The sequence below is a fragment of the Ruegeria sp. D7 genome (assembly GCF_056534355.1).
The window spans coordinates 1-110645 of the sequence record NZ_JBQFPG010000013.1; the positions used below are offsets into that span (position 1 = coordinate 1).

General features: G+C 57.3%; 120 protein-coding genes (1 of these 120 running past the window's edge). 46 read left to right on the top strand and 74 right to left on the bottom strand.

The window, feature by feature from the left end:
- Positions 1-122 precede the first annotated feature (122 nt).
- Together ACRZ9U_RS16290 and ACRZ9U_RS16295 are read left to right on the top strand one after the other, a co-directional pair.
- Positions 123-872, top strand: coding sequence for a 4Fe-4S dicluster domain-containing protein (locus ACRZ9U_RS16290; protein WP_170406588.1), 750 nt, complete (start codon positions 123-125; stop codon positions 870-872).
- Positions 872-1759, top strand: coding sequence for a DmsC/YnfH family molybdoenzyme membrane anchor subunit (locus tag ACRZ9U_RS16295; RefSeq protein ID WP_170406593.1), 888 nt, complete (start codon positions 872-874; stop codon positions 1757-1759). Before ACRZ9U_RS16290 ends, ACRZ9U_RS16295 begins: the two co-directional genes overlap by 1 nt.
- A 134-nt stretch (positions 1760-1893) precedes the next feature.
- Here the strand turns inward: ACRZ9U_RS16295 and dapA are convergent, their stop codons facing one another.
- Entirely contained in the window at positions 1894-2766 is an 873-nt protein-coding gene (gene dapA / locus ACRZ9U_RS16300) for a 4-hydroxy-tetrahydrodipicolinate synthase (RefSeq protein WP_170406596.1), read from the bottom strand.
- 123 nt (positions 2767-2889) lie between these two features.
- On the opposite strand from dapA, the gene ACRZ9U_RS16305 reads away from it, so the two are divergent.
- Positions 2890-4863, top strand: coding sequence for a lytic transglycosylase domain-containing protein (locus ACRZ9U_RS16305; protein ID WP_170406599.1), 1974 nt, complete (start codon positions 2890-2892; stop codon positions 4861-4863).
- Here the strand turns inward: ACRZ9U_RS16305 and ACRZ9U_RS16310 are convergent.
- Together ACRZ9U_RS16310 and mnmC2 are read right to left on the bottom strand one after the other, a co-directional pair.
- The gene (locus tag ACRZ9U_RS16310) at positions 4837-5706 is read right to left on the bottom strand and encodes a DMT family transporter (protein WP_170398740.1); all 870 of its coding nucleotides are present in this window, start codon (positions 5704-5706) and stop codon (positions 4837-4839) included. The two genes, ACRZ9U_RS16305 and ACRZ9U_RS16310, sit on opposite strands and share 27 nt — an antisense overlap.
- Positions 5703-6368, bottom strand: coding sequence for a tRNA (5-methylaminomethyl-2-thiouridine)(34)-methyltransferase MnmC2 (gene mnmC2 / locus ACRZ9U_RS16315; protein ID WP_170406602.1), 666 nt, complete (start codon positions 6366-6368; stop codon positions 5703-5705). The genes ACRZ9U_RS16310 and mnmC2 overlap by 4 nt, the downstream gene beginning before the upstream one ends.
- A gap of 55 nt (positions 6369-6423) precedes the next feature.
- Here mnmC2 and ACRZ9U_RS16320 point away from each other — a divergent pair, with 55 nt between their 5' ends.
- Positions 6424-7458: an NAD(P)/FAD-dependent oxidoreductase gene (locus ACRZ9U_RS16320; protein ID WP_170406605.1), complete on the top strand. Its 1035-nt coding sequence runs from the start codon at positions 6424-6426 to the stop codon at positions 7456-7458.
- Here ACRZ9U_RS16320 and ACRZ9U_RS16325 read toward each other — a convergent pair.
- From ACRZ9U_RS16325 to ACRZ9U_RS16340, 4 genes are all read right to left on the bottom strand, one after another.
- Entirely contained in the window at positions 7450-8262 is an 813-nt protein-coding gene (locus ACRZ9U_RS16325; RefSeq protein WP_170406608.1) for an HTD2 family dehydratase, read from the bottom strand. The two genes, ACRZ9U_RS16320 and ACRZ9U_RS16325, sit on opposite strands and share 9 nt — an antisense overlap.
- 45 nt (positions 8263-8307) lie before the next feature.
- Positions 8308-8850 (bottom strand): NAD(P)H-dependent oxidoreductase, encoded by a 543-nt coding sequence (locus ACRZ9U_RS16330; RefSeq protein ID WP_170406611.1) that lies wholly within the window; start codon positions 8848-8850, stop codon positions 8308-8310.
- Between the two features lie 96 nt (positions 8851-8946).
- Complete coding sequence (locus ACRZ9U_RS16335; protein WP_170398755.1) at positions 8947-9618, bottom strand: YiaD family glycine zipper/OmpA-like lipoprotein; 672 nt, start codon at positions 9616-9618, stop codon at positions 8947-8949.
- A 118-nt stretch (positions 9619-9736) separates the two neighbouring features.
- Positions 9737-10429: a helix-turn-helix transcriptional regulator gene (locus ACRZ9U_RS16340; protein WP_170406614.1), complete on the bottom strand. Its 693-nt coding sequence runs from the start codon at positions 10427-10429 to the stop codon at positions 9737-9739.
- Between the two features lie 104 nt (positions 10430-10533).
- Here ACRZ9U_RS16340 and ACRZ9U_RS16345 point away from each other — a divergent pair, with 104 nt between their 5' ends.
- Positions 10534-10725 (top strand): hypothetical protein, encoded by a 192-nt coding sequence (locus ACRZ9U_RS16345; protein ID WP_170398761.1) that lies wholly within the window; start codon positions 10534-10536, stop codon positions 10723-10725.
- 2 nt (positions 10726-10727) lie between these two features.
- Here ACRZ9U_RS16345 and ACRZ9U_RS16350 read toward each other — a convergent pair whose 3' ends face one another.
- Positions 10728-11375, bottom strand: coding sequence for an RluA family pseudouridine synthase (locus ACRZ9U_RS16350; protein ID WP_170406617.1), 648 nt, complete (start codon positions 11373-11375; stop codon positions 10728-10730).
- 97 nt (positions 11376-11472) lie between these two features.
- Between ACRZ9U_RS16350 and ACRZ9U_RS16355 the strand changes: the two genes are divergently transcribed.
- Together ACRZ9U_RS16355 and ACRZ9U_RS16360 are read left to right on the top strand one after the other, a co-directional pair.
- Positions 11473-11883: a nuclear transport factor 2 family protein gene (locus ACRZ9U_RS16355; RefSeq protein ID WP_170406619.1), complete on the top strand. Its 411-nt coding sequence runs from the start codon at positions 11473-11475 to the stop codon at positions 11881-11883.
- Positions 11884-12038: 155 nt separating this feature from the next.
- On the top strand, positions 12039-12590 hold the full coding sequence (locus tag ACRZ9U_RS16360; protein ID WP_480705826.1) for an SGNH/GDSL hydrolase family protein: 552 nt from the start codon (positions 12039-12041) through the stop codon (positions 12588-12590).
- Here ACRZ9U_RS16360 and rarD read toward each other — a convergent pair.
- The 9 genes from rarD to ACRZ9U_RS16405 form a co-directional block, all read right to left on the bottom strand.
- On the bottom strand, positions 12587-13492 hold the full coding sequence (gene rarD / locus ACRZ9U_RS16365; RefSeq protein ID WP_170406626.1) for an EamA family transporter RarD: 906 nt from the start codon (positions 13490-13492) through the stop codon (positions 12587-12589). The two genes, ACRZ9U_RS16360 and rarD, sit on opposite strands and share 4 nt — an antisense overlap.
- A gap of 258 nt (positions 13493-13750) precedes the next feature.
- A complete protein-coding gene (locus ACRZ9U_RS16370) occupies positions 13751-16204 on the bottom strand; it encodes a GcvT family protein (RefSeq protein ID WP_170406629.1) in 2454 nt (817 codons plus the stop codon).
- 89 nt (positions 16205-16293) lie between these two features.
- Complete coding sequence (locus ACRZ9U_RS16375; protein ID WP_170406633.1) at positions 16294-17274, bottom strand: GlxA family transcriptional regulator; 981 nt, start codon at positions 17272-17274, stop codon at positions 16294-16296.
- Positions 17275-17283: 9 nt separating this feature from the next.
- Complete coding sequence (locus ACRZ9U_RS16380; protein ID WP_170406636.1) at positions 17284-18177, bottom strand: homocysteine S-methyltransferase family protein; 894 nt, start codon at positions 18175-18177, stop codon at positions 17284-17286.
- A gap of 11 nt (positions 18178-18188) precedes the next feature.
- Positions 18189-19235, bottom strand: a complete 1047-nt coding sequence (locus tag ACRZ9U_RS16385; RefSeq protein WP_170406639.1) for an alcohol dehydrogenase family protein — start codon at positions 19233-19235, stop codon at positions 18189-18191.
- 24 nt (positions 19236-19259) lie between these two features.
- Positions 19260-21710, bottom strand: coding sequence for a GcvT family protein (locus ACRZ9U_RS16390; RefSeq protein WP_170398785.1), 2451 nt, complete (start codon positions 21708-21710; stop codon positions 19260-19262).
- Positions 21711-21725: 15 nt separating this feature from the next.
- The gene (locus ACRZ9U_RS16395; protein WP_170406643.1) at positions 21726-22106 is read right to left on the bottom strand and encodes a GFA family protein; all 381 of its coding nucleotides are present in this window, start codon (positions 22104-22106) and stop codon (positions 21726-21728) included.
- Positions 22107-22110: 4 nt separating this feature from the next.
- A complete protein-coding gene (locus ACRZ9U_RS16400) occupies positions 22111-22734 on the bottom strand; it encodes a LysE family transporter (protein ID WP_170406646.1) in 624 nt (207 codons plus the stop codon).
- The gene (locus ACRZ9U_RS16405) at positions 22734-23303 is read right to left on the bottom strand and encodes an XRE family transcriptional regulator (RefSeq protein ID WP_170425828.1); all 570 of its coding nucleotides are present in this window, start codon (positions 23301-23303) and stop codon (positions 22734-22736) included. The genes ACRZ9U_RS16400 and ACRZ9U_RS16405 overlap by 1 nt, the downstream gene beginning before the upstream one ends.
- 117 nt (positions 23304-23420) lie before the next feature.
- On the opposite strand from ACRZ9U_RS16405, the gene ACRZ9U_RS16410 reads away from it, so the two are divergent.
- Positions 23421-23705 (top strand): DUF1294 domain-containing protein, encoded by a 285-nt coding sequence (locus tag ACRZ9U_RS16410; RefSeq protein ID WP_480562310.1) that lies wholly within the window; start codon positions 23421-23423, stop codon positions 23703-23705.
- Positions 23706-23716: 11 nt separating this feature from the next.
- Here ACRZ9U_RS16410 and ACRZ9U_RS16415 read toward each other — a convergent pair whose 3' ends face one another.
- Positions 23717-24169: a GAF domain-containing protein gene (locus ACRZ9U_RS16415; RefSeq protein ID WP_170406656.1), complete on the bottom strand. Its 453-nt coding sequence runs from the start codon at positions 24167-24169 to the stop codon at positions 23717-23719.
- A 75-nt stretch (positions 24170-24244) separates the two neighbouring features.
- Complete coding sequence (locus ACRZ9U_RS16420; protein ID WP_480562309.1) at positions 24245-25417, bottom strand: thiolase family protein; 1173 nt, start codon at positions 25415-25417, stop codon at positions 24245-24247.
- 101 nt (positions 25418-25518) lie between these two features.
- Here ACRZ9U_RS16420 and ACRZ9U_RS16425 point away from each other — a divergent pair, with 101 nt between their 5' ends.
- The 3 genes from ACRZ9U_RS16425 to ggt all read left to right on the top strand — a co-directional run bounded on the left by ACRZ9U_RS16425 (position 25519) and on the right by ggt (position 28119).
- Complete coding sequence (locus ACRZ9U_RS16425) at positions 25519-25857, top strand: STAS domain-containing protein (RefSeq protein ID WP_480902406.1); 339 nt, start codon at positions 25519-25521, stop codon at positions 25855-25857.
- Between the two features lie 55 nt (positions 25858-25912).
- Positions 25913-26329, top strand: a complete 417-nt coding sequence (locus ACRZ9U_RS16430; protein WP_480888627.1) for an ATP-binding protein — start codon at positions 25913-25915, stop codon at positions 26327-26329.
- Between the two features lie 212 nt (positions 26330-26541).
- The gene (ggt, locus tag ACRZ9U_RS16435; RefSeq protein WP_480902408.1) at positions 26542-28119 is read left to right on the top strand and encodes a gamma-glutamyltransferase; all 1578 of its coding nucleotides are present in this window, start codon (positions 26542-26544) and stop codon (positions 28117-28119) included.
- A gap of 24 nt (positions 28120-28143) precedes the next feature.
- On the opposite strand, the gene hspQ is transcribed toward ggt, so the two are convergent.
- Positions 28144-28470, bottom strand: a complete 327-nt coding sequence (gene hspQ, locus ACRZ9U_RS16440; RefSeq protein ID WP_170398818.1) for a heat shock protein HspQ — start codon at positions 28468-28470, stop codon at positions 28144-28146.
- A gap of 80 nt (positions 28471-28550) precedes the next feature.
- Between hspQ and ACRZ9U_RS16445 the strand changes: the two genes are divergently transcribed.
- Together ACRZ9U_RS16445 and ACRZ9U_RS16450 are read left to right on the top strand one after the other, a co-directional pair.
- The gene (locus ACRZ9U_RS16445; protein WP_170406666.1) at positions 28551-29432 is read left to right on the top strand and encodes an AEC family transporter; all 882 of its coding nucleotides are present in this window, start codon (positions 28551-28553) and stop codon (positions 29430-29432) included.
- Positions 29433-29492: 60 nt separating this feature from the next.
- Positions 29493-30074 carry a transglycosylase SLT domain-containing protein gene (locus ACRZ9U_RS16450; RefSeq protein WP_170406669.1) on the top strand — a complete coding sequence of 194 codons (582 nt, stop codon included), beginning with the start codon at positions 29493-29495 and terminating at the stop codon, positions 30072-30074.
- A 15-nt stretch (positions 30075-30089) separates the two neighbouring features.
- On the opposite strand, the gene ACRZ9U_RS16455 is transcribed toward ACRZ9U_RS16450, so the two are convergent.
- From ACRZ9U_RS16455 to ACRZ9U_RS16470, 4 genes are all read right to left on the bottom strand, one after another.
- Positions 30090-30686, bottom strand: a complete 597-nt coding sequence (locus ACRZ9U_RS16455; RefSeq protein ID WP_170406673.1) for an outer membrane lipoprotein carrier protein LolA — start codon at positions 30684-30686, stop codon at positions 30090-30092.
- A gap of 39 nt (positions 30687-30725) precedes the next feature.
- Positions 30726-33644, bottom strand: a complete 2919-nt coding sequence (locus ACRZ9U_RS16460) for a DNA translocase FtsK (RefSeq protein ID WP_170406675.1) — start codon at positions 33642-33644, stop codon at positions 30726-30728.
- A gap of 14 nt (positions 33645-33658) precedes the next feature.
- Entirely contained in the window at positions 33659-34840 is a 1182-nt protein-coding gene (locus tag ACRZ9U_RS16465) for an aminotransferase class I/II-fold pyridoxal phosphate-dependent enzyme (protein ID WP_170406679.1), read from the bottom strand.
- A gap of 108 nt (positions 34841-34948) precedes the next feature.
- On the bottom strand, positions 34949-36277 hold the full coding sequence (locus ACRZ9U_RS16470; RefSeq protein WP_170732523.1) for an amidase family protein: 1329 nt from the start codon (positions 36275-36277) through the stop codon (positions 34949-34951).
- Between the two features lie 88 nt (positions 36278-36365).
- Here ACRZ9U_RS16470 and ACRZ9U_RS16475 point away from each other — a divergent pair, with 88 nt between their 5' ends.
- A complete protein-coding gene (locus ACRZ9U_RS16475; RefSeq protein WP_170407858.1) occupies positions 36366-37592 on the top strand; it encodes an FAD-dependent monooxygenase in 1227 nt (408 codons plus the stop codon).
- On the opposite strand, the gene ACRZ9U_RS16480 is transcribed toward ACRZ9U_RS16475, so the two are convergent.
- The 5 genes from ACRZ9U_RS16480 to ACRZ9U_RS16500 form a co-directional block, all read right to left on the bottom strand.
- Entirely contained in the window at positions 37589-37774 is a 186-nt protein-coding gene (locus tag ACRZ9U_RS16480; RefSeq protein WP_170398842.1) for a Trm112 family protein, read from the bottom strand. The genes ACRZ9U_RS16475 and ACRZ9U_RS16480 overlap by 4 nt on opposite strands.
- On the bottom strand, positions 37771-38412 hold the full coding sequence (locus ACRZ9U_RS16485) for an LON peptidase substrate-binding domain-containing protein (RefSeq protein WP_170398861.1): 642 nt from the start codon (positions 38410-38412) through the stop codon (positions 37771-37773). The genes ACRZ9U_RS16480 and ACRZ9U_RS16485 overlap by 4 nt, the downstream gene beginning before the upstream one ends.
- A gap of 27 nt (positions 38413-38439) precedes the next feature.
- Positions 38440-39357 carry a thioredoxin family protein gene (locus ACRZ9U_RS16490; RefSeq protein WP_170398864.1) on the bottom strand — a complete coding sequence of 306 codons (918 nt, stop codon included), beginning with the start codon at positions 39355-39357 and terminating at the stop codon, positions 38440-38442.
- Positions 39358-39444: 87 nt separating this feature from the next.
- Complete coding sequence (locus tag ACRZ9U_RS16495; RefSeq protein ID WP_170406686.1) at positions 39445-40233, bottom strand: exodeoxyribonuclease III; 789 nt, start codon at positions 40231-40233, stop codon at positions 39445-39447.
- Positions 40234-40551: 318 nt separating this feature from the next.
- Positions 40552-41238 carry a response regulator transcription factor gene (locus ACRZ9U_RS16500; RefSeq protein ID WP_170398869.1) on the bottom strand — a complete coding sequence of 229 codons (687 nt, stop codon included), beginning with the start codon at positions 41236-41238 and terminating at the stop codon, positions 40552-40554.
- A gap of 161 nt (positions 41239-41399) precedes the next feature.
- On the opposite strand from ACRZ9U_RS16500, the gene ribA reads away from it, so the two are divergent.
- Together ribA and ACRZ9U_RS16510 are read left to right on the top strand one after the other, a co-directional pair.
- The gene (gene ribA, locus ACRZ9U_RS16505) at positions 41400-42494 is read left to right on the top strand and encodes a GTP cyclohydrolase II (protein ID WP_170406689.1); all 1095 of its coding nucleotides are present in this window, start codon (positions 41400-41402) and stop codon (positions 42492-42494) included.
- On the top strand, positions 42491-42991 hold the full coding sequence (locus tag ACRZ9U_RS16510) for a L,D-transpeptidase family protein (RefSeq protein ID WP_170406691.1): 501 nt from the start codon (positions 42491-42493) through the stop codon (positions 42989-42991). Before ribA ends, ACRZ9U_RS16510 begins: the two co-directional genes overlap by 4 nt.
- Here ACRZ9U_RS16510 and ACRZ9U_RS16515 read toward each other — a convergent pair.
- On the bottom strand, positions 42975-43634 hold the full coding sequence (locus ACRZ9U_RS16515; RefSeq protein ID WP_170406696.1) for a YggS family pyridoxal phosphate-dependent enzyme: 660 nt from the start codon (positions 43632-43634) through the stop codon (positions 42975-42977). The two genes, ACRZ9U_RS16510 and ACRZ9U_RS16515, sit on opposite strands and share 17 nt — an antisense overlap.
- A 101-nt stretch (positions 43635-43735) precedes the next feature.
- Positions 43736-44743, bottom strand: a complete 1008-nt coding sequence (locus ACRZ9U_RS16520; protein WP_170398881.1) for a porin — start codon at positions 44741-44743, stop codon at positions 43736-43738.
- Between the two features lie 278 nt (positions 44744-45021).
- Between ACRZ9U_RS16520 and ACRZ9U_RS16525 the strand changes: the two genes are divergently transcribed.
- From ACRZ9U_RS16525 to holA, 4 genes are all read left to right on the top strand, one after another.
- A complete protein-coding gene (locus ACRZ9U_RS16525) occupies positions 45022-45504 on the top strand; it encodes a DUF3576 domain-containing protein (RefSeq protein WP_170398884.1) in 483 nt (160 codons plus the stop codon).
- A gap of 72 nt (positions 45505-45576) precedes the next feature.
- On the top strand, positions 45577-48129 hold the full coding sequence (leuS, locus tag ACRZ9U_RS16530) for a leucine--tRNA ligase (protein ID WP_170406699.1): 2553 nt from the start codon (positions 45577-45579) through the stop codon (positions 48127-48129).
- Positions 48116-48607, top strand: coding sequence for an LPS assembly lipoprotein LptE (gene lptE / locus ACRZ9U_RS16535; RefSeq protein ID WP_170398890.1), 492 nt, complete (start codon positions 48116-48118; stop codon positions 48605-48607). The genes leuS and lptE overlap by 14 nt, the downstream gene beginning before the upstream one ends.
- Positions 48604-49632 (top strand): DNA polymerase III subunit delta, encoded by a 1029-nt coding sequence (gene holA, locus ACRZ9U_RS16540; RefSeq protein WP_170406701.1) that lies wholly within the window; start codon positions 48604-48606, stop codon positions 49630-49632. Before lptE ends, holA begins: the two co-directional genes overlap by 4 nt.
- Before the next feature lie 3 nt (positions 49633-49635).
- Here the strand turns inward: holA and ACRZ9U_RS16545 are convergent, their stop codons facing one another.
- A complete protein-coding gene (locus tag ACRZ9U_RS16545) occupies positions 49636-50814 on the bottom strand; it encodes a TIGR03862 family flavoprotein (protein ID WP_170406704.1) in 1179 nt (392 codons plus the stop codon).
- Positions 50815-50858: 44 nt separating this feature from the next.
- Here ACRZ9U_RS16545 and ACRZ9U_RS16550 point away from each other — a divergent pair, with 44 nt between their 5' ends.
- Positions 50859-51155: an HNH endonuclease gene (locus ACRZ9U_RS16550; RefSeq protein WP_170406707.1), complete on the top strand. Its 297-nt coding sequence runs from the start codon at positions 50859-50861 to the stop codon at positions 51153-51155.
- Here the strand turns inward: ACRZ9U_RS16550 and ACRZ9U_RS16555 are convergent, their stop codons facing one another.
- From ACRZ9U_RS16555 to ACRZ9U_RS16565, 3 genes are read right to left on the bottom strand one after another with little or no spacing between them, the layout of a single operon-like run.
- Positions 51156-51893 (bottom strand): VOC family protein, encoded by a 738-nt coding sequence (locus tag ACRZ9U_RS16555; RefSeq protein WP_170406710.1) that lies wholly within the window; start codon positions 51891-51893, stop codon positions 51156-51158. It lies immediately after the preceding gene.
- Positions 51890-52498 (bottom strand): enoyl-CoA hydratase/isomerase family protein, encoded by a 609-nt coding sequence (locus ACRZ9U_RS16560; RefSeq protein WP_170406713.1) that lies wholly within the window; start codon positions 52496-52498, stop codon positions 51890-51892. The genes ACRZ9U_RS16555 and ACRZ9U_RS16560 overlap by 4 nt, the downstream gene beginning before the upstream one ends.
- The gene (locus ACRZ9U_RS16565; protein ID WP_170398908.1) at positions 52495-53244 is read right to left on the bottom strand and encodes an SDR family oxidoreductase; all 750 of its coding nucleotides are present in this window, start codon (positions 53242-53244) and stop codon (positions 52495-52497) included. Before ACRZ9U_RS16565 ends, ACRZ9U_RS16560 begins: the two co-directional genes overlap by 4 nt.
- Before the next feature lie 132 nt (positions 53245-53376).
- Between ACRZ9U_RS16565 and ACRZ9U_RS16570 the strand changes: the two genes are divergently transcribed.
- From ACRZ9U_RS16570 to lpxK, 5 genes are all read left to right on the top strand, one after another.
- Positions 53377-54900 carry a DUF2125 domain-containing protein gene (locus ACRZ9U_RS16570; RefSeq protein WP_480902419.1) on the top strand — a complete coding sequence of 508 codons (1524 nt, stop codon included), beginning with the start codon at positions 53377-53379 and terminating at the stop codon, positions 54898-54900.
- Positions 54901-55025: 125 nt separating this feature from the next.
- Positions 55026-56372: a TldD/PmbA family protein gene (locus ACRZ9U_RS16575; RefSeq protein WP_170406720.1), complete on the top strand. Its 1347-nt coding sequence runs from the start codon at positions 55026-55028 to the stop codon at positions 56370-56372.
- On the top strand, positions 56359-57159 hold the full coding sequence (locus ACRZ9U_RS16580; protein ID WP_170406723.1) for a 3'(2'),5'-bisphosphate nucleotidase CysQ: 801 nt from the start codon (positions 56359-56361) through the stop codon (positions 57157-57159). The genes ACRZ9U_RS16575 and ACRZ9U_RS16580 overlap by 14 nt, the downstream gene beginning before the upstream one ends.
- A complete protein-coding gene (locus tag ACRZ9U_RS16585; protein ID WP_170406726.1) occupies positions 57156-58391 on the top strand; it encodes a glycosyltransferase N-terminal domain-containing protein in 1236 nt (411 codons plus the stop codon). The genes ACRZ9U_RS16580 and ACRZ9U_RS16585 overlap by 4 nt, the downstream gene beginning before the upstream one ends.
- Complete coding sequence (gene lpxK / locus ACRZ9U_RS16590) at positions 58378-59376, top strand: tetraacyldisaccharide 4'-kinase (protein ID WP_170406728.1); 999 nt, start codon at positions 58378-58380, stop codon at positions 59374-59376. The genes ACRZ9U_RS16585 and lpxK overlap by 14 nt, the downstream gene beginning before the upstream one ends.
- 38 nt (positions 59377-59414) lie before the next feature.
- Here lpxK and ACRZ9U_RS16595 read toward each other — a convergent pair whose 3' ends face one another.
- Positions 59415-60080, bottom strand: a complete 666-nt coding sequence (locus ACRZ9U_RS16595; protein ID WP_170406731.1) for a DsbA family protein — start codon at positions 60078-60080, stop codon at positions 59415-59417.
- A gap of 14 nt (positions 60081-60094) precedes the next feature.
- Positions 60095-60601: a DUF721 domain-containing protein gene (locus ACRZ9U_RS16600; RefSeq protein WP_170398930.1), complete on the bottom strand. Its 507-nt coding sequence runs from the start codon at positions 60599-60601 to the stop codon at positions 60095-60097.
- Between the two features lie 81 nt (positions 60602-60682).
- On the opposite strand from ACRZ9U_RS16600, the gene mutY reads away from it, so the two are divergent.
- Both mutY and ACRZ9U_RS16610 read left to right on the top strand, forming a co-directional pair.
- On the top strand, positions 60683-61738 hold the full coding sequence (mutY, locus tag ACRZ9U_RS16605) for an A/G-specific adenine glycosylase (RefSeq protein ID WP_480887402.1): 1056 nt from the start codon (positions 60683-60685) through the stop codon (positions 61736-61738).
- Between the two features lie 59 nt (positions 61739-61797).
- Positions 61798-62934 (top strand): alkane 1-monooxygenase, encoded by a 1137-nt coding sequence (locus ACRZ9U_RS16610; protein ID WP_170406734.1) that lies wholly within the window; start codon positions 61798-61800, stop codon positions 62932-62934.
- Positions 62935-63018: 84 nt separating this feature from the next.
- On the opposite strand, the gene ACRZ9U_RS16615 is transcribed toward ACRZ9U_RS16610, so the two are convergent.
- The 4 genes from ACRZ9U_RS16615 to ACRZ9U_RS16630 all read right to left on the bottom strand — a co-directional run bounded on the left by ACRZ9U_RS16615 (position 63019) and on the right by ACRZ9U_RS16630 (position 66949).
- Positions 63019-64401, bottom strand: a complete 1383-nt coding sequence (locus ACRZ9U_RS16615) for an adenylate/guanylate cyclase domain-containing protein (protein ID WP_170406737.1) — start codon at positions 64399-64401, stop codon at positions 63019-63021.
- A 132-nt stretch (positions 64402-64533) separates the two neighbouring features.
- Positions 64534-65637 carry a site-specific DNA-methyltransferase gene (locus ACRZ9U_RS16620; protein ID WP_170406740.1) on the bottom strand — a complete coding sequence of 368 codons (1104 nt, stop codon included), beginning with the start codon at positions 65635-65637 and terminating at the stop codon, positions 64534-64536.
- A 105-nt stretch (positions 65638-65742) separates the two neighbouring features.
- Positions 65743-66360 carry a ribonuclease HII gene (locus ACRZ9U_RS16625; RefSeq protein ID WP_170406743.1) on the bottom strand — a complete coding sequence of 206 codons (618 nt, stop codon included), beginning with the start codon at positions 66358-66360 and terminating at the stop codon, positions 65743-65745.
- A gap of 109 nt (positions 66361-66469) precedes the next feature.
- On the bottom strand, positions 66470-66949 hold the full coding sequence (locus tag ACRZ9U_RS16630; protein ID WP_170406746.1) for a hypothetical protein: 480 nt from the start codon (positions 66947-66949) through the stop codon (positions 66470-66472).
- Between the two features lie 175 nt (positions 66950-67124).
- Between ACRZ9U_RS16630 and ACRZ9U_RS16635 the strand changes: the two genes are divergently transcribed.
- From ACRZ9U_RS16635 to ACRZ9U_RS16645, 3 genes are all read left to right on the top strand, one after another.
- Complete coding sequence (locus ACRZ9U_RS16635) at positions 67125-67412, top strand: hypothetical protein (RefSeq protein ID WP_170398948.1); 288 nt, start codon at positions 67125-67127, stop codon at positions 67410-67412.
- A complete protein-coding gene (locus ACRZ9U_RS16640; protein WP_170398951.1) occupies positions 67384-68085 on the top strand; it encodes a winged helix-turn-helix domain-containing protein in 702 nt (233 codons plus the stop codon). Before ACRZ9U_RS16635 ends, ACRZ9U_RS16640 begins: the two co-directional genes overlap by 29 nt.
- Before the next feature lie 90 nt (positions 68086-68175).
- Complete coding sequence (locus ACRZ9U_RS16645; protein ID WP_170406749.1) at positions 68176-69735, top strand: DUF427 domain-containing protein; 1560 nt, start codon at positions 68176-68178, stop codon at positions 69733-69735.
- Between the two features lie 119 nt (positions 69736-69854).
- On the opposite strand, the gene ACRZ9U_RS16650 is transcribed toward ACRZ9U_RS16645, so the two are convergent.
- From ACRZ9U_RS16650 to ACRZ9U_RS16675, 6 genes are all read right to left on the bottom strand, one after another.
- On the bottom strand, positions 69855-70652 hold the full coding sequence (locus ACRZ9U_RS16650) for a DUF1217 domain-containing protein (protein WP_170406752.1): 798 nt from the start codon (positions 70650-70652) through the stop codon (positions 69855-69857).
- Positions 70649-71050 carry a flagellar biosynthesis repressor FlbT gene (gene flbT / locus ACRZ9U_RS16655; protein WP_170406755.1) on the bottom strand — a complete coding sequence of 134 codons (402 nt, stop codon included), beginning with the start codon at positions 71048-71050 and terminating at the stop codon, positions 70649-70651. Before flbT ends, ACRZ9U_RS16650 begins: the two co-directional genes overlap by 4 nt.
- A complete protein-coding gene (gene flaF / locus ACRZ9U_RS16660) occupies positions 71050-71424 on the bottom strand; it encodes a flagellar biosynthesis regulator FlaF (protein ID WP_170398962.1) in 375 nt (124 codons plus the stop codon). The genes flbT and flaF overlap by 1 nt, the downstream gene beginning before the upstream one ends.
- Before the next feature lie 77 nt (positions 71425-71501).
- On the bottom strand, positions 71502-72719 hold the full coding sequence (locus tag ACRZ9U_RS16665; RefSeq protein WP_170406757.1) for a flagellin N-terminal helical domain-containing protein: 1218 nt from the start codon (positions 72717-72719) through the stop codon (positions 71502-71504).
- 210 nt (positions 72720-72929) lie between these two features.
- Complete coding sequence (locus tag ACRZ9U_RS16670; RefSeq protein ID WP_170406760.1) at positions 72930-73277, bottom strand: flagellar biosynthesis protein FlgN; 348 nt, start codon at positions 73275-73277, stop codon at positions 72930-72932.
- Positions 73270-73542, bottom strand: coding sequence for a rod-binding protein (locus ACRZ9U_RS16675; protein ID WP_170406763.1), 273 nt, complete (start codon positions 73540-73542; stop codon positions 73270-73272). Before ACRZ9U_RS16675 ends, ACRZ9U_RS16670 begins: the two co-directional genes overlap by 8 nt.
- Before the next feature lie 115 nt (positions 73543-73657).
- Between ACRZ9U_RS16675 and ACRZ9U_RS16680 the strand changes: the two genes are divergently transcribed.
- From ACRZ9U_RS16680 to ACRZ9U_RS16690, 3 genes are read left to right on the top strand one after another with little or no spacing between them, the layout of a single operon-like run.
- Entirely contained in the window at positions 73658-74887 is a 1230-nt protein-coding gene (locus ACRZ9U_RS16680; protein ID WP_170406766.1) for a flagellar hook-length control protein FliK, read from the top strand.
- Between the two features lie 3 nt (positions 74888-74890).
- Complete coding sequence (locus tag ACRZ9U_RS16685; RefSeq protein WP_170407862.1) at positions 74891-75556, top strand: flagellar hook capping FlgD N-terminal domain-containing protein; 666 nt, start codon at positions 74891-74893, stop codon at positions 75554-75556.
- Complete coding sequence (locus ACRZ9U_RS16690; protein WP_480902429.1) at positions 75549-76478, top strand: phosphotransferase; 930 nt, start codon at positions 75549-75551, stop codon at positions 76476-76478. The genes ACRZ9U_RS16685 and ACRZ9U_RS16690 overlap by 8 nt, the downstream gene beginning before the upstream one ends.
- On the opposite strand, the gene ACRZ9U_RS16695 is transcribed toward ACRZ9U_RS16690, so the two are convergent.
- The 5 genes from ACRZ9U_RS16695 to ACRZ9U_RS16715 all read right to left on the bottom strand — a co-directional run bounded on the left by ACRZ9U_RS16695 (position 76473) and on the right by ACRZ9U_RS16715 (position 81759).
- Positions 76473-77774, bottom strand: coding sequence for an NAD(P)/FAD-dependent oxidoreductase (locus tag ACRZ9U_RS16695; protein ID WP_170406769.1), 1302 nt, complete (start codon positions 77772-77774; stop codon positions 76473-76475). The two genes, ACRZ9U_RS16690 and ACRZ9U_RS16695, sit on opposite strands and share 6 nt — an antisense overlap.
- Positions 77771-78589: an ABC transporter permease gene (locus tag ACRZ9U_RS16700; RefSeq protein ID WP_170406773.1), complete on the bottom strand. Its 819-nt coding sequence runs from the start codon at positions 78587-78589 to the stop codon at positions 77771-77773. The genes ACRZ9U_RS16695 and ACRZ9U_RS16700 overlap by 4 nt, the downstream gene beginning before the upstream one ends.
- Complete coding sequence (locus tag ACRZ9U_RS16705) at positions 78586-79476, bottom strand: ABC transporter permease subunit (RefSeq protein ID WP_170406776.1); 891 nt, start codon at positions 79474-79476, stop codon at positions 78586-78588. The genes ACRZ9U_RS16700 and ACRZ9U_RS16705 overlap by 4 nt, the downstream gene beginning before the upstream one ends.
- Positions 79476-80603, bottom strand: coding sequence for an ABC transporter ATP-binding protein (locus tag ACRZ9U_RS16710; RefSeq protein ID WP_170406779.1), 1128 nt, complete (start codon positions 80601-80603; stop codon positions 79476-79478). Before ACRZ9U_RS16710 ends, ACRZ9U_RS16705 begins: the two co-directional genes overlap by 1 nt.
- A 70-nt stretch (positions 80604-80673) precedes the next feature.
- A complete protein-coding gene (locus ACRZ9U_RS16715; RefSeq protein WP_170398992.1) occupies positions 80674-81759 on the bottom strand; it encodes a polyamine ABC transporter substrate-binding protein in 1086 nt (361 codons plus the stop codon).
- 140 nt (positions 81760-81899) lie between these two features.
- Here ACRZ9U_RS16715 and ACRZ9U_RS16720 point away from each other — a divergent pair, with 140 nt between their 5' ends.
- Complete coding sequence (locus ACRZ9U_RS16720) at positions 81900-82583, top strand: GntR family transcriptional regulator (RefSeq protein ID WP_170406782.1); 684 nt, start codon at positions 81900-81902, stop codon at positions 82581-82583.
- A 75-nt stretch (positions 82584-82658) separates the two neighbouring features.
- Positions 82659-84056, top strand: coding sequence for an aspartate aminotransferase family protein (locus ACRZ9U_RS16725; protein ID WP_170406785.1), 1398 nt, complete (start codon positions 82659-82661; stop codon positions 84054-84056).
- Between the two features lie 40 nt (positions 84057-84096).
- Here ACRZ9U_RS16725 and ACRZ9U_RS16730 read toward each other — a convergent pair whose 3' ends face one another.
- Both ACRZ9U_RS16730 and ACRZ9U_RS16735 read right to left on the bottom strand, forming a co-directional pair.
- On the bottom strand, positions 84097-85413 hold the full coding sequence (locus ACRZ9U_RS16730) for a lytic murein transglycosylase (RefSeq protein ID WP_170406788.1): 1317 nt from the start codon (positions 85411-85413) through the stop codon (positions 84097-84099).
- Positions 85414-85483: 70 nt separating this feature from the next.
- Positions 85484-86191: a helix-turn-helix transcriptional regulator gene (locus ACRZ9U_RS16735; protein WP_170406791.1), complete on the bottom strand. Its 708-nt coding sequence runs from the start codon at positions 86189-86191 to the stop codon at positions 85484-85486.
- 82 nt (positions 86192-86273) lie between these two features.
- Between ACRZ9U_RS16735 and ACRZ9U_RS16740 the strand changes: the two genes are divergently transcribed.
- Positions 86274-86972: a glutathione S-transferase family protein gene (locus ACRZ9U_RS16740; RefSeq protein WP_480902434.1), complete on the top strand. Its 699-nt coding sequence runs from the start codon at positions 86274-86276 to the stop codon at positions 86970-86972.
- Positions 86969-87355, top strand: coding sequence for a DUF1801 domain-containing protein (locus ACRZ9U_RS16745; protein ID WP_170406797.1), 387 nt, complete (start codon positions 86969-86971; stop codon positions 87353-87355). The genes ACRZ9U_RS16740 and ACRZ9U_RS16745 overlap by 4 nt, the downstream gene beginning before the upstream one ends.
- Here ACRZ9U_RS16745 and rnr read toward each other — a convergent pair.
- The 3 genes from rnr to dapE are packed head-to-tail and all read right to left on the bottom strand — an operon-like array spanning position 87346 to position 91380.
- Complete coding sequence (gene rnr, locus ACRZ9U_RS16750) at positions 87346-89604, bottom strand: ribonuclease R (RefSeq protein WP_170406799.1); 2259 nt, start codon at positions 89602-89604, stop codon at positions 87346-87348. The genes ACRZ9U_RS16745 and rnr overlap by 10 nt on opposite strands.
- Positions 89605-89661: 57 nt before the next feature.
- The gene (locus ACRZ9U_RS16755) at positions 89662-90237 is read right to left on the bottom strand and encodes a TIGR04282 family arsenosugar biosynthesis glycosyltransferase (RefSeq protein ID WP_170406802.1); all 576 of its coding nucleotides are present in this window, start codon (positions 90235-90237) and stop codon (positions 89662-89664) included.
- Between the two features lie 3 nt (positions 90238-90240).
- Positions 90241-91380 carry a succinyl-diaminopimelate desuccinylase gene (gene dapE, locus ACRZ9U_RS16760; RefSeq protein WP_170406804.1) on the bottom strand — a complete coding sequence of 380 codons (1140 nt, stop codon included), beginning with the start codon at positions 91378-91380 and terminating at the stop codon, positions 90241-90243.
- 207 nt (positions 91381-91587) lie between these two features.
- Here dapE and ACRZ9U_RS16765 point away from each other — a divergent pair, with 207 nt between their 5' ends.
- Entirely contained in the window at positions 91588-92646 is a 1059-nt protein-coding gene (locus tag ACRZ9U_RS16765) for a transporter substrate-binding domain-containing protein (RefSeq protein WP_170406807.1), read from the top strand.
- On the opposite strand, the gene ACRZ9U_RS16770 is transcribed toward ACRZ9U_RS16765, so the two are convergent.
- Genes ACRZ9U_RS16770 through ACRZ9U_RS16780 form a run of 3 tightly spaced genes read right to left on the bottom strand, consistent with a single transcriptional unit; the run spans position 92643 to position 93860 of the window.
- Positions 92643-92987: a hypothetical protein gene (locus ACRZ9U_RS16770; protein ID WP_170399025.1), complete on the bottom strand. Its 345-nt coding sequence runs from the start codon at positions 92985-92987 to the stop codon at positions 92643-92645. The two genes, ACRZ9U_RS16765 and ACRZ9U_RS16770, sit on opposite strands and share 4 nt — an antisense overlap.
- A gap of 37 nt (positions 92988-93024) precedes the next feature.
- Positions 93025-93603, bottom strand: coding sequence for a TetR/AcrR family transcriptional regulator (locus tag ACRZ9U_RS16775; RefSeq protein WP_480902439.1), 579 nt, complete (start codon positions 93601-93603; stop codon positions 93025-93027).
- A 14-nt stretch (positions 93604-93617) separates the two neighbouring features.
- Positions 93618-93860, bottom strand: a complete 243-nt coding sequence (locus tag ACRZ9U_RS16780) for a hypothetical protein (protein WP_255611946.1) — start codon at positions 93858-93860, stop codon at positions 93618-93620.
- A gap of 142 nt (positions 93861-94002) precedes the next feature.
- Between ACRZ9U_RS16780 and ACRZ9U_RS16785 the strand changes: the two genes are divergently transcribed.
- On the top strand, positions 94003-95184 hold the full coding sequence (locus ACRZ9U_RS16785; RefSeq protein ID WP_170406813.1) for an aromatic ring-hydroxylating oxygenase subunit alpha: 1182 nt from the start codon (positions 94003-94005) through the stop codon (positions 95182-95184).
- Between the two features lie 52 nt (positions 95185-95236).
- Here ACRZ9U_RS16785 and dapD read toward each other — a convergent pair whose 3' ends face one another.
- From dapD to ACRZ9U_RS16810, 5 genes are all read right to left on the bottom strand, one after another.
- The gene (dapD, locus tag ACRZ9U_RS16790) at positions 95237-96064 is read right to left on the bottom strand and encodes a 2,3,4,5-tetrahydropyridine-2,6-dicarboxylate N-succinyltransferase (RefSeq protein WP_480902442.1); all 828 of its coding nucleotides are present in this window, start codon (positions 96062-96064) and stop codon (positions 95237-95239) included.
- Between the two features lie 92 nt (positions 96065-96156).
- Positions 96157-97122, bottom strand: coding sequence for a biotin synthase BioB (gene bioB / locus ACRZ9U_RS16795; RefSeq protein ID WP_170407866.1), 966 nt, complete (start codon positions 97120-97122; stop codon positions 96157-96159).
- Positions 97115-97702, bottom strand: coding sequence for a biotin transporter BioY (locus ACRZ9U_RS16800; RefSeq protein WP_170406817.1), 588 nt, complete (start codon positions 97700-97702; stop codon positions 97115-97117). The genes bioB and ACRZ9U_RS16800 overlap by 8 nt, the downstream gene beginning before the upstream one ends.
- A 121-nt stretch (positions 97703-97823) precedes the next feature.
- Positions 97824-98423, bottom strand: a complete 600-nt coding sequence (locus ACRZ9U_RS16805) for a GntR family transcriptional regulator (RefSeq protein WP_480902445.1) — start codon at positions 98421-98423, stop codon at positions 97824-97826.
- Between the two features lie 44 nt (positions 98424-98467).
- Positions 98468-99379 (bottom strand): threonine/serine dehydratase, encoded by a 912-nt coding sequence (locus ACRZ9U_RS16810; RefSeq protein WP_170406823.1) that lies wholly within the window; start codon positions 99377-99379, stop codon positions 98468-98470.
- Between the two features lie 78 nt (positions 99380-99457).
- Here ACRZ9U_RS16810 and ACRZ9U_RS16815 point away from each other — a divergent pair, with 78 nt between their 5' ends.
- Both ACRZ9U_RS16815 and ACRZ9U_RS16820 read left to right on the top strand, forming a co-directional pair.
- Positions 99458-100300, top strand: a complete 843-nt coding sequence (locus ACRZ9U_RS16815; protein ID WP_170399048.1) for an LOG family protein — start codon at positions 99458-99460, stop codon at positions 100298-100300.
- A 3-nt stretch (positions 100301-100303) separates the two neighbouring features.
- Positions 100304-101401 carry a cystathionine gamma-lyase gene (locus tag ACRZ9U_RS16820; RefSeq protein WP_170406827.1) on the top strand — a complete coding sequence of 366 codons (1098 nt, stop codon included), beginning with the start codon at positions 100304-100306 and terminating at the stop codon, positions 101399-101401.
- Here the strand turns inward: ACRZ9U_RS16820 and ACRZ9U_RS16825 are convergent, their stop codons facing one another.
- Positions 101402-101785: a hypothetical protein gene (locus ACRZ9U_RS16825; protein WP_170399056.1), complete on the bottom strand. Its 384-nt coding sequence runs from the start codon at positions 101783-101785 to the stop codon at positions 101402-101404. It lies immediately after the preceding gene.
- 157 nt (positions 101786-101942) lie between these two features.
- Here ACRZ9U_RS16825 and ACRZ9U_RS16830 point away from each other — a divergent pair, with 157 nt between their 5' ends.
- From ACRZ9U_RS16830 to ACRZ9U_RS16840, 3 genes are all read left to right on the top strand, one after another.
- Positions 101943-102860, top strand: coding sequence for a DnaJ C-terminal domain-containing protein (locus ACRZ9U_RS16830; RefSeq protein WP_170399059.1), 918 nt, complete (start codon positions 101943-101945; stop codon positions 102858-102860).
- Positions 102857-103201, top strand: coding sequence for a hypothetical protein (locus ACRZ9U_RS16835; RefSeq protein WP_170406831.1), 345 nt, complete (start codon positions 102857-102859; stop codon positions 103199-103201). Before ACRZ9U_RS16830 ends, ACRZ9U_RS16835 begins: the two co-directional genes overlap by 4 nt.
- 63 nt (positions 103202-103264) lie before the next feature.
- On the top strand, positions 103265-104923 hold the full coding sequence (locus tag ACRZ9U_RS16840; protein ID WP_170406834.1) for a U32 family peptidase: 1659 nt from the start codon (positions 103265-103267) through the stop codon (positions 104921-104923).
- Between the two features lie 3 nt (positions 104924-104926).
- Here ACRZ9U_RS16840 and ACRZ9U_RS16845 read toward each other — a convergent pair whose 3' ends face one another.
- From ACRZ9U_RS16845 to ACRZ9U_RS16865, 5 genes are all read right to left on the bottom strand, one after another.
- Positions 104927-105550, bottom strand: coding sequence for a cytochrome P460 family protein (locus tag ACRZ9U_RS16845; protein WP_170406837.1), 624 nt, complete (start codon positions 105548-105550; stop codon positions 104927-104929).
- Between the two features lie 225 nt (positions 105551-105775).
- Complete coding sequence (gene rlmN / locus ACRZ9U_RS16850; protein ID WP_170406840.1) at positions 105776-106963, bottom strand: dual-specificity RNA methyltransferase RlmN; 1188 nt, start codon at positions 106961-106963, stop codon at positions 105776-105778.
- A gap of 77 nt (positions 106964-107040) precedes the next feature.
- A complete protein-coding gene (locus ACRZ9U_RS16855) occupies positions 107041-107361 on the bottom strand; it encodes a lysozyme inhibitor LprI family protein (RefSeq protein WP_170406843.1) in 321 nt (106 codons plus the stop codon).
- Positions 107362-107518: 157 nt separating this feature from the next.
- Positions 107519-107689 (bottom strand): hypothetical protein, encoded by a 171-nt coding sequence (locus tag ACRZ9U_RS16860; RefSeq protein ID WP_170406846.1) that lies wholly within the window; start codon positions 107687-107689, stop codon positions 107519-107521.
- A 176-nt stretch (positions 107690-107865) separates the two neighbouring features.
- The gene (locus ACRZ9U_RS16865; RefSeq protein ID WP_170399079.1) at positions 107866-108399 is read right to left on the bottom strand and encodes an invasion associated locus B family protein; all 534 of its coding nucleotides are present in this window, start codon (positions 108397-108399) and stop codon (positions 107866-107868) included.
- 179 nt (positions 108400-108578) lie between these two features.
- Here ACRZ9U_RS16865 and ACRZ9U_RS16870 point away from each other — a divergent pair, with 179 nt between their 5' ends.
- Positions 108579-109577 carry an asparaginase gene (locus ACRZ9U_RS16870; protein ID WP_170406849.1) on the top strand — a complete coding sequence of 333 codons (999 nt, stop codon included), beginning with the start codon at positions 108579-108581 and terminating at the stop codon, positions 109575-109577.
- Positions 109578-109580: 3 nt separating this feature from the next.
- Here the strand turns inward: ACRZ9U_RS16870 and ACRZ9U_RS16875 are convergent, their stop codons facing one another.
- The 3 genes in view from ACRZ9U_RS16875 to ACRZ9U_RS16885 are tightly spaced (at most 22 nt apart) and all read right to left on the bottom strand, a layout consistent with a single transcriptional unit that may run on beyond the window.
- Positions 109581-109901, bottom strand: coding sequence for a YciI family protein (locus ACRZ9U_RS16875; RefSeq protein ID WP_170406852.1), 321 nt, complete (start codon positions 109899-109901; stop codon positions 109581-109583).
- 22 nt (positions 109902-109923) lie between these two features.
- A complete protein-coding gene (locus ACRZ9U_RS16880) occupies positions 109924-110352 on the bottom strand; it encodes an SRPBCC family protein (RefSeq protein ID WP_170399086.1) in 429 nt (142 codons plus the stop codon).
- Positions 110340-110645 carry the 3' portion of a metalloregulator ArsR/SmtB family transcription factor gene (locus tag ACRZ9U_RS16885; protein WP_170399088.1) on the bottom strand. The gene runs 24 nt beyond the window's last position, so the window shows 306 of its 330 coding nt (coding positions 25-330); its start codon lies beyond the right edge, outside the window — the gene reads right to left on this strand; its stop codon occupies positions 110340-110342. Before ACRZ9U_RS16885 ends, ACRZ9U_RS16880 begins: the two co-directional genes overlap by 13 nt.

The window sequence follows — 110645 nt, forward strand, 5'->3', positions numbered from 1 at the left end:
AAAGGATTTGGGGTGGAAGGTGGGCAAATGACCCGATCCGTTCTTCATCTGGCTATAAATATCTCGGGGTCTGGGGCAGAGCCCCAGCCCGCCCTGACCACAATCGCAGAGGCAAGGCAGTCATGACCCAGCTCCCCCAATCAACCGAACGCAAGATGGGTCTGGTCATTGATCTGGACACCTGCGTTGGCTGCCATGCCTGCGTCATTTCATGCAAAGGCTGGAACACCGAAAACTACGGCGCGCCACTGTCGGATCAGGATGCTTATGGTGCTGACCCTTCAGGCACCTTCCTGAACCGGGTGCACTCTTACGAGGTGCAACCCGCCGAAGGGCATGCCCAATTGATCCACTTCCCAAAATCCTGCCTGCATTGTGAAGACGCACCCTGCGTGACCGTCTGCCCCACCGGTGCCAGCTACAAGCGGGTCGAGGACGGAATCGTTCTGGTCAACGAAAATGACTGCATCGGCTGCGGCCTGTGCGCGTGGTCCTGCCCCTATGGCGCACGCGAACTGGATCAGGCCGAAGGCGTTATGAAGAAATGCACGCTTTGCGTCGATCGGATTTACAACGAGAACCTACCCGAGGTGGATCGTGTGCCCTCTTGTGTGCGCACCTGCCCGGCAGGTGCCCGACACTTTGGCGATCTCGGCGACCCTGACAGCGATGTCAGCAGGTTGGTCGCCGAGCGTGGCGGCATGGATCTGATGCCTGAACAGGGCACCAAGCCCGTCAACAAGTACCTGCCGCCCCGACCCAAGGACAAAATTGAGGAGCAGATTGACATCCTAGCCCCTCTGCTGGCCCCGGTCGCCGAAGAGCCCAAGGGTTTCCTCGGCTGGCTCGACAAGACCCTGGAGAAGCTCTGATGCACCCGGCACCTTCCGTTATCATCTTTACCACCCTGTCCGGCCTCGGATTTGGACTCTTGTTCTTCCTGGGGCTCGGCATACCTGACGTCTCGGGCTGGGTCGCGTTTGTGTTTTTCGCAATTGCCTATGGCTTGTCCGTCGGAGGTTTGCTCGCGTCGACCTTCCACCTCGGCCACCCCGAGCGCGCCTGGAAAGCCTTCACCCAGTGGCGCTCAAGCTGGCTCAGCCGCGAGGGCTGGTGCGCGGTCATCGCGCTGCTCGTCATGGGGCTTTATGCTATTGGTGCGGTCTTTCTAGGCCAACGCTGGGGTGTGCTGGGCTGGATCGGGGCGGCATTCTCGCTGGCCACGGTCTTCACCACATCGATGATCTACACGCAGCTCAAGACCATCCCTCGCTGGAACATGAACCTGACACCGGCCATGTTCTTGTCGTTCAGCATTGCAGGCGGTGCTTTGTTGGCCGGAGCGGAAGCGCTTGCCCCTTGGTTGCTGGCTATTGCCGGCGCTGTACAGCTTGCCTATTGGGCCAAGGGCGACGATGCGTTGTCCCGATCGGGAACCACGCTCGCAACCGCGACAGGGCTTGGTGAGCGAGGCGCTGTCCGCGCATTTGAACCACCTCATACAGGTACAAACTATCTGCTGCGTGAGTTTGTGCATGTTGTCGGTCGGAAGCATGCGCAGAAACTACGGATGATATCCTTTGGTCTGGCTTTTGTGCTGCCTTTACTGCTGATCCTGCTCCCCGTCTCAGGTGTTCTGATCAAGCATGTCTTCGCGCTGGTGGCGGTGCTGTCGCATCTCACCGGCGTCGCTGTTTCACGCTGGTTGTTCTTCGCGCAAGCAGAGCATGTGGTTGGGTTGTACTACGGCAAGCGTTGATGGGGGCTCTGCCCCCGTCGCGGCAAGCCGCGCCTCCCCCGAGGTATTTCTAGCCAGATGAAATTTGGATCCCGAATTAAAGAAAGGGCGGCGCTCGATCTTCGAGGCCGCCCTTACGAGTCCGTGTATTGATTTCAGATTAATCCAGCATGCGCCATTGCTGCTTCTATAGCGGCTTTGGTGCTGTCTTCCAGCTCGGTCAGAGGCGAGCGCACTTCGGTGCTACACAGGCCAAGTTTGCTGAGCGCGTATTTTGCACCAACCAGACCGGGCTCGATGAAGATCGCTTCGTGCAGGGGCATCAGGCGGTCCTGATACTCCAGCGCCATTTCGTAGTCGCCATTCAGCGTTGCCTGCTGGAATTCAGCACAGAGCTTCGGAGCCACGTTTGCGGTGACCGAGATGCAGCCCACTCCGCCATGAGCGTTGAAGCCCAGTGCTGTGGCGTCTTCACCGGATAGCTGGCAGAAATCCGCACCACAGCTTGCACGCTGCTGGCTGACGCGCGCCAGATCTCCGGTCGCGTCCTTGACCCCGATGATGCGCGGCAGTTTCGCCAGCTCACCCATCGTTGCAGGAGTCATGTCGATGACCGAACGACCCGGGATGTTGTAGATGATGATCGGGATATCGGCACTGTCATGCAGAGTTTGGAAATGCGCCAGCAGCCCCTTCTGGGTCGGCTTGTTGTAATAGGGGGTTACGACCAGCGCCGCATCCGCACCGATTTTTTGCGCAAACTGAACAAACCGAATTGCCTCGACAGTATTGTTGGAGCCCGCGCCTGCGATGACAGGCACGCGACCTGCTGCAGCCTTCACCACTTCGGCGATAACCGTTTCATGTTCTTCATGGCTGAGGGTCGGGCTTTCGCCGGTCGTACCAACCGGAACCAGACCGGTCGAACCTTGCTGTATTTGCCATTCCACCAGGTGTTTGAGCGTTTCCAGGTCCAACGCGCCGTTGCTGAACGGGGTGACCAGGGCTGGCATTGAGCCTTTAAACATGGAACGCTCCTTAGGTGTTTTTTGCGCACCGGTCTGTCACGATTAAGGGTTTGTGAGTTGATCCCGGCGGCGCAAGGTTTATCCTGCATGGCTGTATCCTTGGTTTGTTGGGGAATGCAAGGGATGAGACGTATTCTGTCGCTTGGAATAGCGATGATTCTGGCGCTAATGCTACAGCCGCATGCCACTCGTGCGGATGCGACGCAGGATTTGCGCGCGGGGCTCTATGAGATGCGCAAGGGCGATTGGAATGCCGCGCTGCGCGTTGCAGGCCAGCGTGGATCGGTGGCGCGGGACATTATTGTCTGGCATTGGCTACGCGAAGGTTTTGGCAGCTCGGGCGATGTGCTGGTGTTTCTTGAGCGGCGCCCGGATTGGCCCGGTTTGGCCTGGCTGCGCCGTAAGAGCGAGCCATCATTCACCGGGGCCGATCCGAATCGAGTTCTGAAATTCTACGAAGGGATGCCACCGCAAACAGCAGAAGGTGCTTTGAATTATGCCGTGGCCTTGAAAAGCCAAGGCCGCAATGGTGAAGCAGAAGCCGACGTCGTAACCGCGTGGCGAACCATGCCGATGGGGTCGGGCCTACAAAAGGATTATCTTGAGAACTTCGGGAAGCTTCTGAGACCACATCACGAGGCCAGGTTGGATCGGATGTTGTGGGATGGGCATCTGGTCAGCGCCGGGCGGATGCTGCCCCTGGCCAACTCTGAGCAGCGCAAACTGGCCGAGGCGCGCATTGCCCTGCAAAAGCGCGAAAACGGAGTGGACGGCAAAATCGCCGCAGTGCCGGAATCACTGGCCAAAGACCCTGGCCTGGCATTTGATCGTTTCGTGTGGCGGGATCGCAAAGAACTGGACGACAGCGCCATTGATCTGATGTTGGCACGCTCGACCGGACCAAAATCGCTGGGTGAACCCGACAAATGGGCGGAAGGGCGACGCAGACTGGCACGTCTTGAGATGCGAACGGGAGATGCCGAACGCGCCTATGCGATTGCCGCCAATCACCACATGACCCCCGAAATGGGCTATGGCTATGCTGATTTGGAGTGGCTCTCGGGATTTCTGGCGCTGCGCAAGCTGAATGATCCGGCCACGGCGGTGCGGCATTTCCAGAATTTCTCGGAGGCGGTGCAATCGCCGATTTCGAAGGGTCGCGGTGGATATTGGCTGGGCCGCGCCTATGCGGCGCAGGGGGATGCTGACAAGGCGCACGAGGCTTATGCCGAAGGCGCGAACTATCAGACCTCGTTCTACGGGTTGCTGGCGGCGGAACAAATCGGCCGTCCGTTTGACAGCGAATTGGCCAACCCACGCCGCGCGCCGCATTGGAAACAAGCCGCATTCGCTGACTCAAGCGTGTTGGAGGCTGGATTGCTGTTGCAGCGCGCAGGAGAGGGAAACCTTTCAGAACGGTTTCTTACCCATTTGGTGGAAGGTCTCGATCAAACCCAGGCCGCTCAGCTGGGTGACCTGGTGATCGAACTGAACGAACCGCATCTGGCCGTCATGATCGCCAAGCGCGCGGCAACAACCGGTGTTGTTTTGCCTGCCGCTTATTACCCAGTGCACCCGGTCGCAGATATGGGACTTCCCATGGCGAAGGAAATGACGCTGGCAATTGCCCGACGCGAAAGTGAGTTCGATCCGGTGGTCATCAGTGGCGCAGGCGCGCGCGGTTTGATGCAGGTCATGCCCGCTACCGCCAAACTTGTGGCTCAGGATTTGGGTATTCTGGGTGGCCATAAAACCGCGCGCCTAACCTCGGACTGGCAATATAACGCAAAGCTGGGGGCGAATTATCTTGCAACGCTTGCAGAGGATTTCAACGGCAATGTCGTGATGATGGCCGCTGGATATAACGCGGGGCCAAGACGGCCGATTTCGTGGATGGAACGCTATGGCGACCCGCGCCGGGGCCAGGTGGACGTGATCGACTGGATTGAGACCATTCCTTTCAAGGAGACGCGCAACTATGTCATGCGTGTCGCCGAAAGCCTGCCGGTCTATCGCGCTCGGCTTGGGCAGCCAGCTTTACCAGTGCCATTCTCAAAGGAACTAACCGGTTCAACCCTTTCGTCGTTCGCGCCATAAGGTGAACAGGCCCGCAGCGATCACCAAAGCTGCGCCCAGAACAACCTCGGGGCGCAGGGTCTCGTGGAAGATCGTGATGCCGAGAATTGCGCTCCACATCAGATGGAAATAGGCAAAGGGTTGCACGGCGCTGGCCTCGGCCATTTCGTAGCACTTAATCAATAGCCAGTGTCCCAGAGCGCCTGCGATGCAAAGCAACCCCATCCAAAACCAATCGCTGCTGGCCATGGGTTCCCAAAACCAGACACCGACAGCAGTCATTGCGACTGCACCAGCCACCCCAGTCCAGAAAAAACTGGTCGCGGTACTGTCCCGCCGAGCCGCATACCGTGTCAGCAGGCCATAAATCGCGAACATAAACGCCGAGATCAGCGGGATCACAGCCCAAGGGTTGAACACACCGGCACCGGGCTGCAGGATGATCAACACCCCGATGCAGCCGACCCCGATGGCGGCCCAGCGACGCCAGCCGACTTTCTCACCCAGAACCGGGCCGCTGAGAGCAGCGATCAACAGCGGATAGCTGATGAAAACGGCCTGGCTTTCAATCAAGCCCAGAATGGTAAAGCTGAAAACGGCGACACAAATTTCTGCGGCCAGTAACACACCCCGGAATATCTGGAGTCCCAACTGGCTGGTTTGCGCCGCCGCCCGCAAACCTCCGCTGGATCTCGCAGCCAGAGCAATCACGAATGCGGCAAAGAACCAGTACCGGATCATCACCACCATATACGTATTGTAGGTACCGGCCAGATGGCGCGAAATCCCATCCTGCAAAGCAAACACGATCGTCGCGCTGACCATAAGCGCTATACCGGCGTTGACGTTGTTCTTCTGGCTCATTGCTTCACCGCCCGGGTCATGTGCCGTTTACGGCCAAAGCCGGGGCTGCGGGTAACATCAAAACCTGCGTCGGATAGGCCCCGACGCACGAAACCCGCGGCAGTATAGGTTGCCGCTGTACCGCCTTGAATCGTGTGCTCCGCCACCTGCTGCATCAGGTCAGCCTCCCACAGCTCGGGGTTTTTTGCGGGTGAGAAGCCATCCAGAAACCACGCATCTGCCTCACCTGCCCATGTGGGCAAGGTCTGGCGCGCGTCTCCGACGTTGACCTCAAGATGCAACGTGTCCAGCACGCATTTCTGCCCATTCCATGTTTTCAGAAAGCGATCGGCCCACGGTGTCATCTCGGGGAAGGCGGCTAAAGCACGCGCCATATCGTCAGGCGCCATCGGAAAGGCCTCGAAGCTGGTGAACCGTAAAGGTGTAGTCTGCCCTGCTGCTTCCCACGCCGACCACGCGGTCAACAGATTCAGGCCGGTGCCAAAGCCTAGTTCAGCGATGTGAAACCCCGGTACAAAGCGCGTTGGCAGATCGTTGCCTGCCAGAAACACATGACGCGTTTCCTCTAACCCGTTCTGCAACGAGTAATAGGGGTCATCGAACCGATTCGAGACCGGGATCTGGTCTTCCGTCCAAGTAAGTTCGGCACGCTGGTCTGCCATCGGGGAATCCTGTAGCTAAGCGGCGCGACACTGAACAACGAAAAGGGGATTGGCAATGGTCGATGTGACGGTGCGGGGCGCAGGAATATTTGGCCTCTCCATCGCCTGGACCTGCGCACGGCGCGGCGCGAAGGTTCAGATCGTCGACCCATTTGGTCCGGGCGCGGGGTCCAGTGGAGGGCTTGTTGGCGCGCTGGCCCCACATGTGCCCGAAAACTGGAACACCAAAAAGGCGTTCCAGTTTGAAAGTTTAATCATGGCTGAACCGTTCTGGAAACAGGTCGAGGCCACCGGTGGTGTGTCGCCCGGCTACGCACGTCTTGGGCGTCTGCAACCCATACCAGACGCACGCGGTTTGGAGCTGGCCCAAGCGCGTGAACAAACAGCTGCAACACTCTGGCAGGGTCAGGCTAATTGGCGCGTCCGGTTTATAGATCAGATTGGTGCCTGGTGCCCACCCAGCCCGACGGGATATGTCGTCCACGATACGCTAAGCGCGCGCATGCACCCAAGGCGTGCCTGCGCAGCGCTGGTGGCTGCGCTTGCCGTAATGGGAGTAGAAGTTACCGCCGAAGCGCCCGACAAGGGACAAGTCGTACACGCCACTGGACTTGCGGGTCTGCAAGAGCTCAGCAAGGCGTTTGGCAAGACAATCGGTAACGGCGTGAAAGGACAGGCGGCGTTGCTGCGATTTGATGCGGGCGACGTACCACAGTTGTTTGCCGATGCTGTTCACATCGTGCCTCATGCCGATGGTACGTTGGCCATTGGCTCGACATCAGAACGCGAATACGACGATCCGACCAGCACAGATGCCGCTCTGGACGATGTACTGGACCGCGCCATGCGTGCCGTGCCGGTCCTGCACGGGGCGGAAGTGATCGAACGCTGGGCCGGTGTTCGCCCCCGCAGCAAAAGCCGCGCGCCGATGCTGGGCGCGCATCCCCTGCACAAAGGGCAGTTTATCGCCAATGGGGGATTCAAGATCGGTTTTGGTATGGCACCGAAGGTGGCCGAGGTCATGGCCGACTTGATGCTGGAAGGACGCGATAGAATCCCGCAGGATTTTCTGCCCGAAGCTTCACTCTGATTGCGGTATTGCCTTGGCTGACATGCATTGTCGGCCTCCGGGTCCACGCACCCAAAACTCCTGACCATCCCGACACAGGGTCGCCGTTTCGAAATGCATCAGCGGCGACGATGCGCGAAACGTAAACTCCGCCAGAGGCCCCATCAGATCGGTTGCGAACAACATGAGGAATTGGGCCAGCAGAGGCCCATGGACAACCAGCCCGGCATAGCCTTCCACGTCGCGTGCATAGTCAAGATCGTAATGGATCCGGTGACCGTTGAACGTCAGCGCCGAATAGCGGAACAACAGGGTTGTATCAAATTCAACAATGCGGTGATCCAACTCATCCGTTCGAGCCATCGGAACTTTTGGAGCCGGTGCGTCTGATGAGGGATCTTCACGATAAACCAGATCCTGCCATTCGGTCACGCTCAGCGCGCCCTTTTGCCAAATCTCGTGACGCAGTGTGACAAATGCCAACGGTCCGCTACGTCCTGTCTTTGCCACGGCGCTTTCTCTGACCGTCCGACGCTCGGCTGCGACCCCTGCCACAAAGGGCTGATGAAACTGCAGTCGCCCACCTGCCCACATGCGCCTTGGTAGTCCCATATCGGGGATCAGACCTTGGCCTACCCGCGGATGTCCATCACGCCCAAGATCGCTCGGCACATGCGGCGACCAGAAATAGAGCTGATGAAAGAAGGGAGGGAGTACTGAGCCTGCCTCAATCGTCGGTTCCTGCCCCAATGCTACCTGCAGTGCAGCCGCTCGGGCAGGACCTACGACATCGGCCTGAGTTTCTATCTGGTCTTGATCCTTCATCCGCATAACCTAGAAGTTGCGGTACAGACCGGCAAGCAAAGGGGATTAAAACCCGGCCTCTGCCCGCAGCTTCCGCATCAGGTTATGCAGCGTATGCTCGTAGCGGTCGTTAGACAGCCGCCCGTCTGCATCAAATTCATTCGAGCTGTCCGCCAAGTGAAGCTCGGGACCTTGCAGAATGCGTGGCTGAAAGGGAACCATGAAGGACCGCAAGATCATTTGCGCCCGTTCACCCCCGGCCCGGCCCGCAGCGGCGGACATGACGGCGAGCGGTTTATCCATCCAAGGCTTGCCCTTCGTCCGGCTGACCCAGTCCAGCGCGTTTTTTAGAACACCCGAAGGCCCTTTGTTGTATTCCGGCGTTGATATGATCACCGCGTGGGCCTGGGCAATCTGATCGGCCAAAACCTGCACGGTTTCAGGTATGCCTTCGCCAACTTCGAGATCGCCGTCATAAAGCGGCAGATTGAGATCAGCCTCAATGAACGTGCCGGGTTCGAACAGGCGTGCAGCTTCGCGCAGCAATTTACGGTTGGTCGCATCCTGCCGTAGCGAGCCGGAAAGGCCAAGAAGGATCGGTTGGGACATGGGGAAACTCCGCTTTGGTGTTTCCCCTTAGTTATCCCGAGACACCATCGAACCAAAGGCCCGATGACGCGCAGTCATTGTGCGCGAGACGCGTGATCAGGTGTTGTCGCTGGGAACCACCACAATCTCGACCCGCCGGTTCTGGGCTTTCCCCTCGGGTGTCAGGTTCGATGCGATCGGGTTGTTTTCACCTTGCCCGACAGTAGTGATACGGGCGTAGCTGACACCATTGGCCTGCAGAATATCAGCCACCGCATTGGCGCGGCGTTCAGACAGTCCGAGGTTGTAGGACGCCTCTCCGTCACTGTCAGTATGACCGATAATCTGGACATTCGAATTCGGGTAGTTAACCAAATTCTGCCCCACCTTCACCAAATCGGCACGCAAGGCCGGGCGCACGGTGGAACTGTCGGTGTCAAAGGTGATGTCATTCGGAACCGTGACGATCAGGCGATCACCCGCGTTGACGATCGTGATGCCGTCATTTGCCAACTGCTGCCGCAGCTCTGCAGCCTGCCGGTCAAGTTGGTTGCCGATCACGCCACCGCCTGCGGCACCGATGGCACCACCGGCCAACGCCCCCAACAGTGGGTCAGAGTCATTGGCAATTGCGCCCACACCAGCGCCGATCAGACCACCCAGCAACGCGCCTTGCTTGGCATTCTGGTTGGGATCGTTCTGCACGCTGAGGGTGCCCGGGTCGGTACACGCCCCCAAAAACAGGGCTGAACACAGTCCAACCGTCAGTACACATTTGGAAATCGTCATTGAATCACCTTCTGCTCACGTACCCGTTCACCGGGTTTGTTTCGTTCCGCTTAGTATAACACAGTGAGAACAAAGAGCCTCAAGCAACAATTGAGTGAAATCGGCGAATACCTGCCATTCAGGCGACCCCTTTGGAGCTATCCCAGCTGTTCTGCTCCTGCCAGATCGCGCGCAGAGGTTCCCCTTGCCCGCAGAAATGATCCTCGGTCAGTTCGCAGGCCCAGATCCGATCCGTGCGGAAGTGGCGAAACCCGTTTCTCAGCTCGCACCACGCGGCCAGCATGGTGCATTCAATATGATAGATCAGGGCGACGGGCCGTATCGTGCGCTCGGTACGCTCATCTTCCGAATTCACGTAGGTGATGCGAATTTTACGTTCGGCCCGGATCGCTTCGCGATAGTTCACGACGGGCACACAGCCCTTTTCCGGATCATCCATCGGTGCGCCCCAGGGCGCAACCTGTAGCCAGTCGGCTGGCGCGCGCAGGGCCTCGATCTTCCGACAAACTCGGTCAGCGGCCTGTTGCAAGGTGCTGTCACCCGTGCGGGCCAGCATCGACAGGCCCACCCACAGGGCCTCAACCTCTTCGGCGTCGAAATTGAGCGGCGGCAGATCATACCCGCGCCGCATCAAGTAGCCAACACCCGCCTCGCCTTCGATTGGCGTACGCTGTGCCTGCAACGCGGCAATATCGCGGTAGACGGTGCGGACCGAAACCTCGAGCTTGGCGGCCAACGCATCGGCCGTCACGGGCGCTTCAGCAGCACGCAAGATCTGAATGATTTCGAACAAACGTGTCGAACGGCGCATCCGGGTCTCCTATCAATCTGCTGACAACTTAGCACACCTCCCTGACAAGGTGGTGTCAGGAGTGTTGGGCGAAGATTGGGCAATTGCAATTCAGGAGAGTGACCATGCCCTACCTCGACAATCACGTCATGATGACCTTGAAACTGGATCGCTGGTCCCAAGATCACGTTTTGCGCGGATTCGAAATCGAACGTGAAATTGCTGCCGCACGGGAACGCCAAGTTATACGCCCGGTCAAACGCACCAGGCGGTTTTCGCTGGGAAACCTGAAGATGCTTTGGACCAGTAACGCCTAGAATCAGAACTCGGCTGGCGCGCGAAATTTCATCGACACCCCGCCTTCGGGATTTTTGAGGCGCAGTTCTTCCGAATGAAGCATCAACCGCGGGAAGTCGCGCGCCGCGCCATCGGCATAAAACGGATCACCCAAGATAGGATGCCCCAGCGCCTGCATATGAACCCGCAACTGGTGTGATCGTCCGGTCTTGGGAGACAGGCGAACACGCGTTGTCTCGCCCTCGAATTTAACCACGCGCCAATCCGTAACAGCAGGCTTGCCGGTGTCGTGACAGACCATCTGACGGGGGCGATTGGGCCAATCGACGATCAGCGGCAGGTCAACCGTTCCCGTTTTTGGTTCTACCCGCCCCCATACGCGCGCGACATAAGTTTTGCGGGTCTGGCGATTTTCGAACTGTAGCCCCAGATGCCGCTGGGCATGCGGCGTCTGTGCAAACACCATTACACCGGATGTATCCCGATCCAACCGATGCACCAGCAGCGCTTGTGGAAACGCAACTTGTACGCGGGTCAGCAGGCAATCAGCAAGATGCGCGCCCCGCCCCGGCACGGACAACAAACCCGCCGGCTTGTTCACCACGATCAATTGCGTGTCTTCAAACAGCACATCCAGAGGGGAGTTTGGGGGATCATAGGTTTCGCTCATGCGCGCTTGCCTATCTCAGGCGGCCCCCTCCCGCAACGTCGTCCTTGCGTGAGTGAAAAGGTTCAGCAACTCTTTGGTCAACAAGAGGGAAGACGGTATGCACCCGACGATCAAACGAATGCAGGAAGTGGTGGCCAAAGGCGATGAAGGCCTGATCCAAGAGTTGCTGGCCGAACATGTGCGGTTTTCACCACCCACTTACTACAGCACCTGGACCGGGCGTGAACCTGTTGCAGCGGTTCTGGGTCATGTGGGTCAGGTGTTTTCCGAATTTCGCTATCGCCGGATCATGGGCGACGGCAACGATTGGGCATTGGAGTTTCAATGCAAAGTCGGTGCCTTGGACGCCGTGGGTGTAGACTTGATCACGCTGAACGCAGACGGACTTATTCAGGAATTTGAGGTCGTCATGCGTCCTTACAAGACCGTCGGAGCCTTGCGCGAAGCCATGATGGCACGAGTCATGAAAGATGCGCGCTTTCTAAAGTTCAAAGATGCGCTGAGCTAACGGTTCCTTTGCCTGTTGCCGCCGATCAGATTCTCAGAATTCCGCTTTTGCCTATTCTGGCAATTCAGGGGTTCGCGGTAAGGCGCAATGCGCAATTTCTGCCAGAACCGACTGGTCCCCGCCAAGGGTGTGCAGGGCGCGGGCCCAGACTGCGCTTGTTGATCACCGGGGACAGCTCGGCCGCTGGCGTTGGGGCGGGCACACAAGGCCAGGCGCTATCCGGGCAACTGGTCGGCCAATTGGCAAAGCGTTATACCGTGGAATGGCGGCTTGAGGCGGCCACCGGGCATACCACTCAAAACACAATTGAGCAGCTGCAAGGGCTTTCCGAACAGTTTGATGTAGCCATAACGGCGCTGGGTGTGAACGACGTGACTCGAGCGAGAAGTAGACAGAGCTTTGAGGACCACCAAGCACGCCTATTGGACCTTCTGACCGGGCCGATGAAAGCCAGGCGGGTGATCGTGTCTGCGGTTCCTCAGATGGCGCGTTTTCCCGCTCTGCCTCAGCCGCTCGCCTGGTTTTTGGGGCAACAGGCTGCAAGGCTGGATCACGGCTTGCAGACGGTGGCTGCAGCATATCCGCAAGTTTCACATCTGGCGCTGAACCTGCCCGATGACCCGGCGCTCGCCGCGCCGGACGGATATCATCCAAGCCCCAAGGCCTATGCAATCTGGGCGGAACAGCTTGCCCAGCTCATTCGCTAGGCCTGAGACCGTATTTGCCGGATCATCGGGATCGAATATACAATCAACCCGGCCCAGATCAGGGGGAACGCGATCAATCTTGCCTGATCAATACGCTCTCCGAACAACGTGATCGCGGTGATAAAAATCATCGTGGGCGCGATGTACTGCAGGATACCCATCGTCGACAGACGCACCAGTTTGGCCCCATTGGCATAAAGCAGCAACGGAATTGCAGTCACCAGCCCCGCGCCTGCAAGCAGCGCAGTGTCTGACACGGCTGCTCCAAAATGCCCGGCACCACTTGTTCCAAGCCAGGTGACGTAGGCCAGGGCGGGTATCAGTAGAATCAGGACTTCCAACAAAAACCCTTGGTTGGGCCCAATTGGGAGTGAGCGCTTGAAGAACGCATAAAACCCCCAGCTGAACATTAAGCCCAAAGCCGCCCAGGGTAAGCTTCCCGCCTGAAACACCAGTACCAACACCCCCAAAGCGGCCAACCCGACCGCAACCAACTGTGTTCGGTTCAGAGGTTCGCGCAGCAATATCGCACCCAACGCAATGCTGAACAAAGGGTTGATATAATAGCCCAAAGCCGCGTCCAGCGCATGCCCCGATGAAATCGCCCAGACATAAATCGCCCAGTTGACTGAGATCAGCGCCGCTGTAATTGCCGCCATACCCAACATTTTGGGATTGCGAAGTGCAGTTTTCAGATCGCCGGTCCGCCCGAGCGCTATCAGCAGCAGCCCGGCCACTGGCACCGACCAGATCACCCGATGCGCGACTACCTCGATCGGGCCGATATGTTCCATTGCTTTCATGTAAAGCGGCAGGAAGCCCCAAAGCACATAGGCCATCACAGCCAACGCCAGCCCTTTAGGCGTATCGGTATTGTTTGGTGGTACGCGGGTGTCTGCCACAGAGAGTCTCCGACTGATACCGTGTTTCTCTACGGCAAATCAGATGGGCTTGGGAACTATCAAAACTGTGAAGCAGGGCATCAAAGTTTCTGATAGGTCGCGCGTTCTGCAGCCAACCTACATGCGAAGCGCTGTCTCACGCTCATGGATATTGTTGGCCAGATGAGCAGGTGATCCCTTGTTGATCTGGCCAAAAATACTCTCGCGCGCGTCGCCCGTTACGGACGGTGGGGCAGAGCCTACCCCTGTCGATGTTTTCTAGACTTTGACCCGCTCGGATTTCGCATCGTACATCGGTTTCAACGACGCCTCTGCCTGGACTTTCACACCACAGACATCGATCTCATAGGTCGAGGCAAGCACATCTGCAGGCTTTTCGCCCTCGCATGGCACATAGCCCAGACCAATGGCACCACCCAGCGTGTGACCATAATTGCCCGAGCTAAGGTAACCTACATATTCACCATCGCGCACGATTGGTTCGTTGTGGAACAACAGTGGTTCGGGATCAGTCAGTCTAAACTGGACAAGCCGGTTCTTGGGCCCGCTTTCCTTTCGGGCCATCACCGCCTCGCGACCGATGAAATCGCTGCCTTTGTCCACTTTGACGGCAAATCCCAATCCCGCGTCGACCACGTGATCCTCGCAGGTGATGTCATGACCGAAATGGCGAAAACCCTTCTCGATCCGGCAACTGTCCATCATGTGAATGCCGCAGAGTTTCAGGCCCATATCTTGTCCGGCTTCGTGCAGCGCCTCAAAAACATGACCTGCCATGTCGGACGACACATAGATCTCCCACCCTAGCTCACCCACATAGGTCACCCTGTGGGCGCGAGCGAGACCCATACCGATCTCAATCTGTTGTGCTGTGCCAAAGGGGTTAGTCCTGTTCGAGAAATCAGCGGGCGAAACCTTTTCAAGCAATGCACGCGCATTCGGCCCCATGACGGCCAAAACGCCCTCGCCAGCGGTGACATCGGTGATAACAACACTGAAGCCGCCTGCATGACGCATCATCCATGTCTGATCCGCCAATCGGGTCGCCGCGGGGGTGACGACCAGGTAGGCGGTCTCAGTCAACCGTGTGACCGTGACATCTGCTTCGATCCCACCGCTACGGTTCAGAAATTGGGTGTAGACGATCTTGCCATTGGGCACTGAATAATCGCCGCCGCCGATATAATTCATGAATTTCTCGGCATCCGGCCCTTCGACGCGGATTTTGCCGAAGGACGACATGTCATACATGCCTACATTTTCGCGCACGGCACGGTGTTCGGCAGCCGAATTCTCGAACCAGTTCTGCCGATTCCAGCTGTATTGATACTCCCGTTCCTGCCCTTCGTTGGCAAACCAATTGGCGCGCTCCCACCCAGCCAATTCGCCCATCACGGCACCCTGTTCGATCAGGTGATGGTGAAACGGTGTCCGGCGCACACCGCGCGCGGTGGTCTTTTGGCGATAGGGATAGTGGTCGGCATAAAGCAGGCCGAGCGTCTCTTTCGAACGCTCAAAGAGGTACTGCTTGTTGCCCTGAAACGGCTGCATGCGACTGATGTCAACATCGCCCAGATCGAACGGTTTCTCGCCCGAGTCCATCCACTCGGCCAGTGCCATACCAGCACCACCCGCCGACTGAATACCGATCGAGTTGAACCCCGCAGCGACCCAAACGTTATCCATCTCGGGGGCGAGTCCCAAGTGATAGGCATCATCCGGCGTAAAGGATTCGGGGCCGTTAAAGAAGGTGTGAATCCCCGCCTCGGCCAACATCGGCATCCGATTGCAGGCCGCTTCGAGTATTGGTTCAAAGTGATCGAAATCCTCTGGCAACTGGTCGAATTCGAAACTGTCGGGGATGCCGTTCATCGCCCAGGGTTTTGCATTTGGCTCAAACGCGCCCAGCAGGATTTTGCCGGCATCCTCTTTGTAGTAGGCACATTCATCCGGTACGCGCAGCACCGGCAGTTGGGTCAGCCCGTCGATCCCTTCGGTCACGATATAGAAATGTTCGCAGGCGTGAAGCGGCACGTTCACACCTGCCATCTTACCAACCTCGTGGCCCCACATGCCCGCACAGTTCACCACCATGTCGCATTCGATATGGCCCGAGGAACTGCCATCGTCCGCAATCCAGTCCACGCCGGTGACTTTACGACCCTGCTTGACGATGTCGGTGACTTTCACACGTTCTTTGACGACGCCACCGCGCTGACGCGCACCTTTAGCCAAAGCCAGAGCGATATTCGCTGGATCACCCTGCCCGTCCAAAGGCAAATAAACCGCCCCCTTGACCCCTTCGAGGTTGAGATGGGGATACAGCTCTTGCACACGATCATTGCCGATCTCTTCGACCTCAACCCCGAAAGCACGTGCCATGGCGGCCTGACGATAGATCTCTTCCTTGCGCTCTTCAGTCAGCGCCACCGTGATCGATCCGCAACGCTTGAACCCTGTGGCAACGCCAGTTTCTTCCTCAAGTGCGCCATATAGTTCCTGACTGTACTTAGCCAGCTTGGTCATGTTTGCGGTCGCGCGCAGCTGCGCAATCAGACCTGCAGCATGCCATGTGGTGCCGCTGGTCAGTTGCTTGCGCTCAAGCAGCACAACATCGGTCCACCCTTTCTTGGTAAGGTGATACGCGACCGAGCATCCGATGACGCCGCCGCCGATGATGACCACACGGGCCTTGGTGGGAAGATCAACCATCCTGATGTCTCCGCTGTCTCAGGTTTTTTGCAAAATGCCATGAAGGATCGACAAAAAAAGCGTCAAAAACGTCATCTCAATTGCGAAAATCACCTATATTCTGCACGTCTTTTTTGACGTCTCAGAACAAACGGAGTGACGCCAAAGACGCTTTTGTAAACGGATGAGAATCCGTTTGGAAAGCCGCACACCAAGCCGATTTCCCGCACGCTCATCGTTGTGTTCAAAAGCAAGTTGTTGGCTTTGGCCAAGCGCATTTCTCGGTAGAATCCGTTTGGAGTGGTTGCGAAAGTTGCCTTGAACTTGCGCTCAAGCGATCTGTTCGACACGTGTAACATGTCAACGATCTGATTGATCGGTAACGGTTCTTCGATATTCGCCTGCATCAGCTTGATACATTGATCCAGCTTTGCGTCACCTGTGGCTGTATTCCGAGCGCCCGAAAACGGCTGCATGGATGAGAAATCGCGGATGTTCTCGTGCAGCATGATATCCGCAACTGTCATCTTGGCGGCACCCGAAATGTGCCGCCCAATCACCGCCAGTGCCACATCCGTCGTTGCCTCCATTCCTGCGCAGGTGACCACTGAACCCTGTTCGGTCGCAATTGAAAGCTTGGCCTCAAACCGCGCGCCACGTTCGCGCAAGAAAGAAGCGTTTTCCCAATGGGTTGCCATATGGTCAGCGCCGTTTTCGTCGATGTACCTGCTTGCCGCTTCGGCCAGCAAAAAGACCTGGGCTCCCCGGTACGTATAGTCGGGCACGACGCGACCTAAAGAAAGCTCTGGCTGATCCGGATCCGAGTTTCCGATCACAAACAGATAATCCGCATCGGGCTGCGCAGGTATGGTTTCGGTCGACACCGTCGCGCAACTGCTGCTTTCAACAGGTCCCCCCTTTCGGGACCGGTATGTGAATGTGAACGGAGGATGCGCGCATACCCGGTTGGCCAGGCGCAACACATCGACCAACGAGGCCAATTCAAGCAACACGAAACCGGGTGCAACCAGAATATCGAAATGCTGTTGATCCCGATCTTTTCGCCGTTCAGGTTTGTTGCGGATCGACATGAGGCACACTCAAACAATTGTGTGCCCGGCCGCGCGTAAACTGTCGGCAAGGGTTTCGATGTGATCTGGCCCAACCTCGCAGCAACCGCCAACGATCGTCGCGCCCTGCGCCACCCAGCCCATGGCATGCTGCGCATAGGCGTCAGGGTCTAGGTCATGACGGCTTTCCAGAGAGTCAACCGTCGGGGCTTCCTTCAAAAAACCGTCTTTGATACCAGTAAAGCCATTGGCATAAGCGCCGAATGGGCGACCCAGCTTTGCGATGATCTCAAGTGCAGCCGGAATCGCTTCCGGGCGCGCGCAGTTGATCAAAACGGCCTCGGGGGCGTAACGCGCAACAAGCGGGGCGATGTCCTCCAGCGCTTCGCCTGACCGCAATCGCGTGCCGTCATCATCCATAACCGACAATGCCAGCCAGACGGGTTTGCCGCAATTCTCGGTACCGCGAAGCGCACCTTCGGCTTCCAGAACCGAGGACACGGTTTCGATCAGGAACAGATCAACCCGGTCTGCCATCAGTTGAGCCAGCTCGGCAAATTTTTCAGCCGCATCGTCTGGGTTGGGGTTCAGATCGGGCCGGTAGCTGGCCAAAAGCGGACCAAGCGCACCAGCGATACGACCGTCAGTTCCCGCGCAAGCCTGCTCGGCCCGCGAAAGAGCAGCCTCGATCAGACGTGGCATCTGGTCTTCGATCCCCTCACGCACCAGCCGCGAGCGGTGAATGGCATAGGTATTCGTGGTGGCAATCGTCGCGCCACTGCGGAAATAGGCCGCGTGAACTTCGGTCAGCAAGTCAGGTTTGTCGATCATCACCCGCGTTGACCACAAAGGCGTGGGCTGGTCACCGCTGCGTTTCACCAGTTCCTGCCCGATCGAGCCATCTAAAAGCGTAATGTCAGCCATCTACCCCCCTTTCACGGTATTAATACCAGTTTCCCGGGCAAGGTCTTGGACATAAAATCCTCTTGCGCCTGAACAATGTCACGCAACGGGTAGGTTTTTGAGACCAAAGGCCTGATCCGACCTGCATTCATCAGCACAACAAGTCGGCCAAAGACTTCGGGAGGCTGATGGGTGCAGCCATGGATTGAGATGTCGCGCAGATAGATGTCTCGCAAATCGGCGCTGACGATGGGGCCAGCGATTGCACCTGACACCGCATAATGCCCGCCGGGTTTCAGCGCCAGTATGAGATCGGGCCAAGCCGAGCCGCCCACCACATCGATGACGACATCGAACATATCCTTCGGCAGTTGCGCATCCCGGTCAAAGGTTGCCGACGCCCCCTGCGCTTTGACCACATCCGTTTTGGCAGCGCTTGTCACCCCCCAGACCGTCGCTCCTCGTAGCGCCGCGAGTTGGACCGCGGCGAGCCCCACACCGCCTGAAGCCCCAGTAATCAGCACTGTGTGGCCTGCCGACACACCAGCGCGAGTCAGCAGGTTTTCTGCGGTCCCAAACGCGCAGGGAATAGCGGCGATTTCCACGTCTGATAGGGGCGAGGCGGTCACATCATAAAGATCACCCGCGTCGACCAGACAGTATTGGGCAAACGCTCCGTCGATTTCTGAACCAAGCGCGATAAAACCATGCGGTCTACCCGGCCCCGGGCGTGGCAAGTTGATAGGACAGGTCACGCGTTGGCCGGGCTTGAACGCTGCCCCCGGTCCAGCCTCTTCAACAATCCCACACAGATCACCGCCTTGGATGCGGGGGAAGTGCAGCGCACCTCCCCACCCGCCGGCTTCAACCTGCTGATCTACCGCATCCGTCGCTTCTGTAACATCCGGCGAGTACCAGCCGATCCGCGTGTTGATGTCGGTGTTGTTCACCCCGGCAGCGGCGACGCGCACCAGAACCTGCCCTGGACCGGGGGTCGGAACGGGGACGTCTTCCCGCCATTCCAACACCTCAGGACCTCCATGGCCAGTCAGATATACGCCTTCCATCTGCCGGGTCATATCAGCGCCTTTCTGTCGTAGGGGTCAGGCCCTCAACCGTTCATTTGCAGGATCCCAGAGCGGCTGATCCTCCTGAACAACAGCACGACATTTCTGACCGTAGATTTCAACCTCTAGCTCAGTTCCCGGGACAGCCAGATCTGCGCGCACCATGCCCAGCGCGACCGAGGCACCAATGCGATACCCCCACGCACCCGATGTGGTTTCACCCACGATCTCATCACCGCTCCAGATGCAGGACATGTAAGGCGCATCGACCTCACCTGCGTCCACGATCAGAGTGACAAAGGACTTTTTAACGCCTTGCTGTTTTTCGTTCTGAATGGCTGCTTTGCCAACAAAATCCTGCGGTTTATCGAGCTTGACAAAGCGCCCCAAGCCACCTTCCAGCAGAGAGTAATCCGTGCTTAGATCGCCTTTCCACGCGCGATAGCCTTTCTCGATCCGCAGCGAATTCAACGCATACATGCCAAAAGGTTTCGCTCCGGCAGCCAGCACAGCTTCGTAGATGGCGGGCATCGCATCATTTTCAGCATGGATTTCCCAACCCAACTCACCCGCGAAAGATACACGGATCAGGAAGGCATCCTGCCCGGCAACTTTGGCGAATTGGTGGGTCAGCCACCCTTGCTGCAAATCTGCATCGGTGATGCCGGACAATACATTCCGCGTCATCGGTCCGGTCACGATCAGTGTGTCGCGCTCGGTTGTGGTTTCCCGAACGGTCACACCTTCGGGCACCGAATTGCGGATCAAATCACCATCGTGCCACTGTGCCGTGGCAGCGGTGATTAGGACGAAATTGTTCTCAGCCAGACGGATACAGGACAGCTCGGTCAGAATGCGCCCTCTTTCATCCGAGACATAGATCAGATTCATGCGCCCTGCTTTAGGGATACCTCCGGTACAGAAGCCACGCAGCCAGTCATCCGCCCCCTCGCCTTGTATCCAGAACCGCGAGAAGCCCGGCAGATCCAGCACCCCGCAGTGATCGCGCACGGCTTCGCATTCTTCTTTGACCCGTTGCTCCCAGGGGCCCGAACGTCCCCAGGTATGGGTGGCTTCCAGTGACGTGTCATCGCCGGTTTGCGCAAACCAGTTTGCGCGTTCCCAGCCGTTGTACGCGCCCATGACACCGCCCAATTCCTTGACCTTGGCGTGCACAGGCGAGACCTTCTTGTCGCGTGCGGCAGGCCATTCGTGATGTGGGAAATGCATGGCGTATTCGTTGCCGTAGACTTCCATCCCTTTCTGATTGCAGTAGTCCTGATCGGTGTAGTCGGTGTAACGACGCGGATCGACCGCCCACATATCCCATTCGGTGTGACCATCGACGATCCATTCGGCCAGAACTTTGCCTGCACCACCACCTTGGGCGATACCGAAAGTAAAGGTATGAGCCTCGAACGCGTTTGTCACACCCGGCATCGGGCCAATCAACGGCAGACCATCTGGTGCATAGGGGATCGGGCCATTGATGACGCGACCTACGCCCGAGGTTGCCATCAGCGGAACCCGTTCCATCGCATCGGTCACGATATCCTCGATCCGGTCCAGATCATCGTTCCACAGTTGGAAGCTGAAATCCTCGGGCATCGGGTCATCCTCGGTCATCCAGTGGCCCTTGCAATTGGGCTCATAAGGGCCAAGGTTGAAGCCGTTCTTCTCCTGCCGCAGATAGTACGAGATATCGACATCGCGCAGCAGCGGTAGCTTCTTGCCACCGTTTTCTTTCGACCACGCTTCGATTTCAGGAACTTCGTCGGTCAACAGATACTGATGGCTCATGACCATTGCCGGGACGGTTCGGCCGCCAAAGGGTTTGAACCATTCCCCTACGCGCTGCGCATAGTAACCGGCGGCGTTCACCACATAATCGCAGGCAATATCACCCTTTTCGGTATGCACGGTCCATGTGCCGTCGTCCTGCTGTGTCACACCGGTTGCCGGGCAGAATCGGATAATCTTTTGCCCCATATCCCGCGCTCCCTTGGCCAGAGCCTGAGTCAGCTGCGCCGGGTCAATGTCACCATCGGTCGGGTCATACAGAACGCCTTCAAGATCATGGGTCTCCAGGAAAGGATAGCGTTCCTTGGCCTCTTCCGGAGTCCACATCTCCATCGGGATGCCTTGATAGCGGCCCATAGACATGGCCCGTTCGAATTCCTGCATCCGCTCCTTGCTGTGCGCCAGACGAATTGACCCGGAAACGTGGTAGTTCATCGGATAGTCGACCTCGTCCGCGAGGCGCGAATACAGTTCGGTCGAATAGCGCTGCATGTTCATGATCGCCCACGAGGTCGAAAACGTCGGAACGTTACCCGCCGCGTGCCATGTCGAGCCTGCGGTCAGTTCGTTCTTTTCCAGCAGAACACAATCCGTCCAGCCCTTCTTGGCCAGATGATACAGCGATGAACAGCCCACAACGCCGCCGCCGATGATGACCACACGGGCCTTGGTTGGAAAATCACTCATGTGTTTGGTTCCCTATTAGTGTGCCCGCTGGGGCAGGTCGTCTTTGATGTCATAGTAATCGCCCTTGTCCGCAACGAAGATGTGCTGGGCGAGTTTCAACCCGGTCGGCTCATCCAATGAGCCCACGGAAATTGCGATCGTGTCCTCGTCATTGTGCTGCCAGAAGAGGAACGAGCCACAAGCGCGGCAAAATCCGCGCTTGGCAATGTCAGAGGCGCGATACCAGCCCAGCGTTTCGCTGGTGGTAAAGCTGAGATTGTCCTGTTGCGTAACGGTCGAGGCCCACAGGTGACCCGACTGTTTGCGACACTGCCCGCAATGGCAGGCATTTGGTGGCGTGAGGTCTCCGTCAACAACAAAAGCGACCGCGCCGCACAGGCAGGAACCGGTATGCATATCCTTACCCCCTCGCTGTCGGCGTCGAACTGGCACCCAGCAAAACGCCATAAATGATGAAACAGGTCGCCATCACGCGGCGTACCCAGATATTGAACACCGCCCCCAACGCAGCCTTGCCCATCAGCGCCCCCAGCGAGGTGAACCCGGTATAGCTGAGCGTCGTGATGACCAGTGCCGTCGGCATGATCACCGCCATCTGCTGCCAGATGGGTACATTCGGCTGCACAAATTGCGAAAACGCCGCAAGGTATCCGGCGACGCTTTTGGGGTTGATCGTGGCAACAGCCAACGCGTGAAAGTAAACATGTCGCGCCGGACGCTCTGACGCCGGAGCGGGTTTCGCTGCGTTCATCCAACCGCGAATGCCCATCCAGATCAGAAACCCGGCCCCGATCAGCTTGGCGACAAAGAAACCTGTTGGCGACGCGGCAATCAACGCTGTGATTCCCACAGCCGAGAGGATCAGGAACACACTCGCCTGAGTCAAAATAGCCAAGACACCCAACATAGCCTTGGAGAACGGCAGGCTCATCCCATTTGAGATGCAATTGACCGCATTAGGCCCCGGGGTGGTAACGAACACCACCCAGAACAGGGCGAATATGGTCCAGGCCTCGAAACTCATCAGTACACCGGTGGGGCGATAACCCAGATGGCCACAGCGGGCTCATCAAAGGGGTTGGACCAAGTGTAGGGCTCGTGCTTGATCCGGAAGCTATCGCCGGGGCCGACCTGAAAGCTGCGCGAGCCGATCGTCAGTTCCAGACGGCCTGAAACCATATAGCCGACTTCCTGCGTCGGCCGGTTTGCCGGGGTCTGCATCTGAGAATGCGGCTCAAAGGTCGAATGCACCATCTCGAAATCGTCGGTCAGGTCAGGCGAAAGCAGTTCTTCGATCAACCCTTCTTCGCCAGAGCCCATCGGGCGACGGGACCCTGCCCGCACAATATACCCTTGCTCATCCACCGGCGCAGCGGAATGGGCAAACAGCATCGACATCGGCACACCCAGACATTCGGCAATCTGGCGTAGATCCGAAATCGACGGCTCGGACATGTCACGCTCGACTTGGCTGAGCCAGCCAACGGACCGATCCAATCGGTTGGCGATCTCGGTCAGAGTCAGCCCACGCGCCTTGCGCAGTGCGCGCAGATCGGCACCGAGGGATGCGCTATGAGGGGCTTGCGAATTCAAGTTGCGCTCCGAGTCTGCGTGAAATTTTCTGTTACTTTTTCACGGTGCCTCGAATCGGTGAAATTTCCAAGCATTTTTTCACTTGGTTCTGCAATTTTAGTTGGCTATGCACGGTCCATGTGGATTGCCGTAATCTATCTTTGGGTCATTAATGCCCTGACTTTGGTGGCGTTTGGCTGGGATAAGCTGCGCGCGCGCCGTAGAAGGCGACGCATCCCCGAGCGGCGCTTGTTATGGTTGGCGGCACTAGGAGGCAGCTTGGCCGCGCTACTGGGGCGCTGGATCTTCGGGCACAAGACCCGCAAGCGCGGTTTCTCGGCTTGGCTATACACGATCACAGCGTTTCAGGCCGGGCTTTGCTATCTGATTATGTCCCGAGATCTTGGCGCATTTTTGCGATAGCTCGGAACCCTCTAACGCGCAAATACATCCGTTAGAATAGCACCAAGTGCAGTCGCATCATCTTTGGTAAACGCGTCGGGCTGGTCGCTGTCGATATCAAAGACAGCGATCACGTTACCATTCGCATCCCGCACTGGTAGAACCAACTCGGACCGAGTGGATGACGCACAAGCGATATGGCCGGGGAAAGCATCTACATCCGAAACCAATTGCACTTGCCCTGTACGGGCAGCCGCACCACACACACCGCGTTCAAAAGGGATTACTAGGCAGCCATGCCCCCCCTGATAAGGCCCGATCTTTAGCACTTCGGGCTCAGTTACGCGGTAAAATCCCGTCCAGTCGAATCGGTCGTCCGAGTGATGCACTTCGCATGCCACCGTAGCCATCAATGCAACCTCGTCGGTTTCACCTTCGGTCAAGGCGGCAATGGTTTTGGCGAGTGTGTCGTAGTCGGCTTTCATGTTGGTAGACCTTGCATCCGAGGAACTGCGGGCGCTGCCGCCAATTCCCCGGAGTATTTGCAAAAAGACAAAGCGTCAAACGCGTTCTATTGCTATGGCCGTCCCTTCTCCGCCGCCGATGCAGATTGCCGCGACACCGCGCTTGAGGTTCCGCTTTTCTAACGCATTCAGCAGCGTGACCATGATCCGGGCCCCAGAAGCGCCAATCGGATGGCCAAGCGCACATGCGCCGCCATTCACATTCACGATCTCACGCGACAAGCCCATTTCGTGCATGAAAGCCATGGGCACAACGGCGAAGGCTTCGTTGACCTCCCACAGATCGACATCTTCTTTTTTCCAACCGATACGATCCAACAATTTCTGCGCTGCCGGAACCGGAGCAGTTGTGAACAGCCCCGGTGCCTGCGCGTGACTGGCGTGGCCAAGAATTCGTGCGCGCACGGTCAGGCCCTGCTGTTCTGCTGCCTTTGCCGAGGCAAGCACAAGGGCGGCTGCGCCATCCGAGATCGAAGAAGAATTGGCTGCCGTAACCGTTCCATCCTTGCGAAAGGCTGGTTTCAGTGTGGGTATCTTCTCGGGCCGCGCCGATTTGGGTTGCTCATCCGCGTCCAGCACAACCTCGCCTTTACGAGTCTGAATCTTGACCTGTGTAATTTCCTGGTCGAACGCATTATTTTCCTGCGCGGACAGCGCGTTCGAAAGCGATCGCAGGGCGTATTCGTCCTGCGCCTCGCGCGTGAACTGATAGGATTCGGCACAGTCCTCGGCAAACGTGCCCATAAGCCGACCTTTGTCATAGGCGTCTTCGAGCCCGTCCAGAAACATGTGATCGACGACCTGCCCATGTCCGATCCGGGCGCCACCGCGCATCTTGGGCAGCAGATAGGGCGCGTTGGTCATGCTCTCCATCCCGCCAGCGACCATGGTCTGAGTATGGCCCAAAGCGATCTGATCAAACGCGATCATTGCGGCCTTCATGCCTGAACCGCACATTTTGTTGAGCGTTGTGGCAGGTACATCTTCTCCCAGACCGGCGGCAAACCCAGCCTGACGCGCCGGGGCCTGTCCCTGGCCGGCAGGCAGGACGCAGCCCATCAGCACCTCATCCACGGTCCGAATGCCAGCACCCTCCAGCGCTGCGCGGATAGCAGCACCGCCCAGATCAGCAGCGGCGACGCCGTCAAACATGCCCTGAAAGCCGCCCATTGGTGTACGCGCGGCACCTGCTATCACAACCTCGTTCATCCGAAATCTCCTTGAACTTTCCAGCCTATGGATACCGAATGGTAAGAATTACCGTCTAGCGTATTTCTACCATCATTTTGCATTGCCAAAGGCGGACGAACATGGGGCTCAGCAGCGAGATCACCGGCGAGACACAGATAATATCCGTTCATTGTGATCGAATTGATGCCGCGATGGCAATTCAATTCAAGGAAGATATGCGCGCGGAAACCCAAACCCATGCCAAACAGGTGGTGTTGGATTTGTCTTCTGTCGAATTCATCGACTCCAGCGGTCTGGGCGCCATTGTCGCCTCGATGAAACAATTGGAAAAAGGGCGCAGATTGGATCTGGCCGGCTTGCGCCCGATCGTTGAAAAAGTGTTCCGCCTGACCCGCATGGACACCGTGTTCAGACTGTTCAAATCGCTGGATGAGGCGATCGGCGCTGGTGCAGACTGACGATCGGCAGAGGTGGAACAGCGTGTGCTCGAATTGCAAACAAAACTGCCTGGAGGTGAGCTTTCCCGCGACACAAGTGCAGGCCAGCGCAGGGATCGCGGCGTTAAGCGCACGGCTGGCGGCGCAGGGATTGCCGGAAAGCAAAGCAGATGACGTAAGAATCGCGCTGACGGAAGCGATCAACAACGTGGTCGAACATGCCTATGCCGGGGTGGCCGCCGCTGACGTTCAAATCGATTGCTCATTATGTGCAAAGAAGCTGGTGATTCAGATCACCGATACCGGCGACCCGATGCCTGAATTGTTGATACCGAGCGGCACTCCACCATCTGTCGACACTGCTTTGCAGGACCTGCCCGAGGGCGGCTTTGGCTGGCACCTGATTCATCAACTTGCCAGCGATATAAAATATGAACGCAAAAGCGGCGGGAACCTGCTCTGCTTGCGGTTCGACTTCGACCAGATGCCCTAGCAGGCATCAAATGGCCACAATAAGGCCTAGATCGAACCATTGTCGCGCCGCAAACAAAGGTCATAAGTAAGGGGTAGCTCAGATAGCTTCCCTCGGCGCCTAGCGTCACAGCCCCCACCCAGTGAGCGGCGCCGAGGACCTCCTTCCTCTGATAGCATTGGACAATTCCCAGCTGCGGCTTAGTGTCTGCGTGTTTGCAGAAGGAAAGACCCATGCGCGATTTTCACAAGACAGGCCGTTCTGAAGTTTTGGCAACCGAAGGGATGTGCGCAACGTCCCATCCGTTGGCCGCCAAAATCGCGCTGGATATTCTGCAGCAGGGCGGCAATGCCATGGACGCAGCCATTGCAGGCGCGGTGCTTCTGGGAATTTGCGAGCCGCAAATGACCGGCTTGGGCGGAGATTGCTTTGTTCTGTACAATCGCGCAGGCGAGCAGACTGTTCGCGCACTAAACGGTTCGGGTCGGGCCGCGGCAGCAGCGGATGCAAAGGCATTGCGGGATCGCGGTTCAAATTCGGTTCCCGAGACCAGCCCGGATGCCGTGACAATTCCCGGAGCGGTTGAGGCATTCTGCCGTCTAGCAAAAACCGAAGGTCGGCTGGGCCTGGAAGCAATCCTGCAACCCGCAATCCATTATGCCGAGTCAGGTGTTCCGGTGGCTCCTCGCGTTGCCTTTGATTGGATGAACAGCGCATCCACCCTGCAAGGCGCGGCCCGTGATCATTACCTGATTGACGGCAAACCCCTGCAAACCGGGCAGGTTTTTCGCGCACCCGGTCAGGCAGAAGTTCTTCGGCGCGTGGCCCAACACGGTCAAAAGGCATTTTATTCTGGTGAGATTGCCGATGACATGCTTGCGGCCCTGTCCGATCTGGGTGGAGTACAGACTGCGCAGGATTTCGCGGCCGTGCAAAGCGATGAAACTGTGCCCGTCAGCGGAGATTATGGCGGTGTCGAACTGGTCGAGCACCCACCGAATGGTCAGGGCGCGACGGCAATCCTGTTGCTGAATATCTTGAAGCACTTCGATCTGGCCGCAATGGACCCTTGGGGGGCTGAACGCATACATATCGAAGCCGAGGCTAGCAAACTGGCCTACGACGCACGCAATCGTTTCATCGCCGATCCCGACCACAGCACGCGGATGGCTCATTTTCTTGCAGCTGAGACAGCCGCCCAACTTGCCGCGCTGATCAATCCGAAACGCGCCATGGCTGCCGCCGCTCCCTTGACCGAATCTGTTCACAAAGACACCGTCTATATCACCGTGGTTGACCGGGATCGCATGGCCGTTTCACTTATTTATTCGATCTACCACGGGTTCGGGTCGGGCATCGCTTCGGAAAAGTTCGGCATTTTGCTGCAGAATCGGGGTGCTGGTTTCAACCTCGAACCCGGTCATCCAAATGAGCTTGCCGGTGGAAAGCGACCAATGCACACAATCATACCGGGAATGTTGCGCGCCCAAGGCCGCATCGCGATGCCCTTTGGTGTCATGGGAGGTGCCTATCAACCAACCGGACACGCTCGGCTAGTGTCAAATCTCACGGATTTCGACATAGAGCTGCAGGAAGCCATCGATGCGCCTCGGGCATTTGCAGATGGGGGTGTTCTGAAAATTGAGCGAGGCTATTCCGATGCCGTTCTGCAACAATTATCCGATATGGGGCACACTGTCCAAATACCGGAAACGTCTCTGGGTGGTGCGCAAGCCATTCGAATCTGTTCAAACGGAGTTCTGGAAGGTGCTAGCGATCCCCGTAAAGATGGTTGCGCATTAGGCTACTGACACACGCCATTATGACGGACATATTCAGTTCAACTGAAAGTGCAGCGGATAAGATCCATCCTGAAACGGGCCGAACATGTTGGGGATATCGGGATGGTCTACCGGCTCACCCGATTGATCCTCAACCAGATTTTGTTCTGAAACATAAGCGACATAGAAGGATTGATCATTCTCAGCCAGCAAATGATAGAACGGCTGGTCCTTCAGCGGGCGACTATCTTCGGGAATGGCCTGATACCATTCCTCCGAGTTCGAGAATTCCGGATCGACATCAAAAATAACCCCTCGAAAAGGGTGTCTACGGTGTCGAACCACCTGTCCCAGGCGGTACTTGGCTTGTGTCTTTAGCATTGTTTCGGCCCCCAAAGCATTTAGTACATCTTTTCGGGCAGAAAAGCCAACCAATGAGCTGAAATTCGGGGAAACAGTCTGTGAACCTACTCCTAACAGTGTTCGAAATCGTTGCCCCAGTGTTCCTTCTGGCCGGGATCGGGTTTGCGTGGGTCAAGCTTGGGTTCGAGTATCGGTTACAATTTGTCACGAGGTTTGCGGTGACGCTTGCAGTGCCCAGCCTGATCTTCGTAGCTTTGATGCAAACCGACATTCCTGGCGGTGAATTGACCGTTTTCACGCTCGCTGCGATTGCATCACATGTTGCTTTGGCGGTGGTTTTCTGGGTCTTTGTACGTGCCTCAGGGCTTGAGCAGCGGACCTATCTGTCACCTCTTATCTTCGGTAACACTGGGAATCTGGGCCTGCCTTTGTGCATCTTTGCCTTTGGGCAGGCTGGGTTGGGTTTCGCGGTGATCTTTTTGGCCGTTACCGCTCTGTTTTCTTTCACTTACGGTATCTATCTGGTCGCGGGGCGCGGCGCCTTTGGCAGGGTTCTGCGCGAGCCCATGGTCTGGGCCACGCTGCTGGGGGCATTGTTTCTGTGGCGTGGATGGCAGACGCCACTGTTTCTAACCAACACGCTGGAACTGTTGGGCCAGATGGCGGTGCCTATGATGCTGATCACCCTTGGGGTCGCGATTGCACGCCTGACAACACAGAAGCTGCAACAGGCTATATGGTTGTCCTTGCTGAAACTCGCGGTGTGCTTCGGGTTGGGCTGGGTTCTTGCCATCAGTTTTGAACTGGGCCCTGTGGCTTTCGGAGTTTTAGTTTTGCAGATGTGTACCCCAGTCGCTGTCACCTCATACCTGCTGGCAGAGCGGTTTGAGGCGGATTCAGATGCGGTTGCAGGCATGGTCATGGTCTCGACCGTGCTATCGGTTGCCGCACTGCCTATAATTCTCGCTATTATTCTGTAACGATTGTGATTTCCTCAGAGCTCAATCTGCGCTAGAATAAAGAAAAAAGGCACGAGGCACATGAGCAGAATTCTTTTCGTACTCTTCGGGGTGCTGCTTTTGGCATCCTGTGGTGGCGGGTCCAAACAGCCACCGAGCAGACTGAATGACGCGTGCAGCATTGCGCGCGAAAAACCCGATTATATCAAGGCTTTCAAAAGCACCGAGCGCAAATGGGGTGTCCCCGTTCACGTTCAGATGGCCACGATTTACCAAGAAAGCCGTTATCGCGCAGATGCGCGCACACCGCACCAATACGTGCTGGGCGTCATCCCGATGGGTCGCCAAAGCAGTGCTTACGGCTATGGTCAGGCACTTGATGGCACGTGGGAGCAGTATCAGCGCGAAACCGGCAAACGCCGCGCCAAGCGGGATCGCATCCGTGATGCGTCAGATTTCATTGGCTGGTACATGAACAAAAGCTATGAGCGGAACGGGATTCATCCCACCGACGCGCGTAACCAATACCTGGCCTATCACGAAGGGCAAACCGGCTACGCGCGCGGCAGCTACAACAGCAAATCTTGGCTGTTGAACGTTGCGAATGATGTAGACGCCCGAGCGCAACTGTATCAGGCGCAGCTGGCGAACTGCCGTTACTAAACAAACCCTGTCAGGTCAGCGATCGTCTGACCTGATACGGGTTTTGCTTGAAAACACGCTGGAATCGAGGTTTCCGCCTTCAGTCAACGGCCCCAGCAGTACGGTCGTTTGACTTCCAGCGTTATCGTGGATCACCCATTTGCGCAGCTCAACCGGATTGGATGTAAACATTAACTCGATCCGCCCGCTTTCCGGGTTTTTGGGGTCCTGAGCCGTCACAACCGTGGCGGTCCCGTCAAAATCGTGCCCAACAACCATATTGGCTTGCCCCAGATTGACATTCCGCGCCAACACCAGTGACAGCGGTGTGCGTTTCAGCGGGTACTGTTCGGGCGGCTGATTGGATTTCGGGTCAAAGATCTGCACCGTCCCCGACCGCGCCAAAACTACCGCGCTGTTGGGCGGATCATATTCGAACCGCATTTTTCCGGGCCGCTCGAGCCACAGCTTACCGGTGCTAAGCGATCCGTCATCATTCACCTGCGTGAATGTGGTCTGAGCCGTCTTCATCTGGTTCAGGTAGTTAGAGATTTGCGACAGTGGCAGCTTTTCAGCCGCCCACGCGGCGGGCGCAGCCAGTGTCAGAGCAAGGGCAAAAGCAATCTGTTTCATAGGACCCAGATAGGCGTTCTGCCCTTGTTATTAAATATCTTACTGCTCGGGGACGAGGATTTCGCGTTTTCCAACGTGATTTGCCCCGGAAACAACGCCTTCGTCCTCCATCTGCTCAACAAGCCGCGCAGCTTTGTTGTAGCCAATGGCAAGTTTTCGCTGAATGTAGGACGTCGAGCATTTGCGATCTTTGATCACAATCGCCACTGCCTGGTCGTAAAGGGCGTCTTCTCCGTTCGTGTTGCCACCCGTGTTCAGGCCCAGAACAGCGTCGATATTGTCAGCCTTTTCCTCAGCCGGGCCATCGACCACGCCACTCATGTAGGCCGGCGGACCGAACTGTTTCAGGTGGTTGACGATTTCTTCGACCTCTTCATCCGAGACAAACGGACCGTGGCAACGGGTGATCTTCGCCCCGCCCGCCATATACAGCATGTCGCCCTGACCAAGCAGTTGCTCGGCACCCATCTCGCCCAGGATCGTGCGGCTGTCGACTTTCGAGGTCACCTGGAACGAAATCCGCGTTGGGAAGTTCGCCTTGATCGTCCCGGTGATCACGTCAACAGAGGGGCGCTGAGTGGCCATGATCAGGTGAATGCCCGAGGCCCGCGCCATCTGCGCCAGACGTTGAATGCAGGCCTCGATCTCCTTGCCCGCGACCATCATCAGGTCGGCCATTTCGTCGACGATCACAACGATATAAGGCATTGCTTCGGGCGCGAATTCTTCGGTCTCGAACATTGGCTCGCCAGTTTCATCGTCAAAGCCGGTCTGGACCGTGCGGCTGAACATCTCGCCCTTGGACAGCGCATCCTTCACGCGGCCATTGTAGCCCGCGATATTGCGCACGCCCATTTTGGACATTTTGCGATAGCGATCCTCCATCTCGCCCACGACCCATTTCAGGGCCACAACCGCCTTTTTCGGGTCGGTCACAACAGGCGAGAGCAGGTGCGGGATACCGTCATAGACCGACAGTTCCAGCATCTTGGGGTCGATCATGATCAGGCGGCACTCATCCGGCGTTAGCTTATAAAGCAGCGACAGGATCATCGTATTGATTGCCACCGACTTACCGGAACCGGTCGTACCAGCGATCAAGAGGTGAGGCATTTTTGCCAAGTTCGCCACCACGGACTCACCGCCGATATCCTTGCCTAACGCCAAGGGCAGCGCATGGTTACCATCGCCGAAATCGCGACTGGCGAGGATTTCGCGCAGCACCACCATCTCACGGTTTTCATTGGGCAGTTCAATGCCAATAACCGAGCGCCCCGGTAGAGTTGAAACCCGCGCGGACAAAGCCGACATTGAGCGCGCGATATCGTCGGCCAAACCGATCACACGGCTGGCTTTTAAACCCGGTGCAGGCTCCAATTCGTACATGGTCACAACCGGACCGGGGCGGACGCTGACGATCTCACCCTTGACGCCGTAGTCATCCAGCACGTTTTCCAGCATCCGCGCATTTTCCTCGAGCGCCTCATCGCTTAGGTGATGGCGTTGGATGCTTGCAGGGTTGGACAGAAGGCCCAGCGGTGGCAGTTCGAAATCAGAATGCCGTTCCTCGAAAGAAAGTGTCGGCTGTGCTTCGGCTTGCGCCCTGCGCGAAGGTGGAGGAGTGCGTCGGACCGGTTGAGCTACTACAGGTTTACGCGGCTCAGCGACAGGAATCTTGACAGCCTGTCTCGCTTGGAGCGCGGGTTCGGAGGCATCATCAAACACGGCCTCATCATCATAGTCCGGTTCGGAAACATAGTCCTGCTGCATCCAATTATCAGCCTCGGAGTCAGCCGCCAGCGTCTCAACATCAGATCCTGCTGTCAGCGGTGGTTCGGGTGGCAAACCTGCAGAGGTCATCGGGGGTTCGGGCGGCAACTCGTCTGCCGCGCCAGAGTTCAAAATCAACGGGTCCGGTCCCCTGCCCCGCCCTTTGGTCAATGGCAAGTTGGGATCGGGTTCGGGCGTTAGCACACCAGCGGCCACTTTACGATTGCGCACAGCGGCGGAAATCTTGGACCGGATGCGATCCTCACCCGGCATGTCGTAATACCCTTCGACCGCAACGTTTTCGACCAACTCAGGCTCGGGCATTGGGTCAGGACGACGGATCAGGGAAGGCATCCGAGCCAGAAGGCCTGTCTTGGCGACAGGTTCCTGCGCTTCAATCTCAGGGTCTTCAAAGACCGGATCAGCGTAGGCCAGGTCGTCGTCAAAATCCGCCTGAACCGGAACTGCACGTTTGGCCTTGCGCTCGGCCCATTGGGCCTTCCGGTCCCGTGCTGCCCGCGCTGTCGCCGATGCCCCGCGTCCCAGCGCGTTCATCAACAGATCATAGGCCATGACCAGTCCCAACAGAAACGCCCGGAAGCCATTGCGAACGTCCGCTTTGCCGAAACCCAACACGAATACACCCAGAGCGAGCATACCGACCGCCATCGCCAGCGACATCAGCTTGACCAGGAAATGCGATGAGATCGGCAACAAAGTCAAAATCGCGCCCATCACTGTATCGCCGAATAGACCACCCAAGCCATAGCTGTGCGTCGTCCGCCATTCGGCACCCGGTACCAGAGTCGCTGCATAGACAGCCAGAACGGCGATCCAGATCGGCGCAAAAATCAGGCGGGCAATGGCACGGTCTTCACCTAAATGACCTGCAAATCGAACGCCCCAAGTGATCAGCACCAAGGCGACACCCAAGCTGCCCCAACCCACGATCATAAACAACGGCGCGGCAATCGAGGCCCCAATGCGCCCCATCCAGTTTTGCACGGGCGCATCGGTCGAAACCATCCAGTTTGGATCATCGGGCGTATAGGACCAGATCATCGCTGCAGCGGCCAACCCCAACAGGATCAAAGCGATCCCGATCAGTTCTTTGCTACGCCGTTCAATGGCGGCTTGCATGTTGCTGTCCAGCAGCGGGTCACGGTTTCGCGCGTTATATGATGCCATTTTGCCCTCGTACCTCACGAATAGATGCAGTCGCGGAGTGTAATCAGCCCGCGCTTCATCTCTGTTTTTGGGGCCACCATCGCGACCCGGATAAATTGCTCGCCCGGGTTTTGCCCCGGATCACCTTGAGAAAGATATGCGCCCGGCAGAACCCGAACACCGGTTTCCTGCCAAAGCTTCAATGCGGTTTCTTCACCGTTTTCGACCGGCAGCCACAGGAAGAACCCGGCCTCGGGCGGCATGTAGCCTTGTACGCCTGCGAAAACCTCATCCGCTACGGCGTATTTCTCCTGATACAGCGCGCGGTTTTCCTGCACATGCGCTTCATCCGCCCAAACCTTGGCGGCGGCGGCCTGCAGCGGGGCGGGCAAAGGGGCACCCGCATAGCTGCGCAACAGTTTGACACGGCTGATTGTTTCAGGTCCACCTGCGATCAGCCCCGACCGCAGCCCGGCCAAGTTCGACCGCTTGGACAGAGAGTTGAACAGCGTGACACGTTCGGGGTCAGCACCCAGTTCTTGCGCAACGGTTAGCGCGCCAACCGGCGCGGCGTCGCGGTAGATTTCGGAATAGCATTCATCGGCAAAGATGCGAAAATCGTACTTTTCAGCCAATTGAATCAGTTCGACCCAGTTATCGCGCGAGGCGACCGCCCCCTGAGGGTTCGCGGGCGAGCAGATATAGGCTACAGCAGTACGGTTCAGAACCTCTTCGGGCAGGCCTGCATAGTCTGGCAAATGACCAGTGGCAGCGGTTGCCGGCACGAAATATGGCTGCGCACCGACCGAAATCGAGGCAACCATGTAGACCTGATAGAAGGGGTTCGGGCACAGAATGATCGGTTGCTGCCCATTTTTCTGCTCAGGGCAGAGCGCCATTGCAGCGTTATAAAGACCCTCGCGCGTACCGTTCAGTGCCATCACATTGGCATCTGCATCCATCGACACACCATAGCGGCGGTTGATCCAACCCGTGATCGCTGCGCGCAATTCAGGTGAGCCTTCGTTTGGGGGATATCCCTGAAACCCGGCGGCGTTTTCCATGATCACGTCAGTCACCCAAGAAGGGAAATCATGCTTGGGCTCGCCAATGGTCATGTGAACGACTTCACCACCCGGCTGATGATGATCCAACAGGGCGCGTAGACGCGGAAATGCGTATTCCGGTAGGTTCGAAAACCGCTCGGGGAAATTCATGATACTGCCTCAATTTCGGGGTCATTTTGCGCCCCGTTTTATGGCAGATTACAGATCGACCCGGGCTTCGTCCAGACAAAGAGGTGCCGAATCAGGGGATTGTGGCATTCAGGTCAAAGCGCTTTCGGCTGCCGACCCGAGCCGTAACAAGGCCTCTTCCGACCCCGGATAGCCCAACATCATCAGCCCGCAACCGGGTGTTCCCGTGGGCAAAGTCAGTGCCGCAAGCCCCATCAGATTGCCGATCCGGGTGTTGCGGAGAGCCAAGAGATTTTCGGTAACATAGTAGTCATGATCATTCATCAACCGGTCGAGATTGGGCGGTAGGATCGGGGCCGTCGGCGCAAGCACGGCGTCAAAGCCCGCAGTGGCCGCATCCCAAGCCTGTCGACAAGCGGTTAGTTTCGACCAAGCGGCCACGTAATCGGGGCCGGAATAGGCCTTGCCCATTCGGAACCGTTCAAGGATTTCGGGATACATCGCCTCGGGGTTCGCTTCGATCACATCTCGCCACAAGCCGTAGGCTTCGGTTGTATAGAGCACACCCGACAGGCTCATCGCTTCGTTCAGCTCAGGCACGTCAAGCGGAACGATCTCGGCCCCGGCCTCTTTCAGGCGCGCCAGCGCATCATCATAGGCGTTGGCTGGAGCTTCGCGCAGATCGTCCTTGGCGACGTTCTGCAAATCAGCAAAGCGGCGACCGATCAATGACGCCCCGCGCAGATCAGCCGGGGCGGTGCCCTCAAGCGCGGCAAGCATATGTGCGGCGTCCTCAACTGATCGCGCCAGCGGCCCAACGGTATCGAATTTCAGACATAGCGGCACGACGCCCTCAAGGCTAACGCGCCCCGCCGTGGTTTTCAGCCCCACCAGATCGTTCCAGGCCGAGGGAATCCGCACCGATCCACCCGTGTCCGAGCCAACGCCGCCTGCAGCAAGCCCCCAAGCCACCGAAGCTCCTGCACCTGAAGATGAGCCGCCCGGCACTGCGTCTTCGTCATTCACGCATGGAGGCGTAGCCGTCACAGGGTTTAGACCCAAACCCGAGAACGCCAATTCGCTCATATGCGTTTTACCCAGACAGACCGTACCCATCGCGGTCGCGTTCCGCACCACCTGCGCATCGGATTCGGGCACGCGGCCTTCCAACAGGGCCGAACCGGCCTCGGTCCCTACGCCTGCCGTGTCAAACAGGTCTTTCCAGCTGATCGGGACGCCATCCAACAAAGACCGACGCAGGCCAAGCTTGGCCCGCTCTTGCGCCGCAAGGGCCTCGGCGCGGGCGCGATCGTGGGTCACCCGGGCATAGATCCGATCGCGATGTGGATGGGCGTCAATCGCGCTCAGATAAGTTTCTGTCAGTTCAACCGGATCAATCTGCCCCATTCCGATACCACGGCCCAAATCACATGCCGTCATGGTCAGCCAGTCTTGCATCCGGTCCCCTCCCGAGTAATTCCGTGATCGGACGGTAGCGACAGGACCGCACATGGACAATCCCGAAAGGGCGCGCATATTGCAGCACATGGAACACAGATCCGATATCCTGATCGTTGGTGGTGGCCTGAATGGCCCTGCACTTGCGCTGGCGCTGGCCCAGACCGGGCATTCAGTCACGGTTGTTGACGCTCTGGCAGAGAAAGTACGCAAGAATGCGGCCTTCGACGGGCGCGCCTATGCGCTGGCATTGGCGTCGCAACGTCTGCTCGACGCGATAGGCGTTTGGGAAAAGGTGGAAGAGCGCGCCCAGCCGATGCTGGAGATCAAGGTAACGGATGGTCATGCCGGTGCCGGACCTTCCCCGTTCTTTATGCATTTCGACCATGCCGAGATCGAAGAAGGCCCGATGGGCTATATGGTTGAAGATCGCCACCTGCGGCGGGCTTTTCTGGAGGCCATGACCGAACAAGACGGGATTACCGAAATCAGCGGCAAAACGGTCGTGTCTCAGGACATCTCGGCAAACGGGGCAACACTTACACTGGATGACGGGTCCACCTTGTCCGGCAGCCTTCTGGTGGGTTGCGATGGCCGCCGCAGCGGGACCGCTATGCGCGCCGGAATCAAGCGAACCGGCTGGGACTATGGCCAGACCGCTCTGGTCTGCGCCATTGAACACGAGCTACCGCATCTCGGTATCGCCCATCAGTTCTTCATGCCCCCCGGCCCGTTGGCGATTCTGCCGCTGACCGGGAACCGCAGTTCCATCGTCTGGAGCGAACGCACTGAGACGTCCGCGCAGATCAATGCGCTGCCCGAGGCAGATTACCTACAAGTTCTGCGCCCGCGCTTTGGCGATTTCCTGGGGGATATCCGCCTGCAGGGTGACCGGTTCACATACCCGTTGAACCTGACCATCGCCAATTCCTTCATCTCGGACCGGTTGGCTTTGGTCGGAGACGCCGCCCATGGCATGCACCCCATCGCCGGGCAAGGCCTGAACGCAGGTCTGCGTGATGTCGGTGCATTGGCCGAGGTTCTGACCCTTGCGGGACGACGTGGCGAGGATATCGGATCAACGCTTGTGCTGGAGCGCTATCAAGAGTGGCGCCGGTTCGACACAGCCTCGCTTGCGATGGCGACTGATATGTTCAACAAGCTGTTTTCGAACGATAATCCCCTGCTCCGCATAGGTCGGGATATTGGAATGGGTATCGTCGGATCGCTGCCCGGGCTGCGCCGAGGTTTCGTGCGCGAGGCTGCAGGTCTGACCGGAGACCTGCCGAAACTGCTGCAGGGACACCCGATCTAGTCCAGCTCTCGGGCCTCATCCACTAGCATCACTGGAATACCGTTGCGGATTGGAAAGGCCAGAGCGGCGGCTTTTGACACCAGCTCTTGCCGTTCGGCATCATAGTGCAGCGTCGTGTGGGTCTGCGGACAAATCAACGCCTCAAGCATATGGCGGTCAAAGGCGTGTTCGGTATCGCTCATTGCAGTTTTTCCTCATTCGATCCGCCGCGCATGGCGAATTCAATTAGTGTCACCAAGGTTTCGCGCCGGGTGCGTAAGCAAGGGGCCTCAAGCAAAGCCTGCTTTTCCTCCGGGTCAAATTCCAGCATCATGGACAGGGAATTGACCAAAAGCTCATCATCGGCATCTTTCATTGTGTCCCAATCGGTGGACAACTGACGGGACGAAAAAAACCGTTCCAACAGCCGCAGGAACCTGTTCCGATCAAAACCGTCATCCACCTCGGCCTTGCCCAGATCACGGTCAAACCCGTCCCAGGACACCGAAACCCGGCGATACGGGGTGAAACTGTCCAACTCTGATTTGACCCTGAACCGAGAGATTCCCGTCAGCGTAATCAGATACCTGCCATCTTCGGTCTCGGAAAACTGGGTGACCCGTCCAGCGCAGCCGATCTGGTGCAGCTTGGTTTCGTCGCCCTGACAGGTATTCGGTTGCACCATCCCGATCAGGCGTTCTTGCGTTTTCAGCGCGTCGTCCAGCATCTGTAGGTAGCGCGGCTCAAAAATATGCAGCGGCAGGCGAGACCGTGGCAGCAGCAGCGCTCCGGGCAAAGGGAAAACGGATACCGTTTCCGGCAAATCGGCAGGATGCATCATGTACCCGAGTTTAGTTCTGATCGGAGATTAGGCAAATATCATCGAGCTGAGCTTGCGCCGCCCGTTCAGAACAATCGGGTCATTGGGCTTGAGCGCATCGAAAATTGTGAAGAGCTGCGCCTTTGCTGCCCCATCATTCCACTCGCGATCGCGGCGGAACAATTCCAACAGTTGAGCCACTGCCTCTTCGACATCGCCATTGGCATGCAGGGCCTGCGCCAGATCGAAACGGGCTTGATGGTTGTCTGGCTCGGCCTCAACTGTTGCAGTCAACTCACCTACCGGACCAGCATCTGCAGCCTGCTTGGCCAATTCCAGTTGCGCATGGGCCGCTTCAACCTCGGGTGAAGTGGAAATCTCGGCAGGCGCACCATTGAGGATCGCCTCAGCCTGATCCAGATCCCCCGATGCAATATGCGCGCGCACCAACCCGCCATAAGCGGCAGCGTGATTGGGGTCTTCACCCAGTATGGCGGCAAAAGTCTGTGCCGCGTCTACAGCGGCCCCCTCGGTCAACATTTCTTCGGCAGCTTGCACAGCATCATCTAGTTGACCACCCGGGCTTTCACCGCCCGCGGCTTCGATCACACGATCTATGAAGGCCTTGATCTCGGACCCTGGCAAAGCGCCCTGAAACCCGTCGATCGGTTGGCCTTTGTGAAATGCATAGACCATCGGAATCGACTGGATGCGCAGTTGTCCTGCAATCATCTGCGCTTCGTCCACGTTGATCTTGACCATCTTGACCGCACCCTTGGCAGCGGTCACGGCCTCTTCCAACGCCGGGCCCAGCGTTTTGCAGGGGCCGCACCAAGGCGCCCAGAAGTCAACGATGATCGGCGTCTCTTGTGAGGCTTCGACCACATCGGCCATAAAGGTGGCCTCGGTCCCGTCTTTAATCAGATCAGTGGCTTGGGGGCTGCCTGCGCCGTTCAGAAGGTCCATGGCTTATACTCTCTGGTTCGAACTTGCGCCCTATATGCAGTCCAATGCGGCAGAAACCAAGGGGAGAGTTCGGCGAATTTGCTTCGGTCAGACGTCAAACGTGGCAAATACCGGGGCGTGATCACTGGGTTTTTCCCATCCGCGCGCGTCGCGCAGAATGCGGCTGGAATGACCCGCGTTCGAGATATCGGGCGTAGCCCAGACATGATCCAGCCTGCGTCCCTTGTCGGCGGCATCCCAATCTCGTGCCCGATAAGACCACCAGCTGTATAGCTGGCCCTCGGGAATATCCTGCCGGGTGATATCGACCCAGCCACCTGCATCCTGAGTCTCGGCCAGCGTTTCAACCTCGATCGGCGTATGTGAAACCACCTTCAGCAACTGCTTGTGCGACCAGACATCATCTTCGCGGGGCGCAATATTCAGATCGCCCACCAGAATGGACTTTTTCGGCTTTTCCGCATGGAACCAATCGCGCATGTCAGCGAGGTATTCCAGCTTTTGGCCAAACTTCTCGTTCACTTCGCGATCCGGCACGTCGCCCCCAGCGGGGACATAGAAATTATGAATGGTCACGCCATTCTCCAACCGCCCCGCAATGTGTCGCGCATGACCCAGACCCGCGAAATCCTTATCCCCTACTTCCTCAAGCGGAAGGCGCGACAGTATGGCGACGCCGTTATACCCCTTCTGGCCCCGCGCAATCATATGCGTATAGCCCAGCTCGGCGAACCCTTCGGTCGGGATTTTGTCGACCGGCGATTTGCATTCCTGTAGACACAGCACATCCGGCGCCTCTTCCTGCAGCAATTTCAGAACGATAGGCTCGCGCAGGCGGACCGAATTGATGTTCCATGTGGCAAGGGTGAAGGGCATATCCGGGGGTTCCTTTGTCGAAGTTGCCGCAGGTTAGCGTGGCGCCAAGCGAGGTGCCATCGAAAAACAAAGCAATGTTGCCTGACCCGGCGGTTACGGAAACTTGCAAAGTTTCCGGTCCGATTTCATTGAATGAAATCGGATGCCCGGTGCCGTTATCGCCCTGCACGATACAGTTGCACTCGACAAAAAAAGCCGGGCCATCAGGCCCGGCAGTCCAACAGGGAGGTGCATGTCATAACCCGGACATGCGCGGGTTGGGAGTAATCTAAAGATACCTACAGAGTATCACTTTGATCCAAGTCAATCCACCATTAGTCAAGCAACAAGGCGATATCCGCCCGATTCTGTGACCAAAAGGCGTGCATTCGACGGGTCGGGTTCAATCTTCTGACGCAGACGATAGATATGGGTTTCAAGCGTGTGTGTTGTAACGCCCGCGTTGTAACCCCAGACTTCGTGCAACAGAACATCACGTGCAACAACGCCGTCAGTTGATCGATAGAGGAACTTGAGAATGTTAGTCTCTTTCTCGGTCAGGCGGATCTTGCGATCATCTTCGGTCATCAGCATCTTCATGGCCGGTTTGAAGGTGTAGGGCCCCAGAACAAAGACCGCATCCTCGGATTGTTCATGCTGGCGCAGTTGGGCCCGAATCCGGGCCAGAAGAACCGGAAATTTGAAAGGCTTGCTGACATAATCATTAGCGCCAGCATCAAGGCCCAGGATCGTGTCAGCATCGCTGTCGTGCCCAGTCAGCATCAGCACCGGGCTTTTGACGCCCTGCTTGCGCATCAGGCGACACAGCTCGCGGCCATCGGTATCCGGCAGGCCGACATCCAGAATCACCAGATCGTATATTGCTTCGCGCGCGCGTTCCATTGCCGACGCGCCATCGGACGCCTCGAACACGTCAAAGTCTTCGGTCATGACAAGTTGCTCGCTGAGCGCTTCGCGCAGGTCTTCGTCGTCATCCACCAGCAGGATTTTCTTGAGCTGAGCCATGTACGGTCCTCCTAAGCCTTTTCCATCACTTGCGTATGAAGAATGCAATCAGCAAGATTTACTGCAGTCGTCTCACGCCCTCGTGTCTGACGCCGAGGAAATGTTTCACATTTTCCAGTGATCGGGGTAGGACAGGGTCTGATCGTTTCAAGGTAAACTGCATGAGTCTCACTCCCGACATCACCGAATTGCTGGCACGGGCGCGGGCTGACCTGCGTATGGGTGTTCCCGTTGTTCTGACCGACGAACTGGGATTTGGAGTACTCGCATTCGCCACCGAGACCCTGAGCCCGCAAAGGTTGGCCGATTTGCGCGGCTTGGGCGGGGATCCCGTTGTCGCCATCACGGTTCGGCGCGCTGAAACACTTAAAGCGCGTGCATATGACGGCGATCTTGCTCGTGTCATGATCCCGGCGGATGCTGGGCTGAGCTGGGTGCAGGCGGTGGCCGACCCGTCCGATGATCTGAACGCCCCGATGAAGGGCCCGCTGATGACCGAACGACAAGGCAGCGCAAATCTGCACCGGATCGCTATTGCGCTGGCCAAGTCGGCGCACTTGCTTCCGGCCGCCGTCGTCGCCCCAATTCGAGACGGGCGCGAATTTGCGGCAGATCATGGTCTGACCTGCATTGACCATGCCCGGGCCGCGCCACATCTGACAGATCGCAGCGCTCTGCACCCTGTCGTCGCCGCACGCCTGCCGATGGAAGTGTCGGAGGCCGGGCGCCTACATGTATTCCGCCCCGAAGATGGTGGAGAAGAACACTATGCGGTTGAAATCGGTCGCCCTGACCGCGACAAGCCCGTCCTCGCGCGGCTGCATTCGGCCTGTTTCACGGGCGATCTCATGGGCAGCCTGAAATGTGACTGTGGCCCGCAACTGCGCGGGGCCTTGGCCCAGATGGGGGACGAGGGTGCGGGTGTCCTGCTCTATCTGAATCAGGAAGGACGTGGGATCGGGCTCGCCAACAAAATGCGCGCCTATTTTCTTCAGGATCAGGGATTTGACACAGTCGAGGCCAATCACCGGCTTGGATTCGAAGACGATGAACGGGATTTCAGGCTCGGCTCGGATATCCTGAAATCGCTGGGCTTCAATTCGGTCCGTCTGCTGACCAACAACCCTGCAAAAATCGCGATGATGGAACGCACAGGTATCGCCGTCACCGAACGTGTTCCGTTGAAAGTAGGTGAAACAGATTTCAACCGCGCGTATCTGGCGACCAAAGCGGCAAAGTCAGGCCACCTGCTGTGACACCAAGCGATCTGGTTCTTACACCACGTGGCATTCGGTTTCTCGGGCACCTGTTCCCCTGCGCTATAGGCAAAGGGGGCTTGAGCCCAACCAAGCAGGAAGGTGACGGAACAACACCAACAGGTGTGCATCACATTGTGGGTATGCTCTATCGCGCAGACCGAATGCCACGGCCGGCGCATTGGGCACGACCGATCGGACCGCGCGATTTATGGTCAGACGACGTAGAGGACGATGCGTATAACCATTTGGTGCGGGCGCCTCATGATTTCAGTCACGAAAAACTGCGTCGCCCAGATCCGCTTTATGACCTGATCTTGATAACCGATTGGAACTATCCCAATTCAGAACCCAGCCGGGGATCGGCCATCTTCCTGCATCAATGGCGACGCCCACGGTTTCCGACCGAAGGCTGCATCGCATTCAGGCGCGACCACCTACGTTGGATTGCCCAAAAAATCACGCCGGGCACACGGCTGATCATCCCTGAGGCTTAACCCGCGCCCCGAATATGGCAGACCCAATACGGACGTGTGTGGCACCCAAGGCGATTGCCGATTCAAAATCACTGCTCATTCCCATCGACAAACCCTCCAGCCCATTCCGCTCTGCGATTTTTGCTAATAGCGCGAAGTGCAGCGCGGGCTCCTCTTCAACCGGTGGAATGCACATCAAACCTCGGACGGGCAGGTCCATGCCGCGGCATTCTGCAATGAACGCATCAGCATCTTGTGGAAGAGTACCGGCTTTCTGATCCTCTTCGCCTGTGTTGATCTGTATAAAAAGATCAGGGCACTTACCCATCTCTTGCGCCAATCGCGCCAATATTTTGGCGAGCTTTGGTCGATCAACTGAATGGATGGCATTGCAAAGCTCAATCGCCTGCCGTGCCTTGTTTGTTTGCAATGGACCGATCAGATGCAGATCGATGTCCGGAAAACTCTCGCGAAATGCAGGCCATTTGCCAGCGGCTTCCTGCACACGGTTTTCTCCGAAACACCGGTGGCCCTGCTTCAATACGGCTTCGACCCGGTCGTTAGGTTGCACCTTGGAAACCGCGATTAATTGCACCGAGCCTTCGGCGCGTCCTGCCGCAGATTCAGCTTTGGCTATTCGATCGGTGATTTCTTGCAGCGACATGGGTCCCTCATTCTGCGTTTGCAGCAGCAAAACACCATGTGGCGGCAAAAGAAAAGGGCAGGTCCGAAGACCTGCCCTTGAACCTTGTGGTTCAGATCAACTTAGAAGTTGAACTGAGCACCAAAGTCGGCACGCAGCTGGCTGTCGCCGTCGCCACGCTTCTGGTTGCCGATACCACCGCGCAGCGATGCACCGCCACCCAGGTCGTAGATGGCACCGATGCCGTACTGCTGCAGATCGTCGTCTGCCGAACCGTCACCGTAAGCGAAGGTCAGAGTGGTTGCCGCGCCCAGGTTGTAGGCTGCCGACAGACCGTATGCGGTGCCGTTGCGGTCATCGTTTGCAACGTCATCGTCTGCGACGAACAGAGTACCGGAGAAGTCACCGAATTCTGCACCCAGGGTCAGAACGGTCAGGCTCTGCTTGTCGGCGTCGCCCAGACCGCTGGTCTGACCGTAGGCCAGAGCGGCAGTTACGTTACCGAAGGTGTAGGTCGCGCTGATGTCCCAGCGGTCTGCATCATCAGTGTCCGCACCGGCAACAGCTTCGTCAGCAAATGTGCGCTGGTCATACGACGCGCCGAAGGCGAAGTCGCCAACTGCGTACTGGAAGAACACAGCGTTTGCGCCCGAACCGGTCGACGAGTACGCCAGGAAGTCATAGTCGACGCCCGAGTACTGACCAATGAAGCTTTCCAGGCCAGGCTCGTTACCGTAGTAGTTTGCCAAGTTGTCGAACGAACCGGCTACGTTACCGGCGTCAACACGCAGACCACCGAAGATGACCGAGAAGCGTGCGCCGTTCAGGCCAGCAGAGTTTGCTTCGCCGTTGCCGGCATCTTCGTCTGCCTGCAGACGAACACGGCCTTCGAAGCGAACGCCACCGTCAGTTTCAACGATTCCGTCGATGTTCAGACGGAAGCGCGAGACCAGAATGGTTTCGTCGGTTTCTACGCCGGTCGCTTCACCACCACCAATTGCGTCAACGGTACCTGTACGGTCTTCCAGGTATCCCAGACCAAAGCGGCCGTAACCGCTGAACTTTACTTCGGCCGCTGCAACACTTGCGGTTGCAATCAGTGCGGTCGTTGCGAAGAGAACTTTTTTCATCTTGTTTCCCTCGGTTTCAAAGATTTTCTACTCGACACATGCAAAGCACGCGTCTCAGCACGGACACCGTTTCGCTTTTTTTGCCCCCGTTGCGCAAGCTTGGCATAAACGCAAAGACGTCATTCGGCCCAAATTGGTGCAAGGATGCCACAGTCGAATTCAACGGATCGTGCGGTTCGCGCGAGTCGATCATAAAAGAATAGGGTTGTTGCTGTACGGGTCCTTGTCTAGGAGTATCACTCGACAGAGCAAAACAAGTGACACGGGACCTTCCAACGATGCGCCGTATTACGATTCCAGGTTTGATCATGGTAACGGCTGCCTTATCAGCCTGCGGAGGGCCACCGCCTGGCGATGCAAGTGTGTTGACCGCTGATGGCAGCTCGACAGAGGAACGCGAACTGAATGACCCGAATCGTTCGACGATTTGGGATGTATTTGGCCCGAACACCTCAGAGCAGGTCACTCAGGTAAATCGCTATCTGTGGGCCGCATCGCTGGATGTATTGAATTTCTTACCGATCCAAGAGGTCGATCCGTTTACCGGAGTGATCGTAACGGGTTATGGCACACCGCCCGGCGGCGGGCGTTCCTATCGCGCGACAGTTCACATCAGTGATCCTGCTTTGGAAGCGCGTTCCTTATCCGTAGCTCTTCAGACCAGTGGCGGTTCTCCGGTCAGCGCTGCAACGTCGCGCGCCGTCGAAGATGCGATCCTGTCTCGCGCGCGTCAGCTACGCATTGCGGACAACAAGTTCTAGAAACCCGACAAAAATCACACTATTACCACGCCGGGTTCCTACCCGGCGTTTTCATTCACGAAGGACCGCATGATGTCTCGCTACTCGGCCAACGAAATCGAAGCAAAATGGCAGGAGGCCTGGGACAAGGCCGGAATCTTCACCGCCAATCACAAGGCGGACAAGCCGAAATACTATGTGCTTGAGATGTTCCCCTACCCGTCTGGCCGTATCCACATGGGGCATGTACGCAACTACACGATGGGTGACGTGATCGCCCGCCACAAGCTCGCAACCGGTCATAACGTGCTGCACCCGATGGGCTGGGACGCGTTCGGGATGCCTGCGGAAAATGCCGCAATGGCCAGCGGCGGCCACCCCAAAGATTGGACCTACGGCAATATCGCCGACATGCGCGGACAGATGAAGCCGCTGGGCCTGTCGATCGACTGGTCTCGTGAATTCGCCACCTGTGATCCGGAATACTACGGCCAGCAGCAGGCTTTGTTCCTAGATATGCTCGAGGCCGGTCTGGTTTATCGCAAGAACGCCGTGGTGAACTGGGACCCAGTCGATATGACCGTTTTGGCCAATGAACAGGTAGAAAACGGCCGTGGCTGGCGTTCAGGCGCCTTGGTTGAGCGTCGCGAGTTGACTCAGTGGTTTTTCAAGATTTCCGATTATTCCGAGGAACTGCTCGACGCGCTGGATACGCTGGATAACTGGCCCGCCAAGGTGCGCCTGATGCAAGAGAACTGGATCGGCAAGTCCCGTGGCCTGCAATTCGGGTTCGAACGCACCGATGGAGGTGAGCCGATCACCGTCTACACGACACGGCCCGATACGCTGATGGGCGCGTCGTTTGTTGGCATCTCGCCCGATCATCCGATTGCCAAGCAGCTTGAGGCAGAAAACCCGAAAGTCGCTGAATTCGTTGCTGAATGCCGCAAGGGCGGCACCACCGAAGAGGCGATCGAAACCGCCGAAAAGCTGGGTTATGACACCGGCATACGTGTAAAACATCCACTCGACCCCAGCTGGGAGCTGCCGGTTTGGATCGCCAACTTTATCCTAATGGACTATGGCACCGGCGCCATTTTTGCCTGCCCAGCTCATGATCAACGTGACCTCGATTTCTGTCGCAAATACGGCCTGCCTGTGGTCGACACATTCTTTGCACTGGATGATGACACTCCGGTCGACAAGATCGCGTTTGTTCCACCAAAAACCGAGAAAGTCCGCTGGGTGAATCATTTTGCGGGTCTCACCGAGGCAACGGGTGACGAGGCCATCAATGCCACCGTTGATTTCGCCGAAAAGGCCGGTTGGGGTGAAGGTGTTACCAAATACCGCCTGCGCGATTGGGGGCTCAGCCGCCAGCGCTATTGGGGCTGCCCGATTCCTGTTGTGCATTGTGATCAATGCGGCACGGTCCCCGAGAAGAAAGATAATCTGCCGATCGAGCTGCCTTATGATGACGGCAACAGCAAACCCATAGATTTTTCGATCCCCGGCAACCCGCTGGACCGCCACCCCAGCTGGCGCGACACCCCTTGCCCTTCCTGCGGCGCTCCAGCCAAGCGGGAAACTGACACGATGGACACGTTTGTCGATTCGTCGTGGTACTTCGCCCGTTTCACCGCCCCGCGCGCTGAAACACCCACCGATCTTGCCGAAGCCGAGTATTGGATGAATGTCGACCAATATATCGGTGGGATCGAGCATGCGATTCTGCACCTGCTCTATTCGCGCTTCTTCGCACGGGCGATGAACATCACTGGTCATTTGCCGAAGAAAGCGATTGAGCCGTTCAACGCGCTGTTTACTCAAGGCATGGTGACTCATGAAATTTATCAGACACGCGACGCCAACGGTCGCCCGGTCTATCACCTGCCCGAAGACGTGACCGACGGCAAACTGACCGACGGCACCGTGGTTGAAATCATCCCCTCAGCCAAAATGTCCAAGTCGAAAAAGAACGTCGTCGATCCGGTCAGCATCATCTCGGCCTTTGGTGCGGATACTGCGCGCTGGTTTGTTCTGTCCGACTCCCCACCTGAGCGCGACGTGGAATGGACCGCGTCGGGCGCCGAAGCCGCGTTCAAACATCTCAGCCGCGTGCACCGCATCGCCGCAGAAATCGCAGAATCGGATCTGCCGGCCACTGCAGATGACGAAACGCTGCTACGTGAGATGCACAAAGCCATTCATGACGTATCGGGCGGGGTCGAATCCTTTGGCTTTAACGCATCTATCGCAAAGCTTTATGCATTCACTAACACGCTTGCCAAATCCAAAGCGGGCTCTGCAGTCAAGCGCGAGGCAGCCAAGACATTGGCGCAGCTGATGTCGCCGATGACGCCACACTTGTCCGAAGAACTTTGGCAGATGCTGGGCGGAGAAGGCCTGGTTGCAACCGCGCCTTGGCCCATCGCGGATGAGACGATGCTGATCGATGACACCATAACCCTGCCGATTCAGATCAACGGCAAGCGTCGGGCCGAGATCAGCGTAGCCAAAGATCTGGATAAAGCAGAGGTTGAAAAAATCGCCCTCAGCACCGAAGCTGTGCAAAAGGCGCTAGATGGCGCTGCACCGAAGAAAGTGATCGTTGTTCCGGGCCGGATCGTTAATGTCGTCGTTTGATCGCAGAACCCTGTTATTGATGCCGCTGGCGCTCGCCGCTTGCGGGTTCGAGCCGGTCTATGCGCCCGGAGGATCAGGCTCGGCCTTGGATGGCAAGGTCGAGGTGTCAGCGCCGAATACCGTCGAAAGCTTTCTGCTTGTTCAGAATCTGGAACGCAAATTAGGTCGAAGCGCGACCTCGGGCAACGAATACAAGCTGGATGTGGGGGTTTCGACGGTCACCCGCAGGGCCTCGATCACCACAGCAAATGAAACCAATCGCTACACCATCGACGGGAACGCGACTTATGCGCTGAAATCCAATGCGACCGGGCAAATCATCGCCTCGGGCAACGTTACCGAATTTGTCGGCTATTCTGCTGCGGGCTCAACTGTGTCGACGCTGGCCGATGAGCGTGATGCGACCGAGCGGCTGATGGTGATTCTAGCCGATCAGATCGTGAACCGCCTTTACGCCACGCCGGGCCTGTCCACATGAAGTTGAGCCCGCGTGAGGCTGAAGGGTATTTTTCCAAGCCGGACGCGGACAAAGCCGGATTGCTGATCTACGGGGCGGACGCGATGCGCGTTGCGTTGAAGCGTCAACAGGTGCTGGCGGCTTTGCTGGGACCTGGCGCCGAAGAGGAAATGCGCCTGACCCGCATTCCCGGAAGCGATCTACGCAGCGATCCGGCCCTGTTGCTGGACGCGGTCAAGGCTGTCGGATTTTTCCCCGGTCCCCGCGCGGTGTTTGTTGAAGACGCCACCGATGTCGCAGCGCCTGCGATTCTCACAGCCCTTGAAGACTGGGATCATGGCGATGCACAGATCATCGTGACGGCCGGGCAGCTCAAACCCAGCTCGAAAATCCGCAAAGCTTTCGAAGCGAACCCTGCCGCATACGCTGTTGGCATCTACGATGACCCGCCCTCGCGTGCCGAGGTGGAGCGCATTCTGGCGCAAGCCGGATTGAAGAATATTCCGCGCGATTCGATGTCGGCGCTTAGCGAACTTGCGATGGCGCTCAGCCCTGGTGATTTCACTCAATCAGTTGATAAACTGTCGCTTTACAAACGCGGTGACGCCGGTGAACTGACGATTGAAGACATTGAAGCCTGTGCGCCGCGGTCGACCGAGGCGGCGCTGGATGATGTATTGAACGTCGTTGCCGAAGGCCGGGCACAGGAAATCGGCCCCCTTATCCGACGCCTGCAGGCGCAGGGCACCAACGGGGTCACCTTGTGTATTGGGGCGACGCGGCATTTCCGAACGCTCTATGCCTGCGCATCCGACCCTGAAGGCGCGGCGCAGGGAATCGGCAAGCTGCGCCCTCCGGTCTATGGCAAACGACGTGACCGGATCCTGAGGCAAGCTCAGGGATGGGGGGCGCCCAAGCTGCAGACCGCTTTAACCGTCCTTACAGATACGGACCTATCCTTGCGCTCGGCAGGTCAAACCGCACCTGCGATGGCACTGGTAGAGCGTGCAATGATCCGACTGGCGATGCTGGCCCGATCGGGTTAAGGCCTAGCGCGCCAACCACGTTGCCGCCGACTGACCGGCCCAACGTCCCGTCGCCAGACAGGCGGTCAGAAGATAACCACCGGTCGGGGCTTCCCAATCCAGCATCTCGCCCGCGCAAAAAACGCCCGGACATGCAGTCAGCATCAAACCGCTGTCCACGGCACCCGATGCTACCCCGCCAGCGGTTGAGATCGCCTCATCCATCGGGCGTAGCCCAGCATACCTGATGGGCAGGTTTTTCAGCGCACCGATCCATTGCGTTTGCTTCAATGCGCGGCCCTTAGTCATTTCGTGGAACAAAGCGATCTTTTGCGGAGACAGACGCAGACCATTCTTCAACCAATGCGAAAGCGTTGCCTTTGATTTCTTCGCGTCCAATCGCGCCTGCATCCCTTCAGCCGTCACATCCGGGACCAGATCAACAAACAGCGGCGCCCCCGTCCGCAGCGCAGGGGTCAGGGCATACATACCGCCACCTTCCAGGCCTTTTGCGGAAATAGTGGCCTCACCACGGCTATCCAGATCGCCCGCCATCCACCGCACCGACTTGAGCGCCGCGCCAAAATGTGGCTGCATATAGGGGCTCCAATCGACTGACAGAGCGGCGTTAGCCGGTGCAAACGGTGTTAGATCAACTCCGCTGTCTGCAAGCCATTGGGCCCAAGCCCCATCCGAACCCAACCGCGCCCAGCTGGCACCCCCCAATGCCAAAACCGTCGCGCCGGGCGAGCAAAACTGCATGCCATCTGGCGTGTCAAAAGCCAAAGCCCCACCTTGCCATCCCTGCCAGCGCCAGCGTGTCCTGATCTGAACACCGGCCTGATCCAATCTGGCCAGCCAAGCCCGCAGCAAGGGTGAGGCCTTCATGACTTTCGGAAACACGCGCCCGGTAGAGCCCGTGAACATCTCTTGCCCAAGATCACCGGCCCAAGCCTTCACCGCCTGTGCGTCAAACGCTTGTATCATCGGATGCAACCAATCCTTTGCATCCCCGTATGCGCCCATAAGCATGTCAAAAGGCTCATCCTTGGTCAGGTTCAGGCCGGACTTCCCCGCCATCAGGAATTTACGCGCGACAGACGGCATGGCTTCGGCCACTACAACCTCGTGCCCGGCGGCGGCAAGCTGTTCGGCGGCCATTAGCCCCGCTGGTCCTGCCCCGATAACCATGGATTGCGCCATTGTGTCCCTCTTGCCCTGTACACGCATCAGCGCGAAGTTAGGTCATGGCAAATTCCGATCCGATCTGCCCGCTCTGCAACCGTCCGATCCCCGAAGGTGGTGGAAGCCTGCACCATCTGATCCCAAAGCTTAAGGGAGGCAAGGGCGGACCCACCGTTTTATTGCATCAGATATGCCACAAAGAGATCCACGCGACACTGACCGAGGCCGAACTGGCGCGTGACTTCCACACTGTCGATGCACTGCGCAAACATCCGAGGCTTGAGAAGTTCCTGAATTGGGTGCGCAAACGCCCGCCGGGGTTTCGCTCAAAAGTGCCGGGAAAACGACGCGGGCGATGATCAGGCAGGAAGCCAGGGATCACCGAATGCATCCTTTTTCGGGTCAGCCAGCCCTTCAATTTCGATCCCAAGATAGTCCGGCACCGGTGCAAACCGGGCATTTGGGATGTGTTGGTATTCCAACGTGGTATATGGGCGCTTCCACAGCCATTCGCGATTCTCAACCGCCCAGAGATCGGGGTTGGGAGGCTCCTCTGCGGTGAACGCATAGAAATGCAGATCGAACCCGTGAGGTTCGACATCCTGCAGAGACAGCAAAGACAGTCCCATGGATCGGCAAAACGCATCTTCGGCGACAATATCGCCGGTTCGCAAAGTGATCTGGCCGATACAGGCCTTCGCGAAGGGGGCGTCCGGGCTTGTAGCATCAACCGGTCGGTTGCCCTCGAAATCCTGCTGCAGCAGTTCAATGGCAAACCCTTCGGGGTCATTCAGATGGCACATATAGCCGATATCCAGAAACTGCCGCGGCGCGCTGACCGGGATACCCTTCTGGCGCAGGTGTGCTGCGACAAGATCAACATCCGGCAACGTGATCCCGATCTTCCAATACCGCTGCCCCGGGTCGTGGCGGTAGCCCCCGCCACCCGGCATCAGCAACAGATCGGCATCCTGACCGGAATATCCAAGACGACGATTGGCGCCTTCAACCCTGACAGACATGCCAAGCGCATCACGATAAAACGCCGCCAACGCATCCGGGTCCTCCACCCGCAATCGGAGCGCGGCCAACCTCATGGGCACAATCCGGCTATGCCCGCAGCAACCGACGGATCTGCGGACAGGCTGTCGGCTACAAGTTCTTGTGCAGTTGGTATCAAATGTTCGGGCTCAACCACCCGATCAACCAGCCCAAAACTATAGGCTTCTTCTGCAGAAATCTTCTGTCCAGCCATCAGTATAAGCCGGGTTCTGGCCGGACCGATCAACTCTGCCATCCGCTTGGGATCCGAGGGCTGCGGCAAGAATCCCAGCTTCATGACCGGGTAAAAGAACTTGGCCGAGGGCACTGCGATACGCAGGTCACAGGCCAGCACCATACCGTTGGCTCCACCGGCCAAAGTGCCGTTGAGCGCGGCCACCGTCAGACAGGGCAAGGCGGCAATGGCACCCGACAACCTCTCCCAAAGATCGGAGGTCGCAAGGCCCGCCCGCGCTTCTTCAAGATCGGCGCCCGCACTGAAGACCCGGCCCGCCCCCGTCAGGATCAATGCACGTGCCTCGGTCGCCGCCTCTGCGATGCGAACCAATTCGCTTAGCATCGCTGAGGTCAGCGCATTGGCCTTGTCCGGATTGTTCAACGTGACGGTCCACAACCCATCATCCTGTGTCAGTTCGATCACGTCAGCCCGACCCTTTTTCGGATGTCTTCGTTGCGCAGCGATATCTCGGTCCCCAAGAACTCATCCGCATCTGCCGAGCACATCCACATCAACGCCCGCGCGGGCCAGTCTGCGGGGATGTGATCGTCCCAATCCAGCTGACTTACTGGATTGATTCCGCTGGCCTTGATCACCCGCTGCATATCTGTGGCCACAGTTCCCGGGGACAGGCCCATTGCGCGAATACCGTGATGCGCCTCTTCCAGATGCAGGCATTCGGTCAGCATCTTGGCCCCGGCTTTTGATGCGCAATAGTGGCTCCAGGCTTCGACCGGATTCGACGCGGCACCGGACGAGACTGTCAGAACGGTCCCGCCGCCTGCTGCCCGCATGATGGGCAGGACGGCACGCATTCCGTAAAAGACACCTTTCAGGTTGATGTCGATTGCTTGGCTCCAGGCCCGGGTGTCGGCATTCGACAGATGAAAGATCGGATCAATGACGCCCGCGTTCCCGATTAGCACATCCAGCTTGCCGAACCGGTCGATGCAATCGGCAACTGTCTGTTCAACCTGGGAAAAATCGCTGACGTCGCAGGCCAGCGCCATGGCGTTTTCACCCAATGCCGCAGCCAGAGCGTCAATCTGATCGCGGCTGCGGGCGACCAAGGCCACATTGGCCCCAGCTGCGGCAAAAACGCGCCCGGCTTCCGCTCCGATGCCTCGGCTTGCCCCTGTGATCAGTACCGTTTTCCCTTGCATATGCATCGTTTAAATCCCTGCATTTGAAATTGTCTTAACTCGTACCCTGCAAATGGGGAATTGGTCTACCCCTTCCCCCTTGACGCTGGCCGCTACAGGCACGACCATGCCGGCAAATTGATCAAGAAGGGTTCTCTTATGACTGTTTTCCTTCGCCGTAGCTGCGGTGCAGCTTTGGCCTATGCTGTTGCAACCAACGGCGCCTTTGCAGATGTTACCGCCAATGATGTCTGGGCCGATTGGCAGGCTTATCTGGGCGGCATGGGCTATGACGTCACTGGCGATCAGAGCGTTTCCGGCAACGTCACCACCATCGCGAACATGACGATGGCCATGGCCATTCCGGACACCGAAGGCACCTTCGACATGGTCATCCCCGAGATGACGTTGACCGAAAATGGCGACGGTACAGTCAATATCGGCTTTCCTGCCAGCTTCCCGATGACAATTTCGGGTGAAGCCGAGGGCGAGACATTTTCGGCTGATCTGATGTACGCTCACGACGCCTTGGAAATGGTCGTTTCGGGTACCCCCGAAAACATGACATATGACTATACGGCGAACAGCCTGACTCTGTCGATGGACTCGATGGAGTTTGATGGCGAAACCGTATCCAGCGACATGTTTGCCTTGAACGTTCAGATGAACGAAATCGCAGGCACATCGCAGATGCAGATCGGCGAGATGCGCGATATCGCGCAGCAGTTCACGGCCAGCAGCCTGTCCTATGATGTGGCCTTCAACGAGCCCGAAAGTGAAGACACGGGCCGGATCAGCGGTAAAATAGATGGTTTGAAATTTGATGGCGATACAATCATTCCACCCGGTATGGATGTCGCCAACATTGAAGACATCTACAAGGCCGGGTTCGCCGCTTCAGGTACATTCACATACGCCTCGGGCAGCACCGAAATGGCAGGCACTGCCGAGGGTGAGCCATTCTCGCTCAGCAGCAGTTCCGAAGGAGGCAGCTTTACCGGCAGCATCGATGCACAGCGCCTTGTCTACGATCTTGCGCAGAACAGCACCAAACTAGCCGTCACCACGTCGGATCTGCCTTTTCCAATCGAAATCGCGATGGCAAATGCAGGGCTGAAATTCGAGCTTCCGGTGCAGGCCTCGGAAGAAATCCAGCCATTTGGGTTTGGCATGAACCTGACGGATTTCACCATGTCCGACGTGTTGTGGAGCATGTTCGACCCTGCTAGTGCGCTGCCGCGCGATCCGGCGACCATCGCGTTGGATGCAACCGGCACCGCCAAAGTTCTGGTCGATTTCATGGACCCGGAAGCCGTCGAAGAGCTTGAGACATCTGATATCGTTCCGGGCGAACTGCATTCGCTGAAGATCAACAAGCTTCTCGTATCATTGGTCGGAGCCCAATTGAGCGGTGATGGCGACTTTGCGTTCGACAACTCCAACACGGAAGAGTTTGATGGCCTGCCTGCCCCGTCGGGTGTCGCCAACTTGAAACTTGTTGGGGCCAACGCCCTGCTGGACAAGCTGATCGGCATGGGCTTTGTGTCGGAAAACGACGCGCTGGGCGCGCGTATGATGATGGGTCTGATGGCTGTTCCGGGCGAAGGCCCGGACACGTTGAACTCGAAAATCGAGTTTACCGAGGATGGACAGATCCTGGCTAACGGTCAGCGTATCAAGTGACAATCAAATCGGGAAAGGCCGCTGCGCTGGCCTTTCCCGCCCGAGGCACATAAAGCCAGTGGGCTGCAGGCCTTGCGGGACAGGCTATCCGAGGCTAGGTCCAGAACAACAAGACCGGAGGCCTCATGACGCGAACACCTCAAACAATCAGTGAAGAGCTGCTGAATGCAGCCCGCAAGGCAGGTGCCGAGGCAGCGGATGCCATAGTAATTGATGGCTCATCCGTTTCTGTGGAAGTACGTAGTGGTGCATTGGAACATGCCGAACGCTCGGAAGCGACCGATCTAGGGCTGCGGGTCTTCCTTGGCAAACAGCAGGCAATCGTATCCAGTTCGGATAGTCGCCCCGATACGCTTACCGCGATGGCCGAGCGCGCCGTGGCCATGGCACGGGAAGCGCCGGAAGATCCGTTCACCGGCTTGGCCGCGCCTGACCAATTGGTCGCCAACTGTAATATCGACGCGCTGGAGCTGTTTGACCCAGCCCCTGAACCCGGCGCTGAAGCTCTGATGCAGGATGCGCTGGCGGCAGAGGCAGCAGCGCTGGACGTTGCGGGAGTCTCACAGGTGTCTGACGCTGCGGCCGCCTATGGTACCCACCGGGTCCATCTTGCCGCAACAAACGGCTTTTCGGATGGCTACATGCGCAGCAGCCGTTCAACCTCATGCGTCGCCATTTCCGGCGAAGGGACGGGAATGGAGCGTGACTATGACGGTGACAGCCGGACTTTTCAGTCTGACCTGCGCAGCCCCGCCGAGATTGGTCGCACGGCTGGTGAACGTGCGGTTCAGATCGTGGGAGCACGCAAGCCCCAGACCGGCAGTTTTCCGGTGGTGTTCGACGAACGGATTTCATCATCCCTGATCGGCCATCTGCTGGCCGCCAGCAATGGCGCGGCGATAGCCCGCGGGGCCTCGTGGCTGAAGGAAAGCCTTGGGCAACAGGTTCTACCGGCACATTTGTCTTTGATTGAAGACCCGCATCGCCCGCGCATTTCGGGCTCGCGCCCGTTCGATGCCGAAGGGCTGGCAACACGGCGCAGGGCGATCGTTGAAGATGGCGTACTGACCGGCTGGACGTTAGACCTGTCCAGCGCCCGCAAATTGGGAATGACCTCGACCGGCAACGCAGCGCGCGGCGTATCCGGGCCGCCGTCGCCCAGCAACTGGAACCTGAGCCTGACGCAAGGCGAGAAGACCCGCGCCGAGTTGTTGCGCGACATGGGTACTGGGCTTTTGGTCACTTCGATGATCGGATCGACCATCAATCCGAATACCGGCGACTATTCACGCGGCGCTTCGGGATTTTGGGTTGAGAACGGCGAGATCACCCATCCCGTCAACGAGTGTACCATCGCTGGCAATCTTCGCGACATGCTGATGCGAATCATTCCGGCAAACGATGCGCGGCCTTACCTATCGCGCGTTGTACCCTCGCTGTTGATCGAAGGGATGACACTTGCCGGCAACTGACCTGCCCCTGCTGATCGACGCTGCGCTTGAGGCCGGAAAGATCGCCACGCGCTATTCGGGTCCTGATGCCCAGCGCTGGGATAAACCCGAAGGCGCAGGCCCGGTGACCGAGGCCGATCTGGCCGTCAACGCGATGCTAGAACGTGATCTGCAGGCGGCCCGCCCGGATTATGGCTGGCTGAGCGAAGAAACCGAGGATTCACCCGATCGTCTGGCCCGTGATCGGGTCTTCGTCATCGATCCCATCGACGGCACCCGCAGTTTTGCCGAGGGGTCGCGCACATGGGCCCATTCGCTGGCCGTAACCGAGAACGGTGAGGTCACGGCAGCCGTCATCTACCTGCCCTTACGTGATCTGCTGTATGCGGCTGCAAAAGGGCAAGGTGCAACGTTGAATGGCACTGCCATCCAAGTGTCAGGGCAAGCGCACCTGCCCGAAGCCGAGATTTTGGCGGCAAAACCCAATCTAGATCCGCGCCACTGGCAATCCGGTGCTGCACCTGACTTTCGCCGTGTATACCGCCCGTCTCTGGCCTATCGGATGGCGCTGGTTGCGCAGGGACGGTTTGACGGGATGCTGACGTTGCGACCCAGTTGGGAATGGGATATCGCCGCCGGAGATCTGATCCTGCGCGAGGCAGGCGGGCTCTGTACCGATCGTTTGGGGCAACCTCTGCGCTTCAACAATACCCACCCGCGCCTGAACGGCGTGGTGGCGGCAGGTTCAGCGGTGCATTCGGACCTTCAGACCCGACTTAACCCGAATGGGGCCGGAATTCCGGCATGAGCAAGCCGCGATCTCTGAGCCTTGCGGCCTATCGAGTCCTGTCCTGGGGCGTCCCGCAAAGCACGGGTCACCCCGAGATTGCGCGCCCGGAAGGTGAACTTCTGTGGGTCCATGTCAGTACACCCGATCGGTTGCGGGCCGTCGACAATATTTGCCGTCGGCTGCTGTCTGTGCGACCAGAACTTTCGCTGTTGCTGACCGCCCCACCCGATGTTGATCTGAAGGACTGGGAAGATTGCGATACCCCGATCACAATGCTGCCCGCCGAGCATACCGGCGCGGCGCGCACGTTCTTGGATCACTGGCGCCCTGATATGGGGCTGTGGTTTGGCGGTGGGCTGATGCCCAATGTCATAACACGCGCACAGGAGCGGGGCATTCCGCTAATTTTGCTTGAGGCTGTGGTCGACGTGAAAACCGCAAGGGGTGGACGTTGGCTACCTGATATCACGCGATACACGCTGGATTGCTTTACAGCGATACTTGCGCCCAATGATGACAGCGCACGCCAAATCCGACGCCTGGGAGTGAACTCGGCAAAAATCTCGGTCGCGCCACCACTTCATATCAGCCCCAACCCAGAGCCCTGGCCCGAAGATGAATTGATCGAGACCACTCACACAATGGCCGGGCGCCCAGTTTGGCTGGCCGCGTGGGTTCAGGACAAGGAATTCATCTCGGTTCTGACGGCCCATCGTCAGGCCTTGCGGATGCTGCCACGTCTGGCTTTGGTCCTGCATGTGGCGGATATGTCCGAGTCAGCGCCCTTGTTTAAACGCCTCGAAGCGATGGACCTGCGATGCGCCAACTGGGATGAAAGCCATCCAATCGAAGACACCACACAAGTGATTCTAACGGCCGAGCCCGAGGATCTGGGCCTTTGGCACCGTGTATCCGCAGTTACCTTCATGGGAAGTTCACTGGAACGCGGGGCGCGGGGGCACGACCCTCTGACCGCAGTCGCCTTGGGATCTGCGGTAATCCATGGGCCTCATGTCAGCAAGCATAGCAGTCTCTATGACAGATTGGGGCAGGCAAAAGCCGCGTTGAAGATACGAACCGCAACAGAGTTGGGCGATGGCGTTGTCGAATTGTTGGCACCTGACCGCACAGCAGACATGGCATTGGCCGGATGGCGGATTGTCACCGAAGGGGCTCCACAGGCGGACCAACTGATCGATATGGTACAGGATACACTGGACCGGCGAGGGCGTGACGATGCGGGCACCTGACTTCTGGAACTCAGCCCCTGATCGGTTGGATCTGCGCGCCAGGCTGTTGGCGCCACTTGGTCGCCTCTATGCCACTGCAACCGCCCGTCGCGTGGCGAGCGGGCAAGGCATCTCGCCGGGCGTACCGGTTATCTGCGTTGGCAACCTGAATGCCGGTGGCACAGGGAAGACACCGACGGTGATCTGGGTTTTGGAATATTTGAGGGATACCTGGCATCAACCTCATGTCGTGACCAAAGGCCATGGTGGCTCGCTGGAAGGCCCGGTGCAGGTCGACCCGCGCAAACACACAGCGGCTCAGGTCGGGGACGAACCCCTGTTGCTCGCCGCGTTTGCCGAGGTCTGGGTCGCCAAAGATCGTGCAGCGGGCGCGCAGGCAGCCGCAGCGGCAGGGGCAACCGCGATCGTGCTGGACGACGGTTTTCAGAACCCCGCAGTTGCCAAGGATTTTTCCATCATCGTGGTGGATGCGCAGCGCGGATTTGGCAATGGCCTTTGCCTTCCTGCTGGTCCACTGCGAGAGCCTGTGGCCGTTGGATTGAAACGTGCCGATCTCGTGTTGTCGCTTGGGGACGCCGCAGCGCAGTCAACATTTTCAGAAAGATGGGAACCTGCCCTGACGGTCCCACACGCCACCGGCGAGGTGTGTCCGCTCCAAACCGGAATGGACTGGAACAATACACCCGTTCTGGCCTTTGCGGGCATAGGCTATCCGGACAAGTTCTTTGGAACTCTGCGACAGCAAGGCGCTAAACTGCTGCGGGCCGAGGCACTGGATGATCACCAACCACTGACTTCAGCGCTGATGACGCGGCTTGAGAACGAGGCCAAAGCACTGGGCGCGCAACTGGTGACAACCGAGAAAGACGCCGTGCGCCTGCCCGCCACTTTCCGCAACAAAGTTCTGACCCTACCGGTTCGGTTGCAAATCAATCAGGATGACAAAGTCAAAGAGTTGTTGGCGAAGGCCGCGCCTTCACCTTAGGCAGATGGCCAGCCCAAAACAGGCTGACCATTCAGGATTTAGCTGCCAAGCTCGGCTTCGATCAGCGTCTTGAAGTCGTCATACGGCTGATTTTCAACCTTCTTCCCATTCACGACGAAAGTAGGCGTCGCCTGAATTCCATCGCGTTCGGCATTTTCCTGATACCAGGCCACCAGTGTCTGCGCGCGGGTACCGTCCTGCAGGCAAGCCTCAAGCTGATCATTGTCTATGCCAGCGAGACGCCCGATCTTGCGCAGTTCATCAACGATTTCGGCAGGACCTCCGGCACGGGTCCATTCCGACTGGCCTTCATACAGCAGGTCGGTGATGCCAAAGAACTTGTCAGGTCCTGCACAGCGCGCGACCATCGAGGCCCACAGGCCATAGCGGTCGAAATACACCTCGCGGTAAGTGAACTTTACCTTGCCGGTATCGATGAAGTCCTTTTTGAGCTGCTTGTACGCGCCCTGATGGAAATTCGCGCAGTGCGGGCAGGTGTACGATGCATATTCGATGATCTCGACTGGCGCGTCTTCGGCCCCCTGCACCATCTCGACGATGGTCGAGGTGTCCAAATCCGCCTCTTGCGCCTCAGCAGCACCAACAAGCGGGTTCGAAGGGATCGTGTTACTCGACGTTGTCAGCCAATAGCCGCCAGCGGCCACGGCGACAGCCGCACATATTACGGTTGCAATCCGGCTCATTCATCAGCCCTTTCTTAGCGTTTCTGTCTGGATAAAACGTTGCGGCCCAAACGTTCAAGGGCCGCGCGCAAATCTTCATCATCAACCGCGCGCGACACATTGTCGGCCTCAGCTGCGATTTCTGGTGAAACAACCGGTTTCGTCTGTTTCGGTTTGTGATCGAAACTCGCCTGCCCCTCAGCAAATCCGGTAGGCGCGGTCTGGGTGATACGCACCCGATTGATCGCGTTGTAACCATAGACCGCATTCACTTTGTCGCGCAGCTGTTCTTTCTGCATCTCCAGCATTGGCGCCTGCGGCCCGGTGGTCAGCACCGTCAGCGTCGCGCCAAAGCCACCCTTGGCGTATCCCACATTCACCGGCCGGGCGATCGACGCGATGTCCTGGCCCACAATCTCGGCCCAATGGGTCAAAAGGCGCGAGACGGCAAATCCCCGGCTTTCCCCGGCCTGCCTGATCCGGTCGTTCAGCAAAGTGGCGGTGCGCTTGAACCCGCGGGTCGAGGAACGTCTGCGTTGCATCTGGTTTCCAACTCCTGCGTCGCTATTGTAATAGGCTGATACCCGGACGCCAGTGAAACCCGACAGAGAGTTACATAAAACTTGCGTGACTGCACCGAATCTGACCTGAGCGATACGCTGCTGGATTGGTACGACCGCCACGCACGTGAAATGCCTTGGCGTATTGGCCCGGCAGCGCGTGCCGCAGGCGTAGCACCAGACCCCTACCGCGTCTGGCTATCCGAAGTGATGCTGCAACAAACGACCGTTGCCGCTGTTCGCGACTATTTTGTTCGTTTCACCACGCGCTGGCCAACCGTCGAAGCCCTTGCCAATGCGCAAGATGATCAGGTCATGGGGGAATGGGCTGGCCTGGGCTACTACGCCCGCGCCCGCAACCTTCTGAAATGCGCGCGGGTGGTTGCGTCCGCGCATAACGGGCAGTTTCCCGACAATTACGATGCACTACTGGAACTGCCGGGCGTTGGCCCCTATACGGCGGCGGCCATAGCAGCCATCGCATTTGATCGACCAGAAACTGTCCTGGACGGCAATGTCGAACGGGTCATGGCAAGGCTCTATGATATTCACGAACCCCTGCCCGCCTCAAAACCCCTGTTAAAGAAAAAAGCCGCGGCATTGACCCCGCAGCACCGACCCGGAGATTACGCGCAGGCTGTCATGGATTTGGGTGCAACGATCTGTACTCCAAAATCTCCGACCTGCGGCATTTGCCCCCTGCATGCGGCCTGTCTGGCGCGGAAGGCGGGGACGCAGATGGAACTGCCGCAAAAAACGCCCAAGAAGCCCAAACCCACCCGGCTGGGCCACATCTACATCGCCCAACGCGGCGATGGTGCTCTGCTGTTGGAACGCCGCCCCGACAAGGGTCTGCTGGGCGGAATGCTGGGCTGGCCTGGCTCGGACTGGTCCGAAACACCGCAGGAAAGCCCTCCGTTCCCGGCGCGATGGCACGAAATCCCCGGTGAAGTGAGACACACCTTCACCCACTTTCACCTGATCCTGCGTATTTGGACAACCGAATTGCCAGACGGTTGCGATCCGAACGGTCTGACTGTCATGGACAAACACCAATTCAGGCCCAGCGACCTGCCCACTGTTATGCGCAAGGCTTTTGACCTCTGGCGCGGCCAATAGACTGCTGGGCAAAGCCCAGTGCGCGGTCTACGGTGCCGCCAACGTTTCGGAGCCTCAACATGATCGCATCTGACACCCTGTCCCGCTGGCAATCCGCCCTTCCCTTTTGGGTCTCATATCTCCTGATCCCACTGATCTGGATGACCACCACGGCAGGCGGATGGTGGGTCCTGCTGGTACCGCTTTCGACATGGTGGGTCTTTGCGGTGCTTGACCGGCTGACCGGCCTAAACCTTGAAAACGCCGACCCGGATACGCCAGATACGGGGCTGCAATGGTATATCTGGCTGACCAAAGCCTGGGCGCCTGTGCAATTCCTCACGCTCTATGGGCTGATCTGGTACACTACCCGAGCCGTAGATATGAGCTCGGTCGAAAAAATCGGCGTGTTCTTCGGCATGGGCGTCCTTTCCGGAACGATCGGGATCAACTACAGCCACGAGCTGATGCATCAGAAAGGCAAACTGGAACGCTGGCTGGGCGATTTCCTGTTGTCGATGGGCCTTTATTCCCATTTCCGGTCCGAGCACCTGCTGGTTCACCACCGCTACGTCGGAACTCCGCGCGATCCGGTAACCGCTCGCTACAATGAAGGTTTCCACCGGTTCTATCCGCGCGTTCTGCGCCAAAGCCTCATCTCAGCCTTTCGCGCCGAGCGGGAAAAACTGGCCCGCAAAGACCGCCCGTGGACCGACCCGGCAAACCCGTTCTGGCGCTATTGGAGCCTGCAAGGAGCCATGCTGCTGCTAGCATTTCTGATCGGCGGATGGGCAGGGCTAGGCCTGTTTTTGGTACAGGCCGGTACCGCGATCTGGCAGCTTGAACTTGTTAACTATGTCGAGCACTACGGGCTGACGCGCAAATATCTGGGCGATGGCAAATATGAGCATGTGCACCCGCGCCATTCCTGGAACGCGTCACAAAAGGCCTCGAATTGGTTGTTGATAAACTTGCAACGCCACTCGGACCACCACTACAAGCCAAACCGGCGCTTTCCATTGCTGCAACACCATACGCAGGACGCAGCGCCGCAACTGCCTCATGGATATCCGGTCATGACCCTTGCCGCGATGATCCCGCCCTTGTGGCGGCGTATCATGAATCCGAGGGTCCGCGCTTGGCGGCGTCAATACTATCCCGAAATCACCAACTGGAAGCCTTACAACAAAGCGCACAACCCTGCCCCTCGCACCTGACTGCAGCGCGCACCAGCGCGCTGCCCGGCCCAACGGGAAGGATCACATCTTTGATCCGGTGCTGACAGGCGGGAGCCCTGGTTGCTACAGCACCCAGACATCCATCGGGGCTGTAACACCGCGAACAGGCTGGTCCGAGTGCTGTGCAAACCCGGTCATCATGTCTTGCGCATTTGGCGTCTCGCTTAGAGCCTGAGACCGCAATGCATCGCTGACAATGATGCGCGCTTGAAAATCGCGCGTCAGGGCCTCTAGCTTCGCAGCAACATTCACCGCATCGCCGATCACTGCAAATTCCAGCCGGTTTGCACCGATATCCCCCAGTACGACCGAGCCATAATGAACCCCGACCCCGATCCGAATCTCTGGCTCACCCGCGCGCTTGCGCTCCAAATTCCAACGGTCGATCATCTCGACCATGGACCGCGCGCATGCCAGCGCATTGCTTGCATCCAGCTCTCCGGGTACGGGGGTTCCAAACGTGGCCATCAGCCCATCGCCCAAGTATTTGTCGAGTGTTCCGTGATGGCGAAACACCTCGGTTTCCATTCGGGCGTGGAAACCACGCAAAACTTCAATAACCTCATATGGATCACGGCCAGCCGAGAACTTGGTGAAGCCAACGATGTCGATAAATAGAACCGCGATATCCTCTTTGCGGACCTGCTTCAGAGGTTCGTCGTTCTGGCTCAGCTCATCCACCACATTCGGCGAAAAGTATCGAGACAGATTCGCGCGTTCACGTTCAAGCCCAGCATTGGACATCAGCAAGCGATTGAGGCGGCGCATCGACACCCCAAGCGTCACTGCGACCATGACAAAAACGATCACCTGCTGGATGCGTAGGGTTGGCATGAAACTGTTGGGATCCATGAACTCGGCCACATCCGGGTAGCCTGACAAAGCCTCGGCCAAACGCTCGCTAATCCCGGGGATCGGGGTGGCGACCCACCAAGCGATCACCCATCCAGCCGTCCACATCATCGCCGTCCACGAACCGATCGCAATGACAGTGCGCCAGGAATAGGCAAGCGTCCCTGCTGCTAGGATAATGAAGAAATATTGAAAATTGTCGAACCGATACTGCATCGCCAGTGGTCGCACATCGTCGCTGAACGGGTTTGGCACAATCATCCCCAGCGTCATGATCAGCAGATCGACGAAGATCAAAAGCAACTCGGTCCGTGATTGCCCCACACGACCCGCGCGTTGGATCAGCCAACCATTGGCGCAGATCAGAAGCAGGATGAAATGGTACCATAGGACCTCCCACTGGGGATTCAGATAGATCAGCAACAGCCCGGTCAACGCCATCGCGATCCACCGTGCACGAACAGCCAGTTCAAGCCCCTCTCGCTTGTGTCGTTCCAGTGCTGCCTCGGTATATTTGTTGTCCAGATCGAAGTTGTCCGGTTGCGTAACAAAGAACCGGCTGAGGCGGGATTGACTGGCGGTGGTCTCGGTCATTGCCTTTATCTCCCAAAAGGGCTGTCAGGGGCTGCCCTATGCAATCATCTCACAGGCAAAAACAAAAGACCCCGCCGGTAACGGCGGGGCAAGGCGTAGTGCCTTGTGTCAGGCCACAGGCACCGGCGGTATTCAGTTATGCAATTCGGCCCTGATCTGCTGACGCAACACGTCGATGGGCACGGTTTTGCCATCGCGTTTGAAGCACCAATAGGTCCAGCCGTTACAAGACGGTGCATTTTCCAGATGCGCGCCAACCTGATGGATCGAACCTTTGACGTTCTGCCCTACCAGAGTCCCGTCGGCGCGGACCTTGGCTTTATGGCGTTGGTTCATCGAATACAGTTCCTCACCCGGGCGCAGCATACCGCGTTCGACCAATTGGCCGAAGGGCACGCGCGGCTCAGCGCGCTTGCTAGCGCTGACTTCCAACGCTTCGCGGTCAAACTTACGGACCTTTGAGATACGCTTTTCAGCCACCTTGCGATAACTTTCTTCGCGCTCAATCCCAATGAACTCACGCCCCAGCATTTTCGCTACAGCACCTGTGGTGCCCGTGCCAAAGAACGGATCCAGCACCACGTCACCGGGATTGGTCGAGCCAATCAGGACACGATGCAGCAGTGATTCCGGTTTCTGTGTCGGATGCGCCTTGTCGCCGTTTTCGTCCTTGAGCCGTTCATGCCCGGTGCAGATCGGCAGTACCCAATCGCTGCGCATCTGCACGCCTTCGTTCAGCGCTTTCAGTGCTTCGTAGTTAAACGTGTATTTGGCCCCTTCGCGCTTGGACGCCCAGATCATTGTTTCATGCGCATTGGTAAACCGCTTGCCACGGAAGTTTGGCATCGGGTTGGATTTACGCCACACAACGTCGTTCAGAATCCAATAACCCGCATCCTGCAGGGCGGAACCCACGCGGAAAATGTTGTGATAAGACCCAATCACCCAGATCGCACCATTGGGCTTCAGCAGACGATGCGCAGCCTTCAACCATTCCCGCGTGAACTGGTCATAAGCCCCAAAGCTGCTGAACTGATCCCAGTGATCATCGACCGCATCGACCTGAGAATTATCGGGCCTGTGCAATTGACCTTTCAACTGTAAATTATACGGGGGGTCCGCAAAAATCAGGTCAATCGACGCCTCGGGCAGACTGTTCATCGCCTCGATGCAGTCACCGGATAGAATCGTGTTTAAAGGGAGCGCGGCTGCGCCCTTTGTCTTGATTGTGGTCATATCACTGCCTCAGTTCCACGGCGCTTTTGCGCTCATTTGGTTGAGACAAGGATGAGTCAAAGATGATTCGCCGTCAATTTCTTTTTTGAATCAGCGACTTACGATTTACTCTTGATACAAGATATTGTGGACCGGTTTGAACGAACGTCTATGGTGTGGGGTCACGCCAAGATTTTGCAACGCCTCGCGGTGCTGTTTTGTCGGATATCCGGCATTCGCCTCCCACCCATAGCCGGGATGCTGTTGCGCCAAATCCACCATCAGCTGATCACGCCAGATTTTTGCAATGATCGACGCTGCCGAAATCGACACCGACCGTGCGTCGCCCTTCACCACCGCCTGCGAGGGTAATTTCATACCGCGCGGGATCATGTTGCCATCAATCAGCAAGAAATCCGGAGCCGGGTCCAGCGCAGCTACCGCGCGTACCATCGCCAGATGCGAGGCGCGCAGGATGTTATGCTCATCGATCTCTGCAACCGTGGCTTCGGCCACCGCGACCTCTGCCCGGTCGCGCAATATCTCATCCAAACCGCCGCGACGCTTGGCCGTCAGTTTTTTTGAATCGTTCAACCCAGCGGGAATGTCATCCGGGTTCAAAATAACCGCTGCGGCTACAACCGGGCCGGCCAGCGGACCGCGCCCAACCTCATCCACCCCGGCAATTCGGGTATATCCGCGTGCCAGCAAAGCCCGTTCGAGTTCATAATCAGGTGTCGTCATACCCTTGGCAAATCGCGTTTCGTAGCGCTTCGCAAGAAAAAAGAGAGGGCAGCTTGCGCCACCCTCTCCCGCGCGGCGCTTCTATGGCGCCACTCCTGCTCGAAACCTGTTACTGGTAAACGACACGGTATCCTTTCTGGCGCAGGCAGGCGGGTTCGTATGCCCGTTTTACCTTTTTACCATTCCAGAAACCAACCTTGCATTGGTGTGGCAGGCTATCGGCATGTTTATAGTACTTCTTCAGGCAATTCGGCCCAAGCAGCGGACGCTTGTTCGAATAGGCATTGAACGTGCGCAGGCAACGCTGTGGTAGGTCATAACGGGCCACGCGCTTTGGCAACGGGCGTACAGCATGTTTTTTCTTGGCCTTCTTCGCCTTGGCTTCAGCCTGCTTGTGACGCTTGCGGCGCTCTGCCTCTTCGTCGCGCTTTTTCTCCTGATGATAGTGGTTGATCGCAGCACCTATGAGCGCGATCGCAGCCAATCCGCCGAGAATATCTCGGGTATCTGCCGCCCGTGCCTGCGACGCCGAGATCCCCGTGATGGCGACGGCGGTTGCTATGATCAGAGCGATAAATTTCCGGTGCATGATGCGTGTCCTTTCGGATAATGGGCAGGCCGGTTACCGACCGCGGAATTGATAACCTGACACTGCGACCACCCCGTTCAGACAAGCAATAACGGCATACTGTTATTCAATATCAGCACCACAAACCCCCTGAGGTTATTGAATATCCACCCAACCCATGCGCAGGATGCAGCCCATGAAACAGATCCTCTCTTCTCTGGCTCTGACGGCCCTGATATCGGTTGGGTCGCAAGCCATCGCGGCAGATTGCTATGCCGACTACAAGGCCAAGCAGGACAATCCCTTACGCCTGCACTATGGCGTCATGCAGGTCTCAAGCTGCGATAAAGGCTCGGCCCGGAAAGAAGTCGCCAAGCGGCTGAAATCAAACGGCTGGACCCTGCTGAACGTGATGACCGTTTTCGAGGCGGGTGGATTGGATCAAAGGAAGGCCAATGCCGGAAAATACTATCTCCGTTACTGAGGCGCGTCGTTCGGGGGTTCGGCTGGTTGGTCTGGGGATTGCGGCAATCGTCGCGATCCTGGTGACTGCAGCGGTTTTCCTGTTCTGGACGCTACCGGACGCAAATGCCTTCAACGCGCGGGTTGAACGGCTGTTTGTCGAGGCTGACCTGACCTCGCAATCGGAAATCCGTCTGCTCGAGATTCTGGCGCAATCGGGCACCGCCTTTGCCGATACGCTATCCAGCTATCGAATGGTCATCTTCGTGCTGTTGGTCTTTGCCAGCGCCATGCTGATCACCGCGCTTGTTTTTCTGGTCATGCTGGTTCTGCTGAACCGCCGCATGGCCCAGATTGAGCGGACGGGGATCCAGGTAACATCCCTGCTGATCAGCCGTGAAGAGAATACCGTTTATCTCAACAACATGGATTTTAAGTTGACCCCCGCCGCGATGGAAACGCTTTCGGTTCTGGCTGAATCCCGGCTGGATGACGAGGTCCTGTCGGGTGCCCAGATCGAAGCGATGATCTCGGGCAGAAACGCTGCAGATTGCGATGAGGCCGCCGGGGCAACCCGGATCAAACGCCTGCGCGACGCCTTGGGAAATCAGATGGTCAGTGAGCTGCTGGTGAAGAACATCGCCAAGAAGGGCTATATGCTATCGATTGAGAAAGACGTTATTCAAATGGTCTGAGGATGCCATTGCGGTAAAATCTACGTGCGCATCTTGGAATTCTCGCCCTCAAGACCCATGATATAAGGGCTTGGCCAAGGGAGGTTGCAGATGAACGTCCATGCCACACCGAATGTCAAAGGCTATGGGATATCAGTTGAGCCGCTGCAGGGACGGATCGCGATCTACCGTGGTGATATACTGCTGGCCGAAAGCCACAACGCCAAAGTGATGTACGAAACGCGGCTACCTCCCGCGATCTATGTTCCGCGCGAAGACTTGTGCGTCGAACTCAGCCCTGAGACCGAATTGCAGACGTTCTGCCCCTTCAAGGGTACCGCAACCTATCACGACATTAGCCTGCCGGAAGAGCGCCTTACGAACTCGATCTGGGCCTATGAAGACGCCTTCCCTGAAAGCGCGGCCATTCAGGGCCATATTGGATTCATGCCGGATACCGCGACGCGGATCGACCTCGGCGACAACCAACTGCGTCAACCCGACGATGGCAATATCAGCGGCCCCCTGATCGATTGGCTGATGCGCGGTGCGTCCGAAATTGACACTCCTGATGCCTTCACAAAAGCGCTGGCCGAGAAAATGCTGGAACATGGCATCGCTATTCAACGCCTAAGCATTCTGGTCTGGTCGCTGCATCCGCTGATCGCAGGCAAACACTATATCTGGGAGAAAGACTCGGCTGAGATTTCGACCCACACTCCGACCTATGAAATTCATGATCACCCTGCCTTTACCAATAGCCCTCTGCGTCACGTTTCAAACGGGTTGGGTGGTGTCCGCCAGCGCCTGAACAACGACAATCCGCATAACAGCTTTCCGATCATCGAAGACCTGCGCGCAAAAGGGGCCACCGATTACGTTGCCATGCCACTGCCTTTCTCGGATGGGCGGACGAATGTCCTGACCCTGACTTGCGATCATCCCGATGGGTTCACGACCGAGAACCTGGGTCTGGTTTTTGAATGCTCTACTGTCATCGCGCGGTTCTACGAGGTCTTCATGCAGCGCGAAAACGCGCAGGTTCTGCTGGAAACCTATGTAGGCAAGCGCAGCGGTGCGCGCGTTCTGGGGGGCGAGATTCGCCGCGGTGATGGCGATGACATAGATGCGGCGATCATGTTTTGCGATCTTCGAAATTCAACCGCATTGGAAGAAAAACTGGGGCGTGATGACTATATCGAGCTACTGAATGCGTTTTTTGAGACAGTTTCAGGGATCGTGCACGACCATGACGGAGAAGTTCTGAAATTCATCGGCGACGCTGTTCTTGCCGTCTTCCCGGCGGGTGACGATGCCGCCAAAGCCCGATCCAGCGCGCAGCTTTCGGCAACTGAGATCGTCGAAAAACTGGGTGAATTGCGCAGTGACGGAAGTGATCATGATTTCGACTGCTCGATTGGTGTCGCCTATGGCCGCGTCACCTATGGCAATGTGGGCTCGCGCGAACGGTTGGACTTTACCGTGATCGGTCAGGCCGCCAATGTCGCTGCCAGATTGGGCGAATATGGCAAAACCGTCGGACATAGAATTGTTGTCTCGCAAGATATCGAACCTGTTTGCAAACAGGCGATCCCTTTAGGGGCGATCAAGCTGCACAACGTCTCGCAACCGATCAAATCATTTGCCCTGCAAACCTCAGCCGATGCCTGATTTGACAGTTTACTTCGCAAGAGTTGAACCTCAAATTGTGCCACTCACTATCTCGGATCGGTCAACCTATGGCCTTGCGCGAGAAACCGTACACACCGTGTCTGGTTGACATCAATGGTTCAAAAACCACCGCCCAGCAGGATCAGAGCCGTCTGCGCAGGTGAGATCGTCTGTTGGATTTGATTGATCTGATTGCGGGCCAGATACGTGTCGGTCAGTTTGTCGATTGCTTCACCTTCAGTGAACTGCGCCAAATCGGATGACCCTGTAACGCGCTGCAATCGATCTTTGAACACCTCAAGCTGCTTGTCGATATCCAGTTGCGCAAATGCTGCAGGCAGCCCCAATGCCGTTTCCATCATGCGGCGCAAGGGAGGCAGCCCCATCAGATCAAACCACCTTCTGTCCTCACTGCCACCCTGGCCAGCCAGATCGCGCAATGCATGCTGGGTGTACAACGCGATACGCATCGATTCATCTGCTTCACCAACCGAGATTTCAAATCGCGCAATCAAGTTGTCGTCGGCGATCTTTTCCATGGCGTCCACCAATCCGGTCTTGCGCACATCGCCGGGACCAAGTCCAAAGGCATTGGCAAAATCACGGTACCTGCCGTCGGCCAGCCTGTTCGCAAGCGCATCGTCAGCCTGCGTTCCATCGGACAAGATTTTTTGGACAAAATACCGATTGTCGAGATCACCTTCCAAGCCAAACGCACCCAAAGCCACCTGCAACAACCGTCGGTCCGAAACCAGATCCTCGGCCGTTTGGACCTTGCCGATATTGTCTAGAAAATACCTTGCGTCCCGTTCATTGATCCCCGAGGCAGAATAGCTTTGAAGCTGCGCATCATAGGTACGCTGCAAAAAGCGCCAGCCAACCAGACCACCTGAAGGTATGACCGGCTGGAAGGTCACTGCTGATACGCCATCAGACGTTCTTCGCGCGGCAACAGTGAACGCAAGGCCTTTAAACACTTATAGTATTGCTCTGCCACCAATGCTTCAGTTGCGTTGGCCAGGACCCGGCGACTGTCGGCATCCGTGAAAACCTGGCTCAGCTCTTCCACGCGCCGCAGAAGTTGCTGGCGCGCCTGCTCAGGTTCGGTATCGCCTGACAGAACCAACTGCGCGGCATAGCAGACACGGCGTACCGGCGTGTTGACCTCTTCCGGGTGAATGGCATCGCGCAGGCGCAGGACATTTGCCTGAGGTGTCATGATCGAAAACCGACTGCGTCGATCCCCGTTTTCGACTACAACACCATTGATCAGAACCCGTTCCTTTGGGGCAAGTTTCAGGACCAGACCCCCCATCAGTTGCCCCTCATTTGACGTAGCCCGCGCAACACGGCCATGTTGATCTCAAGCAGCGGCTCAACGGTCGCCTTGTTCGCCAGCACCTGGCTGCTGTGTTGTTCGGTAAACTCAGCCAAATAGAAAATCCGCGCACGCAGATTGCTCGGCAGCCCGTTATCCGCATCCGCCACATCGGTTGCCAGCACAGTCCACAGGCGGCGATTTTCGTGCAAGGCTTGAACGAACCCTCCGAAATCAGCCGCTTTCCGTGTGGAAGCAGCCTTCAACCGATGTGTAATCCTGGAAATCGCCTCATACTCTGTATCCCGAGGTGTTCGCGTCGGTGCAGCAGATTGCGCATAAGCGCGGTGAGCAAGCGTTTGCGGTGTCACTTGAAATCCTTCCAATTGTCCTTCAGCGGGCGATTAAGTCCGGGGCACGGCGTGCGTGCCCCGGATCAGTTCCAAAGTTAGCGGAACAGCGACAGGATGGACTGTGGCGCCTGGTTCGCGATCGATAGCGATTGGGTTGCCAGCTGTTGCTGGACCTGCAACGCTTGCAGTCGCGCCGAGGTTTCTTCCATGTCAGCGTCAACCAACGAGCCGATACCGGATTTGAACGAGTCAGACAGGTTCGAGATGAACTCTTTCTGGGTCTCGATCCGACCCTGCGCCGAACCAAAAGCCGCCGAGGCATCAATCGCAGTATCGATGAGGCCTTCGATCGCGCCAAGCGCTGCGGATGCGCCGGCAGAAGTCGACACATCAATCGAGGCCAGAGCGCCTAGACCGCCAGAGTTCGCATTGGCATATTGACCGCTGATCTGCAGCGAATCCGACCCTTCGTTGGTGATATCGAGTTGCGCAGCATTCGTACCCGGATCATAGACGACCGAAACATTGGCATCCGAAGCTTCGATGGCAGCTTTTAGCCCCGCAGCGATGATCTCTTCGGGCGCGTTGCCTGCGGCGATATCCTCAGCCCGGACTGTATAAGACGCGACATCGTCGCCCAGTCGGACCGTGAAAGTATCACCAGCGGACAATGTGCCCGGATCAGCGATCACGATGCTTCCATCATCATCGCTTCCGCCGTTTCCATCCAACGAAAATCCGAATGCGTCGGCCGTATCCGCAGTGACCCCGTCAGTTCCAGTGAACACGTCGGCAGCAGTGTAACCACCTGTCGACAGGTTTTGCGCCGATACACTAATGGAAGACGCTGTCACGTTGCCTGCATTGTCTCGATCCAAAGAGGACAGAATGCTTGCGCCAGCCCCACCGTTCACCAGATTGAGGCCATTGAACTGGGCAGCGCCGACAACCGATTCGATCTGATCCCTAAGCGCGGCCACATCGGTGTTGATCTTAGCACGATCAACGTTGTCTTCCTGCGCCGCAACGATCTTGCCTTTCATCTGGTTCAGCAGATCCGTCACAGTTTCTGAGGCGTTTCGAGCAACTGCGACAGTGGATTCACCCAAGGCCAGGCTGTCCTTGATCGCATTGAAGCCGTTGACGTCTGATTCCATCACCTTTGAGATGGCCCAGACAGCCGAGTTATCCTTGGCTGTAGCCACATCCTTGCCGGTCGAGATCGCGTTTTGCGTCTGGGCGAGGTTCTTGTTGACCGATTTGAGAGTTTGTAGCGCAACCATTGCGCCATTGTTCGTCAGAATGCTGGACATATTTGTCATCCTCTTAGCGTTCGGGCGCGTTTGACGCCCATGTTGGACCCACCAAACCGGCAGGCATTCTGTCGTTCTGACCTGTGCGTCGTGCCTTGTGGCCTTCGCGCCACCCGTTGTTTCAGGTGCATCGCCACATTTGACCCCGATCTCCTAACGGAGTGCTAAGACGGGCAAATCCGAAATCTCGGATTTGAATCAAACCTGATGCTATGCCCGTTTTTCCAGCTTTGCCCGCGATCGCAAAGCAAACCCGCTACGCTGCCCCGAGGCGTCATAAGTGCTGAACTCCTGTCGGACCTGTTTCAGTTCCGCCATTCGGTCCGCCACAGTCCGAATACCCTCGGCCGCACTGTTCAAAAGGGCTTGGTTGCGCACGACCTTCTTCTGGATCCGGATCAGATCATCGCTTTCCAACACCTGCAGATCATTTATTGCACCGATCAAATTTTCTTTTTCAGGCACCAATCGATCCAGATCGGTCAAATCCCCCTGGACCAGGGCCGTGCGCTCCAGATCCAAAAGGTCTTCCAGTGCCTGAATCGGATCTTTATCCATCAAACTTCTCCATCATTGCATTGAACAAAATTTCGGAAAGGCCGATTCCACCCGCCTTTGCCATTTGCTGTGCCTGCTGTTGCACCAGAAACGAAGCAAATTGATCTTCGCCTGCGCCACCGCCAAAAGAACTTCGTGTTTGGCCGAGGCCTGCAGACTTGAGCATTTCAGCCAGAAAAGCGGCTTCCAGCTCAACAGAGGCGGCTTTCATTTTCTGTGGAATCTGGGCGGAATGCATGGTCGCACTGGTAGATGTAATCGTCATCGGATTCTCCGAAAATTGCTATGAACTTTCTCGATCAAAGGGGAAAGCGGTTAAAATAAACGTAACTTCCTGTGGGCACAGTGCCGGCCAGATCAAAGAAACCCCGGAGCGAAAAATGACCAACCCGCTGACGATCATGTCGCCTGCATCTGCCACGGGTGACAAACCGGGGGCATCTCAGGGTAAAGAGCGTGATACCAAAGGTGGGTTTGCCTTTGAGGAAGTGCTCAATGAGGATGTCGAACAAATCGAGTTGAAGGAAGTTGATCCGTTTGTGGCTGATTCAAACCTGCCACCCAAACAATCAGAAATTCCATCTGTTTCTACGGCAGATTCAACTGAGACAATCAAAACCGACGAACTAGAGCCCGCCCAACTGCAGGTGGCTGCGCAAGAGGTCGCAAATGCGCCGAAACACCACGCAGATTTTGCCGTCGGTGAGACGAACCATGTTGCCGCTCCGCCCAGCCCGGTACAGCAAATTTCGCAGTTGGCCTCTGAAAACTCAACGCTAAGACAAAATGCAGGCTCGCCCGAAGCGGCTGCCCCAAGGCCTGACGCAAACGTGCTTCGAGCGCCAACCCAAGTTCCGATCCCTGATGTTAGCGGAAATGGATATCTACACCATAGGCCGGCCTCACACGCGCTAAATGCTAGCTTTTTGGGGGATACGTTTTCGAAACTGGAACCGCCAAGTCCCGAACCAGAGGTGCCACTCGTCGCACGCGCAGTTGAGCCTGTAGAGGCTCGAATAACCCGGCAAACTGTCATTTCTGCCGCCTTGAAACCGCAGACAACAGCTTGGAATCTCGACCGGGCTCCGGGCGATGCTATTGCTGAAACGGCGATCAGCGCGGAAGTTGATGACCTCTTTGCTGTCAAAGACACAGCGGTGGGCCACACGATACGCGACACGACGCAAGCGATGCCCATCGCCGCAGCCCGCGCGGAAACGGCACGCACGATTGCGGGGCAACTGGCCGCTTCGATTTCGACCCGACCAAATACCGGTGGCGTTGAAATAGCCCTGAACCCCGAAGAGCTTGGGCGCGTATCAATCTCGCTCAACGGTCGAGAAGACGGGTTTCATCTATCGATCGCGGCCGAACGGCCTGAAACACTGGACCTGATGCGGCGACACATTGCGATCCTGTCGGCTGAGTTCGAAAAGCTGGGTTATGGGGATCTGTCGCTTGACCTTAGCATGTCCGGGGACTCGTCCCAGCATGGTGACCCATCAGAGCCTGGCCCTTCCTCAGAAACGGTCGAAATGGTTCGCGACGCGGACCATAAGGCACCCACACTTTCGGCTGGCCCTGAAAGGGGCCTTGATATGAGGCTTTAATTGATGATTTCAGCGACCAATTCAGTGACCGCAACGGGTGCAAATCCCGGCGCAAACAACAATTCGGAACGCTCGGCACTGACGTCAGATTTCGAGACCTTTCTGCGCATGCTGACCGTGCAGGCGCGCAATCAGGATCCGCTTGAACCTCTGGATTCCTCCGAATATGCCTCTCAGCTGGCGCAGTTCTCGATGGTCGAACAACAAGTCAAAGCCAATGAGCTTCTGTCTGGTCTCGCGCTGACAATGGGGGCAGTCGATCTTAATCAGCTCACCGGCTGGGTTGGGATGAATGTCAAAACCGATGCACCGTTTCGCTTTGTAAATCAGCCTGTTCCGATTTTTGCTCAGGCCGAACCCACTGCCGACCGGGCCGAGTTGGTCATCCGCAACGACCAGGGCACCATTGTCGATCGCATCCCTGTGCCTACCGATAAGGCCGAATTCGAGTGGGCCGGGGTCAGCAGTGCCGGTGATCCCTTTCCCGCTGACAGTTACTCAGCCACATTGGAGAGCTTCAAAAGAGGTGAGTTACTAACCAGCACGCCCGCATCTGCCTTCGGTCGGGTGGTAGAGGCACAGGTCAGTGAAGGTGGCATCATCCTGAAACTGGAGAGCGGTGCAGAGGTGTCCGCCGAAATGGTCACGCAAATCCGCACGGGTGCTTGATCTAGAAGGCAAGGCGGGCCAAAGCTTGGTGCATCGCGACTCGCCCCCTAAACCGGTATCTCTCCTGTCTGATCATCACCAACCTCCCCCGGGTCTTGTTGCCCAGCTCAGCACCCAAGGTTTGATCCGCCACGACGTGACCTTCGAGGTGTTGTACGGTGGGCGGACCAATCATGTCTGGAAGGTTTTGTCCGGCAATAGTGATGCCGTTCTGAAGTTATTCAGCACCGGGTTTCAGAACCCCTTGTTTCGCAACGATGCCCGGCTTGAGTCAGAATGTCTGCGCACGCTCAACAGCTTTGGCTTCGTGCCCAATTTACGTGCCACGGGTTCCTTTGGAGACGACAGCTGGGTCTACTATGACCACGCACCGGGCGTCCCTTGGCAGGACGATGTTTCGGGCGTGGCCCATCTGCTTGGAAGGTTGCACCAAATTCCGGTCAATCTGGACCTCCCTAACGGCTGCAATGGCAGCGCAGATCTGGAACAGCACGCGTGTCAAATTCTGGCTGATTGCCACGCGGAAGAGCGGCGATCGTTGCTTGCAAAAAAACCTCAGGCCCAAGTACCGCCGTTATCCGCGCGGTGCTTGATCCATGGCGATCCGGTCGCGGGAAACATCTTGCAATCGAAAAATGGGCTGACGCTGATCGATTGGCAATGCCCGGCCTTCGGTGACCCATGTGAAGACTTGGCGATATTCCTTTCACCTGCGATGCAGCAACTCTATCGAGGCGCGCCCTTGTCCGAGGCCGAAGAGACGCTGTTTCTTAAGGCCTACGACCAACCCGATATCACCGAACGCTATCTGTCATTGAGGCCTTGGTTTGCCTGGCGCATGGCCGCTTATTGTCTTTGGCGGGCTGAAAACGGTGCGGCTGATTATGCCATTGGGTATGAGTTGGAAGTTGAGGCCTTATAGGTCCGCCAGACCCAGATACGCATAGGCTGGCGGCATGACAGCGCGACGCCAACGGCCAAAGGGAAACCGCCCCGGCGCACCCGCAATAGGGGACGGAATGTCTGCGGATTGCCCCAGCACCAGTCGCGCCAAAGCACGTCCGCAATAGGTTCCCATCGCCACACCATTGCCGTGGTAAGCAAACCCTGCATACATCCCCGGATGCTCAGGAACCGGGCCCACAAAGGGCACAAGGTTCCGGGCAAGGCAAACCATGCCGGACCACTTATGTGTGACATCGACCGTGTCCCAGGCGGGGAACATCCGCCTGAAATCCCCGAAGGCCTTTTGCCGAATGCGCGCCTCAGCCCCAGGGGATGAAAGCAGCCCCCCTCGTGTCCCAAACAGAAATCGTCGATTGGGCATCAATCGGAAATAGTGCAGCAAATAACGCGTGTCATAGGCCATCTGATCCGACGTCCAGCCTTGCGCCTGCAGCTCGACATCAGTCAGAGGCCGCGTCACAAGAACCGTTGACTGTGCAGGCATATAACGCGCGGCCAACCAGGGCGGCAGATCCTCGCTTGAGTAGCCATTTGTGCACACCAGAACGTTCGAAGCACGAACGTGACCCGCAGGCGAGGTCAGCACGAATCCCGAGGCGGCCTGTTTGATCTGCGTGATCGGGCTGTTCTGGAACAGAGTTGCGCCCTTTGCCTGGGCGGCGCCAGCCAAACCGAACAGATACTTTCGGGGGTTCAGGGCAAAGCCAATTGGCGTTGTATAGCCGCCGAAAAACGCCCCACCCAGCCCGAGGCCCTGCAGATCGTCAATCTCATGTAATTGTCCGGCCGGATCGGCCGACCGGCGCAATCGTTCCATCGCGCGCCGTGAATGGGCCAGTTGAGTTTCACCCTTGGAATGCGTTTCGGCGTCGATTTGGTTATCACGCAGAAGGTCAGCAACCAGTGAAACGGCGTCTTCTTCCGCTTGGTAATAGGCCTGCGTTGCCACCTGACCATAGCGACGGGTCAGGCCAGCCTTGCTGAGCTTTGACCCGCCCAAACAACAAAAGCCCCCGTTTCGACCGGACGCCCCCCAGCCCGGTGTTTCCTCCTCGAACACAGCGACCGAAACCCCTGCCTCGGACAGATGCAATGCGGCGGACAAGCCGGTAAACCCGCCCCCGATGACGGCGACGTCAACGCTGATATCGTCTTCGAGCTTTGGCCAAGCAGGGGTCGCGATCGTCTCATCCCACCAACACCCCGCGCGTGGCGCGGGGCCGTAGGCATAATCAGGAAATATACGCCTCATTCAGTGCTTGCCGCGGCCAACTCATCCTGTTTCTGCCGAACCATCGCCCTCTTGGTCACCAGGGACGCGGTAATAACGCCCACCGTGACAACCGCGATCATTAACGTCGACAGCGCGTTGATCTCTGGACTGACCCCCAGACGCACAGCCGAGAAAATCTTGATCGGCAACGTGGTGGCAGAAGGCCCAGATGTAAACGAGGCAATCACCAGGTCATCCAGCGATAGGGTGAAAGCCAGCAGCCATCCCGAAATCACTGCAGGCGCGATGATTGGCAGGGTGACCAAGCGAAACGCCTGCGCCGGAGAGCAGCCCAGATCCAGCGCCGCCTCTTCCAACGACCGATCAAAGGTCACAAGACGCGAGGATACGACGACCGAGACAAAACACATCGAAAACGTCGTGTGCGCCAGAACGATGGTCAAGATCCCCCGGTCCAATCCGATGCCAATGAATAATAACAGCAGCGACAGACCCGTGATCACTTCGGGCATCACGAGCGGGGCATAGATCATCCCGGAAAACAGTGTTCGCCCAAAGAACCGTCCGCCGCGCACCAGAACATAAGCTGCTGCGGTGCCCAGAATCGTGGCCAACGTTGACGAGAACACAGCCACACGCAGCGTGACCCAGGCTGCATCAAGAAAGGCTTCGTTCTGCATCAACTCGCCGTACCATTTGGTCGAGAACCCGGCCCAAACGGTGACAAGCTTGCTTTCGTTGAAGCTGAAGATGATCAGGATGATCATCGGGATATACAGAAAGGCAAATCCCAGCGTCAGTGAGACAGTATTGAACCAGCTCAGCCTGTTCATTGTTCTGCCTCCGTCTGCTTTTGCTGGTTGCGCTGGAACAGCACAATCGGGATCACGAGGATGAGCAACAGAACCACGGCCACCGCGCTGGCGACGGGCCAATCGCGGTTCGAGAAGAACTCTTCCCACAGCACCTTACCGATCATCAAGGTCCCCGATCCGCCCAGTAGCGAGGGGATTACGAATTCCCCAATCACCGGAATCATCACGAGGAAGCAGCCCGCGATAATACCGGGGCGCGACAAGGGGATTGTGATCAACCAGAATGCCTGCAGACGCGAACACCCAAGGTCTTCAGCGGCTTCGATCAGCGACCCGTCCATCCGTTCAAGCGACGAATAAATCGGCAGGATCATAAAAGGTAGGTAGGTATAAACGATACCGATATAAACTGCGGTATTCGTGTTCAGAATGGTCAGCGGCGCTGAGATGATGCCTGTCCAAAGCAAGAGCTGGTTCAGATAGCCTTCGTTGCTGAGGATACCCATCCATGCGTAAACCCGGATCAGGAACGAAGTCCAGAACGGCAGGATGACCAGCATCATGAATGTAGGTCGCCACTCTTCAGGTGCGCGCGCCATCGCATATGCGATCGGATACCCGACAATCAGCGTCAACACCGTTGAGATCAGCGCGATCTTTACGCTGGACAGATAGGCCTTCCAATAAAGATCATCTTCAGTCAGCCAGACAAAGTTTTCCAGATCAAGCTGGCTGAAGAAATCCCTGATACCCGCCCAACCTGCGGACAGGTCCAGCGTCGGAGTGTAGGGCGGAATGGCAAGTGCGGTGTCTGAAAGCGATATCTTTAGGACGATAAAGAATGGCACCAAGAACAGTGCCAGCAACCAGACATACGGGACAGCGATAAGAACAGCGCGGCGCATCAGTTTTCCAGCAGAACTGCGGCAGTCGCTGTCCAGGACAGCCAAACCGGGTCTTCCCAGGTGAACGAGCGGCGCGAGATGCGGCGGGTATTCGCTGTTTGCGCCTTGATGATCGTGCCGTTTGGCAGTTCGACATGATAGGTCGACAAGTTGCCCAGATAGGCGATGTCATGCACCTTGCCCTGAATGGCGTTGATTGCATCGACCGGGCGCTCGGCAGAGATCGCGACCTTTTCAGGCCGGATCGCCAGATGACAGCTCTGACCATCGGACAGTTGGGTCGCAGAAGACGCCGCTAACGGGGGCTGCCCTTCTGCCCACTCGATCTGATAACTTTCGTCGCCTGCTGCAGTAGCTCGTCCCTCAATGATATTTACATCCCCAATGAAATCAGCAACATAAACCGAGTTTGGTGTCTCATAGATGCGATCTGGAGTTGCCACTTGCATCAGTTTGCCCTGATCCATCACGGCCACTCGGCTGGCAACGGTCATCGCCTCTTCCTGATCGTGCGTCACGATGACAAAGGTCGTGCCGGTTTTTTCCTGAATGTCCATCAACTCGAACTGAGTATCCTGACGGAGTTTCTTATCCAAAGCACCCAAAGGTTCGTCGAGCAATAGCAGTTTTGGTGCTTTGGCCAATGACCGGGCCAGCGCAACGCGTTGGCGTTGACCACCCGAGATCTGGTGCGGCTTGCGGCGTGCGAACTGTTCCAGCCGGGTTAGGCGCAGCATCTCATCGACCCGCTCTTCCAGATCGCGCTTGGGCATGTTGTCCCGGCGCAGGCCAAAGGCGATGTTGTCCCAGATGCTGAGATGAGGAAACAGCGCATACGACTGAAACATCATGTTTACCGCCCGTTTGTTGGGCGGGATCGGGTCGATATCCTGTCCACCCAGAAGGATATGACCATCGGAGGGGGTTTCGAATCCGGCCAGCATCCGCATCATCGTGGTCTTGCCGCAGCCCGACGGGCCGAGCAGCGCAAAGAACTCGCGCTCGTAGATATCCAATGAAAGATTGTCGATTGCGGTGAATGCGCCAAAACGCTTGGTGACGTTCTGGAACTGGATCAAGGGTTTCGCCTGCGGGTCATCCCACGGCGCAAAGACTTCAGAATTCAAGGCGGCCCCCGTTTATCGGTCAGGATAAAAATGGCGCAAGGCAGTGGGCCCGCCTTGCGCTATAATCAGATCAGGTGCCTGATTTCACTTTGGTCCAGAGACGTGTCACCACTCGCTGGGTCTTTGCCGGATAAGGTGTGGTGATGTAGAGGTTCTGCATGGTCGCATCATCCGGATAGATCGCCGGATCACCGATCACGTCCTCCTCAAGAAACTCCTGCGAGGCCTTGTTGCCGTTGGCGTAGTACACATAGTTCGACGCCGCAGCCATGTTGTTGGCATCCAGGATAAAGTTCAGGAACTGGTGCGCGCCTTCGGGGTTTGGTGCGTCGACCGGAATAGCCATCTGGTCAAACCACATCAGCGAGCCTTCCGCAAAGGGATGGTATTCAATTTCCACGCCGTTATCCGCTTCCGCCGCACGGTCGCGTGCCTGCAAGATGTCGCCGGACCAGCCGACAGCAACGCAGATATCACCATTGGCGAGCGCATTGATGTATTCCGAGCTATGGAATTTCTGAACATACGGGCGCACACTGGTCAGAATCTCTTCGGTTTTCCCAATTACGTCTGTGTCGTGGCTGTCAGGGTCTTCGCCGATATACTGCAGCACCATCGGAATGATCTCAGACGGTGCGTCGAGGAAATGCACCCCACACGAGGCCAGCTTTTCCATGTTCTCGGGCTTGAGCACCAGATCCATGCTGTTAAGCGCAACATCGTCGCCCAGCACTTCTTTGACCTTGCCGACATTCAACCCGATACCTGTCGTGCCCCACATATAGTTGATCGAGTAGGCGTTGTTGGGGTCATACCCTGCGGTTCGTTCCTGGATCACATCCCATAGGTTGCCTGCATTCGATAGCTTGGCGGCATCCAGTTCCTGGAATGCGCCGGCCTGGATCTGGCGTTGTAGGAACGTGCCTGAAGGCACAACCACATCATAGCCTGACCCACCGGCCAGCATTTTTGTTTCCAGAACCTCGTTGCTGTCGAACACATCGTAGATCAGGGTTAGCCCTGTTTCTTCTTCGAATTTGCTCAGCAGATCTTCGTCAATGTAGTCGGACCAGTTATAGACGCGCACTTCTTCAGCAAACGCGGCCGAAGTCCCCAATGCGACGATCGCTGTCATCCCCAGCGTTTTCAGTTTCATATTTTTCTCCCTGCAACTGTGCGGCCATTTTGACCTTTTTTTGGATTTGATCAAGTTTTGCGTTTCACGACGGTTTCACCTATGGTCGGAATAGGTGAAGATTCTGGCAAGACAGAAACACTTGGATTGGGGCAAACCTTTTGGATTTGATCAAAAATAAAGCAGATACACCTCCGGTAGATGAAGAAAAACGCCCAGCGCACGAACAGGTCTATCGGACACTGAAATCCCAGATTCTGTTTGGCGATCTCGTGCCCGGGCAGCCGGTCACGATCCAGGGACTGACTGATTCGCTTGGTGTCGGCATGACTCCGGTGCGCGAGGCGATACGCCGTCTGATTTCCGACGGCGCGCTCATTTTTCAGGGCAATCGTCGCGTGAGCGTCCCGCTGCTTTCAGCCAACGACATCGAGCAGATGATTTTTGCAAGAATTTCAATAGAAACAGAGCTTTCCAGGCGATCCACAAAGAACATATCTATAACCGAGATCGACTATCTTGAGCAGCTGGATCAACGATTGGACAATATGATCGCGGATGGCGATGTAGGGGGTTACCTGCGTTTGAACCACGCCTTTCACCAATCTCTGTATTCCCATGCGGACGCTCCGATACTTGTTGATCTAGCCGAACGGCTATGGCTGCGATTCGGCCCTTCGTTGCGCATCGTTTGCGGTCGCTTCGGCACTCAAAGCCTGCCCGACAGACACAAAGACATTATTGCCGCGCTACGTGAGCGAGATGCAGAAAAGGCCGCGTTAGCAACAGCGCAGGACATTGAGCAGGGTATGGGAATGATGGGCGATGCTTTGCCAAGCACCTAGAAACCAGCGATTCGATTGACAGCATAAAATTTGATCATATTCTATCTGGCAACGACGCTTGCTGGAGAATCCGAGATGTCCACCATCACCAATCACATGCCCACTGCCGAATTGCAGGCGCTGGACGCAGCACACCATTTGCATCCTTTTTCGACCAATGAGGCGCTGGCAGACGAAGGTGTCAGGGTCATCACCCGTGCCAAGGGCGTCTATCTGACCGATAGCGAAGGTCATGAAATTCTGGATGGTATGGCCGGATTGTGGTGCGTAAATATCGGATATGGCCGCGACGAGCTGGCCGATGCAGCCGCACGTCAAATGCGCGAGCTGCCGTATTATAATACTTTCTTCAAGACGACCCATACGCCCGCCATTGCGCTGGCTGCAAAACTGGCTGAGCTTGCGCCAGGTGATCTGAACCATGTCTTCTTTGCCGGAAGCGGGTCCGAGGCCAACGACACCAACATCCGTCTAGTGCGCACCTATTGGGCCGAAAAAGGTCAGCCGGACAAGAACATCATCATCAGCCGCAAGAATGCCTATCACGGTTCTTCTGTTGGATCGGCGTCGTTGGGTGGCATGGCAGGAATGCATGCGCAGGGCGGCATTCCAATCCCGAATGTCCACCATATCAACCAGCCAAATTGGTGGGCGGAAGGCGGCGATATGAGCCCGGAGGAATTCGGCCTTGCCCGCGCGCGCGAGCTGGAAGAAGCCATTCAGGAACTGGGCGAAGATCGCGTCGCTGCCTTCATCGCCGAACCTGTGCAGGGCGCAGGCGGCGTGATCATCGCACCCGACACATATTGGCCTGAAATTCAGCGCATCTGCGACAAGTACGATATACTGCTGATCGCGGATGAGGTGATCTGCGGGTTTGGCCGAACCGGCAACTGGTTTGGCTCGCAAACCGTCGGGATCAAACCGCATATCATGACAATCGCCAAGGGCCTTAGCTCAGGCTATGCACCTATTGGCGGATCGATCGTCTGCGACGAAGTCGCCCGTGTCATCAGCGCCACCGAGTTCAACCATGGCTACACCTATTCCGGCCACCCGGTTGCCGCAGCAGTTGCGCTCGAAAATCTGCGCATCCTCGAAGAAGAAAACGTCGTCGATCATGTGCGCAACGTGGCCGCGCCCTATATGAAAAAGAAATGGGACGCATTGGTCGAGCATCCGCTAGTCGGAGAGGCAAAGATCGCAGGCTTGATGGGGTCCATCGCATTAACGCCTGAAAAGGCAAGCCGAGCCAAGTTCGCATCAGATCCCGGCACGATCGGATATATCTGCCGCGAACATTGCTTCAAAAACAATCTGATCATGCGTCATGTGGATGACCGCTTGGTCATCTCTCCGCCGCTGGTCATTACCCCGGCCGAAATCGACGAGATGTTCGTGCGCATTCAAAAATCGTTGGATGATGCGTTGGTTGAAATCAACGAAAAAGGTCTGATGAAGCCTGCGTCCTGATCATTAGATCATGGGCGACCCAAGTGGGCCGCCCTAATTATCAGCGCATCCTTTCCAGCAGGCCGAGCGACGGGTATCCATCCGGGATCAACCCCTGAGCAACCTGAAACGCGCGCACCGCGTTAATCGTATTTGGCCCGGTGCGCCCATCGATCCCTTGTGTATCGAAGCCCGCCTGAGTCAGCCGACGCTGTAGTTCTTTCTTTTCAGTAAAGCTCAATACGCGATCGCCACGCGGCCAATCGGCCTCAAACGGAGAGCCTCCTGCAAGCCGGTCGGACAGATGCCCGATGCCGATCACGTAGGCATCGGCGCCGTTGTAGGCCTCGATCACTTTGAAATTATTGAAGATCATCAGGGCGACACCTCGACCACCAGCCGGTAACAGAATTGCCGCTTGACCGTGATCGGGCACGGCCTTGCCCGAGTAAGCAAGAACCCCACGGGCCGCCCATTCCGACGGCATCATAGTGAAATCTCGCCGCGCGTTGGCGTAGTCAAAGTCGGATGGTAGTTGCACTTCGACCCCCCAAGGTTGGCCTTTGGTCCATCCATGTTTTGCCAAATAAGAAGCGGCTGATGCTAAGGCATCAGTTGGATTATCGGACCAGATCTCGCGACGCCCATCTCCATCGAAATCAACCGCGTAATCAAGAAACGAGGTCGGCATGAACTGTGTATGCCCCATCGCCCCAGCCCAACTGCCAACCATATTCTCAGGGTCGACATCCCCTGCCTGCAGTATCTGCAACGCGGCGATCAGCTGTCCCTCAAAAAAGTTTGCTCGTCGAGCATCAAAGGCCAAAGTCGCCAGCGACCGAATGGTTTGCTTGCTTCCTCGGTAGGTGCCGAACGAAGTCTCAAGACCCCAGATCGCGGTCACGACCTCTTTTTCGACGCCGTACTGGGCTTCGATCCGGGTCAAAGTCTCTCGGTGCTTGTCTAGCCCAGCGCGACCGTTGGAAATCCGCGTTTTTGAAACCGCTCCATCCAGATATTCCCAGATCGGTTTGGAAAACTCCGCCTGATTGCGATCGCGTTTGATGATGTCACTGTCATAGGTCACCCCAGCCAACGCCCGATCCAGCGTATTGACCGAGATGCCCTGCTCTTGCGCCCGCTTGCGAAATGCCCCCAGCCAAGCCTGAAATCGGGCATTCCCGTCTGCCGATAGACGTTGCACCTCGACCTTAGGCCGCAGCACGGGCCGTACCGAGACCGTCACATCCGCCGAGGCCAGTTGCACATTGTCGACCATAGGTCGGGCCAGAGGCCGTATCGAATTTTCTGTTGTATCCGCCTGCACGATGGATGCCCATAATGCGGCGGTCATAACGCCACCTACACACTTACGCATTCCGTTTTATCCTGATTACTGCTCAGAGCCGATGATAGCTCACAATCGGAATTTCTCAAAACGCAGAACGTCAGGTTTCCTGATCCTGTTCCTCACGTTCCGCGCGAAGACGGGCAATGGCTTCACGCAATAGCGATACGCGATTGGGTCGGAAGCTATCCTCGGTCACATCCATGCCCTGCATACGATCCAGCCGAAACACTCGGAAATCCTGACGCAGGTGGCACCAACTCAGCAATACGCTGGCACGGTCCATATAGACGATGCTCAGCGGATTGACCCGACGACGGGTGTCTGCGCCTTTAGCATCGGTATAGGCGAACTCGATCACGCGTTCATCCCACGCGGCTTGGCGTAAAATGGCAACGTCAATTGTTGGCACGGCTGGCCTGTCAAATCGCGTGGCGGTCAGAACAGCATGGCTCAGCCGATGCGACTGGCGCTGCGGCAACCGGCCCTGCAGCTTGCGTAGGGCCGCGCTTGCAGCATCCGACAGCGCCGGGTCTCCGATCAATTGCACCTCGCGCAAGCCCAACACCAGCGCTTCGAGCTCGTCATTGGTGAAACCCAACGGCGGTAGGGTCGCATCCTCGATTAGGGTGAACCCGAACCCGGCCTCTCCGTCGATTATCGCCCCGAGGCCACGCAATGCATCGATATCCCGGTGCACTGTGCGCGGCGAAACGCCTAAATCCTGCGCCAATTGAACCGACGTTCTGGGCGAGGGGCCAGATCGTAGGGCCTGCATCAACTGAAAAAGACGGGCGGTGCGGGACATAGTATAGTCTACTCTAAGCCTAACGTCAGAATCTGTCATCAGTCCGGCGTACCCATCAGGCGTCCCAACTATGGAGCTGATGATGCTGACCCTTCTCACCTTCCCCTCTGCCTTTGGCCTGTTCAGCGCCAGCCCATTCTGCGTGAAAACGGCCCTGATGCTTCAAAGCGCGGGCCTGCGCTGGCAACGGTCCGATCTGCTGGACCCACGCAAGATGCCACACCAGAAGCTGCCGGTTCTACGCACGCCTGAACGTCTGATTCCGGACAGCGACCTGATCCGCGACTGGCTTGAGGCTCAGGGGGCCGATTTCGATGCTGGCCTGACCGATCTGCAAAAAGCCCAGTCCCGCGCGCTGATCCGCATGGCCGAGGAACATCTGTACTTCCATGTCGTGCAGGACCGTTGGGCCAATGATGAGGTCTGGCCAATCCTGCGCGATACATTCTTTACCGTCATTCCCGCACTGATCCGCAAGCCGGTTTCGAATTCAATCCGGAAATCCGTTCTCAAGGGGCTCGCGTTTCAAGGTGTATCCCGCTTTTCGCCCGTCGAACGACAAGACCGGCTGGAGCGCGACTTTGAGGCGATCTCGGCCTATCTTTGGCAATCGCCTTATCTGATGGGAGAGAAACCTACCTCGGCGGACATGAGCGTCGGTCCAATGCTGGCGGCGATGCGCGCGACACCATCAGACACCCCCCTGACCCGTCGGATTAAACAAGATAAGCTGCTCAACAGCTATATCGACCGAATGGAGCAGGCGATCCCGCTATCATGACAGCCTTTGAGGACAAAAAAGTCGCTGCAGCCTATGAGGCGCTACCGGAAGAGACGCGCAATGGGGCACTAGCGCTGCGCGAGTTGATATTCGAAACCGCGGCCTCACTGCCACGCGCTCAGCCTCTGGAAGAAGCGTTGCGGTGGGGCCAGCCCGCCTATCTGGCGCCCAAAGGCTCGACGATTCGTTTGGGCGGACACAAGGCGGCCTGTTTTGCGTTGTTCGTGCATTGCCAAAGCCGACTGATGGGGGATTTTACTTCCGCCTTTCCTGGCGAGGATCGGATCGACGGCAATCGCGCGATTCTGTTCGACCGGCCCGATCAGATTGATCCTACGCGCCATGGCTGGCTGATTGCGCGCGCGCTTACTTATCACCTCTGACGGCGTTTGCGTTCGACCTTGCGCTTGATCTTGTCCTTCTTGCGCTTTGTGCTGGCGGCCTTGCGCCGCGTTCCGCGCTTGGCGGGGCCACGGCCGCGCGGCAGCGCCTGATCATCGAGGGACAACAACTCCAATTCCAATCCGCCCGTCACCGGCGTCGCCTCGGTCAACCGCACCGTGACACGCTGGCCAATGGCGATGATCAGCCCGGTGTCCGAGCCCATCAGCGTCCCGGCCTCTCGGTCGAAATGGAAAAACTCTCGCCCCAGCGAACGCACTGGAACCAGACCGTCCGCTCCGGTCTCGTCCATCTTCACGAAGGCACCGAACCGGGCAATACCGCTGATCCGGCCAGAAAACTCATTGCCGACCCGCTCGCTGAGATAGGCCGCCAGATAGCGATCAGTCGTATCGCGCTCGGCCATCATCGAGCGGCGCTCGGTATCCGAGATATGGGTCGCCGTTTCTTCCAACCGTGCAATCTCATCCTCGGTCAATCCGTCCTTGCCCCAGCCATGGGCTGAGATCAGCGCGCGATGCACGATCAGATCAGCATAGCGCCGGATGGGAGAAGTGAAATGCGCATAGTTCCGCAGAGCCAGCCCAAAATGGCCGAAATTTTCGGGGTGGTAATAGGCCTGCGCCATCGACCGCAGGGTCGTCAGGTTGATCAGCTCCGCATCCTCGGTACCAGCGGCGGCGTTTAGCAGCGCGTTCAGATGTCGGGTCTGCAATACCTGCCCTTTGGCGAGGTTTAATCCCGCCGCCTGCGCCGTCTCTCTCAGGCTTTCCAGCTTTTCGGGCGCGGGCTCTTCGTGGACGCGGAACAGCAGCGGGCGGCGTTTGGTGATCAGGGTCTCGGCAGCGGCGACATTGGCGAGGATCATGAATTCCTCGATCAGCTTATGCGCATCCAGCCGGTCACGGAACGCGACGCTGGTCACCTCACCCGCATCGCTGAGTACGATTTTGCGTTCAGGCAGGTCCAGCTCCAGCGGCTGCCGCACGGTACGCGCCTTTTTCAGCGCAGCATACGCGGTATAAAGCGGATTCAGCACCGTATCCAACAGCGGCCCGGTGCGGTCGTTCGGGTTGCCGTCGATCGCCTCCTGCACCTCGTTATAATTCAGCGAGGCGGCAGAGCGCATCAGGCCGCGCACGAACCGGTGGCCTATCTTGTTGCCTTCGGCATCAATCTGCATCCGCACGGCAATACAAGCGCGCGGCACGCCTTCGTGCAGGGAACACAGATCGCCGGACAGGCGATCCGGCAGCATCGGCACTACGCGGTCCGGAAAGTAACTGGAGTTGCCCCGCTTGCGCGCCTCGCGATCCAGAGCCGTACCGGGTTTCACATAGGCAGCGACGTCAGCGATGGCGACCCAGATCACATGGCCACCCGGGTTCTTGGGATCGTCATCAGCATGGGCATAGCAGGCGTCGTCGTGGTCCCGTGCATCCGCAGGATCGATGGTCAGCAACGGCATATCACGCAGGTCTTCACGCCCTTTCAGTCCGACGGGTTTGGCTTTGTCGGCTTCTTCGATCACCTTGTCCGGGAAATCGTCGGGAATACCGTGTTGGTGGATGGCGATCAATGAGACAGCCTTGGGCGCGGTCGGATCGCCGAGCCGTTCAACAATACGCGCACGCGGCAGGCCCATGCGGTTCTTGGGTCCGGCCTGCTCGGCCTCGACCAGCTCACCGTCCTTGGCGCCCAGAACGGCCCCGTCCGCGACCAGCCATTCTGTCTGACCAGCCTTGTCGATGGGCACGATCCGTCCGCCCTCGGCCCCTTTGCGAAAAATGCCGACGATCTTGCGCGGGTTGGTGCCGATGCGGCGGATCAAGCGGGCTTCGTAATTGTGATCTTCCTCATGCACCACGGTCAGGCGGGCCAGAATGCGGTCACCCTCACCCAGCGCCGGATCGCTGGCACGCGTGACGAGCAGAACGATGGGCTCAACCCCCTCGCCGTGCCATTCCAACGGGCGCGCAAACAGGTCGCCATCTACGTTGGGAGCCTTTACCTGCAACACGCTGACCGGCGGCAGACGATCCGGATCACGATAGCTGCGCTTGCGCTTTTCCAGATGGCCTTCGGCCTCAAGCTCTTTCAGGATGCGCTTCAGGTCGATCCGATCCGCGCCCTTGATGCCAAAAGCCTTGGCGATATCACGTTTCGAGGTCAGGGTAGGGTTCGCCGAGATCCAGTCGAGGACCTCTTGCTTGGTCGGAATGCGTGTCATGAGTTTGGCCTAGCACGGGCATGCGACCGCGTCATGGTCAAAAAGCGGTGCATGATGTCAGCCGTGCAGATCGGCCACGGTATCCACATCGCTCAGGTGATCCAGCAACGTTACTCGGCACCCGCGAACCGAATTCAGTGTGTCTTTCAACGCGTGTTCCGTTGACCAGCGCACATCGCGGAATAACCCCGAAGGCAACGCGCCATAACGCTGAGCACCAACCAACCAATAGCCGCCATCCGGGGATGGCCCGAACACCATCTCAGCCCGGCCCAACGCGCGAAAGGCCCGCGCAATGTGACCCCTTGTGATGCCCGGAATATCCGCACCGATCAGGCACACCGGACCATCGGGAGCACCGCGCAACATCCGCCCCATACGGTCGCCCAGATCTCCGCGCCCCTGAGGCTTCCGGGGTAAATCAACAGGCCAGACCCGACTGTTCATTCCCTCCCTATTTGGAGAGACCGCCAGTACAATCTGCCAGCGTGGATCACGCAGATGCCGGATCAGAGATCGCGTTTGATGCCGAAACCACCAAGCAGCCCCAACCATGCCGATATCGCGCCCCAAACGGGTCTTGACCCGCCCTGGACGTGGCTCTTTCACCATGATGACCAGCGTTTTCTGCATGGATCAGGCGAAGTAATCCGTCAGAATACGGGTGTAGATCGCCTTGAGTTGATGAATTTGCGCCACTTCGACACATTCATCGACCTGATGCATGGTGTGCCCGACCAGACCAAACTCGACCACCGGGCAATGATCTTTGATGAAGCGGGCATCCGAGGTCCCGCCGGTGGTCGAAAGCTCGGGGCGAATATTTGTTTCTGCTTTGACAGCGCAAGCTACCAGATCAGACAATGCCCCCGGAGGGGTCAGAAAGCTTTCACCCGAAATCTTGATCCGGGTCTCGACATCGACGCCAAACGCCTCGGCAACGGTGTCTGCCTCGGATTGCAACCAATCGCTCAAACTGGCCCCGGAATGCAGGTCATTGAACCGGATGTTCACTGTCCCAGAACATTGCGCCGGGATCACATTTGTCGCCGGATTACCGGTGTCGATCGTGACAACCGCCAAGGTCGAGGCGTCAAAGTGGTCGGTCCCCTGATCCAGTTCTTGGCTGGCCAGCCGATCCATCAGCCGCGCCATCGCGGGCACCGGGTTCTTTGCCCGATGCGGATAGGCCGAATGCCCCTGCACTCCGGTCACAGTGAACCACGCAGTCATCGAACCGCGCCGGCCGATCTTCATCATTTCGCCCATCGTGTTCGGGCAAGTGGGTTCTCCCACCAGACAAACCGACATCCGCTCATCCGTTGCGGCCATGTGATCCAGTAAAGCAACAGTGCCATCCAGTGCGTCGCCTTCTTCATCACCTGTGATCGTCAGGATCACCGCCCCATCCGGGGGCGTGTCACGCACAAAATCGATAGCCGCTGCCGCAAATGCTGCCACGCCCGATTTCATATCCGTCGCGCCCCGGCCGTACATCACCCCGTCCCGGACCTCGGCGCCGAAAGGAGGCATGGTCCAGGCTGCTTCATCCCCTACCGGAACCACATCCGTATGACCATTAAAGCCAAAGCTGCGCGCGTGACCCTTCTGCCCCCACCGGGCGAAGAGGTTGCAGGTTCCACCTCGATCTACGCGAGTGCAATAAAATCCGGCCTCCTCCAGCACTTGCTGCAGCAAGACCAAAGCCCCGCCTTCATCGGGTGTGACCGATGGGCAACGGATTAGATTTGCTGTCAGCTCAACTGGATCGGTCATATTGGGCCTCTTGTCCTTAGGGGTGCCTGTGTTCGTGCACAGATTCAACGAATTGCCCGGATTGCCAACCCCGAATAGTCGAATTCCGAGACCGAATGCCCAAGCGGCTTGATTTTGCGCCCCAACAAAACATGAGCGTTGACCCAGCGGCTGCCTTGCCGCGCTGCCCTTAAGTGCGTTAGAGGGCCGCGAAACAGGTGATTCCACATGAAGCGTGTCTTCTTCGCATTGATCTGCCTGACTTTCGCGACTCTTGCGCAGCAAAGCCAGGCCCAGTCTCTTACGGTTACAACGGTAACCCGTCCTCCGTTCTCATTTGTCGAGGACGGTGCCCAGACCGGTTTCTCGATGGATCTTCTGGCGGCACTGTCTGAATCACTCGGCTGGGAATACTCGGTCAACCGCGTCGAGACATTTGGAGAAATGTTGGGCGCGGTTCAGGATGGCTCTGCCGATCTGGCGATCGCTAATATATCGATCACCGCCTTGCGCGAAACCCGAATGGATTTCACGCAACCGATATTTGAGGCCGGATTACAGATCATGGTCCCGTCAGAGGCCGCTCGCCAGCCATCGCTGTTGCACGCTTTGCTGTCTCGGGAATTGTTCATCGCCATCGGGCTGGCCTTTGCGATCCTGCTTGGTGGCGGCATGCTGATGTGGAGTTTTGAGAAACGCGCGCAGCCCTACTTTGATCGCAAATTGAATGAGGCGTGGTTCCCCTCGTTCTGGTGGGCCCTCAACCTGGTGGTGAACGGTGGCTTTGAAGAGCGGATGCCGCGCACCCCGTTTGGCCGCCTGTTGGGTGTAGTACTGGTGGTGTCATCCCTATTCATCGTCTCCGTTTTCACGGCCCGGATCACCTCGGTGATGACGGTGGACGCAATCACCGGCAGCGTCAATTCGGTCAACGACCTTTACGGCAAACAGGTCGGGACGATTTCCGATTCAACCGCCGCCAGTTTTCTGAACCGGCGCGAGATCGACTATACCGGCTATGGCGATCTGCAGGACATGCTGAACGCGTTTGAGAATAAGGATTTGGATGCGGTCGTTTTCGACGCTCCGATCCTGTCCTATTATGCAAGCCACGAAGGGCGCAGAATGGCGACAATGACCGGGGGCATCTTCCTGCGTGAAAACTATGGGATCGCATTTCCAACCGGATCGCCATTGGTCGAAGACGTCAATCAGGCGCTGCTGTCCCTGCGCGAAGACGGCACCTATGACGAAATCTATCGCAAGTGGTTCGGGGTAAGAAACTAAGCAGTTTCCTCGTCGCCGAAGAATGGCGTCATCTGTGCCACGATAACCGCGTTTTCATCCAGCGCCCGTTGCATCAATGCCCGCTCATCCGGATCGATATCATGTCCTTGCGCCTCACGCTCGGCCAGGGTGCCATAGCCGGTGACATCCAGCGGTGCAGTATCGGCCTGCTTCAGGATCGCTACTGTCTCGCGCACGGCTTCGGCCTCGTCCACGCCGCTGGCAAAACACATCAACGCCGCCCCGGTCGCGCCTTCGGGCAGGCCGTCGCCATCTTTGCGACCGATCTGAACCAACAACGTATAGACTTGCTGGCGCGAAGGTTTTTTCTGCTTTTCCATAGTGCCCGCAATACGCTGGCCCGATGGCACGGTCAACTCAGTCGCAGGTGCTGTCGTATAGGTGGTCCAACAGCATCTGCGCTGCCACGCGCTGCGTGTCGCGCCATTCCGCCCGGGGTCGCAATGGCATCACAGCATCCGTATTGAAATAAATTGCGGACATACCCGCTGCCACGGCTTGGACCCCTTGCATATTGGCAGCAGGCAGTTCGTTCATGATTTCAGCAGCGATCCTTGCCTCGAAGTCATAGACAAACCCAAGCAAGGGTTCTCGCAAATCCGCGTGTCTTTCTGAGGCTGCGACCAAAGCGGCAAACACCGCAGCACTTTCCGAAGAATAGGTGCCGCGTCCGAACAAAGCGTCCAGCATCGCTGCAACCCGATCAGTGCACGGCAGAGTGTCGAAGAGCGCCTCAACCTGATCCGCGAAGACTTTCAGGACGTGATCCAGCAGCTTGCGAACCATCTCATCCCGGTTGCCCAGATAGTGGCGCAGCAATGGCCGCCCGACGCCTGCCTCTTCTGATATGCGCGCCAGGGTCGAGCCATCCAGCCCGTACCGCGCGACACAACGCATAAATGCGTTCAGGATTTGCTCGGATCTGGCGTCTTTCATACTGGGACGGGGCATCAGAATCCGTTCGCAACTGGTGGAAAAACATCCGCCAGAACGTAGAGAACGCCCAAACCGATCCACAAACCCGTCAGCGACCAGAACAGTGCCGGATCTGTCGCGCGGTTTATCGGTTCGATCAAGAAGGCCTGCCCCGAGCGCACCGCCAAGAGCCCCCAAAATATGAACAACAGACCCCAAAGGCCGTAATACCCGGCGAAGGTCGAAACAAGAAGCGCCGCCAGAATTAGCAGTGTCATCCACCTTTGATTCCTCAGGGTTTGAATAAAAGTCATCCTGCCTCCAAGCGGGTTCAGAAAAATCTTAAGGTGAAATCTGGACATTCGAAGATTTATTGTCAATATTGATGATTATCATTTTTGACAATAAACGGACTCGACAATGCCGCCTGACGCACTTCCGGATCAACCCAAGCAACAACTGCCGCGTGAGGCATATGTCTCGGACAGTTGGTATGAGGCCGAACAGAAAACCCTGTTCAGCAAGTGCTGGAGTTTTGCCGGCGTGACTATGGATTTCACCGAGCCTGGCGATTTCAGGACGATTCAGGCCGGGGCCTACGCTCTGATTGTCATAAGGGACGCAAATGGCGACTTGCGCGCCTTCCACAACCAATGCCGCCATCGCGGAACCGAGTTGTTGGAAGGTTGCGGCAACGCAGGCAAGACCATTGTCTGCCCTTATCACAACTGGGTCTACAATCTGGATGGCGCATTGCGCGGAGTACCAGCCCAGCGCGAGTGCTTTCCGGATCTGGACAAGAAGGCAACCGCGTTGTTCGGTGCCTCAGTCGGTGTCTTCCGCAACCTTGTTTTTGTTCACCCAGAACCGGATCAGAGCTTTGACGCGTGGCTTGGCGCTCTGGCTCAAATACCTTGGCCTCATGATCTGGCATCAAGCGAGCTACAAGAGAACCCCGACGACGTGGTCTATGAGATCAACTGCAATTGGAAGGTCTTCTTTGAAAATGCAATCGATGGCTATCATCTGGCCTATCTGCACAAAGACACGTTGGGCGGGCCAACCCATGACAAGAATCTTTGGGAGGTTTCTGGCCACAACATGGTCTGGTGGTCGACCGAGCGCGAAGGCGTCAAACATCGTATCCCTCAGTTTGTTGAAAACTCGGCCAAAGGGTCCGGCCTGAAAACGGTACGGAATGCCGAAACGCCGGGCTATGGCGGGGTCTACATGCTGTTTCCGACCACGATCCTGACGCCAAACCCCTGGGGGTTTTCGATATCGACCATGGAACCGGTCGACGCCAACACAACTCTGCTGCGGGTCAGAAACTGGTCGCCTAAAGGCTGGTTCACCTATACGCATCGCGCGGCGGACATACCCGGATACGACCCGGAATCCGGTCGGATCAAATCCTCTCACTGGACCCAGCACCCACTGGAGACGGGGGATTTTCAGACCGAGGATGTCTGGGTGTGCGAAAAGATGCAGCGCGCCCTTCAATCGCCCCGATATCAAGTCGGCCCTCTGGCCAAAGGGGCCGGAGGTGAGGCGGCGATTGATTTCTTTCAGCAAACAGTGCTGGAGTTCATGCCAAAATAAGAAAGGCCGCAGAGCATGCACTCTGCGGCCTATTCAAACTGAAACGAGGGGATCAGTCGCGCAGTAGCTCATTGATCCCAGTTTTCGAACGGGTCTTTTCATCGACGCGTTTCACGATGACCGCGCAATACAGGCTTACATTGTTCTTGGACGGCATCGAGCCCGCAACAACCACCGAATAGGGCGGAACCTCGCCATACATGACTTCACCGGTTTCGCGGTCCACGATCTTGGTGGATTTACCGATGAATACGCCCATGCCCAGAACCGAACCCTCGCGGACGATGCAGCCTTCGACCACTTCCGAACGCGCACCGATAAAGCAGTTGTCCTCGATAATGGTCGGACCGGCCTGCATCGGCTCCAGTACGCCTCCAATGCCGACGCCGCCCGACAAGTGCACGTTCTTGCCGATCTGCGCGCAGGAACCAACGGTGGCCCAGGTATCAACCATCGTGCCTTCATCGACATAAGCGCCAAGGTTCACGAACGAGGGCATCAGCACCACATCAGGTGCGACATAGGCCGACTTGCGGACCACACAGTTTGGCACGGCGCGGAACCCTGCCGCGCGCCACTGGTTCTCTCCCCAGCCGGCGAACTTGCTGTCGACCTTATCCCACCAGCCGCCGTCTTGCGGGCCTCCGGTCTGGATTTCCATGTCCTTGATGCGGAACCCCAGCAGAACTGCTTTTTTCGCCCACTGGTTCACGTGCCAATCACCACTGTCGAGCTTTTCAGCTACCCGCAGCGAACCGCTGTCCAGCGCGCTCAGCGTGTCTTCGATTGCTTCTCGTTGCTCGCCGGTGGTCGCAGGGGTGATTGTGTCACGTACTTCCCAGGCGGCTTCGATGGCGGCTTCCAGTTGCGCATTGGACATGGGGCGTCTCCCTAGAGAATCTGTTCACGTTGATGTGGCCTATACGCAAGCGAGACCCATGGCGCAATGCGACGCGGATACCTCGGTTTGCGTCAATCATCGGTAAGTGCGCTGAGTGCGGCAAACATATCCCGGTCATTTTGGGTTCCGGCATTGGGTGCGGTCAGCAACACATCGCCGTAGAAAACCGAATTTGCACCAGCCAGAAAGCACAAAGCCTGCTCGGCAGTTGAAAAATCCGACCGCCCTGCGGACATACGCACCCGTGTTTGCGGCATGGTGATCCGCGCGGTCGCAACCATGCGCACCAGATCAAAAATGCCCACCTTTTCTAGATGCGCCAGCGGCGTGCCTTTGATCGGGATCAGCGCGTTTATCGGTACGCTTTCGGGATGCGGGTCAAAATTCGCAAGGACCTGCAACAGCGAGGCACGATCCCGCAGGCTTTCACCCATACCGATAATGCCGCCGCAGCACAGATCAATGCCTTCGTCCCGGCAATAGCTGAGGGTCTCAAGACGATCCTGATAAGTACGAGTTCCAATAATCTCGCCATAGAATTCCGGCGAAGTATCCAGGTTATGATTGTACGCCGTAAGTCCCGCCTCCGCCAATCGTTTGGCCTGATGTGGCTTGAGCATGCCCAGGGTGACGCAAGCCTCCATGTCCAGATCGCGCACGCCCCGCACCATGTCCAGCACATTGTCGAATTCTTCGCCGTCGCGCACCTGACGCCATGCAGCACCCATGCAAAACCGTTCAGCCCCCGCATCGCGCGCCCGTTTGGCAAGCGAGATGACATGCGCAGGGTTCATGAGCTTTTCCTTGGTCAGCTCGACCTCGCGATGATGGGCGGATTGCGGGCAATAGGCGCAATCCTCGGGACAGCTTCCGGTTTTTATCGACAGCAGGCTGGCTTTTTGGATGTCGTTTGGATCGTGATACGTCCGGTGAATTACATTTGCGCGACCTACCAGATCCAACAGTGGGAGGCGCATCAGCGCCTCCACTTCATCCACGGTCCAATCGCTGCGGATATCTTGCCCGGTATCAAGCATCTGGCTGCGGCCCACGGATTTTCTGCATCAGACCCGTCGGCTGGCCAATCACGAGAACGGCTGCCAATGCAATCTTCACGAGATCACCCAGAATGAAAGGGCTGAAACCGTAAACCAGAACCTTGTCTGCAGGCACGAACTGAGCCAACCAACCCAGACCCAGCGCATAGATCACCGCAAGTCCAGCCAGCATCGCCGGAACCAGAAACAGTTTGCGCAGATTGTCCGCGGCCCATCCAACCATTACCGAGGCGACCACGAAACCCAGCAAATAACCTCCGGTTCCGCCCATCATATAGGCCAGCCCGATGCCTTTTTCGGGCGTTCCGGCAAACACCGGCAAACCCACTGCCCCGGCAACCATGTAACCGATCACGGTTGCAGAACCGAGACGCAGCCCAAATGCCGCGGCGATAGCCATGACAGCGGCGACTTGAAGGGTCATGGGCACAGGCCAAAATGGCACCTGGACTTTTGCACTGGCGGTCAAAAGAAGAATACCCAACGCGACACGAAGGATCTGACCCGCAGGGGTTATTACTCCGGCGGCCGGGAGGGTGGATTGCAGAGTGGCTTTCATCGTCATTCTCTTTTTATAGATAATATAACACAGGTTCGGAATTGATCATCATTTTTATCTATTAAAAATCAAGTCAAATCTTCTGAGGAGGCACAGATCGTCGTTTCAATGGCAGAAAGTATCAGCTTGCACGACGGATATGGCGCACAAGTATCGAAGTTGCGGCGGAAACGTCTTTACTCTTCAGCGCCTGAATGATCGCAGCGTGATCCGTATCGACGCGCTGCACCCATTTGGGCCGCCAATGTGCAAACAGGTGCCTGGCACTGGCGATGTGCAGGTCATCGACAGAATGCAAAAGGCGGGGCAACCCGCATGGTGTCAGGATGGCACGATGAAACACCCTGTTCCGCGCCTCCCACTGAGGCATGTTTTCTGCCTCATCACACGCCTTTCGTGCATCATCAGCGGCCTTCAGAGCAGATGGGGTCATGTTTTGCACGGAATACTGCATTGCCAGCGTTTCCAGCGCGACACGCATTTCGATCACCTCACGCACTTCGGCAGGGTCCAACGCGGTGACGCGCATGCCCTTTCGCGGCTCGCTTTTGGCCAATCCATGCGCCTCAAGCCGCAGCAGTGCTTCGCGCACCGGCACATGGCTGGTCTCAAAGTCGCGCGCGATATGGTCCTGACGCAGCTTTTCACCGGCAGGAAGATCGCCGGTGATGATTTTCTGGCTCAGGGCATTATAGATTGTGTCGGCAATGGTCGCGGTCATGAATTATAGATAAAATCCATGAACAACATCTACAAGCCGTATTCTCAACCTGTTAGCGGATCTGGCGCGATGTTCCCGCCGCAAATCAGCACTGCGACACGCTCACCCGGCTCCGGCTGGTAAGCGCCCGAAATCAGTGCGGCAAGCGCAGCAGCCCCTGCTGGTTCAACCAGTATTCGATGCGTCTGCCACAGAGTATTCTGGGCTTGCGTTATCGCATCATCAGAAACCAGAACCGAACTCATGCCTTGGGCCAGCCGAAAGCAAATATCACCAATTCTCCGTGCGCCCAGTGCGTTCGCTGCGATGCCCGAAACGGAAACATCAACCGGTTCGCCCGCGGCTAACGCCGCATTCAGCGCGCAAGAGGTTTCCGGTTCGATCGCCACGACTTTGCGCGCACCCTGAAACCACGCCAAGGCTCCGGCAATCAGCCCACCGCCGCCCACGGCCACCAATACTGTGTCCGCCTGCAAGCCCTGCGCGTCCCATTCAGCAAAACATGTCCCCTGCCCAGCCACCGTCGCTGGCGCATCATAGGCGTGGATTTGCATGGCGCCGGTGCTTTCCTCATGCGCCTGCGCCATGGTCAGTGCATTGGCGTATTCACCCGAAACAACACTCAGATCAGCCCCGATCCGCTTGATCAGCGCAATCTTGGAGGGACCTGCAAGTTCGGGCACAAAAATCTTCGCTGGGTAGCCCAGTGATTGCGCGGCATAAGCCGCTGCAGCACCGTGGTTGCCACCGGAAGCCGCCACGACGCCTGCCGCGGGCACATCCATGCTGAGCAGGGTATTGAACGCCCCGCGCGCTTTGAAGCTGCCGGTGTGCTGCATATGTTCAAGCTTTATTTCAATCGGATAGCCCGGAATGTGGCTTTCCATCACTGGCGTGACCTGTGCGTGTCCGGCAATGCGGTCCCGCGCTGCCAATATTTCACTTTTCCAATCCATTCTTGTCTTTCCGTGACTGGCACTCTGCCCGCGAACCCTATAGCTGTTTTGGAAACACGCAAGCAGGGAACCCCGTTTATGAGAGAAGATCGCCTCAGCCCCTTTCGCGACGCACAGACCGACCGCTCCACCGCGAGCGAAGTGCCGGATACGCCGCAGACGCGGTCTTCGGCCTACCGACTTGCTTTCGCTGATGATGACTTCCTGTGTCGGGATGAGCTGCGCCCCGTTCGCCTGCAACTCGAACTGCTAAAGCCCGAAATGATCATGACCGAGCGTGAGATCACCTCGACCATCGTCATGTTCGGTGGCGCGCGCATTCCGGAACCCGCTCAGAAACACACGGCGCGGACCGAGACCTTGGCCGGGCTGTCAAAATACTACGATGAAGCGCGTGAGTTTGCACGGCTGATGACCGAGAAGTCAAATCAGACAGGCTGCCGCGAAAATGTGATCGTCACCGGTGGCGGCCCCGGCGTGATGGAGGCGGGTAACCGTGGTGCACAGGATGCAGGCGGGTGTTCGATCGGCCTGAACATCGTGCTTCCGCACGAACAGGCTCCGAACCTGTATGTAACGCCCGATCTCAGCTTCAATTTCCACTACTTCGCCATCCGCAAGATGCACTTCCTTATGCGCGCTCGCGCCATCACCATCTTCCCCGGTGGCTTCGGCACCATGGATGAGCTGTTCGAATCCCTGACCTTGATCCAGACCGGCCGCATGGATCGCGTCCCTTTCCTGCTGTTCGGGCGTGAGTTCTGGGAAAAGGTCATCAACTGGGAAGCGCTGGCCGATGCGGGCACGATCTCGGACGAGGATCTTGACCTGTTCCGCTTTGTCGACACTGCGCAAGAGGCAGTCGAGATCATCGAGAACTGGGAACCCGCGCCCCCACGCGATGAAATACCGGGGCGCTGAGCCATGAGCCCGAAGACCGGAGAAATGTTGCACTTGCGCGGGAATGCTCTGAACAAGGGCGAGCCTGTGGCCCTGCCGTTGACCCAAAGCAGCATGTACCATCTGCCCGGCGCGCCGGATGGGCATGCCAGCTATGGCCGGGTCGACAACCCGACCTGGGTGCATCTGGAACACGTTCTGTCGCATCTCGAAGATGCACCCTGCCTCAGCTTTCCTTCGGGTATGGGTGCGATTTCGGCGGCCTTGTTTGCGACGGTCCAAGCCGGGTCACGGCTGCTGATCCCGTCCGACGGGTATTATGTGACGCGCCTTTTGGCTGATCGGTTCCTGTCAAATCTGGGCGTCTCGGTTATCGAACGCCCAACCACCGACTTTGCCGAAGGTGGCTTTGATGAATTCGATGTGGTGTTTCTGGAAAGCCCCTCGAACCCCGGTTTGGACATGCTTGATCTGCCAGTAATCGCCGAGGCCGTGCGCGAGGCCGGCGGCATCACCATCGCCGACAACACAACGATGACCCCATTGGGCCAGCGCCCACTGGACCTTGGCGTCGATGTGGTTGTGAGTTCAGATACCAAAGCGATGGGTGGGCATTCGGACCTGTTGATGGGTCATTTAGCCAGCCGCGATCCGCAAATCATGGAGCGAGTTGAGGAATGGCGCCGCGTCTCCGGTGCGATCCCGGGGCCACATGAAGCGTGGTTGCTACATCGGGGTTTGGAGACTCTGGATGTGCGGTTTGATCGGATGTGTAGCTCAGCACAAATACTGGCTGAACGGCTGGCGGCGCACCCGGCCGTGAAACAGATCCGCTATCCCGGACTGACCGATGATCCGGCGCACACATTGGCGACGGCTCAAACCACGCGCTTCGGGTTTCTGCTAAGCATCACGCTTGAGACCGAGAACAAAGCCGAACAGTTCATCAACAGCTGCCCACTGCTGCGTCCGGCTACATCCTTCGGCGGCGTCCACAGTTCGGCCGAGCGGCGCGCCCGTTGGGGGGATGCTGTCGATCCTGCTTTCATCCGCCTGTCCGTGGGGTGCGAACCGGTGGAAGAGTTGTGGCAGGCCATCGAGGCCAGTTTAGACGCGATATGACTATTTCTTAGGGTCGCGCAGTTCGGGAAACACGTAGATCGGCAGCACAATACTGCCGATCAGAGCGCCCAACCATACCAGCAAGGTTGCGGCCAACAGATTTGAGATACCGCCAATGGTCAGACCGGATGTGATCAGATCGGTGACCAGAAGGCCAACAAAGGTCACGATCAAGGCAATTCCGCCCTTCAGCGCCGGTGCCTTCTTTTCCCCCAGCTTCAGGATCAGCGGTTCGGCTATCACCTGGACCAGGGTGAACACGACTACCACCACGATGAAGGAAATCGGTCGGATCGCAAACTCTGACAGCAGCAAACTGGCCAACAACAGCCCGATGGCGTTCCCAGCCAGCAATGCCAGCACCGATTTGAGCCTGCGCGTCATGGGGTGATCTCCGTCAATGATCAATCTGAAACATCTTAATATTAGCAGAGCTTGACAGATTTACGAGACAATTTAGCCGCCTCTTCTTTTTGACCTGTTGAAATCAATTGATAAAATACCTTCATCAAGGCCAAACCCCACATCGACGAGAGGCAAGATGAGCGACGACCCCTATTCCGTACTTGGCGTCGCCAAAGACGCCAGCGATGCCGAGATCAAGAAAGCCTATCGGAAGATCGCCAAAGAATGCCACCCGGACCTCAAGCCGGGCGATGCCGAGGCAGAGGCCAAGTTCAAAGCCGCTGCTGCTGCTTATGACCTGCTGAAAGACCCCGAGACGCGCAAACGCTACGACAATGGCGAAATTGATGCGTCGGGTCAGGAACGTCCGCAGCAGCAGTATTATCGCGAATATGCCGAGGCTGCTGGCAACCCTTATCGCGGTCACGCGGCTGAACAGGACGATATGTCCGACATCTTTGCCGAATTCATGCGCGGGCGGGGTGGATATGGACAGCGCACGCAGGAGTTCCATGCACCGGGCCACAACCTGAACTACTCGCTGCAGATCAGCTTTCTTGACGCCGTTTTCGGAGCCAGCCAGAAATTGACCCTGCCAGATGGGAACCGGATTGAAGTGAAGATACCTGCGGGTATCACGACCGGGCAAACCATCCGCCTGCGTGGCAAAGGGGCCCCGGGGTACGGCGATGGGCCTCCCGGCGATGCGCTTGTGACGATCTCGGTTGCGGATCACCCGGTGTTCGACCGTCAGGGCGATGACATCCACATCACGCTGCCCATCACCATTGATGAGGCCGTTCTGGGTGGCAAGGTTCCCGCCCCCACCATCGACGGTGGCGTCAATGTCAGTGTCCCAGCGGGGACCAGCAGCGGCAAAACCCTGCGCCTGCGTGGCAAAGGGGTCAAGAAACGCGGCTCGTCCGAGCGGGGCGATCAGTTCATTGAACTGACCGTCGCAATGCCAGACAAGGTAGACGATGAATTGAAGCACTTCATGGAGACATGGCGCGAAACCCACGGCTATGATCCGCGCAAAGGAATGCCGTCATGAGCCGCACATTGACCGAAGCCGAACTGATCGACGCCATCGCCCGCCTGACTTCGGATCGCCTGACCGAATATCTGGCCGCTGAGATCGTGATCCCCGAGCAATCGGAGCAAGGTCTGCGATATCAGCGCATCGACGTTGCTCGTCTGGAACTGGCATGCGAACTGCATGACCAGTACGACATGGAGGCCGATGCACTGTCGATGATGATCTCTCTGATCGACCAGATGCATGGGCTGCGCGCCGAACTGCGCGAAGTTTTGAACGCGGTCGAGGCGCAACCGGAACCGGTTCGCCAACAACTGATCGAAGTGATCGGAACAGCGCGATTCCGTCGCAGTTAACGGGGTTTTGGGAGCCGGGATTTTGGCGTAGAAGGCGCCCTTGATCCTTAGCCCGGTATCCCCATGACCCAGTCCAGATCCGAATTGCTGATGCCTGCGGGCAATCTGCGTAAGTTGAAACTCGCCATCCTCTATGGCGCGGATGCGGTCTATTTGGGCACACCGGATATGTCGCTGCGCACTAAATCCGAGTTCTCGCTGGAAGAGGTGATAGAGGGAGTCGAGTTTTGCCACAACCATGGCCGGCGCGCGTACCTGACGCTGAACCTGTTCTCGCACAATAAGGACATTCCGAAGCTGGACGAATACATCGACACTGTCCGCAAGGTGAAACCTGACGGGCTGATCATCGCCGACCCCGGAGTGTTCCAATACGTCCGCGAACGCGCGCCGGAACTGCCGCTGCATATCTCGACGCAAGCCAATATCTGTTCGTGGTTGTCGGTGAAGTTCTGGCAGGATCAGGGGGCCGAGCTTGTGGTTCTGGCCCGCGAAGTCTCATACCCCGAATTGGTCGAGATTCGCGAGAAATGCCCCGATATCAAGCTTGAGGCGTTTGTGCACGGGGCCATGTGCATGACCTATTCGGGCCGCTGCCTACTGTCGAACTTCATGGCCGAACGCGGGGCCAATCAGGGCAACTGCGCCAATTCCTGCCGCTGGAACTATGGTCTGAAACTGCGTCTGAAAGATGGAACGCATCAGGAGCTGCGCATTACCGATGAAAACGCCGACCTATTCGAATTCCTGCTGGAAGAAGGCTGTCGCCCCGGTGATTTGATGCCCATCGAAGAGGATGATCGGGGATCCTACATCCTCAATTCCCGCGACCTGTGCATCATGCCCAAGCTGGATGAATACTTGAAGATCGGTGTCGACAGTCTGAAAGTCGAAGGGCGCGGTAAATCGGAGTATTATGCCGCCATCGTCGCGCGCGCCTATCGTATGGCCATCGACGACTATCACGCCGACCCCGAGAACTGGGACCCGAAGCCCTATATGCGTGAACTCGAAACAGTCGGGAACCGCGGCTACACGCTGGCTTTCCACGAAGGGCGCCTGACCAATTATGCACATGATTACGAACACACAGCCTCGATTGCGCAGTGGGAATATGCCGGGATCGTCACCGAGGTGACCGAGGATGCCTTTCTGGTCGAGGTGAAAAACAAGCTGGAACCGGGGGATGTATTGGATTTCGTCTCTCCGATTTCGCGCGAGACAGTTCTGCTGCGGGTCTATGACTTTGAACGCGCGCATGATGGGGCGCGGCTGGACGTTGTGCAAGGCAGTACCAAAACCATCATCCGCCTTCCCTTCACCCTGTTCGATCACGAGGATATCGACGATCTGCGCACCCGTTTCCCGGTCTACTCCGTCCTGCGCAAAGAACGTGCCCTGACCGACGAACATTGGAGCCGCATTCGGTTTGACAAGCTGGTGCAGGGGCTGGAAACCTCAGGTCGCGACAACCCTAAGGCCTATACCCGCCGTCGTGACGAGCTGGTCGAGAAAATCGGCGAAGACGGCAATGAGCGCCGCTTCAAAACCAATCGAATCGGAACCGAGGGATGTTGCGGCAAAGGCTGCAACGGCTGTTTGATCTTCTGGCAGGATGAGAAATACGCGCTCGCCCGCGAGGTCCTATCCAAACGCAAACAGGGTGAGCAACTCAGTCGTCAGGAAGCGACCGAGCTGAAGCTGCCTGACCCGGCGGCCTGAAGATCACTCTGCGACACGATACTCTTCGGGTACGTAAAACGTATAGTCCCGGTCCGCGACGGCCTCGTGGCAGACATGGCAGTAATCGACCTCTGACGCGCGAAAGCCCATCGTATCACCGAACAGCGAACCGTCCGGCATCACCATGATATAACGCCAGTCGGCTGTTTCCTGGTTGGTGCCTTCTGGCAGTTTCTCCATCACGAACAGGGCACCGGGATGGATATTGCCCTCATCTGTGACAGTCATACTGTCTTTGGCCAGGACCGAGCCTGCAGGCAGCTCTTCGCCTTCTTGCAATGTGCCGTAGTTGTGGGCCATGCGGTTCGCATAGCTGTTGACATAGCGCTGCCCATGCGTGGCCGAGATGTAGGGCGCATCGTTGAACAAAGGCCAGTTCTGATAGTTTCGGATCAAGTCCATCTGTGCCGCCGCATAACCCCGCGACATGCGTCGTATCAATGACTGATAGTGTTTCTGCGCTTGCTCCTTGGTCAGATCGGCTGGGTTTTCAATCGCCAAATGCGCATCCTGATCTTTGGTCTGAGCAGATGCCGCGTGGAGAACAAATCCCGAGATCGCCAGAACAGCTGCGATACCCAAGACTTGCCGGTGACTTACAATCATATTGTGGCCTCCCTGACTGATCAGTTCGCCTAAATGCCGCTTTGCTTCAGAAAAATGGTAGCGGCCTTAATTGGTGTTACCAGCACCGCCCCAGCAATCTCACCACCTTGTGTCTGTCGGTGAGTTCCCCATCCAGAGCGGGTCTGCGCCGAAGATACCAAATTTTGAACAAGGAAACAGCACTCAATTCATTAAGTTTTTCGCGTGAAGCCACGGCGCATGCCCTTAGCGGTTTAGCCCGGCTTCAGCCTCGATCTGCTTTCGCGATTTCCGGGCCCGTTCGGTGGCCGATTTTAACTGGCCACAGGCCGCCATGATATCCTCACCCCGCGTTTTGCGGATGGGTGAGGCATAGCCCGCCTGATAGATGATGTTCGCAAAGGCGCGGATACGATTGTTCGAGCTGCGCTTGTAGGGCGCGCCCGGCCATTCGTTGAACGGGATCAGGTTGATCTTGGCCGGGATGTTATGGCGCTTGATATGTGCGATCAGGCGATGCGCGTCTTCGTCGCTGTCGTTCACGCCATCCAGCATCACGTATTCGAACGTGATCCGTTCAGAATTCGACGCGTTGGGATAGCTGGCCAACGCCTGCAGCAGTTCCTCGATATTCCAGCGCTTGTTGATCGGAACAAGTACGTCGCGAGTTTCATCAGTGGTAGCGTGGAACGAGATCGCCAACAGGCATCCAATTTCTTCAGCCGTGCGCGCGATCTCGGGTACCACACCCGAGGTCGACAGCGTGATGCGGCGACGGGACAGAGAAATCCCCTCGGGGTCCATCGCGATCTTCATTGCGTCACGGACGTTTTCAAAGTTGTAAAGCGGCTCGCCCATACCCATCAGCACGATATTTGACAGCAGGCGTGTTTCATCTTTGGGCGCACCCGGTGTTGGCCATTCCTCAAGATCGTCACGCGCCATCATTACCTGCCCGACAATTTCGGCCGCTGTCAGGTTGCGCACCAATTTCTGCGTGCCCGTGTGGCAGAAGGAGCAGGTCAGAGTACAGCCCACCTGAGATGAAATGCATAGAGTTCCGCGATCATCTTCAGGGATATAGACAACCTCAACCTCATGCCCGCCCGCGATGCGGCACAGATACTTGCGGGTGCCGTCCTCTGAAACCTGACGGGTCACGACTTCGGGGATTTCGATTACGAACTGCTCGGCCAGTTGCGTGCGATAGGCCTTGGCCAGATTGGTCATCTCACCAAAATCACGCACACCCCATTGGTAGATCCATTGCCAAATCTGCCCCGTGCGCATCTTCGCCTGCTTTTCGGGCGTGCCGTGTTCAATTAGCGCCTCACGCAATCGATCGCGGGTCAAACCGACAAGGTTCATCTTCCCCTCGGGCAGTTTGCGGGGGATGGTCATGACGTCTTGAGTGATCGGCGCTTTGGGCGACATTGGCGTATCTCGGTGGATTCTGGCTTGGGATGCGCCTCTATATAGGAACACACGTAAAGATCAAAAGAATTCGTGCTTCAATTTGCGTAACGCAACAATTCGTCAACTCGCGCCCGGCCAAGGTCAACCCGACAGGCTGTGATGGCGATCCCCGTACCCGATCCTCCGCCGAACGAAGCACCTACCGCTTCGCACTGCGCATCGCGATAGGCCACCCACGCGTTTTGCGAGGCCTCCAGCGCAGGCACAGCGACGACCCGTCCGGTGACCTCGTCCAGTTCTTGTGCGGAGCCGAGCGCCAGCGAATAGCTGGAGTCTATCGCAGTGTTTACCCGCAATTCCATATTCGAAACACAAGATCCAATTTCCACCTGCGAACCGGCGTCAATACACTCCATAGTTGGATCCGCAATTGCGGATATCGGAAACATCAAAAAAACAAACGCCCATCGCATCCATCATTCCTCCAGACAGAGATATCTGTCTATCACAGATCAAGATGCGCGCCCAATCAAGATGGGCCACTAAAGCAGAAACTCAAGCGGCCCATTGTTGTTAGTTTACTGCGGGCGGGATGTAGCAATCTACTGCATCCAGGGTCTTTACGGGATCTTCCGGACCACATTGCTCACCCGTTATCGGATAGGTTTCCGATCCTTTCTCACAACCTGCAAGGATCACCGCAGACGCCATCAAGAGCACTGCCAGGTTTTTGCTTAAGTTCATTGCCGACTCCTCAACAAATTCTGAACTAATTAGTTCATAAAACGGGAACGCAGGCTTTGACACGGATCAAGAAACACCGCTCTACGTAGCGTAAATTTCTGAAAACACACAGGATCGGACCAAACAAATAAAACCCCGCCGGAAAGCGGGGTTTCGGAATTTGATCTGCTTGTGACTTAGTTCGTGCAGCGCGTTTCCGCGTCTTCAATCGCGGCCGTAAAGCCCAGCAACGAGAAAGTGTCCTTGGTCTGCGTACCACGTTCCGAACGGGCGGTCAGCACCGCCTCACTTCCGCGCTTCATCGCTGTGACGATCTTGGCATCATCCGAGGCGGTCGCAGGCCATGCCCACTCACCATCGGTGAACAGCTCGAACTCGCTGCCATCGACAACCAGATTGACAGTAGAACCAGACGCAAACGGATAGCCGCCGGTAAAGGTCACCTGCCCTTTAACCTCGGCATTCGGACGATAGAACACAAACAGCAGGATATCGCTGCGCCGAACGGAAACGACCCGGCCACCGCGTGTGTTCACGGTCTCTTTCGGGGCAGATACGCTCCAGCATTCGGTTGGGTCGTCCTCGACAAACACGCTCCAGTCCGTTTTTGCAGCGACGCGATTGGTACTGGTTGCCTGCTGAGCAATTGCCGTTGTCGCCATTCCTGCCATGCACAGGCCCGCGATCACGCGGACGAGCTTTAATCCCATCGGTTCAGCCTCCTAGCCCGACCTATTACCTCATACCCATCGGAAATACGTGCGAACTCTGCCGGTTCGTCTGTTCAGTTGCGTATTCCGATGATTGTCGACATACACACACTAACGCAGGTTTCGCCACAGGCGAAAGGGCGATTGGCAGATTTTTGCGCATGATTGATGGGGTGGACATGACACAAGCCGTACCAATGACAGAACTCTGGCGCGGGTCACTGTTAGAAAGCCTGCATATGGGCCATGCAGTGATCTGTGACGATAGTGGTCAGATCGTGCGCAGCTGGGGTGATCCAAACGCGGTGATCTATCCCCGTTCCTCGGCCAAAATGATCCAGGCCCTGCCGCTGATTACCTCGGGTGCGGCTGCAAAATACGGTTTGAACAGCGAGCATCTGGCTCTGGCTTGTGCCTCGCACAATGGTGCACAAATCCATACGGATCGTGTTTCCGCCTGGCTGGATCACCTCGGTCTGTCCGAGCCTGACTTGCGCTGTGGCCCGCAGGAACCGCAGGACATGGCGGCCCGCGACGGGCTGATTCTGGCTGACGATACGCCTTGCCAGATTCACAATAATTGCTCAGGCAAGCATTGCGGTTTCCTGACTTTGACGCAGCATATGGGGGCCGGGCCGGAATACTTGGAAATCGACCATCCAGTTCAGCAGGCCTGCCTGTCCGCCATCGAGGAAACCACTGGCGAGACCAGCCCAACCTATGGGATCGATGGTTGCTCCGCCCCAAATTTTGCGACTTCTCTGGTGGGACTTGCGCGATCGATGGCTTGGTTTGCCTCTGCCGCAGACCGTTCGGACCGCTCCAGCGAAGCAGCGGTACAGCTCACAGAAGCAATGGTGAAACATCCCGAACTTGTCGCAGGTGAAACTCGCGCTTGTACCGAGTTGATGCGAGCGATGAACGGGCGCGTTGCAATCAAGACAGGGGCCGAGGCCGTCTTTGTTGCCATTATCCCTGAACAGCGAATGGGCGTTGCGCTAAAAATCACTGACGGCACTACCCGCGCCAGCGAATGCGCCATCGCCGCGATTCTAGTGCATTTAGGTGTGCTAGAGGCCGATCACCCGGCCACCCTCAAATTCATGAACGCCACGCAATACAGCCGCCGCGGGTTGGAATGTGGTGTAATCAAACCCTCATCGGGATTCCCCGGCTGAGGCTTACATCTCGATCTCGTGCACCTCGGCCACTTCGACCGAGCCCGAGCCATTCACGACCATCGGGCAGCCTTTGGCCATCTCGGTTGCAGTCTCAATGCTGTCGGCCTTCACCACCGTGAAACCTGAGGCCGGATTTGATCCGCCATTGTCTTCAACCCCTCCGCTGCTGACCGTGTAGGACTGGCCTACAGGATTTCCCGGAATCTCTAATGAGCCGCCGATTTCCTGAAACCAAGCGCCCCAAGCGGCCATGGTCGCCTCGATCTCGGCGGGATCGGTTGGGGTGTGACCCCCGTGATAAACAAACAAATATTGGGGCATATCGCTCCTCCCTGATGAAAACCTATTTGCAAAGTGCTTCGAGTTTGCGCAGCGACGATGTCCAGCCTTCGTTGTGGTTCGTGGCCGACTCGGCATCGACAAGTTCACGGTGATCAACCACCAGCCGTGATCCGCTGTTGGTCGCGGTAACCGAAAAGGTCACATGGCTTTCCGCACCGCGCTGGTCCTGATCGTCATGCCAAGCCCACGTAAATCCAACAGATTTTGGTCGATCGATATGGGTAACATGACCCGAGACTTTGAACTGCTGACCCTCGCCATTCTGCATAACCGAATACCAGGGACCAATGCGCGAAAAGTCGAGATCATGTTCCGGTACATGCAACCCTTCGGGCCCCCACCACTGCAGAAGTTTCGCACCATCGCTGACCCATGCGAACAGGACCTCGGGACTAACGGGAAAATCTCGTTCCAGTTTCAGGTCGGCCATGAATTTTCCCTTTCAATAAGCTCTTCCAAACGGTCGAGGCTGCTTTCCCAGAAATGTCGTTTCGAAATCGTCCATTCGGCTATCGCGCGCAGCCCCTCGGGCTGCACCGAATACATCCGTTGCGTGCCGTGTACCCGCTGCTGCACCAACCCGGCCTCGCGCAAAACCTTCAAATGGCGCGAGATCGCGGCCCCTGACATGCCCTTGCCTTCTATCAAATTACCGACGGGCAGTTCGCCTTCGTCCATCAGTTGCTCGACAATCGAGAACCGAGTGGCATCAGACAAAGCGGA

Bases quoted from the DNA above. Each gene is read 5' to 3' on its own strand.
- ACRZ9U_RS16290 (WP_170406588.1), top strand. From the start codon at position 123: ATGACCCAGCTCCCCCAATCAACCGAACGCAAGATGGGTCTGGTCATT.
- ACRZ9U_RS16295 (WP_170406593.1), top strand. From the start codon at position 872: ATGCACCCGGCACCTTCCGTTATCATCTTTACCACCCTGTCCGGCCTC.
- dapA (WP_170406596.1), bottom strand. From the start codon at position 2,766: ATGTTTAAAGGCTCAATGCCAGCCCTGGTCACCCCGTTCAGCAACGGC.
- ACRZ9U_RS16305 (WP_170406599.1), top strand. From the start codon at position 2,890: ATGAGACGTATTCTGTCGCTTGGAATAGCGATGATTCTGGCGCTAATG.
- ACRZ9U_RS16310 (WP_170398740.1), bottom strand. From the start codon at position 5,706: ATGAGCCAGAAGAACAACGTCAACGCCGGTATAGCGCTTATGGTCAGC.
- mnmC2 (WP_170406602.1), bottom strand. From the start codon at position 6,368: ATGGCAGACCAGCGTGCCGAACTTACTTGGACGGAAGACCAGATCCCG.
- ACRZ9U_RS16320 (WP_170406605.1), top strand. From the start codon at position 6,424: ATGGTCGATGTGACGGTGCGGGGCGCAGGAATATTTGGCCTCTCCATC.
- ACRZ9U_RS16325 (WP_170406608.1), bottom strand. From the start codon at position 8,262: ATGAAGGATCAAGACCAGATAGAAACTCAGGCCGATGTCGTAGGTCCT.
- ACRZ9U_RS16330 (WP_170406611.1), bottom strand. From the start codon at position 8,850: ATGTCCCAACCGATCCTTCTTGGCCTTTCCGGCTCGCTACGGCAGGAT.
- ACRZ9U_RS16335 (WP_170398755.1), bottom strand. From the start codon at position 9,618: ATGACGATTTCCAAATGTGTACTGACGGTTGGACTGTGTTCAGCCCTG.
- ACRZ9U_RS16340 (WP_170406614.1), bottom strand. From the start codon at position 10,429: ATGCGCCGTTCGACACGTTTGTTCGAAATCATTCAGATCTTGCGTGCT.
- ACRZ9U_RS16345 (WP_170398761.1), top strand. From the start codon at position 10,534: ATGCCCTACCTCGACAATCACGTCATGATGACCTTGAAACTGGATCGC.
- ACRZ9U_RS16350 (WP_170406617.1), bottom strand. From the start codon at position 11,375: ATGAGCGAAACCTATGATCCCCCAAACTCCCCTCTGGATGTGCTGTTT.
- ACRZ9U_RS16355 (WP_170406619.1), top strand. From the start codon at position 11,473: ATGCACCCGACGATCAAACGAATGCAGGAAGTGGTGGCCAAAGGCGAT.
- ACRZ9U_RS16370 (WP_170406629.1), bottom strand. From the start codon at position 16,204: ATGGTTGATCTTCCCACCAAGGCCCGTGTGGTCATCATCGGCGGCGGC.
- ACRZ9U_RS16375 (WP_170406633.1), bottom strand. From the start codon at position 17,274: ATGTCGATCCGCAACAAACCTGAACGGCGAAAAGATCGGGATCAACAG.
- ACRZ9U_RS16380 (WP_170406636.1), bottom strand. From the start codon at position 18,177: ATGGCTGACATTACGCTTTTAGATGGCTCGATCGGGCAGGAACTGGTG.
- ACRZ9U_RS16385 (WP_170406639.1), bottom strand. From the start codon at position 19,235: ATGACCCGGCAGATGGAAGGCGTATATCTGACTGGCCATGGAGGTCCT.
- ACRZ9U_RS16390 (WP_170398785.1), bottom strand. From the start codon at position 21,710: ATGAGTGATTTTCCAACCAAGGCCCGTGTGGTCATCATCGGCGGCGGC.
- ACRZ9U_RS16395 (WP_170406643.1), bottom strand. From the start codon at position 22,106: ATGCATACCGGTTCCTGCCTGTGCGGCGCGGTCGCTTTTGTTGTTGAC.
- ACRZ9U_RS16400 (WP_170406646.1), bottom strand. From the start codon at position 22,734: ATGAGTTTCGAGGCCTGGACCATATTCGCCCTGTTCTGGGTGGTGTTC.
- ACRZ9U_RS16410 (WP_480562310.1), top strand. From the start codon at position 23,421: ATGTGGATTGCCGTAATCTATCTTTGGGTCATTAATGCCCTGACTTTG.
- ACRZ9U_RS16415 (WP_170406656.1), bottom strand. From the start codon at position 24,169: ATGAAAGCCGACTACGACACACTCGCCAAAACCATTGCCGCCTTGACC.
- ACRZ9U_RS16420 (WP_480562309.1), bottom strand. From the start codon at position 25,417: ATGAACGAGGTTGTGATAGCAGGTGCCGCGCGTACACCAATGGGCGGC.
- ACRZ9U_RS16425 (WP_480902406.1), top strand. From the start codon at position 25,519: ATGGGGCTCAGCAGCGAGATCACCGGCGAGACACAGATAATATCCGTT.
- ggt (WP_480902408.1), top strand. From the start codon at position 26,542: ATGCGCGATTTTCACAAGACAGGCCGTTCTGAAGTTTTGGCAACCGAA.
- hspQ (WP_170398818.1), bottom strand. From the start codon at position 28,470: ATGCTAAAGACACAAGCCAAGTACCGCCTGGGACAGGTGGTTCGACAC.
- ACRZ9U_RS16450 (WP_170406669.1), top strand. From the start codon at position 29,493: ATGAGCAGAATTCTTTTCGTACTCTTCGGGGTGCTGCTTTTGGCATCC.
- ACRZ9U_RS16455 (WP_170406673.1), bottom strand. From the start codon at position 30,686: ATGAAACAGATTGCTTTTGCCCTTGCTCTGACACTGGCTGCGCCCGCC.
- ACRZ9U_RS16460 (WP_170406675.1), bottom strand. From the start codon at position 33,644: ATGGCATCATATAACGCGCGAAACCGTGACCCGCTGCTGGACAGCAAC.
- ACRZ9U_RS16465 (WP_170406679.1), bottom strand. From the start codon at position 34,840: ATGAATTTCCCCGAGCGGTTTTCGAACCTACCGGAATACGCATTTCCG.
- ACRZ9U_RS16470 (WP_170732523.1), bottom strand. From the start codon at position 36,277: ATGCAAGACTGGCTGACCATGACGGCATGTGATTTGGGCCGTGGTATC.
- ACRZ9U_RS16475 (WP_170407858.1), top strand. From the start codon at position 36,366: ATGGAACACAGATCCGATATCCTGATCGTTGGTGGTGGCCTGAATGGC.
- ACRZ9U_RS16480 (WP_170398842.1), bottom strand. From the start codon at position 37,774: ATGAGCGATACCGAACACGCCTTTGACCGCCATATGCTTGAGGCGTTG.
- ACRZ9U_RS16485 (WP_170398861.1), bottom strand. From the start codon at position 38,412: ATGATGCATCCTGCCGATTTGCCGGAAACGGTATCCGTTTTCCCTTTG.
- ACRZ9U_RS16490 (WP_170398864.1), bottom strand. From the start codon at position 39,357: ATGGACCTTCTGAACGGCGCAGGCAGCCCCCAAGCCACTGATCTGATT.
- ACRZ9U_RS16495 (WP_170406686.1), bottom strand. From the start codon at position 40,233: ATGCCCTTCACCCTTGCCACATGGAACATCAATTCGGTCCGCCTGCGC.
- ACRZ9U_RS16500 (WP_170398869.1), bottom strand. From the start codon at position 41,238: ATGGCTCAGCTCAAGAAAATCCTGCTGGTGGATGACGACGAAGACCTG.
- ribA (WP_170406689.1), top strand. From the start codon at position 41,400: ATGAGTCTCACTCCCGACATCACCGAATTGCTGGCACGGGCGCGGGCT.
- ACRZ9U_RS16515 (WP_170406696.1), bottom strand. From the start codon at position 43,634: ATGTCGCTGCAAGAAATCACCGATCGAATAGCCAAAGCTGAATCTGCG.
- ACRZ9U_RS16520 (WP_170398881.1), bottom strand. From the start codon at position 44,743: ATGAAAAAAGTTCTCTTCGCAACGACCGCACTGATTGCAACCGCAAGT.
- ACRZ9U_RS16525 (WP_170398884.1), top strand. From the start codon at position 45,022: ATGCGCCGTATTACGATTCCAGGTTTGATCATGGTAACGGCTGCCTTA.
- leuS (WP_170406699.1), top strand. From the start codon at position 45,577: ATGTCTCGCTACTCGGCCAACGAAATCGAAGCAAAATGGCAGGAGGCC.
- lptE (WP_170398890.1), top strand. From the start codon at position 48,116: ATGTCGTCGTTTGATCGCAGAACCCTGTTATTGATGCCGCTGGCGCTC.
- holA (WP_170406701.1), top strand. From the start codon at position 48,604: ATGAAGTTGAGCCCGCGTGAGGCTGAAGGGTATTTTTCCAAGCCGGAC.
- ACRZ9U_RS16545 (WP_170406704.1), bottom strand. From the start codon at position 50,814: ATGGCGCAATCCATGGTTATCGGGGCAGGACCAGCGGGGCTAATGGCC.
- ACRZ9U_RS16550 (WP_170406707.1), top strand. From the start codon at position 50,859: ATGGCAAATTCCGATCCGATCTGCCCGCTCTGCAACCGTCCGATCCCC.
- ACRZ9U_RS16555 (WP_170406710.1), bottom strand. From the start codon at position 51,893: ATGAGGTTGGCCGCGCTCCGATTGCGGGTGGAGGACCCGGATGCGTTG.
- ACRZ9U_RS16565 (WP_170398908.1), bottom strand. From the start codon at position 53,244: ATGCATATGCAAGGGAAAACGGTACTGATCACAGGGGCAAGCCGAGGC.
- ACRZ9U_RS16570 (WP_480902419.1), top strand. From the start codon at position 53,377: ATGACTGTTTTCCTTCGCCGTAGCTGCGGTGCAGCTTTGGCCTATGCT.
- ACRZ9U_RS16575 (WP_170406720.1), top strand. From the start codon at position 55,026: ATGACGCGAACACCTCAAACAATCAGTGAAGAGCTGCTGAATGCAGCC.
- ACRZ9U_RS16585 (WP_170406726.1), top strand. From the start codon at position 57,156: ATGAGCAAGCCGCGATCTCTGAGCCTTGCGGCCTATCGAGTCCTGTCC.
- lpxK (WP_170406728.1), top strand. From the start codon at position 58,378: ATGCGGGCACCTGACTTCTGGAACTCAGCCCCTGATCGGTTGGATCTG.
- ACRZ9U_RS16595 (WP_170406731.1), bottom strand. From the start codon at position 60,080: ATGAGCCGGATTGCAACCGTAATATGTGCGGCTGTCGCCGTGGCCGCT.
- ACRZ9U_RS16600 (WP_170398930.1), bottom strand. From the start codon at position 60,601: ATGCAACGCAGACGTTCCTCGACCCGCGGGTTCAAGCGCACCGCCACT.
- ACRZ9U_RS16610 (WP_170406734.1), top strand. From the start codon at position 61,798: ATGATCGCATCTGACACCCTGTCCCGCTGGCAATCCGCCCTTCCCTTT.
- ACRZ9U_RS16615 (WP_170406737.1), bottom strand. From the start codon at position 64,401: ATGACCGAGACCACCGCCAGTCAATCCCGCCTCAGCCGGTTCTTTGTT.
- ACRZ9U_RS16620 (WP_170406740.1), bottom strand. From the start codon at position 65,637: ATGACCACAATCAAGACAAAGGGCGCAGCCGCGCTCCCTTTAAACACG.
- ACRZ9U_RS16625 (WP_170406743.1), bottom strand. From the start codon at position 66,360: ATGACGACACCTGATTATGAACTCGAACGGGCTTTGCTGGCACGCGGA.
- ACRZ9U_RS16630 (WP_170406746.1), bottom strand. From the start codon at position 66,949: ATGCACCGGAAATTTATCGCTCTGATCATAGCAACCGCCGTCGCCATC.
- ACRZ9U_RS16635 (WP_170398948.1), top strand. From the start codon at position 67,125: ATGAAACAGATCCTCTCTTCTCTGGCTCTGACGGCCCTGATATCGGTT.
- ACRZ9U_RS16640 (WP_170398951.1), top strand. From the start codon at position 67,384: ATGCCGGAAAATACTATCTCCGTTACTGAGGCGCGTCGTTCGGGGGTT.
- ACRZ9U_RS16645 (WP_170406749.1), top strand. From the start codon at position 68,176: ATGAACGTCCATGCCACACCGAATGTCAAAGGCTATGGGATATCAGTT.
- flbT (WP_170406755.1), bottom strand. From the start codon at position 71,050: ATGGGGGGTCTGGTCCTGAAACTTGCCCCAAAGGAACGGGTTCTGATC.
- ACRZ9U_RS16665 (WP_170406757.1), bottom strand. From the start codon at position 72,719: ATGTCCAGCATTCTGACGAACAATGGCGCAATGGTTGCGCTACAAACT.
- ACRZ9U_RS16670 (WP_170406760.1), bottom strand. From the start codon at position 73,277: ATGGATAAAGATCCGATTCAGGCACTGGAAGACCTTTTGGATCTGGAG.
- ACRZ9U_RS16675 (WP_170406763.1), bottom strand. From the start codon at position 73,542: ATGACGATTACATCTACCAGTGCGACCATGCATTCCGCCCAGATTCCA.
- ACRZ9U_RS16680 (WP_170406766.1), top strand. From the start codon at position 73,658: ATGACCAACCCGCTGACGATCATGTCGCCTGCATCTGCCACGGGTGAC.
- ACRZ9U_RS16685 (WP_170407862.1), top strand. From the start codon at position 74,891: ATGATTTCAGCGACCAATTCAGTGACCGCAACGGGTGCAAATCCCGGC.
- ACRZ9U_RS16695 (WP_170406769.1), bottom strand. From the start codon at position 77,774: ATGAGGCGTATATTTCCTGATTATGCCTACGGCCCCGCGCCACGCGCG.
- ACRZ9U_RS16700 (WP_170406773.1), bottom strand. From the start codon at position 78,589: ATGAACAGGCTGAGCTGGTTCAATACTGTCTCACTGACGCTGGGATTT.
- ACRZ9U_RS16705 (WP_170406776.1), bottom strand. From the start codon at position 79,476: ATGCGCCGCGCTGTTCTTATCGCTGTCCCGTATGTCTGGTTGCTGGCA.
- ACRZ9U_RS16715 (WP_170398992.1), bottom strand. From the start codon at position 81,759: ATGAAACTGAAAACGCTGGGGATGACAGCGATCGTCGCATTGGGGACT.
- ACRZ9U_RS16725 (WP_170406785.1), top strand. From the start codon at position 82,659: ATGTCCACCATCACCAATCACATGCCCACTGCCGAATTGCAGGCGCTG.
- ACRZ9U_RS16730 (WP_170406788.1), bottom strand. From the start codon at position 85,413: ATGCGTAAGTGTGTAGGTGGCGTTATGACCGCCGCATTATGGGCATCC.
- ACRZ9U_RS16735 (WP_170406791.1), bottom strand. From the start codon at position 86,191: ATGTCCCGCACCGCCCGTCTTTTTCAGTTGATGCAGGCCCTACGATCT.
- ACRZ9U_RS16740 (WP_480902434.1), top strand. From the start codon at position 86,274: ATGCTGACCCTTCTCACCTTCCCCTCTGCCTTTGGCCTGTTCAGCGCC.
- ACRZ9U_RS16745 (WP_170406797.1), top strand. From the start codon at position 86,969: ATGACAGCCTTTGAGGACAAAAAAGTCGCTGCAGCCTATGAGGCGCTA.
- rnr (WP_170406799.1), bottom strand. From the start codon at position 89,604: ATGACACGCATTCCGACCAAGCAAGAGGTCCTCGACTGGATCTCGGCG.
- ACRZ9U_RS16755 (WP_170406802.1), bottom strand. From the start codon at position 90,237: ATGCAGAAAACGCTGGTCATCATGGTGAAAGAGCCACGTCCAGGGCGG.
- dapE (WP_170406804.1), bottom strand. From the start codon at position 91,380: ATGACCGATCCAGTTGAGCTGACAGCAAATCTAATCCGTTGCCCATCG.
- ACRZ9U_RS16765 (WP_170406807.1), top strand. From the start codon at position 91,588: ATGAAGCGTGTCTTCTTCGCATTGATCTGCCTGACTTTCGCGACTCTT.
- ACRZ9U_RS16770 (WP_170399025.1), bottom strand. From the start codon at position 92,987: ATGGAAAAGCAGAAAAAACCTTCGCGCCAGCAAGTCTATACGTTGTTG.
- ACRZ9U_RS16775 (WP_480902439.1), bottom strand. From the start codon at position 93,603: ATGAAAGACGCCAGATCCGAGCAAATCCTGAACGCATTTATGCGTTGT.
- ACRZ9U_RS16780 (WP_255611946.1), bottom strand. From the start codon at position 93,860: ATGACACTGCTAATTCTGGCGGCGCTTCTTGTTTCGACCTTCGCCGGG.
- ACRZ9U_RS16785 (WP_170406813.1), top strand. From the start codon at position 94,003: ATGCCGCCTGACGCACTTCCGGATCAACCCAAGCAACAACTGCCGCGT.
- dapD (WP_480902442.1), bottom strand. From the start codon at position 96,064: ATGTCCAATGCGCAACTGGAAGCCGCCATCGAAGCCGCCTGGGAAGTA.
- bioB (WP_170407866.1), bottom strand. From the start codon at position 97,122: ATGCTTGATACCGGGCAAGATATCCGCAGCGATTGGACCGTGGATGAA.
- ACRZ9U_RS16800 (WP_170406817.1), bottom strand. From the start codon at position 97,702: ATGAAAGCCACTCTGCAATCCACCCTCCCGGCCGCCGGAGTAATAACC.
- ACRZ9U_RS16805 (WP_480902445.1), bottom strand. From the start codon at position 98,423: ATGACCGCGACCATTGCCGACACAATCTATAATGCCCTGAGCCAGAAA.
- ACRZ9U_RS16810 (WP_170406823.1), bottom strand. From the start codon at position 99,379: ATGGATTGGAAAAGTGAAATATTGGCAGCGCGGGACCGCATTGCCGGA.
- ACRZ9U_RS16815 (WP_170399048.1), top strand. From the start codon at position 99,458: ATGAGAGAAGATCGCCTCAGCCCCTTTCGCGACGCACAGACCGACCGC.
- ACRZ9U_RS16820 (WP_170406827.1), top strand. From the start codon at position 100,304: ATGAGCCCGAAGACCGGAGAAATGTTGCACTTGCGCGGGAATGCTCTG.
- ACRZ9U_RS16825 (WP_170399056.1), bottom strand. From the start codon at position 101,785: ATGACGCGCAGGCTCAAATCGGTGCTGGCATTGCTGGCTGGGAACGCC.
- ACRZ9U_RS16830 (WP_170399059.1), top strand. From the start codon at position 101,943: ATGAGCGACGACCCCTATTCCGTACTTGGCGTCGCCAAAGACGCCAGC.
- ACRZ9U_RS16835 (WP_170406831.1), top strand. From the start codon at position 102,857: ATGAGCCGCACATTGACCGAAGCCGAACTGATCGACGCCATCGCCCGC.
- ACRZ9U_RS16840 (WP_170406834.1), top strand. From the start codon at position 103,265: ATGACCCAGTCCAGATCCGAATTGCTGATGCCTGCGGGCAATCTGCGT.
- ACRZ9U_RS16845 (WP_170406837.1), bottom strand. From the start codon at position 105,550: ATGATTGTAAGTCACCGGCAAGTCTTGGGTATCGCAGCTGTTCTGGCG.
- rlmN (WP_170406840.1), bottom strand. From the start codon at position 106,963: ATGTCGCCCAAAGCGCCGATCACTCAAGACGTCATGACCATCCCCCGC.
- ACRZ9U_RS16855 (WP_170406843.1), bottom strand. From the start codon at position 107,361: ATGGAGTGTATTGACGCCGGTTCGCAGGTGGAAATTGGATCTTGTGTT.
- ACRZ9U_RS16860 (WP_170406846.1), bottom strand. From the start codon at position 107,689: ATGAACTTAAGCAAAAACCTGGCAGTGCTCTTGATGGCGTCTGCGGTG.
- ACRZ9U_RS16865 (WP_170399079.1), bottom strand. From the start codon at position 108,399: ATGGGATTAAAGCTCGTCCGCGTGATCGCGGGCCTGTGCATGGCAGGA.
- ACRZ9U_RS16870 (WP_170406849.1), top strand. From the start codon at position 108,579: ATGACACAAGCCGTACCAATGACAGAACTCTGGCGCGGGTCACTGTTA.
- ACRZ9U_RS16875 (WP_170406852.1), bottom strand. From the start codon at position 109,901: ATGCCCCAATATTTGTTTGTTTATCACGGGGGTCACACCCCAACCGAT.
- ACRZ9U_RS16880 (WP_170399086.1), bottom strand. From the start codon at position 110,352: ATGGCCGACCTGAAACTGGAACGAGATTTTCCCGTTAGTCCCGAGGTC.